The organism is Blautia sp. AM42-2 (assembly GCF_003480245.1).
Lineage (GTDB): Bacteria > Bacillota > Clostridia > Lachnospirales > Lachnospiraceae > Fusicatenibacter > Fusicatenibacter saccharivorans.
On record NZ_QUIM01000001.1, the window covers coordinates 403,701 to 519,043 of the forward strand.

107 protein-coding genes, 2 pseudogenes and 1 riboswitch (2 of these 110 cut by a window edge) are annotated in these 115,343 nt (G+C 47.8%); of the genes and pseudogenes, 64 read left to right on the plus strand and 45 right to left on the minus strand.

What is annotated here, in order from left to right; all coding sequences use genetic code 11:
- Both DW915_RS01935 and DW915_RS01940 read left to right on the plus strand, forming a co-directional pair.
- Positions 1 to 452, plus strand: the final stretch of a protein-coding gene (locus DW915_RS01935; RefSeq protein ID WP_118741452.1) for a glutamate-5-semialdehyde dehydrogenase. Its footprint begins 793 nt before the window's first position; only the last 452 of its 1,245 coding nucleotides appear in the window; its start codon lies beyond the left edge, outside the window; it ends in the stop codon at positions 450 to 452.
- A 610-nt stretch (positions 453 to 1,062) separates the two neighbouring features.
- The gene (locus tag DW915_RS01940) at positions 1,063 to 1,311 is read left to right on the plus strand and encodes a DUF6061 family protein (RefSeq protein ID WP_085531192.1); all 249 of its coding nucleotides are present in this window, start codon (positions 1,063 to 1,065) and stop codon (positions 1,309 to 1,311) included.
- Between the two features lie 48 nt (positions 1,312 to 1,359).
- Here the strand turns inward: DW915_RS01940 and DW915_RS01945 are convergent, their stop codons facing one another.
- The 7 genes from DW915_RS01945 to DW915_RS01975 form a co-directional block, all read right to left on the minus strand.
- Positions 1,360 to 2,385: a sensor histidine kinase gene (locus DW915_RS01945; RefSeq protein WP_118741453.1), complete on the minus strand. Its 1,026-nt coding sequence runs from the start codon at positions 2,383 to 2,385 to the stop codon at positions 1,360 to 1,362.
- Entirely contained in the window at positions 2,382 to 3,059 is a 678-nt protein-coding gene (locus DW915_RS01950; protein WP_033121503.1) for a response regulator transcription factor, read from the minus strand. Before DW915_RS01950 ends, DW915_RS01945 begins: the two co-directional genes overlap by 4 nt.
- A gap of 19 nt (positions 3,060 to 3,078) precedes the next feature.
- Entirely contained in the window at positions 3,079 to 5,151 is a 2,073-nt protein-coding gene (locus tag DW915_RS01955) for an ABC transporter permease (protein WP_062304189.1), read from the minus strand.
- On the minus strand, positions 5,141 to 5,908 hold the full coding sequence (locus DW915_RS01960; protein ID WP_110442442.1) for an ABC transporter ATP-binding protein: 768 nt from the start codon (positions 5,906 to 5,908) through the stop codon (positions 5,141 to 5,143). The genes DW915_RS01955 and DW915_RS01960 overlap by 11 nt, the downstream gene beginning before the upstream one ends.
- 77 nt (positions 5,909 to 5,985) lie before the next feature.
- On the minus strand, positions 5,986 to 7,173 hold the full coding sequence (locus DW915_RS01965; RefSeq protein ID WP_117504237.1) for a hypothetical protein: 1,188 nt from the start codon (positions 7,171 to 7,173) through the stop codon (positions 5,986 to 5,988).
- Positions 7,174 to 7,237: 64 nt separating this feature from the next.
- The gene (locus tag DW915_RS01970) at positions 7,238 to 8,182 is read right to left on the minus strand and encodes a DUF3658 domain-containing protein (protein WP_110442444.1); all 945 of its coding nucleotides are present in this window, start codon (positions 8,180 to 8,182) and stop codon (positions 7,238 to 7,240) included.
- Positions 8,183 to 8,207: 25 nt separating this feature from the next.
- The gene (locus DW915_RS01975; protein WP_117760464.1) at positions 8,208 to 9,311 is read right to left on the minus strand and encodes a DUF6076 domain-containing protein; all 1,104 of its coding nucleotides are present in this window, start codon (positions 9,309 to 9,311) and stop codon (positions 8,208 to 8,210) included.
- 221 nt (positions 9,312 to 9,532) lie between these two features.
- Here DW915_RS01975 and DW915_RS01980 point away from each other — a divergent pair, with 221 nt between their 5' ends.
- The 7 genes from DW915_RS01980 (at position 9,533) to DW915_RS02015 (ending at position 15,780) form a co-directional block, all read left to right on the plus strand.
- On the plus strand, positions 9,533 to 10,153 hold the full coding sequence (locus DW915_RS01980) for a CHC2 zinc finger domain-containing protein (protein WP_117504233.1): 621 nt from the start codon (positions 9,533 to 9,535) through the stop codon (positions 10,151 to 10,153).
- A 1-nt stretch (position 10,154) separates the two neighbouring features.
- A complete protein-coding gene (locus DW915_RS01985) occupies positions 10,155 to 11,501 on the plus strand; it encodes a DNA primase family protein (RefSeq protein WP_118741454.1) in 1,347 nt (448 codons plus the stop codon).
- A gap of 399 nt (positions 11,502 to 11,900) precedes the next feature.
- Positions 11,901 to 12,116: a phosphoribosylglycinamide formyltransferase gene (locus tag DW915_RS01995; protein WP_109258817.1), complete on the plus strand. Its 216-nt coding sequence runs from the start codon at positions 11,901 to 11,903 to the stop codon at positions 12,114 to 12,116.
- 63 nt (positions 12,117 to 12,179) lie between these two features.
- A complete protein-coding gene (locus DW915_RS02000; RefSeq protein WP_109258816.1) occupies positions 12,180 to 12,365 on the plus strand; it encodes a hypothetical protein in 186 nt (61 codons plus the stop codon).
- A gap of 77 nt (positions 12,366 to 12,442) precedes the next feature.
- Positions 12,443 to 13,732 (plus strand): plasmid recombination protein, encoded by a 1,290-nt coding sequence (locus DW915_RS02005; RefSeq protein WP_118741455.1) that lies wholly within the window; start codon positions 12,443 to 12,445, stop codon positions 13,730 to 13,732.
- Positions 13,733 to 13,750: 18 nt separating this feature from the next.
- Positions 13,751 to 14,053, plus strand: coding sequence for a hypothetical protein (locus DW915_RS02010; RefSeq protein WP_085531218.1), 303 nt, complete (start codon positions 13,751 to 13,753; stop codon positions 14,051 to 14,053).
- Between the two features lie 80 nt (positions 14,054 to 14,133).
- Positions 14,134 to 15,780, plus strand: coding sequence for a recombinase family protein (locus DW915_RS02015; protein ID WP_330422662.1), 1,647 nt, complete (start codon positions 14,134 to 14,136; stop codon positions 15,778 to 15,780).
- A gap of 397 nt (positions 15,781 to 16,177) precedes the next feature.
- Here DW915_RS02015 and tnpC read toward each other — a convergent pair whose 3' ends face one another.
- The 3 genes from tnpC to tnpA form a co-directional block, all read right to left on the minus strand.
- Positions 16,178 to 17,815 (minus strand): IS66 family transposase, encoded by a 1,638-nt coding sequence (tnpC, locus tag DW915_RS02020; RefSeq protein ID WP_118741541.1) that lies wholly within the window; start codon positions 17,813 to 17,815, stop codon positions 16,178 to 16,180.
- 146 nt (positions 17,816 to 17,961) lie between these two features.
- Entirely contained in the window at positions 17,962 to 18,315 is a 354-nt protein-coding gene (gene tnpB, locus DW915_RS02025; RefSeq protein ID WP_118741457.1) for an IS66 family insertion sequence element accessory protein TnpB, read from the minus strand.
- The gene (gene tnpA / locus DW915_RS02030) at positions 18,308 to 18,643 is read right to left on the minus strand and encodes an IS66 family insertion sequence element accessory protein TnpA (protein ID WP_118741458.1); all 336 of its coding nucleotides are present in this window, start codon (positions 18,641 to 18,643) and stop codon (positions 18,308 to 18,310) included. The genes tnpB and tnpA overlap by 8 nt, the downstream gene beginning before the upstream one ends.
- A gap of 222 nt (positions 18,644 to 18,865) precedes the next feature.
- Here tnpA and DW915_RS02035 point away from each other — a divergent pair, with 222 nt between their 5' ends.
- From DW915_RS02035 to DW915_RS02045, 3 genes are all read left to right on the plus strand, one after another.
- Positions 18,866 to 19,411 carry a Uma2 family endonuclease gene (locus DW915_RS02035; RefSeq protein WP_118741459.1) on the plus strand — a complete coding sequence of 182 codons (546 nt, stop codon included), beginning with the start codon at positions 18,866 to 18,868 and terminating at the stop codon, positions 19,409 to 19,411.
- A 232-nt stretch (positions 19,412 to 19,643) separates the two neighbouring features.
- Positions 19,644 to 20,312 (plus strand): DUF6198 family protein, encoded by a 669-nt coding sequence (locus DW915_RS02040; protein WP_118741460.1) that lies wholly within the window; start codon positions 19,644 to 19,646, stop codon positions 20,310 to 20,312.
- 101 nt (positions 20,313 to 20,413) lie between these two features.
- A riboswitch (THF riboswitch) is annotated at positions 20,414 to 20,513 on the plus strand.
- A 67-nt stretch (positions 20,514 to 20,580) separates the two neighbouring features.
- Positions 20,581 to 21,183: a folate family ECF transporter S component gene (locus DW915_RS02045; protein WP_118741461.1), complete on the plus strand. Its 603-nt coding sequence runs from the start codon at positions 20,581 to 20,583 to the stop codon at positions 21,181 to 21,183.
- Between the two features lie 171 nt (positions 21,184 to 21,354).
- Here the strand turns inward: DW915_RS02045 and arfA are convergent, their stop codons facing one another.
- Positions 21,355 to 22,854, minus strand: a complete 1,500-nt coding sequence (gene arfA, locus DW915_RS02050) for an arabinosylfuranosidase ArfA (RefSeq protein WP_118741462.1) — start codon at positions 22,852 to 22,854, stop codon at positions 21,355 to 21,357.
- A gap of 231 nt (positions 22,855 to 23,085) precedes the next feature.
- On the opposite strand from arfA, the gene DW915_RS02055 reads away from it, so the two are divergent.
- The 8 genes from DW915_RS02055 to DW915_RS02090 all read left to right on the plus strand — a co-directional run bounded on the left by DW915_RS02055 (position 23,086) and on the right by DW915_RS02090 (position 31,104).
- Positions 23,086 to 23,925: a helix-turn-helix domain-containing protein gene (locus DW915_RS02055; protein WP_118741463.1), complete on the plus strand. Its 840-nt coding sequence runs from the start codon at positions 23,086 to 23,088 to the stop codon at positions 23,923 to 23,925.
- Positions 23,926 to 24,013: 88 nt separating this feature from the next.
- Positions 24,014 to 25,336: a sodium-dependent transporter gene (locus tag DW915_RS02060; RefSeq protein ID WP_118741464.1), complete on the plus strand. Its 1,323-nt coding sequence runs from the start codon at positions 24,014 to 24,016 to the stop codon at positions 25,334 to 25,336.
- A 165-nt stretch (positions 25,337 to 25,501) separates the two neighbouring features.
- Positions 25,502 to 26,074, plus strand: coding sequence for an aminotransferase class V-fold PLP-dependent enzyme (locus DW915_RS02065; protein ID WP_334294915.1), 573 nt, complete (start codon positions 25,502 to 25,504; stop codon positions 26,072 to 26,074).
- Positions 26,075 to 26,397: 323 nt separating this feature from the next.
- The gene (eno, locus tag DW915_RS02070) at positions 26,398 to 27,699 is read left to right on the plus strand and encodes a phosphopyruvate hydratase (RefSeq protein ID WP_055217920.1); all 1,302 of its coding nucleotides are present in this window, start codon (positions 26,398 to 26,400) and stop codon (positions 27,697 to 27,699) included.
- A 202-nt stretch (positions 27,700 to 27,901) separates the two neighbouring features.
- A complete protein-coding gene (locus tag DW915_RS02075) occupies positions 27,902 to 28,576 on the plus strand; it encodes an amino acid ABC transporter permease (RefSeq protein WP_022462789.1) in 675 nt (224 codons plus the stop codon).
- Positions 28,577 to 28,579: 3 nt separating this feature from the next.
- Complete coding sequence (locus tag DW915_RS02080; protein ID WP_118741465.1) at positions 28,580 to 29,323, plus strand: amino acid ABC transporter ATP-binding protein; 744 nt, start codon at positions 28,580 to 28,582, stop codon at positions 29,321 to 29,323.
- Between the two features lie 122 nt (positions 29,324 to 29,445).
- Positions 29,446 to 30,303 (plus strand): transporter substrate-binding domain-containing protein, encoded by an 858-nt coding sequence (locus DW915_RS02085; protein WP_117804988.1) that lies wholly within the window; start codon positions 29,446 to 29,448, stop codon positions 30,301 to 30,303.
- A gap of 27 nt (positions 30,304 to 30,330) precedes the next feature.
- Entirely contained in the window at positions 30,331 to 31,104 is a 774-nt protein-coding gene (locus DW915_RS02090; RefSeq protein ID WP_055217914.1) for a histidinol-phosphatase, read from the plus strand.
- Positions 31,105 to 31,186: 82 nt separating this feature from the next.
- Here the strand turns inward: DW915_RS02090 and DW915_RS02095 are convergent, their stop codons facing one another.
- The 3 genes from DW915_RS02095 to DW915_RS02105 form a co-directional block, all read right to left on the minus strand.
- Positions 31,187 to 32,572: an MATE family efflux transporter gene (locus DW915_RS02095; protein ID WP_118741466.1), complete on the minus strand. Its 1,386-nt coding sequence runs from the start codon at positions 32,570 to 32,572 to the stop codon at positions 31,187 to 31,189.
- Between the two features lie 129 nt (positions 32,573 to 32,701).
- Positions 32,702 to 33,181 carry a DUF6465 family protein gene (locus tag DW915_RS02100; protein WP_055267883.1) on the minus strand — a complete coding sequence of 160 codons (480 nt, stop codon included), beginning with the start codon at positions 33,179 to 33,181 and terminating at the stop codon, positions 32,702 to 32,704.
- 85 nt (positions 33,182 to 33,266) lie between these two features.
- Complete coding sequence (locus DW915_RS02105) at positions 33,267 to 34,469, minus strand: iron-containing alcohol dehydrogenase (protein WP_117804985.1); 1,203 nt, start codon at positions 34,467 to 34,469, stop codon at positions 33,267 to 33,269.
- Positions 34,470 to 34,686: 217 nt separating this feature from the next.
- Here DW915_RS02105 and DW915_RS02110 point away from each other — a divergent pair, with 217 nt between their 5' ends.
- Positions 34,687 to 35,688: a DnaJ C-terminal domain-containing protein gene (locus DW915_RS02110; protein WP_118741542.1), complete on the plus strand. Its 1,002-nt coding sequence runs from the start codon at positions 34,687 to 34,689 to the stop codon at positions 35,686 to 35,688.
- A 230-nt stretch (positions 35,689 to 35,918) separates the two neighbouring features.
- The gene (locus DW915_RS02115) at positions 35,919 to 36,506 is read left to right on the plus strand and encodes a 50S ribosomal protein L25 (protein WP_118741467.1); all 588 of its coding nucleotides are present in this window, start codon (positions 35,919 to 35,921) and stop codon (positions 36,504 to 36,506) included.
- A gap of 80 nt (positions 36,507 to 36,586) precedes the next feature.
- On the opposite strand, the gene DW915_RS02120 is transcribed toward DW915_RS02115, so the two are convergent.
- Entirely contained in the window at positions 36,587 to 37,462 is an 876-nt protein-coding gene (locus tag DW915_RS02120; RefSeq protein ID WP_117508953.1) for a YitT family protein, read from the minus strand.
- Positions 37,463 to 37,756: 294 nt separating this feature from the next.
- Between DW915_RS02120 and DW915_RS02125 the strand changes: the two genes are divergently transcribed.
- From DW915_RS02125 to DW915_RS02260, 25 genes are all read left to right on the plus strand, one after another.
- Positions 37,757 to 38,803, plus strand: a complete 1,047-nt coding sequence (locus DW915_RS02125; RefSeq protein WP_117509152.1) for a M42 family metallopeptidase — start codon at positions 37,757 to 37,759, stop codon at positions 38,801 to 38,803.
- 25 nt (positions 38,804 to 38,828) lie between these two features.
- Complete coding sequence (locus tag DW915_RS02130; protein WP_118741468.1) at positions 38,829 to 40,694, plus strand: TIGR03960 family B12-binding radical SAM protein; 1,866 nt, start codon at positions 38,829 to 38,831, stop codon at positions 40,692 to 40,694.
- Positions 40,678 to 41,385, plus strand: a complete 708-nt coding sequence (locus tag DW915_RS02135) for a TIGR03936 family radical SAM-associated protein (RefSeq protein ID WP_117508951.1) — start codon at positions 40,678 to 40,680, stop codon at positions 41,383 to 41,385. The genes DW915_RS02130 and DW915_RS02135 overlap by 17 nt, the downstream gene beginning before the upstream one ends.
- Positions 41,378 to 42,577 (plus strand): ribonuclease E/G, encoded by a 1,200-nt coding sequence (locus tag DW915_RS02140; protein WP_117508950.1) that lies wholly within the window; start codon positions 41,378 to 41,380, stop codon positions 42,575 to 42,577. The genes DW915_RS02135 and DW915_RS02140 overlap by 8 nt, the downstream gene beginning before the upstream one ends.
- A gap of 27 nt (positions 42,578 to 42,604) precedes the next feature.
- The gene (locus DW915_RS02145; protein WP_158554948.1) at positions 42,605 to 43,615 is read left to right on the plus strand and encodes a type II CAAX endopeptidase family protein; all 1,011 of its coding nucleotides are present in this window, start codon (positions 42,605 to 42,607) and stop codon (positions 43,613 to 43,615) included.
- A 156-nt stretch (positions 43,616 to 43,771) separates the two neighbouring features.
- On the plus strand, positions 43,772 to 44,647 hold the full coding sequence (locus tag DW915_RS02150; RefSeq protein ID WP_055267903.1) for a DegV family protein: 876 nt from the start codon (positions 43,772 to 43,774) through the stop codon (positions 44,645 to 44,647).
- 116 nt (positions 44,648 to 44,763) lie between these two features.
- Positions 44,764 to 45,069, plus strand: coding sequence for a 50S ribosomal protein L21 (gene rplU / locus DW915_RS02155; protein ID WP_022462906.1), 306 nt, complete (start codon positions 44,764 to 44,766; stop codon positions 45,067 to 45,069).
- A 5-nt stretch (positions 45,070 to 45,074) separates the two neighbouring features.
- Positions 45,075 to 45,395: a ribosomal-processing cysteine protease Prp gene (locus DW915_RS02160; RefSeq protein ID WP_055228163.1), complete on the plus strand. Its 321-nt coding sequence runs from the start codon at positions 45,075 to 45,077 to the stop codon at positions 45,393 to 45,395.
- Positions 45,396 to 45,399: 4 nt separating this feature from the next.
- Positions 45,400 to 45,690 carry a 50S ribosomal protein L27 gene (gene rpmA, locus DW915_RS02165; protein WP_022462904.1) on the plus strand — a complete coding sequence of 97 codons (291 nt, stop codon included), beginning with the start codon at positions 45,400 to 45,402 and terminating at the stop codon, positions 45,688 to 45,690.
- A 110-nt stretch (positions 45,691 to 45,800) separates the two neighbouring features.
- Positions 45,801 to 47,099, plus strand: coding sequence for a GTPase ObgE (gene obgE / locus DW915_RS02170; protein WP_022462903.1), 1,299 nt, complete (start codon positions 45,801 to 45,803; stop codon positions 47,097 to 47,099).
- Between the two features lie 28 nt (positions 47,100 to 47,127).
- Complete coding sequence (gene yhbY / locus DW915_RS02175; RefSeq protein WP_022462902.1) at positions 47,128 to 47,421, plus strand: ribosome assembly RNA-binding protein YhbY; 294 nt, start codon at positions 47,128 to 47,130, stop codon at positions 47,419 to 47,421.
- Between the two features lie 67 nt (positions 47,422 to 47,488).
- Complete coding sequence (nadD, locus tag DW915_RS02180) at positions 47,489 to 48,109, plus strand: nicotinate-nucleotide adenylyltransferase (RefSeq protein ID WP_022462901.1); 621 nt, start codon at positions 47,489 to 47,491, stop codon at positions 48,107 to 48,109.
- Positions 48,110 to 48,121: 12 nt separating this feature from the next.
- Positions 48,122 to 48,724, plus strand: coding sequence for a bis(5'-nucleosyl)-tetraphosphatase (symmetrical) YqeK (gene yqeK / locus DW915_RS02185; protein ID WP_022462900.1), 603 nt, complete (start codon positions 48,122 to 48,124; stop codon positions 48,722 to 48,724).
- Positions 48,725 to 49,078, plus strand: a complete 354-nt coding sequence (gene rsfS, locus DW915_RS02190) for a ribosome silencing factor (protein ID WP_022462899.1) — start codon at positions 48,725 to 48,727, stop codon at positions 49,076 to 49,078. It abuts the gene before it with no gap.
- 116 nt (positions 49,079 to 49,194) lie between these two features.
- Positions 49,195 to 51,075, plus strand: a complete 1,881-nt coding sequence (locus tag DW915_RS02195) for a DUF5696 domain-containing protein (protein ID WP_118741543.1) — start codon at positions 49,195 to 49,197, stop codon at positions 51,073 to 51,075.
- A gap of 195 nt (positions 51,076 to 51,270) precedes the next feature.
- Entirely contained in the window at positions 51,271 to 53,523 is a 2,253-nt protein-coding gene (gene pflB / locus DW915_RS02200) for a formate C-acetyltransferase (RefSeq protein WP_118741469.1), read from the plus strand.
- 246 nt (positions 53,524 to 53,769) lie between these two features.
- Positions 53,770 to 54,933 (plus strand): FAD:protein FMN transferase, encoded by a 1,164-nt coding sequence (locus DW915_RS02205; protein WP_118741470.1) that lies wholly within the window; start codon positions 53,770 to 53,772, stop codon positions 54,931 to 54,933.
- Between the two features lie 2 nt (positions 54,934 to 54,935).
- A complete protein-coding gene (locus DW915_RS02210; RefSeq protein WP_118741471.1) occupies positions 54,936 to 56,951 on the plus strand; it encodes an FMN-binding protein in 2,016 nt (671 codons plus the stop codon).
- Positions 56,952 to 56,963: 12 nt separating this feature from the next.
- Positions 56,964 to 57,452, plus strand: a complete 489-nt coding sequence (locus tag DW915_RS02215) for an FMN-binding protein (RefSeq protein ID WP_055228158.1) — start codon at positions 56,964 to 56,966, stop codon at positions 57,450 to 57,452.
- Between the two features lies 1 nt (position 57,453).
- Positions 57,454 to 58,326: a 4Fe-4S binding protein gene (locus tag DW915_RS02220; RefSeq protein ID WP_055266115.1), complete on the plus strand. Its 873-nt coding sequence runs from the start codon at positions 57,454 to 57,456 to the stop codon at positions 58,324 to 58,326.
- A gap of 20 nt (positions 58,327 to 58,346) precedes the next feature.
- Positions 58,347 to 58,730, plus strand: coding sequence for a NusG domain II-containing protein (locus DW915_RS02225; RefSeq protein WP_055266101.1), 384 nt, complete (start codon positions 58,347 to 58,349; stop codon positions 58,728 to 58,730).
- A gap of 30 nt (positions 58,731 to 58,760) precedes the next feature.
- Positions 58,761 to 59,285, plus strand: coding sequence for a Gx transporter family protein (locus tag DW915_RS02230; protein WP_055266099.1), 525 nt, complete (start codon positions 58,761 to 58,763; stop codon positions 59,283 to 59,285).
- A 282-nt stretch (positions 59,286 to 59,567) separates the two neighbouring features.
- Positions 59,568 to 64,415: a penicillin-binding Tp47 domain C-containing protein gene (locus tag DW915_RS15855; RefSeq protein WP_199676766.1), complete on the plus strand. Its 4,848-nt coding sequence runs from the start codon at positions 59,568 to 59,570 to the stop codon at positions 64,413 to 64,415.
- 221 nt (positions 64,416 to 64,636) lie between these two features.
- On the plus strand, positions 64,637 to 65,173 hold the full coding sequence (locus DW915_RS02255; RefSeq protein WP_158580999.1) for a DUF3877 family protein: 537 nt from the start codon (positions 64,637 to 64,639) through the stop codon (positions 65,171 to 65,173).
- A 20-nt stretch (positions 65,174 to 65,193) separates the two neighbouring features.
- Complete coding sequence (locus DW915_RS02260) at positions 65,194 to 65,730, plus strand: nitroreductase family protein (protein ID WP_118741473.1); 537 nt, start codon at positions 65,194 to 65,196, stop codon at positions 65,728 to 65,730.
- Here DW915_RS02260 and DW915_RS02265 read toward each other — a convergent pair.
- Complete coding sequence (locus tag DW915_RS02265) at positions 65,716 to 66,585, minus strand: helix-turn-helix domain-containing protein (protein ID WP_158581000.1); 870 nt, start codon at positions 66,583 to 66,585, stop codon at positions 65,716 to 65,718. The genes DW915_RS02260 and DW915_RS02265 overlap by 15 nt on opposite strands.
- Positions 66,586 to 66,811: 226 nt before the next feature.
- Between DW915_RS02265 and DW915_RS02270 the strand changes: the two genes are divergently transcribed.
- The 11 genes and pseudogenes from DW915_RS02270 to DW915_RS16520 all read left to right on the plus strand — a co-directional run.
- Positions 66,812 to 69,919, plus strand: a complete 3,108-nt coding sequence (locus tag DW915_RS02270) for a glycoside hydrolase family 2 TIM barrel-domain containing protein (RefSeq protein ID WP_158581001.1) — start codon at positions 66,812 to 66,814, stop codon at positions 69,917 to 69,919.
- Between the two features lie 264 nt (positions 69,920 to 70,183).
- Positions 70,184 to 70,318: a LacI family DNA-binding transcriptional regulator gene (locus DW915_RS02275; protein WP_082424407.1), complete on the plus strand. Its 135-nt coding sequence runs from the start codon at positions 70,184 to 70,186 to the stop codon at positions 70,316 to 70,318.
- A 97-nt stretch (positions 70,319 to 70,415) separates the two neighbouring features.
- Positions 70,416 to 70,787 carry a LacI family DNA-binding transcriptional regulator gene (locus DW915_RS02280; protein ID WP_118741476.1) on the plus strand — a complete coding sequence of 124 codons (372 nt, stop codon included), beginning with the start codon at positions 70,416 to 70,418 and terminating at the stop codon, positions 70,785 to 70,787.
- 193 nt (positions 70,788 to 70,980) lie between these two features.
- Positions 70,981 to 71,406, plus strand: a complete 426-nt coding sequence (locus DW915_RS02285) for a hypothetical protein (protein WP_022462884.1) — start codon at positions 70,981 to 70,983, stop codon at positions 71,404 to 71,406.
- A gap of 97 nt (positions 71,407 to 71,503) precedes the next feature.
- Positions 71,504 to 72,580, plus strand: a complete 1,077-nt coding sequence (locus tag DW915_RS02290) for an SGNH/GDSL hydrolase family protein (protein ID WP_118741477.1) — start codon at positions 71,504 to 71,506, stop codon at positions 72,578 to 72,580.
- A gap of 103 nt (positions 72,581 to 72,683) precedes the next feature.
- A complete protein-coding gene (locus DW915_RS02295) occupies positions 72,684 to 73,730 on the plus strand; it encodes a GDSL-type esterase/lipase family protein (protein ID WP_118741478.1) in 1,047 nt (348 codons plus the stop codon).
- Between the two features lie 45 nt (positions 73,731 to 73,775).
- Positions 73,776 to 74,150, plus strand: a pseudogene (locus tag DW915_RS16290) (family 1 glycosylhydrolase); the annotation flags it as partial.
- Positions 74,151 to 74,309: 159 nt separating this feature from the next.
- The gene (locus DW915_RS02305) at positions 74,310 to 75,185 is read left to right on the plus strand and encodes a phosphoribosylaminoimidazolesuccinocarboxamide synthase (protein WP_118741480.1); all 876 of its coding nucleotides are present in this window, start codon (positions 74,310 to 74,312) and stop codon (positions 75,183 to 75,185) included.
- A gap of 153 nt (positions 75,186 to 75,338) precedes the next feature.
- Positions 75,339 to 75,833 (plus strand): HD domain-containing protein, encoded by a 495-nt coding sequence (locus DW915_RS02310; RefSeq protein WP_022462878.1) that lies wholly within the window; start codon positions 75,339 to 75,341, stop codon positions 75,831 to 75,833.
- Between the two features lie 46 nt (positions 75,834 to 75,879).
- A complete protein-coding gene (locus DW915_RS15670; RefSeq protein ID WP_158581002.1) occupies positions 75,880 to 76,044 on the plus strand; it encodes a hypothetical protein in 165 nt (54 codons plus the stop codon).
- Positions 76,045 to 76,409, plus strand: a pseudogene (locus tag DW915_RS16520) (aldo/keto reductase); the annotation flags it as partial.
- 96 nt (positions 76,410 to 76,505) lie between these two features.
- Here DW915_RS16520 and DW915_RS02320 read toward each other — a convergent pair.
- Entirely contained in the window at positions 76,506 to 78,203 is a 1,698-nt protein-coding gene (locus DW915_RS02320; RefSeq protein WP_118741481.1) for a carbon starvation CstA family protein, read from the minus strand.
- Between the two features lie 607 nt (positions 78,204 to 78,810).
- Between DW915_RS02320 and DW915_RS02325 the strand changes: the two genes are divergently transcribed.
- The 4 genes from DW915_RS02325 to DW915_RS02345 all read left to right on the plus strand — a co-directional run bounded on the left by DW915_RS02325 (position 78,811) and on the right by DW915_RS02345 (position 83,404).
- Positions 78,811 to 80,544, plus strand: a complete 1,734-nt coding sequence (locus tag DW915_RS02325) for a glycoside hydrolase family 5 protein (RefSeq protein WP_158581003.1) — start codon at positions 78,811 to 78,813, stop codon at positions 80,542 to 80,544.
- Positions 80,545 to 80,738: 194 nt separating this feature from the next.
- Positions 80,739 to 80,957: a cation transporter gene (locus DW915_RS02330; protein WP_055266075.1), complete on the plus strand. Its 219-nt coding sequence runs from the start codon at positions 80,739 to 80,741 to the stop codon at positions 80,955 to 80,957.
- Positions 80,958 to 81,143: 186 nt separating this feature from the next.
- On the plus strand, positions 81,144 to 83,012 hold the full coding sequence (locus DW915_RS02340; RefSeq protein ID WP_117508933.1) for a heavy metal translocating P-type ATPase: 1,869 nt from the start codon (positions 81,144 to 81,146) through the stop codon (positions 83,010 to 83,012).
- Positions 83,013 to 83,029: 17 nt separating this feature from the next.
- On the plus strand, positions 83,030 to 83,404 hold the full coding sequence (locus DW915_RS02345) for an ArsR/SmtB family transcription factor (protein WP_055217845.1): 375 nt from the start codon (positions 83,030 to 83,032) through the stop codon (positions 83,402 to 83,404).
- A 194-nt stretch (positions 83,405 to 83,598) separates the two neighbouring features.
- Here DW915_RS02345 and DW915_RS02350 read toward each other — a convergent pair whose 3' ends face one another.
- Positions 83,599 to 83,973 (minus strand): LysM peptidoglycan-binding domain-containing protein, encoded by a 375-nt coding sequence (locus DW915_RS02350; RefSeq protein WP_055266071.1) that lies wholly within the window; start codon positions 83,971 to 83,973, stop codon positions 83,599 to 83,601.
- Between the two features lie 253 nt (positions 83,974 to 84,226).
- On the opposite strand from DW915_RS02350, the gene lexA reads away from it, so the two are divergent.
- Both lexA and DW915_RS02360 read left to right on the plus strand, forming a co-directional pair.
- Entirely contained in the window at positions 84,227 to 84,895 is a 669-nt protein-coding gene (gene lexA / locus DW915_RS02355; RefSeq protein WP_055217843.1) for a transcriptional repressor LexA, read from the plus strand.
- A gap of 205 nt (positions 84,896 to 85,100) precedes the next feature.
- A complete protein-coding gene (locus DW915_RS02360; RefSeq protein WP_022462868.1) occupies positions 85,101 to 86,177 on the plus strand; it encodes a tyrosine-type recombinase/integrase in 1,077 nt (358 codons plus the stop codon).
- Positions 86,178 to 86,275: 98 nt separating this feature from the next.
- On the opposite strand, the gene rsmH is transcribed toward DW915_RS02360, so the two are convergent.
- The 27 genes from rsmH to mutS all read right to left on the minus strand — a co-directional run.
- The gene (gene rsmH / locus DW915_RS02365) at positions 86,276 to 87,325 is read right to left on the minus strand and encodes a 16S rRNA (cytosine(1402)-N(4))-methyltransferase RsmH (protein WP_055266069.1); all 1,050 of its coding nucleotides are present in this window, start codon (positions 87,323 to 87,325) and stop codon (positions 86,276 to 86,278) included.
- 29 nt (positions 87,326 to 87,354) lie between these two features.
- Positions 87,355 to 88,302 carry an RluA family pseudouridine synthase gene (locus DW915_RS02370; RefSeq protein WP_055217841.1) on the minus strand — a complete coding sequence of 316 codons (948 nt, stop codon included), beginning with the start codon at positions 88,300 to 88,302 and terminating at the stop codon, positions 87,355 to 87,357.
- 108 nt (positions 88,303 to 88,410) lie between these two features.
- Positions 88,411 to 88,851 (minus strand): D-aminoacyl-tRNA deacylase, encoded by a 441-nt coding sequence (gene dtd / locus DW915_RS02375; protein WP_022462865.1) that lies wholly within the window; start codon positions 88,849 to 88,851, stop codon positions 88,411 to 88,413.
- A 75-nt stretch (positions 88,852 to 88,926) separates the two neighbouring features.
- Positions 88,927 to 89,565: a cytidylate kinase-like family protein gene (locus tag DW915_RS02380; RefSeq protein WP_117508930.1), complete on the minus strand. Its 639-nt coding sequence runs from the start codon at positions 89,563 to 89,565 to the stop codon at positions 88,927 to 88,929.
- A gap of 174 nt (positions 89,566 to 89,739) precedes the next feature.
- A complete protein-coding gene (locus tag DW915_RS02385; RefSeq protein WP_118741483.1) occupies positions 89,740 to 90,669 on the minus strand; it encodes an RluA family pseudouridine synthase in 930 nt (309 codons plus the stop codon).
- Positions 90,662 to 91,198, minus strand: a complete 537-nt coding sequence (gene lspA, locus DW915_RS02390) for a signal peptidase II (RefSeq protein WP_022462862.1) — start codon at positions 91,196 to 91,198, stop codon at positions 90,662 to 90,664. Before lspA ends, DW915_RS02385 begins: the two co-directional genes overlap by 8 nt.
- Entirely contained in the window at positions 91,188 to 92,300 is a 1,113-nt protein-coding gene (aroB, locus tag DW915_RS02395; RefSeq protein ID WP_118741484.1) for a 3-dehydroquinate synthase, read from the minus strand. Before aroB ends, lspA begins: the two co-directional genes overlap by 11 nt.
- A 133-nt stretch (positions 92,301 to 92,433) precedes the next feature.
- Entirely contained in the window at positions 92,434 to 93,045 is a 612-nt protein-coding gene (locus DW915_RS02400; protein WP_055217838.1) for a cell division protein SepF, read from the minus strand.
- A gap of 89 nt (positions 93,046 to 93,134) precedes the next feature.
- Positions 93,135 to 93,830: a YggS family pyridoxal phosphate-dependent enzyme gene (locus DW915_RS02405; RefSeq protein WP_022462859.1), complete on the minus strand. Its 696-nt coding sequence runs from the start codon at positions 93,828 to 93,830 to the stop codon at positions 93,135 to 93,137.
- Positions 93,831 to 93,850: 20 nt separating this feature from the next.
- The gene (locus DW915_RS02410) at positions 93,851 to 95,134 is read right to left on the minus strand and encodes an HlyD family efflux transporter periplasmic adaptor subunit (RefSeq protein ID WP_147398411.1); all 1,284 of its coding nucleotides are present in this window, start codon (positions 95,132 to 95,134) and stop codon (positions 93,851 to 93,853) included.
- Positions 95,135 to 95,339: 205 nt separating this feature from the next.
- Positions 95,340 to 95,759: a hypothetical protein gene (locus DW915_RS02415; RefSeq protein ID WP_022462857.1), complete on the minus strand. Its 420-nt coding sequence runs from the start codon at positions 95,757 to 95,759 to the stop codon at positions 95,340 to 95,342.
- A gap of 221 nt (positions 95,760 to 95,980) precedes the next feature.
- Entirely contained in the window at positions 95,981 to 97,066 is a 1,086-nt protein-coding gene (locus DW915_RS02420; protein ID WP_243033771.1) for a D-alanyl-D-alanine carboxypeptidase family protein, read from the minus strand.
- Positions 97,041 to 97,445, minus strand: a complete 405-nt coding sequence (gene mgsA, locus DW915_RS02425) for a methylglyoxal synthase (RefSeq protein WP_022462855.1) — start codon at positions 97,443 to 97,445, stop codon at positions 97,041 to 97,043. Before mgsA ends, DW915_RS02420 begins: the two co-directional genes overlap by 26 nt.
- A complete protein-coding gene (locus DW915_RS02430; protein ID WP_022462854.1) occupies positions 97,420 to 98,616 on the minus strand; it encodes an FtsW/RodA/SpoVE family cell cycle protein in 1,197 nt (398 codons plus the stop codon). Before DW915_RS02430 ends, mgsA begins: the two co-directional genes overlap by 26 nt.
- Complete coding sequence (locus DW915_RS02435; RefSeq protein ID WP_022462853.1) at positions 98,600 to 98,860, minus strand: cell division topological specificity factor MinE; 261 nt, start codon at positions 98,858 to 98,860, stop codon at positions 98,600 to 98,602. The genes DW915_RS02430 and DW915_RS02435 overlap by 17 nt, the downstream gene beginning before the upstream one ends.
- A gap of 12 nt (positions 98,861 to 98,872) precedes the next feature.
- The gene (gene minD / locus DW915_RS02440) at positions 98,873 to 99,652 is read right to left on the minus strand and encodes a septum site-determining protein MinD (RefSeq protein WP_022462852.1); all 780 of its coding nucleotides are present in this window, start codon (positions 99,650 to 99,652) and stop codon (positions 98,873 to 98,875) included.
- Positions 99,653 to 99,781: 129 nt separating this feature from the next.
- On the minus strand, positions 99,782 to 102,766 hold the full coding sequence (locus DW915_RS02445) for a penicillin-binding transpeptidase domain-containing protein (protein WP_118741486.1): 2,985 nt from the start codon (positions 102,764 to 102,766) through the stop codon (positions 99,782 to 99,784).
- Complete coding sequence (mreD, locus tag DW915_RS02450) at positions 102,751 to 103,278, minus strand: rod shape-determining protein MreD (protein ID WP_022462850.1); 528 nt, start codon at positions 103,276 to 103,278, stop codon at positions 102,751 to 102,753. The genes DW915_RS02445 and mreD overlap by 16 nt, the downstream gene beginning before the upstream one ends.
- The gene (gene mreC, locus DW915_RS02455; RefSeq protein WP_055228139.1) at positions 103,279 to 104,130 is read right to left on the minus strand and encodes a rod shape-determining protein MreC; all 852 of its coding nucleotides are present in this window, start codon (positions 104,128 to 104,130) and stop codon (positions 103,279 to 103,281) included.
- A gap of 21 nt (positions 104,131 to 104,151) precedes the next feature.
- On the minus strand, positions 104,152 to 105,165 hold the full coding sequence (locus tag DW915_RS02460) for a rod shape-determining protein (RefSeq protein WP_118719827.1): 1,014 nt from the start codon (positions 105,163 to 105,165) through the stop codon (positions 104,152 to 104,154).
- Between the two features lie 56 nt (positions 105,166 to 105,221).
- On the minus strand, positions 105,222 to 105,911 hold the full coding sequence (gene radC, locus DW915_RS02465; RefSeq protein WP_022462847.1) for a RadC family protein: 690 nt from the start codon (positions 105,909 to 105,911) through the stop codon (positions 105,222 to 105,224).
- Positions 105,912 to 106,005: 94 nt separating this feature from the next.
- Positions 106,006 to 107,619 carry an NAD(P)/FAD-dependent oxidoreductase gene (locus DW915_RS02470; RefSeq protein ID WP_118741487.1) on the minus strand — a complete coding sequence of 538 codons (1,614 nt, stop codon included), beginning with the start codon at positions 107,617 to 107,619 and terminating at the stop codon, positions 106,006 to 106,008.
- Positions 107,616 to 108,803, minus strand: a complete 1,188-nt coding sequence (locus DW915_RS02475; RefSeq protein ID WP_199676767.1) for an NAD(P)/FAD-dependent oxidoreductase — start codon at positions 108,801 to 108,803, stop codon at positions 107,616 to 107,618. The genes DW915_RS02470 and DW915_RS02475 overlap by 4 nt, the downstream gene beginning before the upstream one ends.
- The gene (locus DW915_RS02480; protein WP_055228136.1) at positions 108,803 to 110,089 is read right to left on the minus strand and encodes a methionine gamma-lyase family protein; all 1,287 of its coding nucleotides are present in this window, start codon (positions 110,087 to 110,089) and stop codon (positions 108,803 to 108,805) included. Before DW915_RS02480 ends, DW915_RS02475 begins: the two co-directional genes overlap by 1 nt.
- Positions 110,083 to 111,060, minus strand: coding sequence for a tRNA (adenosine(37)-N6)-dimethylallyltransferase MiaA (gene miaA / locus DW915_RS02485; RefSeq protein ID WP_055218339.1), 978 nt, complete (start codon positions 111,058 to 111,060; stop codon positions 110,083 to 110,085). The genes DW915_RS02480 and miaA overlap by 7 nt, the downstream gene beginning before the upstream one ends.
- Before the next feature lie 9 nt (positions 111,061 to 111,069).
- Complete coding sequence (gene mutL / locus DW915_RS02490; protein ID WP_118741488.1) at positions 111,070 to 113,100, minus strand: DNA mismatch repair endonuclease MutL; 2,031 nt, start codon at positions 113,098 to 113,100, stop codon at positions 111,070 to 111,072.
- A 55-nt stretch (positions 113,101 to 113,155) separates the two neighbouring features.
- A protein-coding gene (gene mutS / locus DW915_RS02495; protein ID WP_118741546.1) for a DNA mismatch repair protein MutS crosses the window boundary here: on the minus strand, positions 113,156 to 115,343 show its 3' portion. 449 nt of this gene lie beyond the right edge of the window; the window shows 2,188 of its 2,637 coding nt (coding positions 450-2,637); its start codon lies off the right edge, out of view — the gene reads right to left on this strand; the stop codon is at positions 113,156 to 113,158.

Here is a 115,343-nt window from a genome sequence, read left to right on the forward strand (position 1 = left end):
ATGTACGTGAAAAACTGCTCCCGGTTCTGGAGGAACGATTAAAAGAAAAACATGTGGAAATGCGCGCAGACGAAAAGGCAAGAGAATACATGCCGGAAGCAGAAGAAGCGACAGAAGAGGACTGGGGAAAAGAGTATCTCGACTACATCGTGTCCATCAAAACCGTCTCTTCCATCGACGAAGCGATTGCACACATCAACCACTACAACACAAAACACTCCGAAGCAATCATCACCAACAACTACACCCACGCCCAGAAATTCCTGGACGAAATCGATGCAGCCGTAGTCTATGTCAACGCATCCACCCGCTTCACCGACGGCTTCGAATTCGGCTACGGCGCCGAAATCGGCATCAGCACCCAAAAACTCCACGCCAGAGGCCCAATGGGACTGCTGGCGCTGACGTCGATTAAAAATATCGTATACGGAACGGGACAGATCCGAAAATAAAAGAAGAAAGATCTTGTGTTAAAGGGCAACCCCGTTGATCCTCAAAAGGGCAAAGTCACTGATCCTGTAGCTACTCTCTACCCGATCACAGACCGCCCCCTTTCCGGATCATCAGCCAGACACAAGCCCAATCACCCATAAAACACAAAATGAAGACCTTGTAACCATGAAAAATGTGGTTATGAGGTCTTTTTTTACGTTAATAACAAATTATGCACAGATAAAAAGGCTTAAATACTGGGTTTTTGGGATTGGAAGTTTTGAAATTTCCCGATGAAACTCCGATTTCATCTGCTTTTTAGTAAGTCCAATTCATTCGCCATCAGCCCTTACCACCATAGATTCAACCTTACAGTCGGAAAAGTTTGCACGAAAATGTCATTCAAATATTCTATTGTCCTATCCAGCCACAGAACCAACAGTTTTGCCCTTTTTAGGCTCAAGGCGTTTGCCCTTTAACAGATCTTGGCTTAACAGTGATAAGGAACTAATTTACTTATCAACTGTTAGCTGACGGTTTCCGGGGTGCATACGGACAAATCCCGTCTGATTTCTAACAGGAAGTCAGACGGGATTTTCGCTTTATATTTCGAATTATGGAGGACATACCATGAAAACCTTAATATCTTGTGCTTACACTATGGATAATTGCTGTGTGGAATTGAAATTCAGGGACGGCAGAATGATTGCGATTGACACTATCGCTGTTGAGAACGAGATTGCAGACAATATGTATCAGCGGTCAGAGTTGGATTATTTGATCTACAATGACCCGATAGCATATGCTGACTTGATATTGAATGGCGATCCCGAAACCTATCTGAAAACTGTAACAGAATACAAGCCTTTGGATAGCTGACAACACGCTGCCCGCAGGAGAAAATCCTGCGGGCGTTTTTCTGTTTATTTATTTTCCTCCGTTGGATCTCAATTTTGGAAAGAAGATGACTATCTTAAAGCCCTTTCCCCACTGGGAAGCAGCTTCCAGACGAAAGTTTAGATCGTCAGCCATCTTCTTAACCAGGTAAAGCCCTATACCGGTAGCTTTCTTTCTGCTGTCAGTAGAATCCCCGGTAAAGCCCTTTTGAAAAATATACGGCAGATCATATTTTTTTACACCGATGCCGTTATCCTCAACTGAAAGGACATCTGCGGTCTCCGAATGTATCATAGAGATCGTTAGCATGGGACTATCGCTGCTATATTTTATGGCATTGCTCACGATCTGTCCCAACATAAACTGAAGCCCTCTACGGTCTGTATAGACTGTTTCAGATTGCAGTTTATTGAGAATTACAAACTGCTTTTCTTCCAGAAGTGGGGCATAGTCCTCCAGAACTTCCCCCAAGCACTGATTCAAATTGATATCCTCAAACTGATAATCCTTTGTACTGCTCTTTAACCGGGCATAGTATAACATTTGAGTGACATCCTCCTGAAGCTGACTGCGGACATAATCCAGCTTTGCTTGCAGGGGAGGAGATATTTCGTCGCTCCGATTATCCAGGAGCATGGTCAACAACGATAGGGGCGTTTTCGCTTCATGTGCCCAGCCCTCCACATATTCTTCATAGTCCTGTAGGGCATCTGCCATACTGTTACTCTCAGTTTTGTGTTCCTGTAAAACTGATGCCAGAAGCCGGATAGATTCTCCTTCTTCCCGGCTGATGGCACTGAGCAGCCGTTCCTCGTTGCAGATGGTAGGATCACTGAGGAAATCCCGGAACAGTTCTCGGCGGGTAGTCTCCCGCTTGTTTAGTACAAACAGAATCGCTGAAAACAAAAGGAGGCTTGTCAGAACTACTAACCCAATCAAGGGTTGAAATGCCTGAATGTCAGAAATCCAAAGAATGATAGCACAAAAGCAATCCACGCCCAACAGCAACAATAGCCAGGGGTAGTATCGCTCTGTTATGCGCCAAAGCTGCTTCATGGAGCCACCCCCGTTTCCAGACGATAGCCCATCCCACGAACCGCAACGATTCGCTGCTTCATCTCAAGACCGGACATCGTCTTTTTCAGCCTGGTCAGATTAACCTGCAAGGCATTTTCGTCTATGTATTCCGTGGTTCCCCATAGTGCTATGCAAAGTTGCTCCGTCGTGACCAGAGCATCGCCGCCGGACAAAAGAGCAACCAACAGTTTTCCCTGATTTTTTGGAAGCACGACAGAGGTATTATGAATATAAAGCGTGTAGGTCTGCTGGTCTAACAGGAAATCTGGTCCCTCTATGAGATTGGTACGGCCTTCATACCTTTTGAGAATATTGGATACCCTGGCAAGAAGTCGATCTTTTCTGCACGGCTTCGTCAAATATTCATCGGCACCCAAGTGGAACGCTTGCAGTTCATCCTTTACCTGATCTCTGGAAGTTAGTACCAGGACGGGGATAGCGGTTTTATTCTTTAGTTCCTGGCAGATTTGAAAGCCACTGATCTCCGGCAAATTCAGGTCTAAGATCACAAGGTCAGGACGGAGGGCTGCCAGGAGCCGAGCGGCATCTTCAAACTCGGTGATTGCCTCCGCAAGATACCCGTCCTTTTGAAGCATATTGCAGAGTTCTTCCCGCATATAGACTTCATCTTCCACAACAGCAATTCTTTTCACGGCAGCACCTCCTTCCAAATTATTCTTCTCTCTGTGGCTGCATCAGTGTCAGCAAATACCGATCACTGGAGCGCTTGACCACTCTCATATAAATATATTCTATCACGCAAAGCAGCAAAATCATAGCAGCAGATACAAACATCATTTCAGCCACTGTCCCACGGGTTCGGGACGAGAGTATCCCTGTAAATAACGCCCTGACTCCAAACAAACTGCTGACAGCCGCAACCAATACAGGAAGTCCCATAAACCAGGTAATTTGCTTTCCAGCAGACTGGCAAAGGGTTTCGTAAGTAGCTCCCAGGCGGATCAGAGTCTGGTATCTGCGCCCGGTTTTCTGCTGACTCATCAGGAACTGAACACCCACGATGGTGTTGGCAACTACCAGGAAAACAATCGCAAGATAGAGGGTAATATAACTGGATGCTATGGTGTAGAAAAGCTGACGACCCATATTCTGAAGATAGCTTTCATATTCAATGTCAGTTTCGTCCAGCTTCTCGTTCAAATCCAAATATGCAGTCATAAGGCTATTTCCATTCAGAGCTTGCTCACTGAGCACCGCATTGACATAGGTATCATACATTCCCTGACTATAATATAGGAATGCTTCATCCGGAAGAATCAATGCAAAGGACAAGGTTATAGAACGGTCCGTGACCAAATTCACAGACTGAACCTCTCCTGTAAGATGAATCGGACTACCATCCAGTTCCACCTTGGGATGCCCGGCCAATACTTGGTTCAGCATTGCGGTACGGCTTACCGTAGTAAACTCTGTATCAATATAGACAGCGGCCTCCTTTTCGCCTAATTGGAGAGCCGGATTGCCGGACAATTCCAACAAACGATTATAGTCCGATAAACAAATCAAATATGGGTATGTGGCATAACCAAGATTGTTCAGAAGGACATCCCGGTCTTCCGACTGGGGCAGGCTCCGAAGAGAGTCCATAACAGCGTCCATGCTGTAGGCATTATCATAATCTTCTGTGGTGCGAATACGCCCAACCCTCATTTCAAAAAGCTCTGAAAATTGATTTTCCAAACTGTTTTCTTTCAGGACTGCCTTTATATTCGGAAGAACCTGCGATGAATCTTCTGCAGTATGATCTTCAAAAGTATAGTCGATTACATGGCCAGAAGACAGGTTATTCGTTCCTGCAATTCCTACGCCCGCACCAAAACAACACAGTGCCGCCAGAATCAGCAGGGAGCTGATGGCCATGGAGTTTGACTGATGAATGACATTCTCCTGAATCTGCCGGAAGGTAAATACATGAAGCTGCTTATTTCCTTTTCCTTTCTTAACAATCAAAGCAATCAGTGCACGCATCCCATAGAAAAGCAGCATCGTACCAACTATGCCCAACAGCAAAGTCAGTCCCATCATACTTACCTTTGTCCATGCAATTCCCTGAATCGCCATGTAGTAAGCCACTGCCAACATCACACTTCCGCATATAGCAGCCAGTCCATAGATAACAGATGGCATTTGCTTTTTGGGGCGGTTCGTTGGCTGGGATAGCAAAGTACCGATCTCCTGGCGGCTGATTCGTCCACTCAAAATCAGAAGTGCCGTCAGCTTAATTGCCAGAAATCCTGCCAGCGTCCATTCAATCGCAAACCAGGATAAAGAAAACTGATGACCGATGATCCCCATGCCTACCAGCTTGGCGGTGACAAGACTGACAATTTCTGAAAGCACCACAGCCACAGGTAATCCTATGAGCATGGCAAGAATACTGGTCAGGAAATCTTCCGCCAGAAGCATACCAAACAGTTTACTTCTACGCATCCCCAACATTAGATAAACACCAAACTCATGCCGTCTGCGCTCGAACTGATACTTGCAGGCAAAATAGATCAAAAAGAACAGAATACCGAGGGTCATCCCATAAAACGCAGGAATCAGAAGCAGGAGTTTGTCAACTGCGTCACTCTCCATTTTCTGCAAAAAGAGCATCACATCTTGAGTGGAGATGGAAAGAATCATGTAAAAGGCAACAATAGAAATCACCAGGGAGCTGAAAAACAGACCGTTTTCCTTTCGGCTGCGGCGGCTGTTCCGAAGAATGAGATTAGAGAACATTTGCGCTGCCCCCTCCCAGTTGCGCCATCACCTTCAGGATGCGCCCGTAGAACTCCTGCTGGCTTTCGTCTCCACGCCGAAGCTCATGAAAGATCACGCCATCCTGGATGAACAGGATGCGCTTACAGAAGCTGGCGGCATTGGAATCATGGGTTACCATCAGGATCGTAGCTTGTTCGTCACGATTCAGGCCGGACAGCTTCTCCATAAGACTTCTTGCGTTCTTAGAATCCAGCGCACCCGTCGGTTCATCGGCAAGGATCATTTGGGGATGTAAGATCAGAGCCCTTGCTGCCGCAACACGCTGACGCTGGCCGCCGGACATCTTGGACGGAAACTTATCCAGAACATCAGTGATTTCCAGATAGTCAGCCAACTGCTTCAGCCGCTGGCTGCTTTCTGCTTCGGATACCCCATGCAAGGAAGTCGGGAGCAGGATGTTTTCCCTGCCAGTCAGGTTGTCCAGCAATTCAAAGTTCTGGAATAGATAACCAACTTTTTTGCCACGGTACTCTGCAAGAGCCTTTCCCCTGAGGGATTGCAGAGTATCGCCCTCCACCTGAATGCTTCCACCGGTGGGCTGAATCACAGTTGCAATACAGTTGAGAAGCGTGGATTTACCGGAACCACTGCTTCCCATAATGCCGAGAAACTCTCCCGGCATCACCTGGAGGGTGATCCCATTCAGTGCATTTGTTTGACTTGGCACATTGCCATAGATTTTTGTTAAATTTTCAATATTCAAAATGGGTTTCATGTGAATACCTCCTATCATTTGTAATAAAATGATAGCATGGGAACACAGCAAATACCACTTACAGTTGTTGTAAGGATTCAGGATATAAGTGGCGGCTCAAGGGGGACGAGCATATATTTTTTAAGAGCATCAGGCGACAATGATAAAATATACCGGATCGCCTCATTGGCAAACCAGTTCGTTTTAATTGTATCCCAATCAGCAAGCCGAATGATTTCTGCTGTGCCGTTCTCAAAATCAACTGACATTTCGCCCCATTCGCCGTCGCAGTCTGCCTGGTATTCGTAGATTGCGGCGGTGATTTTCTTTTTGCGCTTGGTTTTGGATTTCTGTTTCAGCCGGACTGCATGGATAGCACCCTCGGCAACCAAAAACTCCGTCAGCTTGTCCACTGCTTTCCGGTAGGCTCGCTCTGCACCGCTGGCTGTGCTGCCCTCAAACATAACCGCCAGTTCTTCAAAGGTGGGGCGGTTCTTCCATGAGCCGACACGCCCACAGGTCATACAGATCGCCAGCCGCTTTTCAAGCAAGGTTTGCTCCCGGTAATTCAGTTTCTCAAATGCCCGCTGCACCTTTTCAGCCTGTATGCCGTTCCAGAGGATGTCGGTATAGTTCCATGTATCATCAAGGGCAACATCTTCACCTGTTTCCTCGCCATCCTCGTCCGTTACATAGAATGGCTGCTGATTGCGGATGCCACGGACTACTTTCAGGTATCCTTCCGCAAGGGCAAGGTCGCAGTTGTATTTCTTTGCAAATTCACTGACCGCATCCTTGGTGTTATGGTACAGCCACGCCATTGACCGCACCATTTTGTAATTGGTCAGAGAGGATACCGACCATTTTTCTTCGCCCATGCGGAAACGGAGCATAGCATCCCGAATGAACGGAAAAATGTATGTTGCATACTCCGCACCTTTGGCAGGAGCATAGTCCATCAGCTTTTGGAGCATTTGCTCCCGGCAGGACAGTTTTATATCCAGAAAACGGTCTGTGTCGTATCGATTGCCGCCATCCACACCGAGAAAGGTTTTGATGCGCTTGTTAAGTTGCAGCTCGTAGTGGTGGAGAAAGAATGAGAAATATTTCAAGTCTTTTTCCCGTAGGGCAGACAGGATATATTCGTTCGGATTGTCTACTGTAGGCGGTTCCGGTTCCAGCTGGAAGATGCGCTCTGCAACATAGGGTGGGATGCCATCATCGGATGGATTGACAGCGTGTTTCGGTATGTATCCGGTCATATTCCATGAAAAATCATTCAGCATAGCGCACCTCCTTCCAGTTTAGTAATACTCATAAATATCCCGTGATCAACTAATGGGTTATTTATTACTTTATTTTCTTTAACATACGGTGATAAATAGGTGCATTTGGTGCAGGAGTTGTGATTGGGAGCAGAAGTCCCTCTTTGATAAATTGTTCCACACGCAAAGCAATCCACCCATCACCGATCCCTAATTGATTCTTTCCAAGAACCTGTCCAACAAGCACGCTTTCCCTAAACTCGTCGTCCAGTGTATCCAATTCTCGAAGAATAAATGTATCATACAGAGTTTCTGATACGCTGACCAGTTTGCCGTTTATAACAGCACGAAGAGGAGAATTTTCCTGTTGGAGTTCTCTCCAGCGGTTAGCCAAACTACGAAGGTAATTTGTTGGCAACTTCTTCCCAAGAGATGCCATCCGTCCCAAGTGATAAGGTTCAACTTCTCCCCAACCGTTATACTGGACAATGCATCCATCTGGTCTTGTTTCCCACATTGGAAGCTCCACAATGGTAATATCCAATTTTTCAAAGCCGATTGGTCGTAGTTGTTCCAGAAGCCAATACAATCCGCACACATCATCTGGGTCTCGTCCGACCCAAACACGAATCGGCTCTCCGTTTTGTGCTTTTTCCAGTAGTGTAGCATAGTTCTTTCGGGATGTATTGAGAAGTTCAGTTACGATTTCAGATGCCATATCGGGCAGTATGCTTAGTAGCAAAGATAATGCCGACTCACGCTCCAAACAAATTCCTGCTTCGGAGATGTTGCCCACAGACAATGCCAGCGGAAGATTAACTATGTCCTTACGATTTCCTTCCAACGGTATAGCATTCTCCCAACCAGAACGCTCCCGTTCTTCTGCTTGATGCTGGAACTTTTCTATTTCTTCTTTTGAAACTGTCCCATCAGAGATAATTACACTGGTTGCTCCGCCTAAAAAACCCTTATGTCCAATCGCAACCGCCATAGTCCCTGCGGCACTGTCGCTAAATACTACTTCTAACATAACGTTGCTCACCTCTTAGCTAAATTCAAATTCTTTTTATTGCTTCTTTCTTCAACGCAGCCTGTCCCATTTCTTTTTCATAATCACCCTTGGCGTAAGCGACATTGCTCAGCGCCCGAAGCATCTTATCTTTCGCCAGTTTTTTCATAACCTCTGCAAGATCAGCGTCCAGAGCGCCACGCTTCACATAGCGGTTTATGGTATTCAGTCGCTTCTCATAAATCTGTTTCAGCGGATGATCGTCCGCAAGTTCCCGCTGTTCTCTGCCTTTCAGGTTACCGATCTGCCGGCAGGTGCGGTGCAGCTTGTCCCCCGGAGCGTAGCCGCCGCAGTATTTGGTGTGCCTTGCATTGGTGGTCAGAAACCATTTGCCGCAGATTTTGCATTTTTTCGGTGCATGGCCAACACACAGGCCCTCAAAGAGATCAGACCGGAACATCCCCACAAAGGATACATAGTGCATCCGCTTGACCAGCTTCGCAACTTTTTCGCCGGGACGGATGACGGATACATACTGAACGGAATTGTTCAGGGTAGACATCCAGGCATTGCCCTCCGTGATGGAAAACTCCGGCGGGAAATAATTGCCGAACATTCTGGCAAAGCCCTCTGCGGTGCGGTCAGCTTCGTTGCCGTCTGATTTTTCTGCAAAATCAAGCATGGTCGTTTGGTATTCCCCAAGGGAGTATGCCAGATGCCCGAAAACTGCGGTATAGCGTTGGAGCATCATCGCATCGGCAAAGTTCTGGATTTCTTCAAATTGCAAAGAATTGGTTGCGGCTTTTATGGCAAACTCCACATATTTCAGCGCATTGTCCACAGTAAAGACTTTTTCAATCCGTTCTCTGTGCTTTGAGATATTCATATAGGAGAACGGCGGTGTTTGACTGAGAATATCAAGCATCGTCAGAGCAGCTTCCGTTGCAATAGGACAGAGTGCAGAAGCATCCTGTCCGGCGTTTAATATTCCAAGCAGCAGATTGATTTTCTCGCATTGCTCGTTCATCTTTGCGATGGTATCCGCAGGGACATTCAGCGCATCACAGGCAAGAGCGCCGACAGGAAGTGTTTTTCCCTCATATATGACCGTATCCTGCCAAAAATCCAATGTCATCAGTTCTTGGTTCATGCTTGCCCCTCCTGTCCTGTTTTTTCATTTTCTTAATTCTATCATGCTAATGTAAAGAAATCTACATCTATCCATAAGTTGTCCTGTTTTTTGAAACGGGGTTGTCCTCCGATTAGCCTGTTTTTTGAAAAATCCGGCATAACAATAGTAGACGGAGCGAAGCACCTGCCAATCACGGCGGGTGTTTCGTGCTTTCTGAATACTATGAACGGAGGTTTTCTATGACAATCTATGAAACCATCAAGGTGGCAATCAGCGTAAAGCAAGCCGCCGAACACTACGGGCTGAAAGTCAACCGAAACGGCATGGCTTGCTGCCCGTTCCACAATGACAGGCATCCGAGCATGAAGCTGAATGAGGATTATTTCTTCTGCTTTGGCTGCGGAGTCAAGGGGGATGTGATCGACTTCGTAGCAAGGTCGTTCGATCTGAGCAGCTATGAAGCAGCGCAAAAGCTGGCTTCGGACTTCGGACTTGACCCGAAACCGCCCACTGCCGCAGCTATGGCCAAGCCAAAGCGTCCCTATATCCGTCAGTTCCGGGAGGATGAAATGCTGTGTTTCCGGGTGCTGACGGATTATCTGCATCTGCTGGAAGATTGGAAAGTACGATACGCACCCAAGACACCGGAAGATGCTCTGGATGACCGTTTTGTGGAAGCCTGCCAGATGCACTGCTATATCGAATATATGGCAGATGTGCTGACGGTGGGTGATCTGGAAGAACGGGTGGCATTGGTGGACAAGCTGATGCAGGACGACAAAATTGCTTTTCTGCAAGAGTATACCGCACGAAAGAAAAAGGAGGTGGCGCACCGTGGCGAAGAACCGGAAAACGCCTAATATGAATTTGCCTGTCTGGTTTGACGGGCAGAACATCAACGAAGCTCTGTTTTGTGAAGAATTTCTGCATGAGCGCAGAATCATCTTCGCAAACGGAGCTTTTTTCACGCCCGATGGTCGAGTGACAGATGACCTTCCTCTGCGTGGGGAGATTTACGACAAGCTGAAATTTTGTGCCGTGAACAACATCCCACGGAAGATCACCAACATTCTGGAAGTGCTGAAACTGGAAGCGCAGGTGTCTGACTTCCCTCCGGAGCAGGATCGCATCCATGTTGCCAACGGTACGCTGCTCTTGAACGGCACTTTCACCGAAGGCAGACCGGCTATCGTGCGAAGCCGTCTGCCTGTCGGCTATAATCCCGATGCTCCTGCACCGGTGATCTGGCTGAACTTTCTGGATGGACTACTCTATGCAGAGGACATCCCCACCTTGCAGGAGTTCATTGGCTACTGCCTGATTCCATCCAACAAAGGTCAGCGCATGATGGTGATTAAGGGCAACGGCGGTGAGGGCAAATCCCAAATCGGTGCGGTGCTGTCCACCATCTTCGGCACGAATATGAAAGACGGCAGCATCGGGAAGATTTCTGAAAACCGTTTTGCCCGTGCCGATCTGGAACACATCCTGCTGTGCGTGGATGATGATATGCGGATGGAAGCTCTGCGTCAGACCAACTATGTAAAATCCATCGTGACTGCACAGGGCAAAATGGACTTGGAACGCAAGGGCAAGCAGAGTTATCAGGGCTGGATGTTTGCCCGGTTGCTGGCATTCAGCAATGGTGATCTGCAAGCCCTGTATGACCGCAGCGACGGCTTTTACCGTAGACAGCTTGTACTGACTACCAAGGAAAAGCCCGTGGGCAGAGCCGACGATCCCGACCTTGCTGAGAAGATGAAAGCCGAAGCTGAGGGCATCTCCCTGTGGGCGTTCGAAGGATTGCAGCGGCTCGTTGCCAACAACTTTAAGTTTTCGGAGAGTGACCGCATCCGTGAAAATCGGGAAGCGGTCAAGCGTGACAATAATAATATCTTTGATTTCATGGAATCGGAGGGATACATCCGGTGCAAAGCGGATGCGTCCATCAGCTCCAAGGATTTCTATGAAATCTACCGGATGTGGTGCGAAGAAAATTCCCTTGCACCGCTGAAAGCCCGCAGCTTCAGCGACGCCATGATTGCCAATGCCGGGAGATTCAATCTGGAACATTGCAACAACATCACCAACTCTGCCGGACGGCGGGTGTGGGGATTTATGGGTGTGGAAGCTGTGGCAAGGCCTCATATAAATGGGTTTTACGATGTTTCGTCATGTACGTACGTACCGGAGGAATGGCGGGATTGATTTTGCCAGTCATGCTCTGTACGTATGTACGCAGCATTTACCCCTGTTTTCTCCCATTATAGGAAACAACGGCTTTCAGAGACAACCTGTTTTCGGGTATTGAAAATCAATGGCAATGGAAACAGCAAAGTTTTTGACCGCAGGACGAAGCTATTTCACGAAATCGTGCTTCTCTGAACCGTGTACCCTGTTCACGGAACAATAGATGTTTTCATTTTTCCAGACCAAATCACACGAAACAGTAAAGCGGGATATGGTCATATATGGACAGGACATCACAAGCAAAATTCTGAACGGATTTCAGAGATTGCAGATTTTTCACTGTTCGGTGTATCTGCTCCGTTTTGGGGTGCAGAGATTGTACCGAACCACAAACAGAATTATGGAGGATTTTTCAATATGAATGTACGCAATGAAATCAAGGCACAGATCATCCGTGCTGGGATGACCATGCAGGAAGTTGTTGACCTGCTCTCGGACGAGTACGGATGGAGCGACAGCGTTTCCAACCTGTCCGCAAAATTACAGCGGGAAAGCATCCGATACAAGGAAGTATTGGAGCTTGCCGATGTGCTGGGATGCGACATTGTATGGCAGCAAAGACGGGAGAAGTGATGCCCCCGGCAACAGCCCCTCGCATCTCCCGTCCCCATAGGCACACCGCAGTGCTGCCTATGGATGGCAGTGAAAGACGCTGCCAACGTCTGCAAGAAACGTTCCGCAGAACAGCTTCATGCAGACGGGCTGACCATGGGAAAAGTTGCAGACATTTTGCCTTGGTCAGCAGAGGTCACCGCAGTGACCGCACACCCCCTCGGGAGAGCCCACGGCACTTTGCAGCCAGAATGGATGAAAGTGTTATAGTGGGTTATTACACTTCCGCAGAAGTGCATCCCCGCAGCCCCGCCCGTCTGCTACTCTCGAAAGAAAGGAAAAAACCTATGGCAAGAAACGATGGAATTGACCGTACCTTTACCCGTAACCAGGACTTGCCCACCCTCGACGATGTGGCGAAAGTTCAGGAGCATAACGAGCGAGAAAAAGACAGCTACTCCAATCAAGATATTGATACCACCCAGACCCACCGCGATGTCCACTTCAAGAAACCTACCGACAGCTATGCCGCCATGTTCGATCAGATGATTGCAGATGGTGTTATCTCCACCCGTGGTCTGAAAGCCGATGCGGTGAAATATGGGGAGCTGCTGTTTGATGTAAACTCTGCCTACTTCCACAACCACGGCGGCTATGAATATGCCAAACAGTTCTATGCCGATGCCTACAAAGCCGCCGTGGAGATTGTGGGCGGTGAGCAGTATATCCTCTCCGCTGTAATGCATGCCGACGAGCGCAACCGGGCAATGTCGGAAGCTCTGGGTGAGGATGTGTATCACTACCACCTCCATGTGGTTTATATCCCGGTGGTGGAAAAGCGAATCCTGTGGTCGAAGCGGTGCAAGGATGAATTCCTCCGGGGAACGGTAAAAGAAACGATCACACAGGTCAGCCGCAGTAAGAAATGGGAATCCAAACCCGTTCTCAATGAAGATGGCAATCCGATGTTGAACGCAAAAGGGAAAAAGATTTTGAAGTCGTCCTACAGTGTGCTGCAGGATGACTTTTTTAATTTCATGCGAGCCGCCGGATATACCGATGTGGAGCGTGGAGAGCGTGGCAGTACCGAGGAACATCTGACGGTGACACAGTTCAAGGTACAGGCCGAACAGCACCGCCTGGAAACTGTGACCGGACAGGTGGAACAGGCCGAGCAGAGTTTGGCGGATGCCAAGGCTGCTACGGAGAAGCAGAAAAAGAAACTGGAAGCTCTGCAAAAGGAAACCAAGGCAGCAAAGACCATTGCGCTGACGGTGCAGGATATTGAGGAAATGGGCAAGAAAAATGCCCTCACCGGAAATGTCTCGCTCACGCCGGATCAGTGCGATACACTCAAACGCTATGCGGTCAACGGCATTATTGCCAATGCTGACAATAAGCGTTTGAAAGAGAAACTGGCTTCTGCTGAAAAAACAATTTCCATCTGGAAACAGCGGTATGAAGCAGTAAACGAAAAATATATGGAACTGAAACAGAAAGCCCAGCCTTTCTTGGATGCGATAGAGATTGCGTCTGAAAGGGTTTGGGCTTTTGTTCATGCCATTCTCGCCAGAGGAAAGGAAACACAGGAACATAAGCACCCTGCCCGTAAGCGTAGGCAGGATATGGAAATTTAAGAAAGGAACTATTTGCCTATGAATAAAACCGTAGAGGAAATTAACAAGATGATTATGGAAGATGCCCCGATGGAAGAAATCAATGATGCCATCGGCTATATTGATATTTACTCCTGCTTCGACCCGATTTTTGAGCCGCCCATTGATTTTTTGGAAGAATGCCGCAAGCATTGGGAAACAGCGCAGTCTTCTTTCCGCAAAACCATTGAGCGTAAGATCGGGAACACATGGTATGTGATTGAAACAGAATGTGACGGGAATGAGCCGCTTGCCGACAAGGTAAAACGGCTCATTTTTTCTGACAAGGGGGTGATTTGTTAATGACTGCGACACAAAAGCATGATATAATTCCAGTATGCACAACGGTACTGTCGGCTGACCAACAACCGAAGGAGGATATTATGTTGGATCAGCAGAAAATTACCATTCTCTACTGTCGTTTGAGCAATGAGGATGCCCAAGATGGAGAGAGTAACAGTATCGCAAATCAGCGAGAGTATTTAACCCGATATGCCCGTGACCACGGGTATACAAACCTGAAAATTCTGGTGGATGACGGTTATACGGGGACGAACTTCAATCGTCCCGGTGTGCAGGAGGGCTTTGAGCTTGTCAAGCAGGGGCTTGTAGGCTGCTGGCTGGTCAAAGACCTCAGCCGATTTGGTCGTGACTATCTGACTGTTGGACAATATACGGATATTATCTTTCCGAGCTACGATGTCCGCTTTATCGCCGTAAATGACGGTGTGGACAGCAACCGGGGAGACAGCGAGGGCTTCGCCGCAATCCGTAATCTGTTCAACGAGTGGTATCCCCGTGATACCAGCAAGAAAGTCCGTGTCAGTTTGCGGCAGAGAGGAACCAGTGGGAAGCACATGGGCAAACCGCCCTACGGATACCGCTGTGACCCGGAGGACAAGGATCACTGGATTCTGGATGAAGAAGCGGCTCCGGTAGTCAAGCTCATCTTCGACCTTTGCATTGACGGCAAAGGCCCGGAGCAGATTGCAAGGATTCTGGAAGAAAAGCAGATTCTGACCGCAAAAGCTCTGTATGCCAAGCGAAAGAAAAAGCCGATGCCGGAAAGACCGTACCACTGGAGCAACCAGTCCATTGTAGGGATTTTGGAACGGCAGGAGTACACAGGCTGTACCTGCAACTTCAAGACTTATTCCAAGTCCTACAAGCTGAAAAAGCGGATTCCCAATGAGCCGGAGAATATGTTTTATCTGCCGGACACACAGGAAGCGATTGTATCTCAGGTACAGTTTGACAGGGTGCAGGAACTGAGGAAAAACAAACGCCGCCCCGCAAAAGCGGAACGGCAGGGATTGTTCTCAGGGCTTCTGTTTTGTGCCGATTGCGGCGGCAAGCTCCACTTTGCCACAAGCAAAAGCTTTGAGGGCAAGCAGGATCACTACGTCTGCAACAACTACAAGAGCAACCGTGGTACTTGTACTGCCCACTATATCCGGGAAGATGTGCTTCGTGAAATCGTTCTGGAACGCATCCGGGCAGTCAATGAGTATATCCGAAGCGATGTGGACGGTTTTCAGGAGGAATGGCTGCAATGCCGCAGGACTGACCAGGAGCGCAGCATCCGGGATGACAAAAAGAAGCTGGAACAGGCAAAGAAACGCCTTGCCGATCTGGATGTCATCATCTCCCGGCTGTACGAGGACTATGTTCTTGGAAATCTCAATCAGGACAGATACAGAAAGATGTCTGCGGACTATGAAGCCGAACAGGAACGGTTAAAGCTCGAAATTGAAGTTATCGAAGAATGGGTGGAACAGCGGGAAGAAATGAATGACGGTCTGGATGCCTTTATCGCCCTGACACAGAAATATGTGGATGTGGAGGAACTGACACAGACCATCGTGAACGAGTATATCAAGAAGATCGTTGTCTATGCCCCGGACAAGTCCAGCGGCAAGCGCAAGCAGAAAGTGAAGATTTTTTTCAACTTTGTGGACGATGTGGATATTTCCGTTATTTCCGAGCCTATTGTCACACAAACAACCTATGAACGCAGAAAAACGGCGTGACCTTCGGGTCACACCGTTCTCTGCGACAAAATAGTTACTTGTCACTATTAAGCCTTGTGTTAAAGGGCAACCCCGTTGATCCTCAAAAGGGCAAAACAGTTGATCCAGTGACCGATTGCTGACCATCCGTCACCCGATCACAGACCGCCCCCTTTCCGGATCATCAGCCAGACACAAGCCGGAGTAATCGAAAATAGCAAAATGAAGACCTTGTAACCATGAAAAATGTGGTTATGAGGTCTTTTTTTACGCTAATAACAAATTATGCACAGATAAAAAGGCTTAAATACTGGGTTTTTGGGATGTGCAATTTTGAAATTTCCCGATGAAACGTAAGTAGGTAATCATCCGTACCTTGTTTTTCAAAATGAGCCGCCCAGAAAAAGGCGGCTCAAATTTATTCTGTTGTCCGAAGTTCTTCCGGAAGTTCTTTTGACCAGGGCAGCAACTGATCCAGTTTTTCTTCTTCGGGAAACGATCCCATCCGCCGCAGCTGACCAAGGACGTAGGTAAGATACAGATAGGGTTTCAGCCCGTTTAAAAGTGCGGTTTCTGTGAGGCTGTATATGGTGGCGCTGGCATCTGCCCCACGGATACTTTTCGAAAACAGCCAGTTCCGGCGGCCAACTGCGAAGTTTTTAATTGCACGTTCCGCGCTGTTATTGTCAATGCTCAGATGCCCATCCTCCAGATAACGGCGCAGATACGTCTCCTGATTCAGCGCATATAAAATGGCATCACCAATAAGGGAAGACCGGTCTACCGAATCTTCCATCGAATGTAACCATTCAAAAAATGCATCCACGACTGGACGGGACTGTTTCTGACGCTCCAGATACCGTTCTTCCGGCGTCTTATCCTGAATCAGTTCTTCTATTTTATAGAGGATTCCGATCCGGGACATCGCCTGATACGCAACGGTTCCACGCAGCTGTTCTTTGGTAAAATCCTTTTTCAGTGCCGTAAGCGCTGCGTCAAACCTCCTTCTGGCATGGGTAAAGCATCCGGATACAACAATCGAATCTTTTAACCCGTGGTATGCCTGATATCCATCACACGTGAGGTATCCTTCGAATTGATCTCCCAGAAAGTTTTTGGGATGATACCCGGCTCTGGTCCGCTCATAATCGAAGAGAACCATCTGCGGCGCTTCACTGTAGCGGTCGGTCAGATAGACCCACATCCAGTTTTGGGTAGACCCCTGCTGTTTCGGCTCGTCAATCACCTGAACCCGTGTCTCATCGCAGTGAATGTACCGGCTTTTTAAGAATTCTTCTTTCATCCGGTCGTAGAGCAGTCTCAGATATCGGTCTGCACAGCTGATCATCCAGTTTGCCATGGTTTTGGTGGAAAGCTTCAGGTTATATCTTGCGAATTCCCGTTCCTGCCTGGCCAGCGGCATGCCGTTGACATACTTTGCATTCATGATGCCTGCAACCAGGGACGGCGTTGCAATGCTTCCCTTGATCAGGGCCGGAACTTTTTCCAGACGCTTCATAGCTCCGCATTCCGGGCAGCTGTATACATAAGAGATTTCTTCGACTACCTCAAAACGTGCCGGAACAAACTTTAACCGCTTTACCGTTTCCTTCGTGACGACCTTATATTTTTTACCGCAGTCTGGACAATAACGTTCCTGCCCTGTAAGTTTGTATTCTATCCGCTCTGTTACTTCGAAATGCGAAAGATCTTCCTCTTTCTTTCCGGCATGCTTTTTACGCTTGTGGGAAGTGACTTCGATTTCTTTCTCCGGGTCAGGTTCACCATCTGACGCAGCTTCCGCCTCGTTGAACAGATTCATCTGCTCATATCCATCTGCGTATTTTTCACTGGAAGCCCCAAAACGCTGTTTCTTTGCAAGCGTCAGGCGGTCAGAAAGCATGGCATTTAAAAACTCAAGCTCTTTCTGTTTTTCTTCCATCAGCTTCATTTTGGTTTCTGTTTTGCGCTGCTTTTCCTGCATGACCTGCATCAGCTCAATCAGTGCCTCCCGGCTCATGTTCTTTAACTGATCTTCTGTAAAAATCGGCTCCATCTGGTATTCTCCCGGCTCTTTTTTCTCTACCAGAAGTATACCATACAAACCTGCTTTTTTCGAAGAAAAATGCAGTCTGCAGTTATAGGAAATCAAGCGGATATCTCTGCTTTTTTCGTCCTTTTGCGGATTGACAAAACAGGAACCTACACGATGATTTTCGGATGCCGCTCTTCGAACGCCCCCTTGGGTGTCAGGGATAATCCGTCACACAGCCAGTGCATCTCTTTCAGGGTTACCTTTTGGAGTTCATCCGGTGTGTCCGGCCAGCGAAAACAGTTTTTGTCCAGCCTTTTCATCAGAATCCAGAAACCGGATCCGTCCCATTGAAGAATCTTGATTGAGGTCCGCCTGCGGTTGCAGAACGCAAACATACAGCGCGAATATGGGTCGAGTTGAAATTTTAATTTGATGATAGCCGCCAGGCCGTGATAACTTTTTCTGAGATCGGTTACTCCGCACGCAAGATATACCGTTGTGCTGCCTGCCAGTTCAAGCATGCTCTTTCAGACTTCTTACGAAAACTTGCAGAAGCTCTGGCGGACAGTCCGGCATAATTTCAATCCGGATACTGTCTGTAATAAAGATACGCAGAGGTATATTTTCTGTTATGGCTCCTCTTGTGGAAAGTTCCTGCTCCGTTGGCATCTTTGCAAAAACCAGTTCCGGCTGTGATTCGCTTTCGAGTGTACGTAATCTACGGTTCCAGTATGTCATGGTAGAAACAGGGATCTGATGTTCCCGGCACCACTCCCTGCAGGTCTGGCCACTGGCCTGGAACGCCTGCAGACGTTCTGTCCAAAGAATAAGTTTTTCGTCTTTTTTCATGATGATACAATCCTTTCAGGTTTTGAGGAGAGTATATCAGAAAAAAATCGAGGATAACAGGTACGGATGATTACCTACTTACTTATGATGTGCTTTTGTTATACAAGAAAGAACTAGACTTATAATTATTTTGTGGCATAATATAGATATTTGAAAGAGTGATATCAAGATAATGTTTTACAAACGGCAAAAAGACAGAAATTAAGGAAAGGAGACAACATGATGTCATTATCATCCAAAACAATTTATACAGTAAAAGATATTTATGAGTTACCAGATGGTGAACGTGCAGAACTGATAGATGGAAAAATTTATAATATGGAATATCCAAACAGGATGCATCAATATCTTTTGGAAAAGCTTTCACGCAAAATTGGCAATTATATCATAGAGCATCATGAAAAAGGTGAAGTTTATATAGCTCCATTTGCTGTATTCATAGAGAATGATGAAAAAAATTACGTGGAACCGGATATCAGTGTGATTTGTGATCTGAACAAACTGGATGACCGTGGCTGTAATGGAGCACCAGATTGGATTATAGAGATTGCTTCTTCTGGCAGCAGGCGAATGGACTATTTGACAAAATTATTTAAATATCGTTCGGCTGGTGTTCGGGAATATTGGATTGTTAATCCTATGAATAAGGATGTAATGACATATTTCTTTGGAGAGCCGGAGAATGGAGATCTTTGCTTATTCAATGAGGATATTCCAGTTGGCATCTATCCAGGCTTCACAATTAAGATTGATGAGTTGCTAAAATAATATAAATTGTTGAGAAGAAATAGATAAATATATCAGAAAAAAGGGCGCCAATGGAAAATAAATCTGTCAGTGCCTTGCTTTTTGCGAAGAGAACGAGCATTCGAATTTCATATTGAATTCTGAAACCAGATCGTATATAATATTCCCTTGGTTAAAAAGTACATCTCCGGAATCCCTGGCGGCAGGTGTGGGGGATGTATGGAATCAAAAGAGAAGTCGAGGAAAAGTTATTATGAAAAACGAAACAGAAAAAACAGTCATGCGCGGAGAACTGGCACTTTTGATGGTTGTCGTCCTGAACAGTCTCGGCGTTCTTTTGATGCTACATTCCGGGTCCGGGATTTCGGCGATTTCGAGTGTGCCGTATGCGTTCCAGAAGGTGATGCCGCAGCTTACGCTTGGAACGTGGACGTATATTTTCCAGGGACTGCTCGTCTGTACGCTGATGCTTATGCGGAAAAAATTCGTCCCCACTTACCTGTTCAGTTTTGTGGTCGGCTTTGTGTTTGGAGAACTGATGGATCTTCACGAGCTCTGGATTACACGTCTTCCGGTAAATCTGCCGCTGTGTGTGCTGTATTTTGTGCTGAGCTATCTGATCCTCTGTTTCGGTATTGCGCTTTCAAACCGTTGTAAGCTCCCGATTGTCCCGACGGATCTGTTCCCGCGTGAAGTATCTGATATCACGAAAGTGCCGTATTCCAGAATTAAAATCGGCTTTGACGTAACCTGCCTTACGGTAACAGCATTGCTCACCTTCTTCGGACTTGGAAGAATCGAAGGCCTTGGAATCGGAACGGTGGCAGCCGCTTTTACGATGGGAAAAGGCATTGCGCTGATGGGAAAACTGCTGGATAGAAAGTTTGTTTTTGTCTCCGTTCTTTCGCCGGAAAGACCGTAAAAGAATATGTGTCATTTTTTCTGCAAAATTCCTGGAAAAAAATGTAAAATCCTCTTGAAACCAAGGGGATTTTACTATATAATAAGCAGGACAAAAACAACTGCAGAGTAAGTTCATATGCGTAAAGTGCTCCCAGGATAGAGAGTAGCCAGGGAGACGAAAAGAGAAAATCTTGCGGTATATGAATTGCATCTCGCTGCAACAGAAGATAGAGACAAGAGATTATCTCCTATTGTAGTCAGATATCTGTAAAGGAGGTAATTTTTTTATGCAAAAAAACACAAATGAAACAACAAAAGAAACAAAAAACATGTTTCTGCAGTCAGCAAAAGAGCTGAAAGCAGTCCCCACCCTTGCCGCCTGTGCTATGTTTGCTGCACTGGCTATGATCCTGAACCAGGTAGCGTCGATTGATATCGGACCGTACGTTCGTATCGGATTCTCCGGAATTCCGAACCGCCTCGTGGATTACCTGTTCGGACCGGTAACAGGATGTCTTTTTTCCGGTATTCTCGATATCGTGAAATATTTCCTGAAACCAAACGGCCCGTTCTTTTTCGGATTCACGTTTAATGCGATGCTGGCATCCTTCCTGTACGGATGCTTCTTCTATCGTAAAAAGCTGACCATCAAACGTGTGCTTTTGGCCAAGTTTATTGTTATGCTGATTGTTAACGTATTATTGAATACTCTTTGGATCAGCATGTTATACGGAAAAGGAATCATGGTACTTCTTCCGGCTCGTGCTTTAAAGAACCTGATCATGTGGCCGATTGATTCCATCATTTTCTATAGCCTGACGAAACTGATCGAGCAGACCGGTGTATTCCGTATGTTCCATGCAAGAACCGCTGCACAGGCACAGAGATAAAAAGATTCAAAAAAATTGAAACGATTAAAACGGTATATTGTACCGATCTGCAGGAAAAAGAACTGTCCGCCAGAACAAAAAAGGAAGCGGATGGGTTTTGTCGGAAAAAAAGCGAAAAAGAACTGCGGCAGGAGATCCCACTACGGGAATCCTGCCGCAGTTCTTTTTAACTTACTTCATAAGACGAATTACATTCCAGCTGTGTTTCCCAAGAACGGTATGCATTTTTCCGCTTTCCAGTCTTGTAGCAGTCGAAAGGGTCGGAGCAACGTGGTTTGGATTGGCTTCTGTGTTGACTGCTTTCAGATCATCGTTTGTCAGCACAATGTGCTCCGCCAGATGATATCCTTCGAACTGACGCAGATCGCAGGAGACTTCCATATCTTCATCAAGACTCTTATTAACTGCAAAGATGGTCAGCGCATCGTTTTCCTCATCCCAGATGCAGACAGAATCAAGATACGGAGCCTCGCCGTATGTCTTGCTCTCGTAAACCGGAGTCAGAACCTGTGTATTTAAGACGGTTCCACGACCGTATACGCTGGCATGCATGTATGGATAGAAGATGGTCTGACGCCATGCGCCGGTATCCGATGTCATGATCGGAGCAATCACGTTGACAAGCTGTGCGAGGCAGGCAATCTTGACACGGTCTGCGTGGCGCAGGAGTGTGATCAGCATGCTTCCGACGAGAAGTGCATCCTCAAAGTTGTAAACATCCTCAAGCTGATGCGGTGCGCGTACCCATTTCTCCAGCTTCTGATCCTGCTCATTGCTGTGATACCATACGTTCCACTCATCGAAGGAAAGGTTAATCTGCTTTTTGCCGTGTTTTTTCGCTTTGACTGCATCACAGATCGCAACTACACCGGAGATGAAATCATCCATGCCCTTGGAGCTTGCCAGGAAATCGACAGTATCATTTGCATAATTTCCGTAGTACTGGTGTAAAGAAAGGTAATCCACCTCATCATAGCATTCGTCCAGAACCGTATATTCCCAGGAACCGAAGGTTGGCATCGTAAGATTGGAGCTTCCGCAGGCAACAGTTTCAATCGTCGGATCCATGAATTTCATCAGACGGGAAGTCTCTGCTGCAATACGTCCGTACTCAGAAGCGGTCTTATGTCCCATCTGCCACGGTCCGTCCATCTCGTTGCCGAGGCACCAGAGTTTGATGTTGTGTGGATCTTTGTAACCGTGGGATTTTCTCAGATCACTGTAGTAGGTGCCGCCCTTGAAGTTGCAGTACTCCAGCACATTTTTGGCATCCTCCGGTCCGCGGGTTCCGAGGTTAACGGCCATCATAATATCACTGCCGGCTTTTTTTGACCAGTCCGCAAACTCATTCAGACCGAATTCGTTTGTCTCAATCACGCCCCAGGCAAGATCCGGTTTTGCAGGCCGTTTGTCTTTCGGACCTACGCTGTCTTCCCAGTGATAGCCCGAGACAAAGTTTCCGCCCGGGTAACGGACGATCGGTACCTGAAGCTCTTTGACAAGATCCAGGGTATCTTTTCGGAAGCCCTGCTCGTCGGAGAGAGCACTTCCTTCCTGATAGATGCCTTCGTAAACGGCGCGTCCCAGGTGCTCGATAAAGGAACCGAAGATTCGTTTGTCAACTTTTCCGGTGAGAAAATATTTGTCAATGATAATCTCTGCTTTTTTCATACTTAAAAATCCTCCTGTTAAAAGAAATGTTCGTTTTCAGACACGATCCAGAAAAACAAAGGATTACCGGCGTGTCTATGATTTTATTCCACCGTTTCGCTTTCGCTTTGGATAGTTTCAATTTTAGCAGGAAGATAGAAAAAAACCAGAGATTTTTGTCCGGCAAATTTGACTTTTTTTCCGGTTTTGCGGTAAAATAGGGAGAAGAAAAGAAAAGGGGAAACGAGAAGAATGGAATTTTCAGTTCATATTTGTGAATATAATAGATCCAACGCCGATTATGAGACGATATATCGGCCGGAGGGCAGCGGGGACTATCTGTTTCTGTTGTTTAAAACGCCGATGAAGGTGTATGACAGAACTGCGTTTTTCATTTCACAGGTAAATGCCTGCCTTTTTTACACGCCGGATCACGAGCAGCATTATCAGGCTGTTCAGAAGTTTCGCAACAGCTATGTCCATTTCTGGTGCAGTGAGAATCTGGGTGAAACGTATGGAATTCCGCAGAATGCTGTTTTTTATCCACAGAACACGGAAGCAATTGATGAGTTGATTCGCCTTTTGCAGAGGGAATACATTGTGAAAGATCCATACGCAGTGGAATATGGGGAAGCACTGGTTCGTCAGATGATGATTACGGCATCGCGCGGTATGCGGCTGTACCAGAAAGCGGCAGAGGAGCCGGCCGGACTGTATCAGGAATTCCAGGATCTGCGCCTTAAGATGTTGAGCCATTATGAGAAAGACTGGACGACAGAAAAGCTTTGCCAGATGGCAAATATGGAAAAAAGCCAGTTTTATTCTTATTATAAACAGTTTTTCAGCAGCACCCCGCACAGCGATCTGATTGAAGTACGGCTCGACAAGGCGAAAAATCTTTTGACAAATCAGGCACTTTCCATCGGACAGACCGCGGAAATCTGCGGTTTTTCCAATCTGTCTCATTTCAGCCGCTATTTCAAACGCCACTGCGGATGTTCTCCGCGGGAATGGCAGCAGCAAGGCGGAAAAAGCATAAAATATAAAGTGAAGTTGCAGGAAGATGAGAAATGCTATAGCTTTTCCCAATAGCTTATGCTAAAATATTCAGAAGATGTTGGAGTCAAAAGGTACTTTGGCCATGATATCTTCAGAAAAAGTAAGAAAAAGGGAGAGCAGTATGAAAAAGAGAGAGTCATTTAACAGTCGGTGGGGATTTATCCTGGCCTGCATCGGCTCTGCAGTTGGAATGGGCAACATCTGGATGTTCCCTACCCGGGTTTCCTTGTACGGAGGAGGTTCCTTTCTGATTCCGTATTTCCTGTTCGTTGCACTGATCGGCTTTACCGGTGTGAGCGGAGAGATGAGTTTTGGCCGTGCCACAAGATCCGGTCCGGTTGATGCGTTCGGTTTTGCATGTGAAACGAAAGGAAAACGAAAAGCCGGAGAGGCGCTTGGTCTGATTCCGGTGCTGGGTTCCCTGGCAATGGCGATCGGTTATACGATTGTCATGGGGTGGATTTTCAGGTACATGATCGGAACCTTTACCGGAAAGACACTGTCAGCTGTGAGCGTAGAGGATTTTGCCGGAGCGTTTGAATCCATGGCATCTGCGTTTGGAAACAATTTCTGGCAGATCGTAGCTCTTGTGGTTGCGATGGTCATTCTGGCATTTGGTGTTGGTAAGGGAATTGAGAAGGTCAATAAGGTGCTGATGCCTGTTTTCTTTCTTCTGTTTGTTGCACTTGGTATCTATGTTGCCTTTCAGCCCGGTGCAGCGGATGGATACCGTTATATTTTTCGTGTGGAACCAAAAGCACTTGCAGATCCGAAGACCTGGATTTTTGCGCTTGGTCAGGCATTCTTTTCCCTGTCTGTAGCCGGAAACGGAACACTGATCTATGGTTCCTATTTGTCAGATGGAGAAAATATTCCGGCCGCCGCCGGAAGAGTAGCATTTTTTGATACGCTCGCTGCTATGCTTGCTGCGCTGGTTATTATCCCGGCGATGGCAACTACGGGAGCACAGTTAAATACAGGAGGACCTGGACTTCTGTTCATTTTCCTTCCGAATTTGATGAAGTCTATGCCGGGTGGCGCGCTGATCGCAATTGTTTTCTTTGTCGCTGTCTTTTTTGCCGGCCTTACCTCTCTGATTAACCTGTACGAAGCACCGATTGCAACGGTACAGGAAAAATTTCATCTCGGAAGAGTAGCAGCCTGCGGTGTGATTGGGGTTATCGGTGTGGTCGTATCTCTTCTGATCCAGGGCATTGTATCCCAGTGGATGGATGTTCTGTCGATCTACATTTGCCCGCTCGGCGCCGGCCTTGCCGGAGTCATGTTCTTCTGGATCTGCGGAAAGAAGTATGTGCAGTCCCAGGTAGACAAGGGAAGAAGCAGCAAATTCACGGATCTGTATTATCCGATCTGCAAATATATCTACGTGCCGATCTGTGTGCTGGTTCTGATTCTCGGAATCGTGCTGGGCGGAATCGGCTGAAACGATGTTGATAGAAAACGCGCCTGTCGCCGGATTTTTTTCCGCACGACAGGCGCGTTTTTTGATAAAATTTTTCAAACATATAAATCCGATTGAAATACTCGGAGAAAAGGTCTACAATCGGAGGCGAAAATCCATTATCTGGAATGTACCAGTGAGGGCGAGCTGACCGATGAGGAGCTCCAAAAGGGCATTAATGAGAGAACACGTCTTGTGGCTGTTGCGCAGGTATCGAATGTGCTCGGCTGCGTGAATCCGCTCCAGAAAATCACGGAGATGGCGCACCGCGTGGGAACCGTTGTCGTTGTGGACGGCGCCCAGAGCGTTCCGCATATGCCGGTCGACGTACAGGCGCTGGATGCAGATTTTCTCGCCTTTTCCGGCCATAAGCTGATGGGTCCGATGGGAATCGGCTGTCTGTATGGAAAACGGGAACTGCTGGAAAAAATGCCGCCGTTTTTAACCGGAGGCGAGATGATCGATTCCGTTCACCGCGACGGAGCCGTTTTTGCACCGGTTCCGCAGAAATTTGAGGCGGGAACGGTAAATGCAGCCGGTGCGGTGGGGCTGGCCGCAGTGATCCGGTATCTGCAGGAAAAAGGATTTGATTATATCCAGAAAAAAGAGCTGGAACTGACGCAACGTGCTATGGAAGGACTCGGCGCGCTGCCGTACGTTCATATCCTCGGTTCCAAAGATCCGGCCAACCACACGGGCATCGTTTCGTTTACGATATGATGTTTTATAATACACCGGAAGAGATTGATGCACTGATCGAAAGTGTATCCACAATCAGAAGGAGAATGGGCTATGGAGAGTAAAGGATTTTATAACGAAATTTTGACGGAGCACAATCTGCGTCCGGAATTGAAAAACTTTTTGCATTTCTGAGAAAAAGTATCATTTTACCCACTTGCAATTTTTAATAAATTAGTTATAATGAATTATAGTTAGTAAAGACTAACCAAAGCGAATCAATCATTGTTATCTTCCGTCTGCGGATCCTGGACACTTCGCAGGCGGGAAACTCCAGAAACAAACGAGAAAGGAGCACACGAAAAGTGAAGAGCCTGAAAATTGAGGAAGTAAAAGGAAGAGAAATTCTGGATTCCAGAGGAAACCCAACCGTAGAAGCTGAGGTTGTTCTTGCAGGGGGTGTTGTAGGGCGCGGCATGGCACCAAGCGGCGCATCTACCGGTGAGTTTGAGGCACTGGAATTACGAGATGGAGATAAAGCAAGATACCTTGGAAAAGGTGTGCAGAAAGCAGTAGAAAACATCAACACCGTCATCAACGATACCTTAAAAGGTATGGATGCATCCGATACCTACGCTGTAGATAAAGCTATGATTGATGCGGATGGAACAAAAGATAAATCCCGCCTGGGTGCAAATGCCATTCTGGCTGTATCCATTGCCTGCGCAAGAGCAGCAGCAAACGCACTTGAGATTCCGCTGTATCGCTTCTTCGGCGGCGTTTCCGGAAATCGTCTGCCGGTTCCGATGATGAACATCATCAACGGCGGATGCCACGCACTTTCTTCCGGCCTGGATGTACAGGAGTTCATGATCATGCCGGTTGGAGCATCTTCTTTCAAAGAGTGCTTAAGATGGTGCGCTGAGGTATTCCATGCACTGGCTGCCATCTTAAAAGAGCGCGGACTGGCAACATCGGTTGGAGATGAAGGCGGTTTTGCACCGGCTCTGAAATCCGATGAAGAAGCCATCGAGACCATTCTTGAGGCCGTGAAAAAAGCAGGCTACGAGCCAGGCAGAGACTTCAAGATCGCGATGGATGCTGCTTCCTCCGAGTGGAAGACAGGTACCAAGGGTGAATACAAACTGCCGAAAGCCGGCACTGTATTTACTTCCAAAGAGCTGATCGCTCACTGGAAAGCACTGGTAGAGAAATACCCGATCATCTCCATCGAGGATGCTCTGGATGAAGAAGACTGGGAAGGCTGGAAAGAGCTGACCGCAGAGCTTGGCGGAAAAGTACAGCTTGTCGGTGACGACCTGTTTGTAACCAATACTGAGCGTCTGGCAAAAGGTATCTCCCTTGGCTGCGGAAATTCCATCCTGATCAAACTGAACCAGATCGGTTCTGTATCTGAGACCCTTGAGGCAATCAAAATGGCTCACAAAGCAGGCTACACCGCAATTTCCTCCCACCGTTCCGGTGAGACCGAGGATACCACCATCGCAGACCTGGCTGTTGCCCTCAATACCTGCCAGATCAAGACCGGTGCACCGAGCCGTACCGAGCGTGTTGCAAAATACAACCAGCTTCTCCGAATCGAAGAAGAACTTGGAACGGCCGCTGTATACCCTGGTGCAAGAGCATTTAATGTGACACAGGACTAAGCAGTAAATAACATAATACCATAAAAAAAGACAAGATCCTTCCTCTTAAAACCAACCATAAATAAGAGTCCCCGGGGCCGTTGAAAAACGTGTTTCCCGGGGATTCTTGCATGCGGGGGGTATATGAAAAAACACTTGACTTGAAGCGGACTTGAAGTGTTATCCTATCTAGGAAAATGTAAAATAAGGGGGATATATCGAAATGAGCGAAAGATTATGGAATATTCTTCTGGATTCTTTCTGGAAAATCTTTCTGCCGGGCCTTAAGGTGACGATTCCGCTTACTGTAATCTCGTTTTCCATTGCACTTGTAATTGCGACGGCAATGGCTATGGTACAGTTTGCAAACATTAAAGGCCTTCGTCAGATTGCACGTTTCTATATCTGGATTTTCCGCGGAACCCCGCTTCTGGTCCAGCTTTTCGTTGTGTTTTACGGACTTCCGCGCGCCGGTATTCTGATCGATCCGTTTCCGGCGGCAGTTCTCGTCTTTTCCCTGAATGAGGGCGCCTACAGTGCCGAGACGATGCGTGCGGCCCTGGAAGCCGTTCCGGCAGGCCAGCTCGAAGCCGGCTACTGTGTCGGCATGTCGTATCTGCAGATCATGCGGAGAATTATCCTTCCGCAGGCGATGCGCACCGCGTTCCCGCCGCTTTCCAACTCTCTGATCGCCATGGTAAAGGATACTTCCCTTGCCGCAAATATCACCGTAACGGAGATGTTTATGGTAACGCAGCGGATTGTAGCGCGCACCCATGAGCCGCTGGCACTGTATATTGAAGTAGGACTGATCTACCTGCTGTTCTCCACCGTGCTCACGAAGCTGCAGGGAATCGGAGAGAAGAAACTGAGTACATATCAGAAAAAAGGGGAATAAGCCATGCTGGAAATCAAAGGATTAAAGAAAGCGTTCGGCAGCCTGGAAGTGTTAAAAGGTGTAGATTTAAAAGTAAACCAGGGCGATGTTGTCGCAATTCTCGGCCCGAGCGGTTCGGGAAAAACAACCATGCTGCGCTGTGTCAACTTTCTGGAGCATGCGGACGGCGGCAGCCTGATTTTTGACGGGAAAGAATATCCGTTCCACAACATCAGCAAAAAAGATATCGCGGCGATCCGTCAGAAAACCGCATTTGTATTTCAGAACTATAACCTGTTCCTGAACAAAACAGCCCTTCATAACGTAACCGAGGGCCTGATCATCGGCAGAAAAATGCCAAAAACCAGGGCGGAGGAAAAAGCGCGTGCAGCGCTTGAAAAAGTAGGCATGCTGGACCGTGCGGACTACTATCCGCATCAGCTTTCCGGCGGACAGCAGCAGAGGGTGGCAATCGCCCGTGCACTGGCAACCGATCCGGAAATTATCTATTTTGATGAGCCGACCTCAGCACTCGACCCGGAGCTGACCGGCGAGGTGCTTGGTGTTATGCGTCAGCTTGCCAAAGAGGGAATGACGATGCTCGTTGTCACGCATGAGATGGGCTTTGCAAGAAACGTTTCGAACAAAGTTGTCTTTATGGAAAACGGCGTTGTCGTTGAGGAAGGTCCGTCGAAGGAATTTTTCGCAAATCCGCGGGAAGAGCGGACGAGAGCATTTTTGCAGAATATTGAACAGCATTACGAGTAAGGTATCCCGTAAAGCGGCAAATCCTGTCCGGAGCACGGAATCCGGACAGTTTGCAATAAAGAAAACAGAAGAAGCAAAGGCAGCTTCTTCCAGAACAAAACAAAAAAGGAGTGGCGAATATTATGAAAAAGAAAATGGCAGCAGTATTTCTGGCAGGTATCCTGACATCATCCTTTTTACTGACCGGATGTGGAAACAGCACGGCAGATAACAGCAGTGCTTCTTCCTCTTCATCAGCATCTTCCGCAAGTGCGTCTGGGGATCTTTTAGAGCAGATCCAGAGCAAGGGTGAGATCGTTGTGGCAATGGAAGGGACCTGGGCACCGTGGACGTATCACGATGAGGACGACAACCTGGTCGGCTATGACGTAGAAGTGGCACAGCAGATCGCAGAGAAACTCGGCGTGAAAGCAACCTTTGTAGAGGGTGAGTGGGATGGCCTTCTTGCAGGAATCGATTCCGGCCGGTACGATATCATGGTAAACGGCGTAGATATCACAGAGGAGCGCGCTGAGAAATACAGCTTTTCCGACCCATACGCATACAACCGCACCGCTGTTATCGTAAACTCTGCTAACGATGAAATCCAGTCCATGGAGGATCTCGACGGAAAGAGCACCGCGAACACCATTTCCAGTACGTATGCAGAAGTTGCCGAGAAATATGGCGCAGCCGTTACCGGTGTTGACGATCTGGAGCAGACTTTCGAGCTTCTCTTAAGCGGCCGTATCGATGCAACTCTGAACGCAGAGGTAACGTATTACGATTATATGAAAGCACACCCGGATGCAGAGATCAAAATTGCATGTCTCGATCCGGAATCCACAAAAGTCGGTATTCCGATGAAAAAAGGCGATGAGACCAAGACGCTGCTTGAGGCAGTCAACAAAGCACTTGGCGAGCTCGCAGAAGACGGAACACTGACAGAGCTTTCGGAAAAATATTTTGGAACGGATATCTCCAAAGAAGCAGCAGAATAAGATACAAAATAAAGAAGGTTACAGATCATGATTGCAAATTACCATACCCATACATGGCGGTGCCGCCATGCGGACGGAACGGAGCGGGAGTATGTGGAGCGCGCGATTGAGGGCGGCCTTAAAATTCTCGGTTTTTCCGACCATTCGCCTTATCCGTTCCCGGACGGCTACGATTCCGGCATGCGGATGCGGCTCGATCAGGTGGAAGGCTATGTAGACACCGTGCTGGCATTGAAAAAAGAGTATGACAAGGATATTGAAATCCATCTCGGACTCGAAACAGAGTATTTCCCGAGATTCTGGGATCAGCTGATTGATTTTTTGTCGGACTATCCGTTTGAGTACTTTGTGCTTGGCCAGCACAGCCTGGGAAATGAGATCGAAAAGATTCTCTACAGCGGCCATGGAACAACAGACGGAAGCTACCTGAAACAGTATGTGGACCAGTGCCTGGCAGGCATTGATACCGGAAAATACCTGTATCTGGCACACCCGGATCTCTTTTTATTCAACGGCGACGAAGCAGTGTTCGACCGGGAATACCGGAGACTCTGCCGTGAGGTGAAAAAGAGAAACATTCCGCTGGAGATCAATTTCCTTGGTCTGATGGAAGAAAGATGGTATCCGAACGAGAAGTTCTGGAAGATCGCCGGCGAAGAAGGAAACACCGCCGTTTTCGGCTGTGATGCCCATACGCCGAAAGCCGTCTGGAATCCGGAGACGGAACAGAAGGCACTGCAGCTGGCAGCAAAATACGGTCTGAAAGTACAGGAAACCGTTCCGATGCCGAAGACATTTTAACAGAAGCAGAAAAAGCTGTTCTTTTCTGGTGAGAGTTTTGAAAACTCCGCGGAAAAGAACAGCTTTTTTGATATGAGATTTTTTATGCTTTTTTTGTGTGCATCAGCCGTACCGCCTCTTCCCGCTGTTTCAGAATCTTCTGAATCGAAGTCCAGTAAACGATCATTGAGACAACCGGCCCGATCAGGTCGGAAATAGGTTCCACGTAGAAGATGTTTTCCAGTGCAAAGAACCGCGGCAGAAGAAACAGAGCGGTAAAGTAGACGAATTTCCGGAAGAAGGAGAGTGCAAACGAATAGCGCACGCGGCCCATTGCAGTAAAGCCGTCTACAATCTCGTACTGAATGCCGAGCGGAATGACTGAGAGTGTCGAAATATGGATCGCGCGGACCACCATCGAGACGATCTGCGGATCGGAAGTAAAAAGCTGCGCAAACAGCGTTCCGGCGGCATTGGAGACGAGGAACATCAAGGTCGTAAATCCGGCACAGAGTGCGATGATGGTTTTCTGTGCCTTAAGAATACGCCTGGAATTTCCAGCTCCATAATTGTATGCGAGGATTGACTGCGTTCCGCCGCTGATTCCGCCGAGCGGCATCGTAATAATCAGCATAAAGCTCTGAACGATCGTTGCACAGGTGATGAAGCTGTCTCCCTGTCCGGCGGGTGCATACCGCTGCAGGACGGCGTTCATCGCAATGATCATCACATTGTCGATGGCAATGATTAGAAACGGAGTAAAACCGACTGTCAGAATGCGTTTCATGATCGCAAATGAATACCCGCCGAAGGTGATGCGGATCGGAATCGTCTTTCCGAACAGAATATGCAGCACATACAGACAGCTTGCGATCTGGGAGAGCACGGTTGCAATTGCCGCGCCGCGCACGCCGAGATGCAGAACGAAGATAAACACAGGGTCCAGCAGCAGATTCAGGACGGCGCCTAGCAGAACAGATTTCATTCCCTCACTGGCAAAGCCCTGGCAGATCACAAACTGGTTCAGGCCGGTCGATAAAAGCGCAAACACAGAGCCGGAAACGTAGATCATAAAATAGGCTCTGGCGTAAGGATACGTAACGGTGCTGGCTCCGAATGCCATCAGCATCGGGCGGGTTAAAAAAAGCGCCGCGGCTGTCAGAACGAGGGATAGGGAAACAAGCATCAGAAACGCATTAGCCAGGATGCGGGATGCCTCTTTTTCATTTTTCTCTCCGAGCCGGATGCCGAGCAGCGGTGCGCCGCCGACCCCGATGAGGGAGGAGAACGCGCCGATCATGGTGAGAATGGGACCGCAGACGCCGACACCCGCGAGCGCCAGATCACCGACAGAGGCAATGTGGCCGATGTACATACGGTCTACAATGCTGTACAGAACACTCACGAACTGTGCCAGCATGCTCGGAAAAGCAATACGGGGAACCAGTTTTCCGATCGGGTCGGTTCCGAGATGGTTTACAGTTTTCATAGAAAAATACCTTGTCGTTTTTTTGGTTTGGGAACAGACAGCAAAAAACATGCCCGAAACAAAATCCGGAAGACTTTGTTTCGGACATGCCGCTTTTGGTCTGTTCTGATAGATCAGCTGACAGAAAAATTATTCAGCAAGAGTGGTCAGATCTACTTTGAAATCGTCAGATCCCTGTCCGTCTACGGTGTAGTAAGCGGCTCTCTGCTCTGCGTTCAGGTAGATTTTGATCTCGCCTTTTAATCCGTTTGCTTTTACTTCTTTTTTGATGACTGCTTCGAGGTCTTTCATAGATACTTTTGTCTCGAAGATCTCAAGAACGGTATCAGATACTTTTGTCATTTTACGTGGGGTTTTGGTTGCTTCTGCCATGGTTTCCGTGGTCTCCTTTTTTACTGTTTTTTTAACGGTTTCTTTTTTGGTTGCTTTTTTCGGCTCTTTTGCAGCTTCTGCTTTTCCTTCTGCTGCTTCTGTATGTAAGGTTTTTTCAGTCGTTGGTTTTACTTCTTTTGCCGGTGCCGCTGTCTTTACAACGGTTTCCGCTGTTTTTGCAGCTTCTGCAGCCTGCTGTTTCGCTTTGGCCATTTTTTTCATGGTTCTTTTATTCATTTTATTCACTCCTCTATGCGATATCTCTAATAAATTACCATGTTTTTTGCGTTCTGTCAAATTTAAATTCGAGAAAACAGCGGCTTTAGGATTGTACACGGCGGAGCACAGAAAAGATTTTTTCAGAATCCCAGATCTGCGGAACAGGGTAGGTGGGATTTGCTTCTTTTAAAGCACGGCGTGCTATTTCTGTGTAATCATTCGGCGAAAGGTGTGGCAGAGTGGATGGAATGTCAAACGAATCGCGCATAGCCTCGATAGCTGCAATCATCCGCTCAGCCTTTTCAGAAACGGTATCTCCGCCGAGAGAAAGCGCATCGGCGAGAACGGCAAGTTTAGGCGCAATGCAGGAACCGTATTCGCGCAGAACAGCAGGCAGCAGAACCGCGTTGGCTCTTCCGTGCGGAATGTGGTACAGTGCACCGACGGCGTGGGCAATGGCATGGACGTAGCCGACAAAGTTGTTGGTAAAAGCGAAACCGGCCAGATACGATGCATGAAGCATTTCCTGCCGTGCGGCAAGACGGGAGCCGTCACGCCAGGCTTCGGGCAGGGCATGGAAATTTTCGCAGACTGCCTCGATGGATGCATTCTGCACGCTGCGGGAGGCGAAGAGGTTCAGAAAAGCTTCCATGGCATGGGTCAGGGCATCCATACCGGTATCTGCGGTCATAGAGGACGGGAGGCTGATCGTAAGACGCGGATCGAGAACTGCCGTATCCGGGATCAGACAGAGGTCATTGACGGCGTATTTGTATGGTTTCCCGTCGATACAGTCTGTGATGACAGCTGCCGCCGTTGCCTCCGAACCGGTTCCGGCTGTCGTCGGCACGGCAAACAGCGGCGGAAGTTTCCGACGGACTTTCAGGAGGCCCCGCATCGCAGGAACCGTCTTTTTCGGACAGCAGACGCGGGCACCGATCAGCTTTGCTGCATCGAGAACGGATCCGCCGCCGATGGCGAGGATAGCCTGCGCCTGAATCTGCTGATAAAGACGGAAACCCTGTTCCACGCTCTCAATCTGCGGATCCGGGGCGATTTCGGAGAAAATGGTGACGGAAATGTTTTCTTTTTTACAGCCATCCAGCAGAGACGTCAGTGTTCCGCGGCGGACAAAGCCGGGGGTAGTCACCAGGAGAATCCGGGAGATCCGGCGTTTCCGGAATAACGCGGGGAGCAGCAGAACGGCATCCGGTGCTGCAAGGAGTGTCTGTTTCTTATGCTCTGTCAGATGAAGAACGCGGCTCAACACCCACTGCCGGGTGCGGAACCAGAAAATGGAATGCATCAATCAAGTACCTCCATAAAAAAATCGTGAGAATCGTATATCTCTTATTGTAACAGTGCACGGCAGGTTTTTCAATTCGTATAGGAATTTTGAATCTTCCGTGAAAAGAATTGACAGCGTGAAAAATACGTGTTATAGTACAAATAGAACAGACAAAAAGAGCCAGGAATTGTTCACCTGGGAAATCAGGAAAAGGCTTGACTGGAGGTGCCTGATGATGGAAACAAAAAGAGATTATTATGAAGTATTAGGCGTCAGCCGGAATGCAGACGAGAAAGAAATCAAGCGTGCATACCGGAAACTGGCGAAAAAATATCATCCCGATACGAATGCGGGAAACCCGGATGCGGAAAAGAAATTTAAGGAAGTGACAGAAGCGTATTCTGTCTTAAGCGATCCGGAAAAGAAGAAAATGTACGATCAGTTCGGATTCGCGGCGTTCGACCAGGGAGCCGGCGCGTACAGCCAGCAGGGCGGTGGAAATCCGTACGGCAGTGCGTATGGAAACCCGTTCGGCGGAAGCGGAAACAACGGCGGCTATCACGAATTTCACTTTGAAGGAAACGCGGACGATATGTTCGGCGATTTCTTTGATCAGATGTTTCATGGCAAAAGCCGTGGATTCGGAAGCGAGCGGTATACGCGTTCGGGAAGTAGCAGACATCCGTTTGAAGATGCATTTTCCGGCCGCGGTACGGCAGAGGATCTCGATCTGCACGCTGAGGTTTCGATCCGCCTGGAAGAAGCGGCATCGGGCTGTGAAAAACAGATTACCCTGCGGAACCCGGATGGAACGACCAATACGCTGCTGGTTAAAATCCCGGCCGGTATCGAGAGCGGAAAGAGCATCCGTCTGCGCGGCAAAGGCCATACAGGATCAAACGGCCGCCGCGGCGATCTGCTTTTGAAGGTCAATGTAGAAGAAAAGAAAGGTTTTGAACGGCGCGGAATGGACGTCTACACGACGATTCAGATTCCATACACAACGGCAGTCTTTGGCGGCGAAGCGCGTGTCTCGACACTGTACGGAGATGTGGTCTGCAAAATCAAGGAAGGAACACAGTCCGGCAGTAAGCTCCGTCTGCGCGGCAAGGGCATGGTATCGATGAAGGATGCGAACGTGCACGGTGATCATTATGCGACGATTGAGATTGCTGTACCGCGCAGTCTGAACCGCACAGCACGCCAGAAACTGATGGAATATAAGGAAGCGTGCTGAAAATGTGAAGAAACTGTGAAATCGGAAAATCCGGGTTGACAAATCGTGTTTGTGGTATTATATTACACCTAGAACAAAGAAAAGGAATCAACAAGAAACCAATTCTTCCTTGCATGTTCCCAAACATCCTGTTCCAAGAAACTTATTCATAGCCACAAGGCAAAGCAAACTTAACACCCTTCACAAGATAAGAAGCCTGCTAAGAATCAGATTTTTGGAGGAAAAGGTAAATGAATACTTTAAAAGCTGAAAAGAGAAGTTTGGATGTAAAAGCAAAAAGACTTAGAAGAGAAGGATACGTTGTCGGCAATGTATTCGGCAGAGAGATGAAAGAATCCATTCCAGTTAAGATGGTAAAAAGAGATGTCGAGAAACTGCTGAAGACAGACCACAAAGGCAGCCAGATTATGCTGGATGTTGACGGAACCGTATACGATGTCCTGATCAAAAATGTTGATTATAACCCGGTAGCCGGACAGATCGATTCGATCGAGTTCCAGGCACTGGTCAGCAACGAGAAAGTTCATTCCGTTGCAGAGATTGTCCTTGTAAACCATGAAAAGATCGCAGAAGGCGTTCTGCAGGAGGATCTGAACGAGGTTGCCTACATGGCATACCCGGCATCCCTGGTCGATCAGGTAATGGTCGATGTCGGAGAGATGAAGATTGGTGATGTCATCCGCGTCAAAGATCTGTCCCTGGCCGCTGACCCGGATATCACCATAAAGACCAATCCGGAATCCATTGTCGTAAGTCTGATGGCTTCCCACAACGTAGAAGCACCGGCAGAAGATACCGAAGAAGCAGAAGAGAAATAAACAGAATAAGCACATACAAAGAAATCCGAAGGCGTCAAAAACCTTCGGATTTTTTGCGTGAAAAATATGGTTTGAATCGATCAGACATAACTCATGAAGCCTTTTCCGATAATTTCGCTGCTCTTTGTGATCGCAATAAACGCGGTCGGCTCGGTATCATGAATAAACCTCTGAAGATAGACGGCCTGCTTGACATCCACAACCGTGAGAATGACTGTCCGCTGCTGGTCGGAGTAAGCGCCGACGGCGTCGTAAAGGGTTGCGCTGTGATTGAGATCCTTTGTGATGAAATCGCAGATCGGCTGCGGATTGTTGGAGATAATCGTAAAAAATTTATTCAGCTTCATCCGCTCAATCGTTTTGTCAATCAGCAGTGTTTTCGCCATCAGACCGAGAACCGAACAAAGTCCGGTTAAGGTATCGAAAATCAGGAAAGCAAGGATGACAACGATGAGGTCGGTCACCAGCAGGGCAGTGGAAATATTCATTGTAGAATATTTTTTAATAATCATGGCGATGATGTCTGTGCCGCCGCCGGAGGCATTCTCAAAAAACAGCAGTGCTGCCGCCAGTGCCGGAAGAATAATGGCAAAGCAGAGCTCCAGCATGATCTCATCGGTAAGCGGATGTGCCATCGGAAACAGCTTTTCAAAAATGTTCAGAAGAACCGAGGAAAGCACGGTCACGTAGGCTGTCTTGACGCCGAAGTTCCGCCCCAGCACAGCAAAACCAACCAGCAGAAGCAGCAGGTTGATAAAAAGGTTGATCTGTGAGGCAGTGAACGGAAGAAACCGGCAGATGACAACGGCCATACCGGATACACCGCCGAAAGAAAAATTATTAGGGAATTTAAAAACATAAATTCCAATGTCCATGATCAGAACAGCTGCGGTAATGACAGCATATTCTTTTAACGTTTGTAATGCAGGCTGCGATGCCTGTTCTTTTGTGTCCATTTTTTTGCTCCTTTATTTGAATTTGAGGCGACCTTTATTTTATTATAGAAGAAACTTTTTTGAATAACAGCTAATAATGTATCCCCCTCTTCAAACATAGCATGGCATAGGGTAGTTTGTCCAGTTACATTTTCCTTATTTCCATTTTTCCGTTTTCCGATGGTTGTATCCAATTTATTTCTGTGGTATGATGAAGGGCAGGATCTTTTTTCGGAAAGAAAAAAATCTGCAGTTTCTGTTTCAAAATGTTTCGAAAAAAGAAGAAAAAACAGAAACAAAAATGGAGGAAGAAACATGAAAAATACAAAGGTTTATGTTGATTTTATAACAGAGAAACTGAAAAAACTGCTCTCCATCGACAGCCCGACCGGCTACACGAAAGATGCCATTGCATGGCTGAAAGCAGAGTACGAAGCGATGGGCTATGCGCCGGTGATCACCACAAAGGGCGGCCTTCTGGTGCAGCTTGCCAAAGGCTGTGAAGGAAACGGCGGTGTCCTTGTGGAGACACATACCGATACGCTCGGCGGCATGGTAGCGGAAGTGAAAGGAAACGGCCGTCTTCGTCTCACCGCGCTCGGCGGTATGAATCCGAACAATGCGGAGACGGAAAACTGCGTTGTCATCACAAGAGACGGAAAACGGTACGAGGGCTGCTTCCAGATGAACAACCCGTCGATCCATGTCAACGGTTCCTACGACCAGCAGGACCGCACCTACGACAATATGGAGGTCGTTCTGGATGAGATGGTCTTCTCCAAAGAGGAGACAAAAGCGCTCGGCATCGAGACCGGTGATATCGTCTGCTTTGAGACGAGAACCCGCATCACCGAGAAGGGATACATCAAGAGCCGTTTTCTCGATGATAAACTGAGCGTTGCAATCCTGCTCGGCTATGCGAAGTATTTAAAAGAAGAAAATATCACACCGTCCCGTCCGGTTTATCAGCACATCACCGTGTACGAAGAAGTCGGCCACGGCGGATCTGCTTCCGTGCCGGAGGGTGTGACGGATATCCTTTCTGTTGATATGGGCTGTGTCGGCGACGGACTGGAGTGTAAAGAGCATCAGGTATCCATCTGCGTCAAAGACAGCGGCGGCCCTTACAGCTACGATTTTACCGGCGAGCTGATTGCGGCAGCAAAAGCAAACGGAATCGACTATGCGGCGGATGTTTACCCGCACTACGGCTCTGACGTGGAGGCAACGCTCCGCGGCGGCGCAGACGCACGCCATGCCCTGATCGGCGCCGGTGTGTACGCATCCCATGGATATGAGAGAAGCCATGTGGACGGCGTGAAGAATACGCTGGAACTGCTTGCGGCGTATCTGGACAAATAAAAATAAGAACAAGTGAGAGAATTGCATGAGAAAATTAGCATTGCCAGAAGAAGTGCTGCTCCAGATTGAGCAGCCTGCGCGATACATTGGAAATGAATTCAACAGTGTCGTAAAAGACAAAGAGAAAGTAGCCCTGCGCGGCGCATTCCTGTTCCCGGATGTGTATGAGATCGGTATGTCCCACCTTGGCATCCAGATCCTGTACGATATGTTTAACAAACGTGAGGACATGTGGTGTGAGCGTGTCTATTCCCCATGGCCGGATCTGGACCGCGTGATGCGGGAACAGAGCATTCCGCTGTTCGGCCTGGAATCCCAGGAGCCGGTGAAAAACGAGGATTTCCTGTTTATCACCCTGCAGTATGAGATGTGTTATACGAACGTTCTGCAGGCGCTCGACCTTGCCGGAATCCCGCTGCATGCGGTGGAGCGTACCGACGAGGACCCGATCGTTATCGGCGGCGGCCCGTGTACGTACAATCCGGAGCCGATCGCTCCGTTCTTCGATCTGTTTTACATCGGAGAGGGTGAGGTTGTGTATGACCAGCTTTTCGACACGTATCTGGAAAATAAAAAGAACGGCGGAACCCGTCTGGATTTTCTGAAAAAGGCATGCCAGATCCCGGGCATTTACGTACCGCAGTTCTATAAAGTAACGTACCACGAGGACGGAACCGTTGCAGCCTTTACGCCGTCCATTCCGGAAGCACCGGAAAAGATCAAAAAACAGCTCGTCATGGATATGACCGAGGCAACGTATCCGGAGAAACCGGTCGTGCCGTTTATCAAGGCAACACAGGACCGTGTCGTTCTGGAGATCCAGCGCGGCTGTATCCGCGGCTGCCGTTTTTGCCAGGCGGGTATGGTGTACCGTCCGACAAGAGAGCGCGATGTGGAGAAGTTAAAAGAACTTGCGACCCATATGCTGCGCAATACCGGCCACGATGAGATTTCGTTGAGTTCTTTGAGCTCGAGTGATTACAGCCATCTTCCGGAGCTTGTCAACTATCTGATCGACAGCTGCCCGGAAAAAGGTGTCAATATTTCCCTTCCGTCTCTTCGAATCGACGCATTTTCCCTCGATGTCATGAGCAAGGTACAGGATATCAAAAAGAGCAGCCTGACCTTCGCACCGGAGGCGGGAAGCCAGCGGATGCGGAATGTTATTAATAAAGGTCTGACCGAGGAAGTCATTCTCGACGGAGCCGGAAAAGCGTTTGAGGGCGGCTGGAATAAAGTAAAACTGTATTTCATGCTGGGCCTTCCGACCGAGACCGAGGATGATATCAAAGGAATTGCGCATCTGGCGGAAAAGATCGCAGAGCGTTACTATGAGATTCCGAAAGACCAGAGAAACGGAAAATGCCAGATTACGGCAAGCTCCTCGTTCTTTATCCCGAAGCCGTTCACCCCGTTCCAGTGGGCACCGATGAACACGGAGAGGGAGTTTCTTGACAAAGCGGCGATTGTAAAGGCAGAGGTCCGCGCACAGCTGAATCAGAAGAGCATCCGTTACATTTATCATGAGGCAGATATTTCCCTTCTGGAGGGATTCCTTGCACGCGGTGACCGGAAATGTGCCGAAGTTATTGAAAAAGCGTACAGAAAAGGTGCTATTTTCGATGCCTGGTCCGAGTATTTCCGGAAAGATGCCTGGGAAGAAGCGTTTGCAGAGACCGGCATTGACGTTTCGTTCTATGCCTGCCGTGAGCGCAGCACCGATGAGATCCTTCCGTGGGATTTCCTTGATATCGGCGTGACGAAAAAATTCCTGATCCGCGAATGGGAGCGGGCACAGAAAGAAACCGTTACCCCGAACTGTAAGATGCAGTGTTCCGGCTGCGGAGCAAAATCATTCGGAGGAGGTGTCTGCTATGAAAATCAGAATTAAGTTTGCCAAAACAGGTGTGATGAAATTTGTGGGTCATCTGGATGTGATGCGTTACTTCCAGAAAGCAATCCGCCGTGCAGAACTTCCGATCGCTTATTCCGAGGGCTTCAGCCCGCACATGCTGCTGTCGTTTGCTTCTCCGCTCGGTGTCGGCATCAGCAGCACCGGTGAATATTTCGATATGGTGCTCGCGGAAGATATGAAAACCGACGAGATTGTAAAACGTCTGAATGCGACGATGGTTGAGGGAATGGAAGTGCTTTCCGCCCGCCATGTGCCGGATGGAAAAGCAAGCAAGGCAATGTCTCTCGTAGCAGGAGCCGATTATCTCGTGCAGTTCCGCGAGGGAAAAATGCCGGAGATCGATCTGGAAACGAAAGTACCGGTGTTTTTTGCACTTCCGCAGATTGAGATCATGCGAAAGACAAAACGAAGCGAAAAGCTGACCGATATCCGCCCATGGATTTACGATATGAAAGCAAAGAAAAGTGGTGTCTGGATGCAGCTCTCCACCGGAAGTGTTTCGAACCTGAAACCGGAGCTCGTGATGGAAGCGTTCTGCAAATGGTGCGGGGTTGAACTGCCGCCGTTTGCATACACGATTCTGCGCGAGGAAGTTTACGCAGACATCGGAACGGAAGAAGAGCGAAAGCTGGTTCCGCTGGAAGCATTAGGAGAAGAAGTTGAGTAAACGAGTTGTCATTGCCCATCTGCCGTGGGAGGGAAAAGATTACCTGGTACACACGCTGGTGGAAGGAGAAAAACCGGTCGAACTGACGGCCCTCTGCAGGGAGAAGGAAACGCTGCTTGGCAATATCTATGTCGGCCGGGTGGAAAAACTGGCGCCCGGGATCCGCGGGGCATTTGTCTCGTTTGCGGAGCAGCAGAGCTGTTTTCTTGATCTGTCCCGTGTAAAAGAAGGGTATCTTCTGAAAAAAGCACCGGGAACGGAACTGCATGTCGGAGATGAAATTGTCGTGCAGATCCAGCGGGAAGCGCAGAAAACGAAGCTTCCGTCGGCGACAGCAGAACTTTCTCTTTCGGGAAGTGCCCTGGCGCTCTATTATGGAAAGCCGGAAATCTCATGCTCGGGACGCCTTCTGCCGGAGCAGAAAAAACGGTTAAAAGAACTGGGAAGCCGGATGTTTCCAGAGCTTTCCGGCGGAAGCCTTCCGTTTGGCGTGATCTTCCGCACCGCATCCGCTGATGCTTCGGAAGAAGAGATCCGGCAGGAATATCTCGAGCTGTCCGAAAAACTCGCGCGGATTGTCCAGTATGGAACGATGCGGAGCCTGTACTCCTGCCTGTATCGGGCGTCAGATGCCGTGCCGGAGCTCGTCAAACGGTATGCACCGTCAGTTTCAGAACTTGTGACAGATGACAGAGAAACGTATGAGATCTGCAGAGAATATCTGGAGCGCCATGATTTTCACGACTGCCGCCTGACCTGGTATGAGGATCAGCTTACCACACTGACAAAGAAAGAAAATCTCGAAAATCACGTAAAACAGGCACTCGACAAACGTGTGGATCTGCCTTCCGGCGGATTCCTCGTGATCGAACCGACCGAAGCGCTGACCGCGATCGATGTGAACAGCGGAAAGCAGCTCGGCGGACGGAAAAATACGTTTCTGTACAGCGTAAACCAGGAGGCAGCCCGCGAAATCGCCCGCCAGATCCGCCTGCGCGGGATTTCCGGTCTGATCCTGGTTGACTTTATCAACATGCCGGAAAAAGAGCAGGAGGAGCGCCTTCTCGGCTTCCTGCAGGGTCTTGTGCGGGAAGATCCCGTTCCGACCAAAGTTGTGGATATGACGGCGCTTCATCTCGTGGAACTGACGAGAAAGAAAATCCGCCGGCCGCTGGCAGAACAGATGAAATGACAGTGACCTTACAAAGGAGGAATGAATATGGAACCACAAAAGAAACCGATTCACCTCAATGAAAATGATACCCCATATCTTTACGAACCCTTTCGAAACCAGATGCCGGCAAAACGGCCGCATCCGGCGGAAAAAGAAAAGATACTGAAACCATGGCAGGGCCTGCTGGTGTTTGCCTTTCTGATGGTTCTTTTTAATCTCGCTGGAATCCCGCTGGTTCTTGCAGGAGGGATGTATGGAAATGCGCTGGACGAGATCATTGTATTCCTGATCGGATCCATTCTCGTCGTACGGGCACTTCATATTCCGTTAAAAGAAGTGTTCCCATTAAAAAAGCCGGATGGAGCCGGAATCCTCGGAACCATTCTGATGTGGTATGTGACGTACCGCGGTGTGCTTGCCCTTTTCCTTCTGATGGAATGGATTTTCCCGCAGGAATACGCAAGCCTCTCGGAATCCATGGACAGCAGTATGGCGGGCCTTTCCTGTTTCGGCGAGCTGCTTGTCGTTGCGCTGACACCGGCAATCTGTGAAGAAGCACTGCACCGCGGTCTTCTGCAGTACAGCCTGCGCGGAATCAAAAAGAAATGGGTGATGCTGCTTCTGATGGGCGTTTATTTTGGCGCTTTCCACATGAGCATCGTCCGTTTTCTTCCGATGATGATGATGGGAATCGTTCTCTCGTATGTGCGGATGAAGACCGACAACATGTTTTACAGCTCGCTGTTTCATTTCGTCCATAACGCATCGACGATTGTGGCGAGCATTGCGGCAAGCTTCCTCTATATGTTCTCGCAGGGGAACGCAGCAGCAGGCAGCGGATACGCAACGGAAACGTACATCGGCATGTATCTGATCGAAGCGGCGCTGATGCCGATCGGTCTTTATATGGGAAGCCGTCTTCTGATGTACCAGCAGACAAAAAGCGAAGGATTTTTCCCGAAGGAGAGAAGAAAAAAGACCATTGCAAAAATCGTAATTCCGACCATTCTGCTGATCCTTGGCGGACTGTTTTTCCTTGGTATTGGTATGATGTAAAAAGAATCAAAAGCAGTTTGGGCAATTTTGCAGAAATGTCCAAGCCGGGTAGAAAACAGGTACGATTTATGATAGAATAACAGCAAATCAAGCGTTACACGATATTACAGAAAGGAAAAGCTGTTTCTCTAAAAAGAGACAGCAGGAATAAGAACTATGGCACGAACAGCTATTGCTACCGACAGCAACAGCGGTATTACACAGAGTCAGGCGAAAGAGCTGGGCGTTTTTGTCCTTCCGATGCCTTTCTTCATGCGCGGAAAAATCCAGTTTGAGGATATCGACCTGACACAGGAACAGTTTTACGAGATTCTGGCAGAGGATGCGGCTGTTTCCACATCTCAGCCGTCTCCGGGAGATCTGATGGATTTCTGGAACAAAATTCTCGAAGAGTACGATGACATTGTTTACATTCCGATGTCAAGCGGCCTTTCCACCTCCTGTGATACAGCGACCGTGCTGTCCGAGGACTACGAAGGAAAAGTGCAGGTTGTCAACAACCAGAGAATCTCCGTTACGCAGCAGCAGTCTGTTCTGGATGCAAAGAAAATGGCAAACCGCGGCGTGGCAGCAAAAGACATCAAAGCAATTCTGGAAGAGGATGCGCTGGATGCAAGTATCTATATTATGGTAGATACGTTAAAATACCTGAAAAAAGGCGGCCGCGTTACGCCGGCAGCAGCCATGATCGGAACCGTTTTAAATATCAAACCGGTGCTGACGATCCAGGGAGAGAAGCTTGACGCGTTTGAAAAAGCGCGCGGTGTGAAACAGGCAAAGAAAGCCATGATCAAGGCTATGAAAAAAGATATGGACAAACGCTTCGCAAAAGAACGTGCAGCCGGCATCATGGGACTTCACATTGCCTATACCGCAAACGACAAAGAAGTAATCGATGGATGGATTGTCGAAGTAAAAGAAGCCTTCCCGGATTTTGAAGTCGATGCGCATCCACTGTCCTTAAGCGTTGCCTGCCACATCGGACCTGGCGCACTGGCAATTGCATGTGAAAAAAAATCTGCAATTTCCTGAAAAATACTATTGACAAACAGCAGACGTGATGATATATTGTAGAAGTATGCCGCACAGAGAGGTAAAAGAGTCGAAAGACCACCGAATCTGGCGAGTAATTGATAGGGAGGTGCCATATGTACGCAATTATTGCAACAGGTGGTAAACAGTACAAGGTAGCTGAAGGCGATGTTATCCGAGTAGAGAAACTTGGCGTTGAAGCTGGAGAAACCGTAACTTTTGATCAGGTACTTGCAGTAAGCAATGACGGACTGAAAGTTGGCGAGGACGTTAAAAATGCATCCGTAACCGCATCTGTAGTTGGAAACGGTAAAGGCAAAAAAGTTATCGTTTACAAGTATAAGAGAAAAACTGGTTATCATAAGAAAAACGGTCACAGACAGCAGTACACTGAAGTGAAGATTGAAAAAATCAACGCTTAAGTCTTATGATTTGTATAACCGTAACAGAGTCTGACGGCGAGTACATCTCCGTGGAGTCAAACGGTCATGCAGGCTATGCAGAGGAAGGGCAGGATATCATCTGTGCCGCTGTCTCCGCATTGATTGTAAACACCGTAAATTCCGTGGAAACATTGACAGAGGATCTGATTATAAGTGAAGCTGGAGATGGATACGTGTATTTTTCATTCCCGAATGGGTATTCTGAAAGTACCGCACTTCTTGTAAAATCACTTTTGCTGGGCCTCGAAAGTATCCGCCGCGATTATGGAGCACAATACTTAGAGATCGCATTCAAGGAGGTGTAATACCATGTTAAATATGAACCTTCAGATTTTCGCTCATAAAAAAGGAGTTGGTTCTACCAAGAACGGTAGAGATTCCGAGTCCAAGAGATTAGGAGCAAAAAGAGCTGACGGACAGGTTGTAAAGGCTGGAAACATTCTTTACAGACAGCGTGGAACCAAGATTCATCCAGGCGTGAACGTAGGAATCGGAAAAGACGATACCTTATTCGCTATGGTTGACGGACGCGTAGCTTTCGAAAGAAAAGGACGTGACAAAAAACAGGTTTCCGTATATCCGGTAGCAACAGAAGAGTAAGACAAAGGTGCGGCTTCAAATCTTAAGAGGTTTGAAGCCGTTTTTGTTAATAATAATTAAAGGTCCAACAGACCGATTTGGATTTAGATAAAACAAGACAGGAGAATACCATGTTTGCAGACAGAGCAAAAATTCTGATCCGCTCCGGTAAGGGCGGAGACGGACATGTCAGTTTCCGCAGAGAGCTTTTTGTACCGAACGGCGGGCCGGACGGCGGCGATGGCGGCAAAGGCGGAGACGTTATTTTTGAAGTTGACGAAGGACTGAATACACTGGTTGATTACCGCCACAGAAGAAAGTTTTCTGCTACCGACGGCGAGCCGGGAGGAAAACGCAGATGCCATGGCGGAAACGGCGCAGATATTGTCCTGAAAGTACCGGAAGGAACCGTCATTATGGACGCTGCGAGCGGAAAAGTCATCGCAGATATGTCCGGTGAAAACCGCCGTCAGGTTGTATTAAAAGGCGGAAAAGGCGGAAACGGAAATATGCATTACGCAACCGCTACCATGCAGGTTCCGAAATACGCCCAGCCAGGCCAGCCGGCACAGGAGCTGGAAGTAAGAATGGAACTGAAAGTCATCGCGGACGTCGGACTCGTCGGCTTCCCGAACGTTGGAAAATCGACCCTGCTTTCCCGCGTGACAAATGCAGAACCGAAAATTGCAAATTATCACTTTACCACGCTTTCCCCGAACCTCGGTGTCGTAGACCTTGAGGGCTGCAGCGGATTTGTTATCGCAGATATCCCGGGACTGATCGAGGGTGCATCGGAAGGAGTCGGCCTCGGCCATGAATTCCTGCGCCACATCGAAAGAACCCGCGTGATGATCCATGTAGTAGACGTTGCATCGACCGAGGGAAGAGATCCGGTGGATGATATCAACAAGATCAACAAAGAGCTCGAAGCCTATAACCCGGAGATCGCAAAACGCCCGCAGATCATCGCGGCCAATAAGACCGATGCGATCTATGTAGAAGAGGGCGAAGAGGATCCGGTGGAACGTCTGAAAAAAGAGTTCGAGCCGAAAGGCATCCCGGTTTATCCGATTTCTGCCGTCAGCGGAAAAGGCTTAAAAGAGCTTTTATATGCCGTACAGAAAAAACTCGATGAGCTTCCGAAAGAGCGTATGGTCTTCGAACAGGAATTCTTCCCGGAGGATATGCTTCTTGCCGAGAACCTGCCGTACACCGTCGAGCAGGACCCGGAGGACGAGCACCGCTTTATCATCGAGGGACCGAAGATCGAAAAAATGCTCGGCTACACCAATCTGGATTCCGAGAAAGGTTTTGCTTTCTTCCAGCGGTTCTTAAAAGATACCGGTATCTTAGACGAACTCGAGCAGGCCGGCATCCAGGAAGGCGATACCGTCAAGATGTATGGATTTGAATTTGATTATTATAAATAGAACGAATAAATAACGAAGGAGGAGACGTATGACCAGCAAGCAGAGAGCATACCTGAAAGGCCTTGCCATGACCATGGAACCGATCCTGCAGGTAGGAAAAAGCAGCATCACGCCGGAGCATACCGCTGCTGTAGCAGAGGCACTTGAGGCGAGAGAACTGATTAAAATCAATGTACTGCAGAACTGCCTCGATGATCCAAGAGAGATCGCAGAAGTTCTGGCAGAACGCACCAATTCCCAGGTCGTACAGGTGATCGGCAAAAAGATCGTGCTGTACAAAGAGGGCAAAAAAGAGAAAAAGAAAATTCAGCTTCCGAAATAATCCGCAGGAAAGAACCGCCGGGACCGGAGCATACCGCTGCAGTTCCGGCGCTTTTTGAGGAAAACGTATGGAAAAGACAAACAGAAAAATTGGCATTATGGGAGGCACTTTCGATCCCATTCATATCGGTCATCTGATCCTTGGCGAGGCGGCGTACGAGCAGTTCGGGCTTGATGAAGTCTGGTTCCTTCCGGCCGGAAATCCGCCACATAAGCGGAACCGGGCGGGACAGGCAAAGGATGCACAGCGTGTCGAGATGGTGCGCCGTGCCATCGCATCCAATCCGCATTTTGTGCTCTGCACCAAAGAGATGGAAGATGAGGGCTATACCTACAGTTATCGGACGCTTGAGGCGATGCGGAAGGAACATCCGGGCACGGAGTTTTACTTTATCATTGGAGCGGATTCCCTGTTCTATTTTGATGAGTGGAAAAACCCAGAGCGGATCTGCGCCGCGGCAAAGATCCTTGTGGCGACCAGGGATCGGGCAAAAGAGAAAGAGCTTCTGGCCTGTATGGAACGAAATGCAAAAAAACTTCACGGTACCTTTCTGAAACTCGACACACCGAATCTGGATGTTTCTTCCCACGAACTGCGGGAATGGATCCGGGAAGGAAAATCCGTGAAATACTATCTGCCGGATTCTGTGATTTCCTACATTCAGGAGCAGAAAATCTATCAGGATTAGAGGAAGAGCAGGATGGAACAGTACGATTTATGGAAACTGGACAAAAAACTCCAGAAGGAAGTCGATGAAGACCGCTATCATCACACGCTCGGTGTGATGTTTACCGCAGCATCCATGGCGATGGTATGGGGCGAGGATCTCGAAAAAGCCCGTGTCGCGGGACTGCTTCACGACTGTGCAAAATGCATTCCGAATAAGAAAAAAATTACCATGTGTGAGAAAAATAAGATTGAAATCACTGAGTTTGAGCGGAACAATCCGTTTTTGATCCATGCCAAGCTCGGTGCATTTCTGGCGAAGGACAAGTATAAGGTGGAAGATCCGGAGATCTTAAGTGCCATCACCTGGCATACGACAGGAAAAGAAGATATGACATTGCTGGAGAAGATCATCTATATCGCAGATTATATCGAACCGGCACGAAACAAGGCACCGCACCTTACCCGCCTTCGGAAGCTGGCATTCACCGATATCGACGAATGCATGTATGAAATTTTAAAAGACAGTATGGCGTATCTGTCGGAAAACCCGAAGACGATGGATCCGATGACGGAGCAGGCATATCAGTTCTATGAGGCACTGCACCGGGGACGGACGGCAAAGGAGGAAGCATAAATGAGCGAAGCAAAACAGACTGCAAAACTTGCACTGGAAGCACTGGAAGATAAAAAAGCAATGGATGTCCGCATTCTGGACATTACCCATGTTTCGACTCTGGCAGATTATTTCATGATCGCCAGCGGAAGCAACCGCAACCAGGTACAGGCGATGGCAGACAACGTAGAGGAGGTACTCGGAAAAGCCGGCGTACATCCAAAACAGATCGAAGGCTATCAGACCGCAAACTGGATTCTGATGGACTACGGCGATGTTGTCATCCACATCTTTGATGAGGAGAACCGCCTGTTCTACGATCTGGAGAGAATCTGGAGAGACGGTAAAGTCGTAGAAAAAGAAGAGATTATGTAAGTTAGGTGGAAAAAGGCGCAGAAAATCCGGAACCGTGCAGAGAAAGGCGGACGGGTTCTCTGCGCCTTTCTGGTGTTTGGAACGCATATGATAAAGAAAAAGGGGAATATCACACGATGAAAAAAATAGAAAGCGGATCGCTTGCTGTGATGCTCGATGAAGAGACGCTGGGACTTAGGATCGAAAAAGACGGCGTTGTCTGGAATACGGATCCGAAAAAGACACCGGAACTGATTTTTGCAGAGGGAACATACCGTTTCCTGGATGCAGAGGAGATTTCCCATGAGGTCTATTCCTTCGGCGTCGGATGCGGCATCCGGAGCCATTATGCGGGATTTGCGGGAACACCGTATGCCTTCGAGACGATTATCTGGATCGAAGCTGTGGATGAAACACTCTGGATGGAGTGGATTCCGCTCTGCGAGGAGGGACTGCATCCGGTAAAGGTGCTGTGGCCGACGGCAATGGAGTTTACAAACGGGCGCGATGACTGGTATACACTCCTTACCGAGGGACAGGGACTTCTGATTCCGAATACCTGGAAGACGGAACTTGGAAAGCTTTCGTTTGACGGCAGATTTGAGACCTCCGGCGGCTATATGCCGTGGTTCGGCCAGGTGAAGGAAAGATGCGGCTATACAGCGATCTGTACAACACCGTGGAACGCCGGTTATCAGGCAGAGCACCCGGCAGGCGGCCCGTATACCAGCGTGGGGGCATGGCTGGAGCCGAGCCTTGGAACAATGAATTACCGCCGCGTATTCCGTTATACGTTTTTAAATGACTGCGATTATAACGACCTCTGCAAAGCGTACCGCCAGTATGTACGGGAACAGGGTCATCTGCGCACTTTGAAAGAAAAGGCAGTACAGAATCCGTTCATTCACGATCTTGTGGGAACGTGTTTTGTCCATACGGGAATCAAGACGGTTGTGCAGCCGGAGTCCGGCTTTTTCGATCCGCAGAATCCGGAGAAAAATAACCGCGTAGTGCCGTTTTCCGTGCGCGAGCAGCAGATCCGCGAAATTCATGATCTCGGCGTAGAGAAAGTCTATCTTCATCTGGACGGCTGGGCAGAACCGGGGTATGACAACCAGCATCCGGACTACACACCGGCATGCCAAGCGGCCGGCGGATGGGAAGACATGAAATCGCTTGTCGATACGATGCATGATTTCGGCTACAAATTCGGTATTCACGACCAGTACCGCGATTATTACCATGCAGCGCCGAGCTACGATGAAAATTATGCCTGCCGCCTTCCGGATAGAACGATACCGGGACACAGTTACTGGGCGGGCGGACCGCAGAGCTATCTCTGTGCAACGCAGGCACCGTTCTATGTGAAACGGAATTTTGCCGAGCTGAAGAAAAACGGAATCCGGCTTGACGGTGCATACCTCGATGTGTTTACGTGCAACGAGGGCGACGAGTGCGCAAATCCGGAGCATGTGATGACGAGAAGAGACTGCTATACGTACCGCGGAAACTGCTTCTCCTGGCTGCTATCACAGGGGATTCTCTCAAGCTCCGAGGAGGTCAGCGACTGGGCCGTTCCGTATCTGGTATTCTGCCATTATGCGCCGTACGACTTTATGCTGCGCCCGGCAGAGACACCGAAAAAAGGAATCCCGGTGCCGCTCTTTAATCTTGTGTATCATGACTGCGTAATCGAGCCGTGGATGATGGACCATGTTTCAAAAGACGAGGACTATATGCTGTATGCGCTTCTTGCAGGCGGTGCACCGTATCTTGTACGGGACGGCGCATATCCGAATACAGATGGTGCATTTGACGGGGAGAAAATCAGTCTGGAAGAGATGACAGAAAGATGCCGCGTTGTAACGGAGCTGCATGAAAAAACGGCACTCCTGGAACTGGTACGCCACGAGTGTATGACGGCGGACGGAAGCGTACAGAAGAGTGAATTTTCCGATGGAACATATGTTATTTGTGACTTTGCAGAGCAGATATATGAAATCGGATACGGGGAATAAAAGAAAAGCGCCACATGTAGATTTTGTTCTTATAAAAATACAAGATTTTGTGGTTTTCCTTGTATTTTTTCAAGTGCATATCTTGCGCGGAAAGCAGAGATTTGTTATATTATGCATGCGGAGGTGTTCATGCCCGGTGCAAAGAAGATGCCGGAGCGTGACGAAACAAAATAACACCAGAAAGGAACAAAGCAAATGAGAGAATTTGAACAGTGGGATGGCTTTACCGGAAGACTCTGGAAAGAAGGCATCGACGTACGTGACTTTATTCAGAACAACTATACTCCATATGACGGAGATGAGAAATTCCTGGAGGGACCAACAGAGGCTACAGACCGTCTGTGGGGCAAATTACAGGAACTCCAGAAAGAAGAGCGTGCAAAAGGCGGCGTTCTGGATATGGAGACAGACGTTGTAAGCGGAATCACAGCTTACGGCGCAGCATATATCGATGACAGCATGAAAGATCTGGAGCAGGTAGTTGGTCTTCAGACAGACAAACCGCTGAAACGTGCATTTATGCCGTATGGTGGAATTAAAATGGCTGAGCAGTCCTGCGAGACTTACGGCTACAAACCAAGCGAGAAGCTTCATGAAATTTTCACTAAATATCACAAAACACATAACCAGGGTGTATTCGACATCTACACACCAGAGATGATGAAAGCCCGTCACAATAAAATTCTGACAGGTCTGCCGGATACCTATGGCCGTGGCCGTATCGTAGGCGACTACCGTCGTGTTGCTCTGTACGGTATTGATTACCTGATCGAGCGCAAAAAAGCAGACTTCGCTGCAACAAATCGTCAGGGAATGCGTCGTGGTGACTTCCAGTTAAGAGAAGAGATCGCTGACCAGGTCAGAGCACTGCAGGATATGAAAGTTATGGCACAGTCCTATGGCTATGACATTTCCGAGCCGGCTAAGAACGCAAGAGAAGCTGTTCAGTGGCTGTACTTCGGATACCTTGCAGCTATCAAAACTCAGAACGGTGCTGCAATGAGCGTTGGCCGTGTATCTACTTTCCTTGACATCTACATCGAAAGAGATATTGAAAAAGGAATCCTGACTGAGAAAGAAGCTCAGGAGCTGATTGACCATCTGGTAATGAAATTCCGTATGGTTAAATTCGCAAGAATTCCGTCTTACAATCAGCTGTTCTCCGGTGACCCGGTATGGGCTACTCTGGAAGTTGCCGGTATGGGAATCGACGGACGTTCTATTGTTACAAAGAACGATTTCCGTTTCCTGCATACACTGGAAAACATGGGACCGTCCCCAGAGCCGAACCTTACTGTTCTGTACTCTGAGCACCTTCCGGAAGCTTTCAAAAAATATGCAGCTCATATTTCTGTACAGACAAGCTCCATCCAGTATGAGAACGATGATGTAATGCGTCCGGTATGGGGCGATGATTACTCCATCTGCTGCTGTGTATCTGCTACCGAGACCGGTAAGGAGATCCAGTTCTTCGGCGCTCGTGCAAACCTTGCAAAATGCCTTCTGTACGCTATCAACGGCGGTAAAGACGAGAAGACAAAACAGCAGGTTGCTCCGGAATATCAGCCGATCACCAGCGAGTATCTGGACTATGATGAGGTTATGAAGAAATACGACGTTATGATGGACTGGCTGGCTCATCTGTACGTTGGAACTCTGAACATGATCCATTACATGCATGACAAATACTACTATGAGGCAGCAGAGATGGCTCTGATCGACACCGATGTAAGACGTACCTTCGCAACCGGTATCGCAGGATTCTCTCACGTAGTAGACTCCTTAAGCGCAATCAAATACGCTAAAGTTAAAGTTATCCGTGACGAAGAAGGAATGGCTGTTGACTTCGAGACAACCGGCGACTTCCCAAGATACGGCAACGACGATGACAGAGCAGACGAGATCGCTGTATGGCTGCTTCGTACCTTCATGGACAAACTGAAATACTGCCATACCTATCGTGATTCTGAGCCGACTACCTCTATCCTTACCATTACTTCCAACGTTGTATATGGTAAAGCAACTGGTTCTCTGCCGGACGGAAGAAAAGCCGGTGAGCCTCTGTCTCCAGGAGCTAACCCGTCTTACGGCGCAGAGAAGAGCGGACTTCTTGCTTCCCTGAACTCTGTAGCAAAACTGCCGTATGAGGACGCTCTGGACGGAATCTCCAACACCCAGACCATCAACCCGGGCGCACTCGGCCACAACGACGAAGAGCGTACCGAGAACCTGGTACACGTTCTGGACGGATACTTCGAGCAGGGTGCACATCACCTGAACGTAAACGTATTCGGAACCGAAAAACTGATCGACGCAATGGAGCACCCGGAGAAACCGGAGTATGCAAACTTCACAATCCGTGTATCCGGCTATGCAGTTAAATTCATCGACCTGACAAAAGAGCAGCAGATGGACGTAATTGCACGTACCTGCCACGATCATATGTAATTTCTGAAAATGTTATTTCTAAAGCCCCCGCGGCCGCAGCAATGCGGCTGTGGGGGCTTTTTGTATATCGGTGCTTGAATTCCAGTAAAATCCACTTGATTTAGAGTACATAAAATGAGAAAATTTATCAGATACAGAACGCTAATTGAAAAACTTTTATCAAGTAATTCATAGCGTAAGTTACAAGTTAATGTTATAATACCAAAGTTAGAATTTCCTAACATAAGAAAAAATGGAGTTTTATTTATGAAAAAGAAAATTGTTGCAGCATTTTGTCTTGCCATGGTGATGACGGTCGGTGGATGTTCCGGTGCGGGGACAGCAGCGCAGCCGGAGAGCAGTGAAAGTCAGACACAGTCGGCGTCTGTTTCGGAGTCTTCGAGCAGTTCTGACGCTTCGGAAGAGAATTCCACGCAGAAATCCGCATCATCCACAGCTTCTTCCGATGCCGCAGATGCATCGAGCAGCCGAGATATTTTTGCGATGGATACGTACATGACGGTCACTGCCTATGGTCCGAATGCAGAAACGGCGGTGGATCAGGCGCAGCAGGAGATTGAGCGGCTGGATGCACTTCTGTCGACCGGAGAGGAGACGAGTGAAGTAGCGCAGATCAATGCAAACGGCGGCGGAACCTTATCGGAGGATACCACCTATCTGCTGGAACGCTCGCTGGATCTGTATGACAGCACAAACGGCGTTTTCGACATCGCAATTTATCCGATCATGGACGCCTGGGGTTTTACAACCGGAAATTATACGATTCCTTCGGATGAGACGATCGAAAGCCTCCTTCCGCTGACCGATGCCAATGACATTCTTTACGACAAGGACAGCGCATCGATCAGCTTTGCCAAGGACGGCATGAAAATTGACTTCGGCGGAATCGCAAAGGGTTATACATCCGGCAGAATTGCGGATATTTACCGGGAATGCGGTGTGACGAGCGGGCTCATCAACCTCGGTGGAAACGTTCAGGTTGTCGGCACGAAAACGGATGGCAGCAAATGGCGTGTTGCCGTGCAGAGTCCGGAAGCGGAGGATGATTATCTCGGCATTCTCTCGACGGCCGACCGGGCGGTTATTACTTCTGGCGGCTATGAGCGGTATTTCGAACAGGACGGCATGAAATATCATCACATCATCGACCCATCGACCGGTCATCCGGCAAATAACGGTCTGGTGTCGGTGACGATCGTAAGTGCTGACGGAACACTGGCGGATGGCCTTTCTACTTCTCTTTTCATCATGGGGAAGGACAAGGCGGCCGAATACTGGCGTGCACACAGCGATGAATTTGACACCATTCTGGAGGATGAGGACGGCGTTCTGTATGTAACCGAAGGAATTGCTGACGATTTCGCATCCGATCACGAGACAAACATTATCAGGAAAGACGGTGATACATAACCATGGGAAAATGGAAAAAACTGACAGCATTTGCACCGGCTCTCGCGGCAGTTATCGTAGCAGCCTGTGCCGGTATTTCGCTGAACGGCTACACTGCACCGGTTTACGCCGTAGAGCAGCCGGAAGCACTGGTGACACCGGAGCCGGAACAGGATACCGATGCAGCGGAAAAGAAAGATGATACAAAAAAGAAGGACGATACAAAAAAGACAACCGATACCGAAGCAGAACTTGTCGCAGCCGTCGGTTCCGGCAGCTTTGAGCTGGCGGACGGAACGTACGAAGGAAGCGGAACAGGTTTTGGCGGTACGATTACAGTCTCTGTCGTATTGAAAGACAAAACGATTCAGTCGATCTCGATTGTAAGCGCTCCCGGCGAGGACGCAGCTTTCCTGAACCGTGCGAAGGGAGTTATCGACCGTATCATCGCATCCCAGAGTGTGGATGTGGACACGGTTTCCGGTGCAACTTTCAGTTCAAAAGGTATCCTTGCAGCCGTGAAAAATGCACTGACCGGTCAGGAGGACACTTCAGAACCGGCATGCGCATCAGGAGCGGCAGGCGGCGGAGCCTCTGCTGGCGGAACAGTTACGGTATCTAAAATTGAAGAGCCGGCTGCCTACCGGGATGGAACGTATTACGGAACTGGAACGGGATTTGGCGGCACAATGAAAGTCTGTGTTGTTGTCAGCGGCGGAAAAATTGCTTCGATTGATATTGTGGAAAACAGCGATACGCCAAGCTACCTTTCCAGTGCTTCCTCTCTGATTTCGACGATTATCTCAACACAGAGTACGAATGTGGATACGGTCTCCGGCGCGACATACAGCTCCCGCGGTATTATTGAAGCTGTGCGGAGTGCCTTAAGTCAGGCGGCAGTGAACGGGTCTTCCAGTACAAACGGAGGAAGCCAGGGCAATACAAACAACGGAAACAACAGTCAGAATAACGGCCAGAACAATAACAACTCGTCTGCATCCAAGGGAAGTTTTCCTTATCAGGACGGAATTTATTACGGAACGGCCGCCGGTTTCCAGGGAGACATCAAAGTGGCGGTAGCCCTGCAGGATCAGACGATCAAAGCGGTACTGATTCTGGAAAACGAAGATGACGAGACATTCTTCAACCGTGCCAAAGTCGTAGCGGACCGCATCGTAGACGGACAGAAAACCGATGTGGATCTCGTATCCGGCGCAACGTACAGCTCCCGCGGCATCCAGAACGCAGTAAAACAGGCGCTGGAAAATGCGAAGAAGGCAACAAACGGCGAGACCGTTCCGGATAACGGAACGAGCAGCGGCGGAACCACAACGATTCCGGAAGGAAAATTCCCATACGAGGAAGGCATTTACTACGGAACCGGCGAGGGCTATCTGGGAGACATTACAACGGCAGTTGTCATTCAGGATGAGACGATCAAGGCAATTCTCGTGACCGAGAGTGAAGATGACGAAGCATTCTTAAAACGCGCAAAACAGACAGCAAAGGACGTTGTGAAAAACCAGACACTGGAAGTTGACACCGTTTCCGGCGCAACCTACAGCTCCAGGGGAATTCTTGCGGCAATCGAGGAAGCTTTAAAAGAGGCAGAACGCGTAACTGAGGAAAAGAAAAATCCAACCCCGACGCCAACGGTAACTCCGACACCGACCGAAACACCAACCCCGACGGAAACTCCGGAACAAAAGATCTATCAGGACGGCGAATACACAGCGATTGCCGTCTGCGAGCCGGATGAAGATGAAGATTTTACCGCTTATCAGCTTTCCGTGACGGTAACAATTGAAAACGATAAAATCGTAGCGTTAAGCAACATCACCGGTGACGGAGACAGTCAGAATGCCTCCTACATCCGCCGCGCATCCGAAGGAACCTCCAAAATCAAAGGCGTTTCCGCTCAGATTCTGGAAACCGGAACGCTTGAAAACATCGACACCGTTTCCCGTGCAACCTGCTCCTCAAAAGCCATTCTTGAGGCATGCCGGAATGCGCTGGATGCTGCGAAAGTAACGCAATAAAGGGGAAAACAGATGAGACAATTGATTGTTCGTTTTTTGAATGTCGCTGTCATTGCTGCTGTTCTGATCGGCTACAATACCGTACTCGATAAAAGAGACAAAGAGGATCAGATCGCGCGGCTCTCGGCAGAGCTTGAGACGACCCAGCTTCAGAAGGAAAATCTGCAGGCCGCAGCAGCTGCATCCAACACGGCGGATACGGCCGCAAGTGAAGCAGCAGAAGCAGAAGGGCAGTACGTGGACGGTACGTATGACGGTGAAGCTGACGGCTTCGGCGGCACCATTGCAGTTGAAGTAACCGTAGAGGGCGGCCAGATTACCGATCTTGCCATCACATCCGCCGACGGCGAGGACAGTGCGTATCTGTCAAACGCGGAGGCGATCATTCCAAAGATTATTGAGGCACAGTCCGCCGATGTTGATACGATCAGCGGAGCAACATTCAGCTCCACCGGTATCAGAAATGCGGCGCAGGAAGCAATAGAAAAGGCGGAGAAATAACATGAAAAATTTAGATCTATCCACATTACCGGCAAAGAAGAGAAAACAGATCGTTTCCTGCCTGCGTGCCGGAATCCAGCTTTTATATTTCCTGTTTCTTCCGTCAGTATTTACCGCTGCATTTAACGGAGTGAAATACATTTTTACGCAGCTTGGACAGGGTGAAAAAATTGAGATGACCGCGTTTGTGTCGGCTCTGCTCCTTGTCTGTGCATTTACGATCGTATTCGGAAGATTTTTCTGCGGTTTTGCATGCGCTTTTGGAAGTCTGGGGGATGCAATGCATGCAATTTATGGTATAATCTGTAAGAAACGTAAAAAGAAGCCCATACGCATCAAACCGGAACTGGCAAAAAAACTGGCGCTGGTCAAATACGGCATTCTGCTTCTGATTGCTCTTTGCTGCTTTGCAGGAGTTTATCAGAAAGCAAGAGGAACAAGCCCGTGGGATGTCTTTTCCATGCTGCATGCGGGAAATTTCCGACTTTCCTCTTATATTCCAGGCATTGTTCTTCTGGTGCTGATCCTGGTCGGCATGTTCTTTGAGGAGCGCTTTTTCTGCCATTTCCTGTGCCCAATGGGAGCTGTCTTTTCTCTGCTTCCGATCCTGCCGTTCTTTACTCTGCACCGGAAACGCGAAAACTGCATCCGCGGCTGCAGCGCCTGCACGAGACAGTGCCCGTCAGCGGTGGAACTGCCATCCGATGGATACGTGGAGATCTCCGGCGACTGTTTCCAGTGCCAGAAATGTATTGATACGTGTCCGAAAGGTAATATCCGCTGCGGGGTAAAGGAATTTCACGGAAATGAAATCCTCTTTACGCTGTTCCGTGCTGTATTCCTGCTGACACTGCTGTTATGGGCTGGCATCTGATTCAGAATAAGGAAAACTATATGAAGAAAAAAGATCTGATTCTGGCAGGCGCCGTTCTGCTCCTGGCTGGAATCCTTGCCCTGGCGCTTCGGCTGCCGAAAACGGAAAATGGAAATACCATGAAAGTCACGGTGGACGGCGAAGTCTACGGAACGTATTCACTCGCAGAAAATCAGACCGTGAAAATTCAGACGGGTCACGGAACGAATGTCCTGGTGATCGAAAACGGAAGTGTCCATATGGAAGAAGCTGACTGCCCGGACGGCTACTGCAAAAGACAGGGTACGATTTCCCGGGTAAATGAGACGATCGTGTGCCTGCCGCATAAGCTGGTTGCGGAGGTAGAAAGTGACGGATCCACAACGGACGACGCCGACGATGCGCCGGATGTGATTGTAAAATAATACCAGCTTAGAAGAAAGGAATTGGAATTTATGAGAGACAGCCGCACTGCAAGCAGAAAAATTGCCTTATGCGCCATGCTGATGGCACTTGCCATGATCTTCAGTTATGTGGAGGTACTGATCCCGATCAACCTCGGTGTTCCTGGAATCAAACTCGGCATTGCCAATCTGGTTGTAGTCGTCGGCCTCTTTTTCCTTCCGGCAGGGGAAGTCCTGATGATTTCCGTCGCCCGCATTCTTCTGATGGGGTATCTGTTCGGAAATGGAATGTCCATCCTTTACAGCCTTGCCGGCGGGCTTTTGAGCTTTCTTGTGATGCTTCTGCTGAAACACATCAAGGGCTTTAGTATCACCGGCGTAAGTATTGCAGGAGGCGTGACGCACAATGTCGCGCAGATCTGCGTGGCGGCTCTCGTGGTGCAGAACCGCAAACTGTTCTATTATCTGCCGGCGCTTCTCGTGGCCGGAGTCATCACCGGAATGCTGATCGGAATCCTTTCGGACCGCATTCTTTCTGCGGTAAAACGCGATGGACGAAAGAGTTCTTCGCGGTGAAAACTCCATATCTACGGAATTTTTTCTGTGTGGGAACGAAAATCATCCCACAAACTTCACAGTATCGGATCATTAAATAGTAAAAATACTCAATAAGCAGAATCTGTGCCTCTTTTGAGAAAAAATAATCAGTTAAGAGTTAGACAAAACGATCAAAAATTAGTAGAATAATCTACGGTTAGTTAAAACAATTATTGATTAGTGAAAACTAATATAATAATGAAGGACAGTTTTGCCCCTGTTTTTCCTGCAAAACTGTGGAAAAGGAAAAAGGAGGAAGTTATGATCAAAAGAAAAGAACTTCAGAAAAAATCATTAGCAGCCGTAATGGCAGCTTCCATGACCATGAGCCTGCTCCCGGGAACCGCACTGGCGGATGCTACAAGCGGCGTGCTGGCAGATGGTACTTATGAGTCTACCGCTCATGTTACCAGAACAGCAGAAGACGATGAGGATGAGAATGCATGGGATGAATATGACGTTAATGTCAAAATCACAGTTGCAGACGGCAAATTTTCTGACATTGCAGTAACGCCTGGCTCTGGATACAATACAGAGAATGCCACATATTTCAAAAAAGCAGCTACAAACAGCAAAGGATTCAAAACGAAACTTCTTGGAAAAGATGCAACGATTGAAAACATTGAAGGATGGGATATTGTATCGGGTGCAACCAGAACTTCGAATGCAGTAAAAACCGCGGCTCTTGCAGCAACCCAAAAAGCAGCCCCGACTCCAGAAGCAGTAGACACCACAGCACTTGAAAAAGCAATCGCAGATGCCGAATCATTAAAGGAAGCTGACTACACCGCAGACTCCTGGAAAGCTGTCCAGACTGCTCTTACCGCAGCAAAATCTGCTCTTTCTGCAAAAGAATCCCAGAGCGCTGTTGATACCGCGAAAGATGCGCTGAATACTGCAGTAAAAGGTCTTGTTAAAGCACCGACTCCGACGGCGACCCCGACAGCAACGCCAACCGCAACCCCAACGGCGACCCCGACCGAGACTCCAACTGAGCAGGTGGCTTACGTTCTGATGAACATTCCGTATGATGAATTTTATGCTGCAGATGTAAACAACTCTGTTCCAGTGGATGTATTTTCTTCCGCAACGAAGAGCAAAACAAGAACAGCCACTCTTGCCGGTGGTTCTTATCATACCAATGCAGATGGAAGTGCAATCAATGGAATTACCTTCCCGGTTAAAGTAACAGGAGTGGATCTTTCCAAATTTAAGAAAGTAACAGATTCTGATTCTATAAGTATTACAGTAACAAACCGTGGTCAGACATCTACACAGACATACACCGGAAAAGACGCCTTATTTGAAAACTCAGACTATGCATATTATGTATTAAGCGAAGCACCTTCTTACTACAAAGAAGCAACGGTAAATGCAGATGGCTCTCTTTCTTTTGGAAAAACAGTTGGAACTGCAATTGAACTGACCAATGTATCTCCGGAATTTATGACTGAATCAAAATATGGAGATTATCAGCTGGATCTCGACGGACTGGAGAACACGATTGATGTTGGAACCGATCAGATCTATGGTGTTATTGTCAGCACGAAAGAAGGCAATGACTATGGTATGCGTCATGTGGAAAATATCTGGCGCGGAACAGAGCTGGCATGGTCAACTGGATTTACAACACAGGTACATGGATGCCTGACTTCTTCTGCACATTACAAGAGCATGATGGGACAGCATATCAATAAGGTTACTTATTATACCAGCAAAGGAATCTACACGATTCCAGTGAATGATATTTTTGTTCCAACAAAATTTGAGGCAAGTGTATCCGTAGAAGACGCTTCTCTTTCCGCTGGAAAGACAACGATGACCGTAACCGGACTTCCGGCTGATTATGATGCAGAATATTCCGTAGATGGTCTGGATGGATTTGCAGTAGACGGAAATACCATTTCTTATTCCGCAAATGCGAAAAAAGGAATGTATACTCTGACGATTCATGATAAAAAAGGTGTTTATGCAGATCTGACACAGAGCTTTACTCTGTATACAGATGCAATGCCGGCTGCTTACAACGAAAAAGGAAGTGCTCCGGCGCTTGTAAAAGCAGAGAATGCATCAGAAGATGACTTTGCTGATTATATCAAGAACATCACTTCGGTAAAAGTAAATGGAAAAGAATATGCAGCAACTGGAAAACGGAAAACAATTCTGATCAAAGAAGACGGTACGCTTGATCTGACAGCTGCCGCTTTTGCAGAAGGAAATAAATTTGAAATCGAAGTAACTGCAACAGGTTACAGGACGCTTTCCTTTACTTATGAGAAGAAAGAAACAACATATAAATATGTATATGCAGGTCTTACCTGGGCTGAGTATTGGGCAGCAGAAGGAGTTCAGGCGGCAGGAAGCGACGCTGGTTCGGATGAAACTGACAGTCGCGAAGAAAGTGATAAAGGCGCTTTTGATGTTGTAACCCGTGCGACTACAAACCATGGACTGCACAGAGGAAGCTTCCAGTGCGCAGCGACTATCTACATGAAAGATGGCACAACCTATGATGTGGCATATTATACCGCAGCAACCACGGCAGTTCTGACCAACGGCGAGACCGTAACTTACGATAAGAGCCAGATTGATCATTATGAAGTAAAAGGTCTGAAATATGTGCCTGTAAAAGTTTCGGAAGATGATTACGAAGATTTTTGCAAAAAGTATGTTGTGGTAGAAAACGGCGGAACACTTTCCGGTGGATTTTCTGAAAATAAACTGCAGAGCTATACAGGCCTGGTTGCAGATGTAACAGAAAACACAAACGGTCTGAAGATAGCAGTGAAAAATGCAGATGGAAGCTTCTCCTTCTCTGCAAGAACAACAGGAAGTGAATCCGGAATCAAAGATCAGGCGCTGAAGACAGCTCCGGATGCTGAGACCGTAGGACTGACCGTGAAAGAAGCCAATGGTTCTTATGGAGAATTCCTTCGCGTAGATTTAACGGGAGATTACGGCGATCTGGCTGCTAATCTGCAGACCGTAACCTGGACTTATTACGGTGATGATTCCACTTATACGAATGCAAAAGCAACGTATGGAACAAAATTCGCAGCAGATAACTGGATGCATAAAGTAATGGGAATCCAGCTTGGCCTTACCGATTCCCTGCGCTGCACTTTACCGGAGGGAACGGATGGAACCGGTTATTGGAAGATTACGATTCATGCACTTGGCTATGCAGATGCTTCCTACACGTTTGAAGCAACCAAAGCGAACATTGTAGGAGCTGATCCGGTAGAGAGCACAGCAGCACTGGAAGAGGCAATTGCAAAGGCAGATGCACTGAATAAAGATCTTTACACGGAAACTTCCTGGAATAATATGCAGACAGAATTGGCAGAAGCAAAAGAAGCATTGGAGAAAAAACAGAGCCAGGGAACCGTAGATGAAGCAACCGAGCATCTGAATGCAGCCATCGAAGCTCTGCAGTCCCAGTATGTATTAATGAATATTCCGTATGCAGCGTTCTATCAGGCAGAGGTTCATAATGATGTTCCGGTAGATGCGTTTACTTCCGCAACAAAGAATAAAACAAGAACCGCGTCTCTTTCCGGCGGATCTTACCATGTGAATGCAGACGGAAGCGATATCACAGGTATTACCTTCCCGGTAAAAGTAACAGAGGGTATGGATCTTGGCAAATACACGAAAGTGACAGATGAGGATTCTGTAGAAATCACCGTTACCAACCGTGGACAGACATCCACCACAACGTATACCGGAAAAGATGCACTGTATGAGAATGCAAGCTATGCATATTACACTTTACATGAGGTTCCGTCTTATTACAAAGAAGCATCTGTAGATGCAGACGGCGATGTAACCTTTGGTGCTGTTCAGGGAACCGAGGCAGCAAAGCTGGAAAATGTAACGGCAGAGCTCTCCACTAACAGCAAATACGGTGATTATCAGCTGGATCTGGATGGTCTTACTGATACCATCAAAGCAGGCGAAGATACCGTATATGGTGTTGTTGTCAGCACAAAAGAGGGCAACGATTACGGAATGCGTCATCTGGAGAATATCTGGAGAGTGTCTGAGCTGGCATGGAGCACTGGATTTACGACAAGCGTTCATAACTGCCCGACCTCCTCGGAACATTACAAGAGCATGATGGGACAGACCATCAACAAAATTACCTATTACACCAGCAAGGGAATTTACGAAGTCGACGCAGATGTATATGTACCGGTTAAGTTTGCATATGAATTTTCTGTAGAGAATGCGTCTGTCACATCTGGAAATGCTTCTGTTAAACTGGAAGGCCTGCCGGATGATTACGATGCTGTCTATACAGTAGAAGGTCTGACGGGAACCGTGTCCGGTGATACTCTGTACTTCAAGAATGCAGAGAAAGGTTCTTATACATTGACTGTCAGCGATAAGAATGGTAAATATGCAGATCTTTCCGCAGACTTTATCCTTTACACGGAAGAGATGCCGGCAGCATTTAACGAAGATACGACAACACCGAGTCTGCTTAAGAACGGGGATGCAACAGATGAAGAGTTTGCAGATTATCTGAAGAACATTACCTCTGTTACTGTAAATGGAAAAGCATATGCAGCAAGCGGAAGAGGAGCTGTTGTACTGTTCAATGAGGATGGTTCCTTAAAGACAGATGCAGCACCGTTCGCAGAGGGCGATTCCTTTGAAATTACAGTTTCTTCACTGGGATATCAGGATCTTAGCTTCACCTGGAAGAAGTCAGCAGAAGAGCCGACTCCTACTCCTACAGAGACCCCAACCGTAACCCCGACCGAGACTCCGACTGTTACCCCGACGGAAACCCCGACCGTAACCCCAACTGAGACTCCGACGGTTATACCTACAACAGCACCAACCACAACCCCGACGACTGCTCCTACCACAATACCTACGACGCAGCCGACGAAGACCCCGACAAGCACCCCGAAATCAACATCTACTCCGCTTGCAAGTAATAAAGTATCCAATACCTCTACTTCCAAGAAGAGCGATAATGCAAAGACCGGTGATGCTACCAACATCTGGGGATGGGTAAGCATGGCAGTTGCATCTCTTGGCGCTGGCGGACTTGGATTCAAACTCCGCGGCAGAAAGAAAAAAGACGACGAAGAGTAATTCAGAACGAAATAACTGAGAAATTCTTCTGACATAAGAAATCACAGAAACCTCTGTTCCAGCTTTTCTGGCGGAGGTTTCTGTCGTTTCGAGGAGTAAAAAAAGTGATTCTTTTCTTTTTGTAAAAAACAAAAAATTAAGTGTTCACACAACACCCAATTCATGCGATAATAATACTGTATTTTTTGCACATGCAGCATAATGGAGGTGACTTAGAAAACATGACAGCAAAACTGTTGGAAAAACATATTACCGATACGATTCGGGAGTGGCAGGTGAAGATCGGCTATGAGGGCGGTACGATGAAGCTCTACTACCCGGCGGAGTCCCTGCGCCGTTCCCTCTCTTTAGACGAAACAGAAGACCTGGCTAAAGCGCTTGCCGCGTTCTGTAAGAACGTACAGCCGCGCCTTGGAATGCTCGCTATTTCGGCAGTCAAAGACCGCTACTGTGTGGAAATCCCGGAGGAGGGATGCTCTTATATCGAGCGGGAAATCCCTGTTCCGGAGCTCCTGCAGAACCTTCTGCAGGTGATCACAACGCCTGGAAACACAATGGAACAGGTTCGGGACTGCTTTTCTTCCTATGCAGAGAAAATGCATACTACCGTGGAAGAAAACGCATCCGAGGAGCATGAGATGGGCCATGTATTTTCTTTTTCAGACCCGTCTGTAGATGAATACTGTTACTGTGTCGAAGAAAATGAATTCGGCCTGACGTATCACCGTTTTTCACGGGAAGATTACGAGGCTTTATAAATAAAAGGAGGATATACACCATGGAATTTACAAAACTGCTGGAAGAAAGAAGAAGCATCCGCGCGTTTGATCCGGAGAAACACGTAACCGCAGATCAGATCCAGGAGATCGTACAGGCAGCGATTCAGGCACCATCCTGGAAAAACTCACAGACAACACGGTACTATGCCCTTGTAACACCGGAGAAAGTCGAAGAATTTTCCGCAAAATGCCTTCCAGAATTCAATCAGAAGAGTTCAAAGGGAGCGGCACTTGTCGTAACAGCATTCGTAAAAGACCGCTCCGGATTTACGCAGGACGGCACACCAGACAACGAAGTTGGAAACGGCTGGGGCTATTACGATCTTGGCCTGCATGACGAAAACCTGATCCTGCGCGCAAGAGAACTTGGCCTTGATACTCTGATTATGGGAATCCGTGATGAGAAAGCTATCCGTGAAGCCCTCTCCATTCCGGAGAATGAGCTCCTTGGTGCTGTCATTGCTGTCGGCTACCGTGCCATCAACCCGGACAAGCCGAAACGTAAAACCGTGGACGATATCTTAAAACTGTTCTAAATCCGGCGCATCCGTGTGAAGACGTGCGCGGTACTTTCCAGGCGGGAATCCAAAGAACCGGGAAAACTGCTTGCTGAACGCATAGACATCGCCATATCCGACAAGAACGGCAATTTCCTTCATCGGTACGCCGCCCTCGAGAAGAATACGGGCCTGCTCCATTTTCTTCCTGGTGCGGTACCGTGCAGGAGAGACGCCGGTCTGTTTTTTAAATACTTTTCGAAACGTCTCATAACCGATCTGGAGTGACCGGGCAAGCTCTTCGAGAGAAATTTCTTCATCAAGATTCTGCGAGAGCATATCGCAGGCGGCCTCGATCGGATCCCGCTGCAGATTCACCCGGTGCGCATGGTAGCCGTACATTCGCAGAATCTCTTTTTCCATCTCCGGAATCCGCAAAGGCAGCAGACTGTCCGGTGTGGCCTTTAACGACTGCAGAAGCTTCTGATACCGCTCGAGATCGCCGGGAAGCAGCTCTGCCTTTAACACCGTCTCCCGGTTCAGAACCGAAAGCGAGCAGAAAGAATCAAAAAACGGTTTCCCAATCGAGATAAAAAATTCCAGCCATTTCCCATCGGGGTCTACGCGTGTGGAATGCGGCACACCCGGCAGACGCTGGACCAGACTTCCCGCCTGCAGCGGATAGGAGGTGCCGTCCTCGGCAATATATTCCCCGCTCCCGCGCAGCAGCACGAAACAGCTGTAATACTCGTTCGAAAAATGATACTGCGAGCGGTCCGCCGTCTCTTTCCGCATAAAACCGCACGCCAGAATCCCGTTCTTCATTTCATTTCCAATACAGCGATAAATGACATCGCTCTTTTCTATTTTTGCAAGCAGATATTCCGGTATCATACGACTTCTCCTTTGCTTTCCCATTTTGGATAAAAGAAACACCAGATCAACTATTTCTCATCCACGTGCAGTGTTTTATACTGAATCATAAGATAACTGCATGAATCTTCTGAAAATCCACAGATGTATTATATCACAGGAAAGCAAAAAAGGAACACCAATCTGGATAAAAAGAAGAGAGGCAGTCGGAAAATGCGAAAGCAAAGGCAAGGAGGGTTTCAAGAACATGAGACAGACAAGAGACTGGGAAAATCAGTATATAACGCAGAAAAATCGTTATCCGATGCATACGCCGTACGGTGCATATGAGACGGTAGAGCAGGCGCTCGCCGGAAAGCGGAACGCGTCACGCTTTGTAATGGATCTGAACGGAGACTGGAAATTCAAAATGTATCCGTCACCGGAAGCGGTGGAAGCATTTTATGAAGAGAATTTCGATCACGCAGCGTGGGATACGATTCCGGTGCCGTCCAACTGGGAACTGCAGGGATATGGAAAGCCGGTTTACACCAATATGCTGTATCCGTTCAAACGGGAGGCAAACGGCGAAGCATTTGAGATCGAGATTACCGAAGGCACCTACGAGCTGAATGCGCCGTACGTGCCGGAGAAAAATCTGACTGGCTGCTATTTCAGAACCTTTGAGGTTCCAACAGACTATATCGGCCGACAGCTTCTCATCGATTTCGGCGGTGTGGAGTCCTGCTTCTATCTCTGGGTCAACGGAAAACAGGTGGGGTATTCCCAGGACAGCAAAGTGAACGCGGAATTTGACATCACCGAATATGTGCAGGAGGGAACGAACACCCTCGCTGTACAGGTAATGCGCTACTGTGACGGTACTTACCTGGAAGATCAGGATTATTGGCATTTGTCCGGTATCTACCGCGATGTCCGCCTCGTATCGAAACCGGTGCAGCACATCCTGGACTACAAGGCAGAGACACTGTTCACACACCCGGATTACACGAAAGCTACCCTCTCTGTCACGATCTGGCCGGACAACTCCAAACCGCTGTACGGCGAGTATCATGCCAAAGTGACGCTGTATGACGCAGAACAGAACAAAGTAACCGAGATGGCTTCGAGAACGTTTGCTGAGTGCGGCTTCTATCTGATGCCGAAATTCATCGCAACCGTTACTGCTCCGGTAGAGAACCCGGCACTCTGGACTGCAGAGACCCCGACACTTTATACCCTTGTTGTCGAGCTGCAGAACAAAGAGAATGAGACGGTTGATATCGAGAGCTGCAAAATCGGCTTCCGTCAGGTGGAAATCAACAGCCGCGGTGTTCTGACCCTGAATGGCAAACGCCTTGTGATCCGAGGTGTTGACCGCCACGATTTTTGCGCCGAGACGGGACGTACCGTTTTTGAGGAGCAGATGCGAAAAGAAATTGCTGTGATGAAACGCCTGAATTTCAACGCTGTTCGTACCAGCCATTATCCGAATTCCGTGAAATGGTATGATCTGTGTGACGAGCTCGGCATTTACCTTGTCGACGAGGCAAATCTTGAGACGCACGGTTACGGCGGACAGCTCAGTGCATCCGCTGAGTGGACAGCCGCTTATCTGGAGCGTGCAACCCGTATGGTACTGCGTGATAAAAACCATCCTTCCATCGTCTTGTGGTCCCTTGGAAATGAATCCGGTGCCGGGGCGAATCATGCCGCGATGCACGGCTGGATCCGCGAATACGACAAAACAAGATACGTTCAGTATGAGTCCGGCAACCCAAAGAGTAATATTTCCGACGTCATCTGCCCGATGTATCCGACGATGAGCTGGCTTACGGATGTGATGGCAGACGATTCCGATCTCCGCCCGTTCATCATGTGCGAATATGCGTATGCAAAGAGCAACAGCAACGGAAACTTCAAGGAGTTCTGGGACTATGTCAATAAATACCCGCGTTTCCAGGGAGGCTTTATCTGGGATTTCGCGGACAAGGCGATTGCGATCCACGAGGAGGACGGAAATATCAAATACGGCTACGGCGGAGCATTCGGAGAGGATGTGACCGATCCGGTTCCGGATATGTGTCTGAATGGTGTTGTCTTTGCCGATCTTTCCTATAAACCGGGCGCCTATGAGGTGAGAAACGGCCAGTCCCCGGTTACGATTGAGCAGGTGAAAAATCCATATACCGGCGAAACTATATGGGTGCTGGCAAACCGCTACCATACCCTCGATCTTTCTCATCTGCAGGTGCGTTATGAAATTGTGCAGAACGGCGAAACGCTTGCCAAAGGCAGCTATCCGACATTTTACACGGTAGCCGGAACAACAGAGACGCTTCCGCTTCCGGAGCTTCCGGAACAACTGCATGGCGAGGCGTATGTAAATTATTACGTTGAGCTTGCCCAAGATACCTTCTATGCACCGGCGGGAACAGAACTATACCGCCGTCAGATTCCGGTTACTACAGGTGTTTATCTGGCAGACGAGAAAACGATTGTGGAGAAACCACTGACCGTAGCGGAGGATGAAAATCATGTTCGCATCACCGGCGAAGAGACCGAAATTATCTTTGATAAAAAGACAGGTGAATTTACCAGATATCAGGCAAAGAGCGTTTCTTTTATGACCGGCGGAAAAGATGAATTTTATCGTGCCCCAACCGGTATTGATGAGGGAACCCATGAAAGTGATTACGATGATATCTGGCGCGCGGAAGGTCTGGATCGTCTGAAAAAGGAAGTACAGTCAGTATCGGCTGTCAGTGCCGGAAATCAGGTGCTTCTTGAAGTGCAGGCTTCCTATACCGCGGAGCCGGACAACGCAGTACTCTTTACCGCTCATACTCTGTATCGCATCGGCAGTGAGGGAATGGAGCTGAAAAACGAAGTAACAAACAACAGCGGCCTTGAGACCATCGCAAGAGTCGGACAGTCGTTCCGCTTCCCTGCAGCGTTTGATACGCTCACTTGGTATGGAAAAGGTCCCTGGGAGACGTATGCAGACCGAAAAGACGCAGCACTGATTGGGCTTTATACATCTTCTGTAGCAGAACAGCACGTTCCGTTTGTGGTACCGTGCGAATGCGGTGGCCATGAGGACACGCGGTTTGCCGCTCTTTCGGATGGAACACATACCGTTCAGATTGTGGGCAGTGATGATTTCCATTTCAGTGCACTTCCATATTCTATGGCAGAATATCGAAAAGCCACATATGAGGAAGAACTTCCGGAGCAGACAACAGGAACCTGGCTGATCCTGGATGTAGCGCACGCAGGCCTTGGCGGAGATACCGGCTGGACGAAAAATATTCACTCGGAATATCGTGTATGCAAGGGAAGATACAGCTATACGTTCCGTTTCCATTTCGCATAAAAGAAAAAATCGGCCAACTGCCTATTGGATTCTTACGGAACAAATTACAGATTTCTCGTGAATGCTGCATATGATGAAAGGAAGAAAGCTATGAGGAAGCAGGATATTTGCCTGCTTTTTCATAGTTTTTTAAGTTAATCTCAAATTTAGTAAAAAATAGCTTAAATTAAGTTGATAGTTATTTGCTATCATGTTAACGTAATCTTAGATGTTAATAACGTCATAGAGGAACTAATAGATAAGTGACAGAAAGTAGGAAAGAACGTGGGACGAAGAAAGAAGGTCCGTCTGGAACAGATTGCAGAGGCAGTGGGATCAAGTGTTGTAACTGTATCAAACGCATTAAATGACAGGAAAGGTGTTAGTGAAGAGCTTCGCAGCCGGATTAAGGAAACATAAAACGAATCGAAGGAGACACGCATCCGAAAGGAATTCGAATCGTGGAAGGCAGGGTGATCCAGGGAAACACGGTAAAAGGAAATAGAAATTGAGACAGATGAAGAAAATGGGAAATGTAAAATTAAAAGACATAGTCGAGGCATTGAATGTGAGTACAGTTACTGTCTCGAATGCACTTGCAGGAAGAAAAGGGGTAAGTGAAGAAGTCAGGAGTCAGGTGGTAGCAAAAGCAAAAGAACTTGGGTATGATCTGAAAAAATATACGAATAAAAGGCAGGGGGTTACGATCGGCGTGATTGTATCAGAACAATGCCTGGAACTTGGAGTTTCTTTTTACTGGAGCATGTATCAGAAAGTCGCGTATGCTGCATCGAAAAGTCAAAGCGTGACAATGCTTGAGGCATTGGGACAGGAAAATGAAGAAAAAGGGTTAAATATTAAAAAGTATTGTATAAGATATGCGATATGATACAGGTTATATCAAATTAGAGCATAACTTAAGATTAAACTTTAGTATACTTATTAAGCTTAAATTAATCGCATAAAAACGTGATAAAGCCATTTGCAATAAATGGAAAATCCACAAAACTCAATGCGTAAAACTGTGCATGGTGTAGAAAATAAGCAAATATAGAACTTAATATTGAGAATAAGCGAAGTTAATGGTAGAATTAAATCAGCTTAAAAAGCAACAAAATAGAAAAAACATGAAATGTAAAGTTGCAAGTAAAGTGATCGCAGCCTCAATGGCAGTAGCAATGGTTATAACAATGGCTGGATGTGGAAGTAGCGGGAAAAAGGTTGAAGCAACAAAGATTGATGTGACTTTTGACCAGATCGAGTTCAGAAAGGATTACACAGATATTAAAGCAGACCTGAAGTTCCTTACTCATAAGACAGACGTCGTGGATACAAAGTTCAAAGAGTATGTAGAAGAGTTCCAGAAACTATACCCGAATGTAAACTTCAAATATGGAAATCAGACATTTGGAATCCCATCCATGGCGAATGTACAGGGAATTGTTTACAACTGTTACTTGTATTTCCATCAAATGGAAGGCACGAAAAAGCCAGTAAAATGTATCTGAAATATGTCTCATTTGTCGTTTAACTCATATAATTGGAGAAAATGCAGATGCGAAAAAGAACAGATAACTGGTGAAAAACAGACTGGAGGAAAAACAAATGAAAGATGTAAGTTTAAAAAGACTGAAAGATTGCATGAAAAGAGCTGAAGAAGGAGAAGAACTTACGATTGGATTTTTAGGTGGATCGATCACACAGGGAAGTCTTGCGACAACAATGGAGAATACGTATGCTTATCGTGTGTTTACGTGGTGGAAGCAGACGTTCCCAAAAGCAAACGTTCATTATGTGAATGGAGGAATCGGCGGAACAACTTCTCATTACGGAGTTTCCAGAGCAGTGACAGATGTATTAATGTATCAACCAGATTTTATAGTTGTTGATTTTAGTGTAAATGATGAGGCAGACATATTTTTCCAGGAAACGTATGAAGGAGTTGTCAGAAAACTGTTAAGCTGGGATTCAAAACCGGCAGTGGTTCTTTTGAATAATGTTTTTTATGATACTGGTCTGAATGCGCAGGAATATCATAACGAAGTTGGAAACTGGTATCAGGTGCCACATGTGAGTGTAAGAGATACGATTTATCAGCGAATGAAGGCTGGTGAATATATAAGGGAAGAACTTACACCAGATGGACTTCATCCAAATGATAAAGGACACAAACTTGTTGCAGAAGAAATTGAAAAATTCCTTGAAAGCGTGAAAGCAGAATTAGAAGTTGAGGAAAAAGAACCTGTTTTTCCGAAGGCAATGACGGAGAATGCATACGAGAATGCAAAACGCCTGACAATCCGTGAAATTTCACCAAAACTTTGCGGATTTCATGCAGATACGGAAGAGAAAACAGGACATCTTGATCATTTTAAAAATGGATGGATCGGAAAAAAAGCCGGGGATTCTATTCATTTTGAGGTGACTGCTTCCTGCATTGCAGTGCAGTATAGAAAAACAATACAGCTTCCTGCAGCAAGAGCAGAGCTTGTGTTAGATGGTGATAAAGAAAAATCTATCCTTTTGGATGGGAATTTCGATGAGGACTGGGGAGATTGTTTGTACCTTGAGAAAGTATTGCACCATGGAGAAAAGAAAATTCATACGGTAGATATAACAATTCTTCCGGAAGAGGTAACGGATACAACTCCATTTTATCTGATGTCATTAATTATTGCATAAGATTTTTGAAGGAGAGGATGCCGGAGATTGAGACAGCAGCACTTGGAAATGAAGCAGGAATGATCGGTGCAGCAAGTTTACTGTAAAATATGGAGGGGATAAGATGAGAATTAATCCTGATAATAAAAAAATACGTTATAGCGGAAGGATCGACTGGAGAAATCCAAAAGAACCGATTTGGGTCTATCCATGTACATCAGCAGAGTTTAAATTCACAGGAAAATACCTGAAAATTTTCTTAAAAAACAAAAATGAATATTGGCAGAATTATCTTGGATGTATTTTAGATGGAGTGCAGTTGTGTTATTATCTGGATAACAAGAAAGAGAATGAAATAGAGATTCGTGTTCCGGAGAATGAAAATGGAGAACATCATGTCCTTTTCTTTAAACGTCAGGATTCTTGCCATGAGATGCACATCCTTGGATTTGAAATTGAAGACGGAGCAAAATTATTGGAACTTCCGGATGCACAGACAAGAAAAATTGAAGTTTACGGAGATTCTGTATCAGCAGGAGAAGTGACAGAAGCAGTGGATTATACAGGAAAGACGGATCCTGAACATCAGGGCGGTTATTCTAACAGCTGGTATTCCTATGCATGGATGACAGCACGTATGCTGAATGCACAGATCCATGATATCGCACAGGGCGGAATTGCATTACTGGATGGACAAGGCTGGTTCCATGAGCCGAATCAGCTTGGAATGGAAAGTGCCTGGAATAAAATCCGCTTTAATAAAACATTTGGTGAACTGACAGAATGGGATTTTAATCAGTATACACCGCAGGTTGTTGTCGTGGCAATTGGCCAGAATGATAATCATCCGTTTGATTACATGTCAGAAGACTATATGTGTGAGAAAGCAATTCTTTGGAGAGAACACTATACAGAATTTTTAAAAAAACTGCGTCAGGTATATCCGAAAGCATCGGTCATCTGCTGTACGACATTGCTTGAGCATGACAGTTCTTGGGACAAAGCAATTGACGATGTAGTGGTTTCTATGGGAGACAGTAAGATTTCCCATTGTATCTTTAAAAGAAACGGAGCAGCGACTCCAGGACATCTCAGAATTCCAGAAACCTATGAGATGGCGAGAGAACTTGCTGATTATATAGAGAATCTGGGAATCGAGGAATGGAAATAATTAGAATAGTAGAGTAATAAGAGGAAGAAAGCATCAGAAAATTTTGTCTGGGGTGCAGCAACAAGTGCATATCAAATTGAAGGTGCAGTAAAAGAAGATGGAAAAGGTGAACACATCTGGGACGTGTATACAAAAGAACCGGGGAAAGTATATTCCGGTCATACCGGCGAAGCAGCGTGTGATCATTATCACAGATATGATTTTCTTGCAAGATATTTGCGAGAACTGAGAAAAGCAGCAGAGGAAGCGGATATCAGAGGATATTTCCAGTGGTCTTTGATGGATAATTTTGAATGGGCCAAAGGTTACTCAGATCGATTTGGACTCGTATATGTGGACTACAGAAATCAAGAGAGAATTATGAAAGATTCCGCATTCTGGTATAAACACGTGATAGAAACAAACGGAGCAGAACTATAAATGGAAATAAAAGATCCCTTTTGGGGTTTATTTAGTAGCGTTAATAATAAATGCTTGACAATTTATAAGGAGTGGTGTAGGGTAAAGGTGTCAAAGGAATTTCACCGGATCGGGTGTAATTCCGTTCACTATCCTATACGAAAAGAAGAGGTATTCATGATGAAAGAATTAAAGCCAATCAAAGAGGGTAAGGTACGCGAGATTTATGATAACGGCGACAGCCTGATCATGGTAGCAACCGACCGTATTAGCTGTTTTGATGTCATTCTGAACAATGTGGTAACAAAAAAAGGTACCGTTCTGACCCAGATGTCCAAATTCTGGTTCGATCTGACAGAAGACATCCTTCCGAATCATATGATCTCTGTAGACGTAAAAGACATGCCGGAATTTTTCCAGCAGGAGAAATTTGACGGAAACAGCATGATGTGCCGTAAGCTGGAAATGCTTCCTATCGAGTGCATTGTCCGCGGCTACATTACCGGAAGCGGCTGGGCAAGCTATCAGAAAACAGGAAAAGTATGTGGCATCGAGCTTCCGGAAGGATTAAAAGAATCTGACAAGCTTCCTGAGCCAATCTACACTCCGTCCACAAAGGCTGAAATCGGAGATCATGACGAAAATATCTCTTATGAGCAGAGCATCGCCCATCTGGAAAAATACTTCCCGGGAAAAGGAGCCGAGTATGCAGAGAAGCTTCGCGACTACACCATCGCTCTGTATAAAAAATGTGCCGATTATGCTTTAAGCAAAGGCATTATCATTGCAGACACAAAATTTGAGTTTGGTCTCGATGAAAACGGAAATATCGTAATCGGCGACGAGATGCTGACTCCGGACAGCTCCCGCTTCTGGCCTGCAGATGGTTATGAACCAGGCCATGGTCAGCCATCTTTTGACAAACAGTTCGCGCGCGACTGGCTCAAAGCCAACGATGGAAACCACAACTGGACTCTGCCGCAGGAAATCGTAGACAAGACGATCGAGAAATATCTTCAGGCATATGAGATGCTGACAGGAAAACCGCTGGCATAAAGAACATCATAGTGTTAAAAAGCTACAGGAGGCAGGTTCTGCCTCCTGTTTTTGCATATTTTGTGATAAGATCAGTTGATAATCTGATACTCAAATGCGTGAAACATGTGATATAATGGGAAGAAAGACAGGATGCGAAGGAGGAAATACGATATGAAAATTGCTGCTGCAATTGAAAAAATGACAGATTTTTATAAGGGAAATATTCATGATATTTATCATTTTCTGAAGGTATGGGCCTTTGCAAAGAACATCGGCGAGGCGGAAGGACTGGATCCAAAAACACAGGAAACGCTGGAGATGGCAGCTGTTGTCCATGATATTGCCTGCCCGCTGTGTCGGGAAAAATACGGAAACACCAGCGGAAAGCATCAGGAAGAGGAAAGTGCGCCGCTCGTTGCAGAATTTTTCAAAGATGTACCGGCAGGAGAACTGGATGTCGAACGCATCACATGGCTGGTTACGCATCATCATACCTATACAAATGTAGAGGGAATGGATTACCAGATCCTGCTGGAAGCCGATTTTCTAGTCAATGCCGGCGAGAGCGAATATTCAAAACAGGCGATTGAAAATTTCTGCAGAAAAGTATTTCGGACGGAAGCGGGAACGCATCTGTTGAAGAGTATGTTTCTGGAGAAGGAATAAGGTCATGAAGTGTGACATCCTCCCCCACCTCTACAGGTGGTGGAGGATGTCACTTTTACAGCAGGACAGCCGGGGTCATTTAACCTTTATGGCGGTCAACCGGGACATCCCGAAGTATCTGGATGCTACCTTATGGAACAGGGGATTTGTGGATACAAACGGCAAATACTATGAGCTTTGGAATGCGCAGGCACAGTATTATACGGAGTAAAATTTTGGCAATCTGTCGGCAGAAGCCATTCACAGAGAGATTGACGGTACACTGAAACGGCTGGGAACAGATTATCTGGATCTGTATATCATTCACCATTTTGACTACGAAACTCCGATTGAGGAAACAATGGAAGCCCTGAATGTATGACCGCACTGGCATGGCAATGGGCGAAGGGAGTCAGCTCCCCGATTATCGGTGCGACCAAGGCGGCGTATCTGGAAGATGCGGTAAAAGCCTTCGCTGTAACATTAACTGATGACGACATCGCGTATCTCGAAGAACCGTATATACCGCACCGAATCGTTGGTGCCATTGATCACAATCTGGCAGATAGGGTTATGCTGCTGGATGAAAAGAAATAATTGTTTCGTAAAAAACTATGGCATGTAAAACGCCGTTAGACTTGTTGTAGTCTGACGGCGTTTTGCGTTAGGAAGCTCTTTGAAGAAACATCTATATTATTTCGTTTCCTGTCCCGCTTTCTTCCGGAACAGTTCTTTTCCACAGCTGATGACAATGATGACACCAAGAACCATCAGCAGAATGGCGATGATGAGCTGCAGTCCCTCAACGAGGAAGACAGCGGTTCCTGCTCCATACGCTTTTACAAGTGCGATGACACGCTCTACCAGTGCGGTAAAGGTGACGCAGAGCATGATGATAAGCGGCGGGAACAGGGTTCTGTTTTCACGGCCGGTGACTTTCAGGAAGACACAGAGCGTGATCAGAACGAGTGCACTCAGCATCTGGTTTGCACTTCCGAACAGCGGCCAGATATTGGCATATCCGATCTGGGTCAGGATGTAGCCGCAGAGCAGAGTAACAATGGTAGAGAAATATTTATTGCAGAGCAGCTTTCTCCATCCGGCAGCATGTTCCATATCATCGACAGTGAACAGTTCCTGGAAGGACATACGGCCGATTCGTGCAACAGAGTCAAGACTGGTAAGTGCCAGCGCCGATACACACATCGTCATGAAGCACTGTGCTCCGTATACCGGGATGCCGAACATTTCCAGAAATCCGGCAACACCGGAAGAAAAGATCGCAAATGGCGTTCCGACAGCAGCCGTACCGTCTGCAGAAGCAGCAGCACCGGCAACGCAGAGGGCGAGGACGGCAAGCAGGCTCTCCAGAACCATAGCTCCGTATCCGACTTTCTGCATATCTTTTTCATTCGCAATGGTTTTCGAAGAGGTTCCAGACGATACCAGGCTGTGGAATCCGGAAACAGCACCACAGGCAACGGTGACAAACAGGATCGGGAACAGATCTCCGGATGTCGCATTGTGGAATCCGGTATACATTGGAAGATTCATTTTCGGGTGTGCAACAACAAGTCCGACAACAGCGCCAAGGATCATGCCGGCAAACATAAAGGTTGTCATAAAGTCACGCGGCTGCATCAGAAGCCACATCGGAAGGACAGCGGCAAGAAAGATGTAGGCAAATACCAGATAAGTCCAGGTTGCTTTGCTTGTTACAAGCGGTACATTCATGCCGATTGCAAAGGCTGCAACGGTGCAGGCAAGGCCGAGTACCATTTCTTTCCAGCCTTTCCACTGCAGTTTTTTCTGGAGCAGTCCGAAGACAACAGCAAAAGCGATAAACAGCAGGGAGATGCTTCCGGCAGCGCCGTTTACAGTTGCCTGGGCAGAAAGCTTTGTGACGCCGTCAACCGTTTCGTAAGCATTAAATGTTCCGGCAACCATATCTGCAAAGGCGGCGATAACGATCAGTGTAAAGAGCCAGCAGAAGAGAAGAAACAGTTTCTTTCCTGTTTTGCCGATGTATTTCTCAATGAGAAGTCCCATGGATTTTCCTTCATTTTTGACACTCGCATACAGCGCGCCGAAATCAGTAACAGCGCCAAAGAAGATGCCGCCGATCAGGATCCATAAAAGGACGGGAACCCATCCAAAGACAGCGGCCTGAATGGCACCGGTGACAGGGCCTGCACCTGCGATTGAAGAAAACTGATGGGCGAATACGGTCCATCCATCGGTAGGGACGTAATCCTGACCGTCATTTTTTGCAACGGCAGGTGTTTTTGCTTTGGGATCGATGCCCCATTTCTTTGCCAGCCAGCTTCCGTAGAAGGTATAACCTGCTATCAGACATACGGCGGCGATCAGTACAATAACCAACGTGTTCATAATAAAATTCCTCCTCGTTCAAAAATGATATTTCCAGTTTACATGGATTTCAAATGGAAAAAGAAAAGGGAAAAGGCAATTGTGTTGGTATGCTTGGAAACAAAAAAAGCTTCGTCTCCCTGACTTATGCAAGAAGACGAAGCTTTCAAAAAACGCTCCGCGTTACCACTTCTAATTATCGGCTGTTCCTTTTGGTCGATCACTCAGACAAGATCCCCGAAACCATTTGATACACTTTCCGGTGAATCTCTTCTCTGCTAACGGTGAGAGGCCGGTCCGGACTACTTTCCATTTCTGGTTTCGTCTGTACAGCTCACAGGGGATTGTTCTTTGGGATACCTGCCATCTCGCACCAGCCGATGGTTCTCTGCAAAGGTTCACCCGAAAAATGTTGTCCTGCTCATTGCTTTTTTCTGATCCCTTTTTTCTTTTGAACACTTTGCATTATAGTCTCATTTTTCGGTTTGTCAAGCAATTTTTAAAAAAATATCATGTCTTTTCCCTGAAAATAGTAAAAATCTATTTCTTGACACAGAAAAACAGAATTTTTATAATAGAAGAAAAAGCACAGAATCAGAAGGCTTCTGCGGAAAGGTGGTATTTTTGTATGGGGTATTATGACAAAGAACGTGTAAGGGGATTTTTGCACAATCAGGACGGTATTATTGTGAATGATTTCGGAGAAGAGGTGATTCTCCGTGGCTGGGGCATGGGAAACTGGGATAATCCGGAAGGATTTATGCTCGGCACCCAGAGCGGCTTTGGACTGTTCGAGCCTGGAAAATATGCGCCGATGGGACGCATGGACCGTGGAAGAAGTATGGACCAGATTCTACGGGAGACCTGCGGAACGAAATATGCGGAGGAGTTCTGGAAACGCTGGAGACGGCTGTATCTGACGGAGGAGGATATTGCACTTCTCTCCAGACGCGGTTACAATTCCGTGCGTCTGCCGATCCGCGCAGGAAGCTTTCTGTATGAGGAGCCGGGGATTACGTATAATGAAGATTCCTTTGCCATGCTGAATGATGTTCTCGACTGGTGTGAGACGTATCAGGTTTATGCTGTCGTAGATTTCCATGCGGCAACGGCAGGCCAGTCCGGAATTCCGTGTGATGACGGCGTGGACAATGGACAGCATCTGTATGACGATGAAGAATCGATGGAGCGGATGTTTCTTCTGATGGAAGAGTTTATGAGAAGATACAAAGACCGCTGGATCATCGGCGCATATGACTGTATCAACGAGCCGATCTCCATGACGCCGCGCCGCGAGGAGCTGACACCGAAGCTGGTCTATTTTTACGAGGAAATGATCCGCCGCTGCAGAAAGATCGACCAGAAACACTTATTTTTGCTGAATGGTACACAGTTTTCCTCTCTTACATATTTCTTTGATCATGAGTTTGACCCGGAATACCACAACTGGGGCATCAGTCTTCATGCGTATGAGATGGTTGTTCCGGAGGTAGCTTCTCTTGCCAGCGTTCTCCGTATCTGCCGGGAACAGAAGATCTGCCTGTGGATGGGCGAGACAGGAGGAAGAAATGAGCACGCATGGCAGACAACGATGTATGAGATTCTTGCCGAGTACCACGCCGGTTATAATCTGTGGTGCTGGAAAACGGTAGAGGGAGCAGGATGTGCTTCGATTCTGAACTTTAATGTTCCGGATGAATGGCATCTGATTACCGATTATGCAATTAATGGAGCTGCAAAACCGTCCTACGAGCATGCGCAGGCCATCTGGGACAGCTACCTGGAATGCCTGGCGGTCGATAAATGCAAAGAAAATACGCAGTATCATCCTTATCTGCTTCGAGAGGGCAATTTTGAGATCCCGGCGATCGGCTACAACGCGCTGCCGATGGATTCACACCGTGGTCTTAGTGATCTTCCGAATGCTACAGGATATCGTCTGTATGACCGGTTTGAATTGGTTTATGAAAAAGGATATCATCCTGAACCGGCCGGGTTTGCCGCACCGGGTCCGATCAAACATCCGAGAGATCATGTACAGCTTCAGCTGGGAGCAGGAGAATATGCTTCCTATACAATCCGTGAAAAAGAAACCTATACCGTTTCTGTAACTTACTGTGCAGACAAAAAGGTGAAGGTACAGGCAGCTATTCAGGGAGAGACTCTTTTTGAAGGGGTAATGCCTCCTGCCGGTGAGAAAGTAACTTCGGATGTTCATCCATATTTTGCATATGAAACAGCACCGAACACACTCGAACGGTTCACACTCGGTACCGTTACAGGAGAAGGCATTCTGAAAATAGAGGTTCTGGACGGATGTGCACGGTTCGGACAGATTGTGATTCGGAAAAGTGAAAAATAGCAGAACATAACGTTTCTTTATGAGAAATAAATAACAGATCTATCTGCCCGCAGGAATCAAAAAAATCCGACGGGCAGATTTTTTGATTTTTTTCAGTTTTCCATTGACAATTGCATCACTGGTGCTATAATAAAAACAAACATATGAATAAATGTTCATATGAACAGTGAAAATGAAAAAGGAGATCAAAAGCGATGAAGAAAACGTATAAGATCGATGTTGACTGCGCAAACTGTGCAAACAAAATGGAAGAGGCTGCAAAAAACACAGCAGGTGTAAAGGATGCTACCGTAAACTTTATGATGCTCAAAATGATCGTGGAGTTCGAAGACGGACAGGATCCAAAGAGCGTTATGCAGGATGTTCTGAAAAACTGCAAAAAAGTTGAGGATGACTGCGAGATCTTCCTCTAAAATAAAAAACTTTCATCGGCGGATGGAAGAAAAAGCTGGAGCAGAATAGATTCTAAAACCTGTCTGCGGTTCAGCTCGAGAAAAATCCAGTATTTTCTCTCTGGAGCAGCGGATTTGGATCTGTAAATCTCTGGGATGAAATGCTGGATTTTTTCATCCGGCGGTAAGAACAAAGGAGGCATATGTATGAATAAGAAACAGAAAAAGGTTCTCATCCGCGTCATCGTTGCATCGGTTCTTCTGATTCTCTGCGCGGTACTGCCGACAACCGGCTATGTGCGATTTGCAACCTTTATGGTTCCTTATCTGGTCATCGGATACGATATCCTGAAAAAGGCCTGGAAGGGAATCCTGAACAAACAGGTATTTGATGAAAACTTTCTGATGGCTGTTGCAACGGTCGGTGCCATTCTGCTTGGCGAGTATCCGGAGGGCGTAGCTGTTATGCTGTTTTATCAGATCGGCGAACTGTTCCAGAGCTATGCTGTCGGAAAGAGCCGCCGGAACATCAGCGAACTGATGGATATCCGCCCGGATTATGCAAATATCGAGGTAGACGGAAAACTCGAGCAGGTTGATCCGGATGAAGTTGAGGTTGGCACAATCATCGTTGTACAGCCTGGTGAAAAGATTCCGATCGATGGTGTGATCAAAGAAGGAAACACCACACTGAATACCAGTGCCCTGACCGGAGAGAGTGTTCCGCGTGACGCCCGGGATGGAGACGAAGTCATCAGCGGATGTATCAATATGTCCGGTCTGATTAAAGTAAAAACAACGAAAGAGTTTGGAGAGTCTACCGTATCCAAAATTCTGGACCTTGTGGAAAACTCCAGCTCCAAGAAATCAAGATCCGAGAACTTTATTTCCAAATTTGCGAAATACTATACACCGGCCGTCTGCTACGGTGCGCTGGCGCTGGCAATCCTGCCGCCGCTGGCACGGATGCTGTTTTTAAGTGCCGCTCCTGAGTGGAGCGTATGGATTTACCGTGCGCTGACCTTCCTGGTTATCAGCTGCCCTTGTGCACTGGTCATCAGTATTCCGCTCAGCTTCTTCGCCGGTATCGGCGGCGCAAGCCATGAAGGTGTCCTGGTGAAAGGTTCCAACTATCTGGAAACACTTTCCCAGACCAAATACGTTGTATTCGATAAAACCGGTACCATGACACAGGGTGTCTTTGAAGTAGCCGGTATTCACCATAATACGATCAGTCAGGAAGATGTTCTGGAATACGCAGCACTTGCTGAGTGTGCTTCGAGCCATCCGATCAGCAAGAGTCTGCAGAGAGCATATGGAAAACTGATCGACCGAAGCCGTGTCACGGACATCGAAGAGATCAGCGGAAACGGTGTAACAGCAAAGGTAGACGGTAAAAATGTCGCTGCCGGAAATGCAAAACTGATGGAGCGCCTTGGCGTTGATTATATCGACTGCCACAGCGTCGGCACCATCGTCCATGTTGCTGTAGACGGCAAGTATGCCGGACATATCCTGATCTGTGATATGATCAAACCGCATGCGAAAGAGGCGATTCAGGCGCTGCGGAAATCCGGTATTAAAAAGACGATTATGCTGACCGGAGACTCCAAGCGGATAGCCGATCAGGTAGCTGCAGATCTTGGAATTGATGAAGTTTACAGCGAACTGCTTCCTGGTGACAAAGTAAGTAAAGTGGAAGAGCTGCTTGCCGCAAAGACAGAAAAAGAAAAACTTGCCTTCGTAGGTGACGGCATCAACGATGCACCGGTACTGTCCCGTGCCGATATCGGTATTGCGATGGGAGCACTTGGTTCCGATGCAGCAATTGAAGCAGCTGATATCGTTCTGATGGACGACGATCCGCTCAAGATTTCCAAAGCAATTCACATTTCCAGAAAATGTATTCACATTGTTTATGAGAATATTTATTTTGCAATTGGTATCAAAGTATTGTTCCTGCTTCTGGGAGCCATCGGTATCGCTAACATGTGGATGGCAATTTTCGCAGATGTCGGAGTTATGATTCTGGCGGTTCTGAATGCAATTCGTGCTCTGTTTGTGAAAAATCTATAGAAAGACGAGGACACAAAATGGCAAAAATCAATCCGGAAGAAGCTGATCTGTGCTGTGACTCCTGTGAGGTTCATGAAAATCTGGTAAAGATTGTCAATGAGACCATGCCGGATGAAACAGAGCTTTACGATCTGGCAGAGCTTTTCAAGGTATTTGGTGATTCCACGCGGATCCAGATCCTGTTTGTCCTGTTTGAGGCAGAGGTATGCGTCTGCGACCTGGCAGAAGCACTGCACATGACACAGTCCGCAATTTCCCACCAGCTTCGCATTCTGAAGCAGAATAAGCTGGTAAAGAGCAGACGAGAAGGAAAATCGGTGTTCTACTCTCTTGCAGATGGTCATGTACGGACAATCATCGCACAGGGACAGGAGCATATTGAAGAGGATTAAAAAAAGCATAAGATAGCAGAAACGTCCCGCAGATGAGAAATTTCATTTGCGGGACGTTTCTGCTTTTCACATTCATTCTTTATTTGGTAAACCATGCTTCCCGAACATGCTGTTTTAGAAGGTTCCGTGCATTTTAGAAGCTGTTTTTTTTACTTTGTTTACATAACCGAATTATGTAAAGTATTTCTTGAATTTCATGATTTATACTCTTCGGAGTAATACGGAATGCAGAGATACATACCGTCCGTGATCTGGTTGGAACTCAGGTGATTAATCTCACGGACCTCAGCAATGTAACTGGAAATATCGGAGTATTCTTCTGTACGGTATTCTTTGGCGATGTCCCACAGTGTATCGCCGGAAGAAACGCGGATACTGGTGTAGTATTTGTAGGTTGGAGCTTTCGGCTCACTGTCTGCCTGCGTATTCTGCGGCGTGAAGTGGAAGATTAAAAGAAATGTGACGGCAGCCAGAGACAGGAGAGCGGCGGCTGCGCGGATCTGCAGTTTTCTTCTCTGGATTTTTCGTCTTTCTCTCAGTGATTTTCTTTTCTTTGCATTGGTACTCATGTAAAATTCCCCCTTGATTTGTGATAGAAGAGTAGTTGTGCTACGTGAACATTTGTTCTTTCGAATATATGTTCATTATAATAAAAGAACGTATGTTTGTCAATACAAAATACGAACAAATTTTCGAAACTTTTGTTTGCGTTCCGGTGGGATTTATGGTAAAATTTATTTGGTATATTTTAAGCAAATATCGTATAGAAAGAGGGGACTACCCTAATTCATATAAAAAACGAAACGACAGGAGGAACATACGATGGCTGGAGACAAAAATAAACTGACAGAGAAACAGAGACAGATTCTCGAATATTTAAAACAGGAAATTTTGCAGAGAGGATTCCCGCCGTCTGTGCGTGAGATCTGCGAAGCGGTTTCCCTTCGTTCTACATCCTCGGTACATGCACATCTGGAAACACTGGAGCGGAAAGGCTATATCAAACGAGATGCAACAAAACCGAGAGCCATTGAAATCTGCGATGAAGGATTCCATACCGGCCGCCTTGGTGCAATCCAGGGAATTGCATCGGAAGACACCGCATCCCAGAGTGAGGTTGCACAGATTCCGCTGATCGGCAAAGTAGCTGCCGGAGAACCGATTCTTGCGGTAGAGAATATTGAAGGATATTTCCCGATGCCGGTAGACCGTCTGCCAAACGCAGAAACGTTCCTTTTAAAGGTACAGGGCGAAAGCATGGTAAATGCAGGTATTTTAGACGGTGACCTTGTTCTTGTGGAGCAACAGGCAACTGCGGAAAATGGAGAAAAAATTGTCGCTCTGGTCAATGATTCCGCTACAGTAAAAACATTCTACAAGGAAGACGGTTATTTCCGCCTGCAGCCGGAAAACGATGAGATGGATCCGATCCTTGTGAATGATCTGCAGATCGTAGGAAAGGTAATCGGAGTATTAAGATTTTTATCCTGAAAAATAAAAGAAGAAAATAAAAAATGTTGTGAAAAAACGAACAAGAAATCGGCCTGTAAAATTCGGCGGTTTCAGAGGAAAAACCGGTGATTTCTGAAAGTAACTCTTCAACTATTCGAAAAACCTGCGTTTCCCGAATAGTTATATAGAAGAAATACTTCTTTCATTTTCCCGGTTTTCTGTTTAGAAAGGCTCATTTGCAGTTATGAAATCAAAAATTACGTATCACGAACAAACCGATATGGAAAATACACTGAAGCTCCGCGAGGTTCTGAAGACGCTTCCCTCTTTTACTTCCGAATTTTTCCGCGGCATCAGCACAACGACATCGACCAGCACACGGATCAAATATGCATATGACCTTCGGATCTTTTTTCAGTATCTGCAGAAAGAAAATCCGGAACTTGCCAAAATTCCCATGGATCAGATGTCCGTTGATGTGCTTGACCAGGTCACTGCACTTGATCTTGAGGAATACACAGAATATTTAAAGGCTTATATCGGTTCCCAGGAATCTTATACCACCAACGGGGAAAAAGGCCTGAAACGAAAATTGTCGGCACTTCGGACGTTCTATTCCTATTATTTCAAAAAGGAACTGATTGAGACAAATCCTACGCTGCTTATCGATATGCCGAAGCTCCATGAAAAAGAAATTATCCGTCTGGAGCCAAATGAGGTTGCGGAGCTTCTCGATTTTATTGAATCCTGCGGCGACGGGCTGAGCAATCATCAGCGGGCCTACTATGAAAAAACAAAGGAACGTGATTTTGCAATCATTACTCTTCTGCTTGGCACGGGAATCCGTGTGTCGGAATGTGTCGGGTTAGATATTGAGGATGTCGATTTTAAAAACAATGGCATCAAAGTGCTTCGAAAAGGTGGAAATGAAATGTTTGTCTACTTTGGAGATGAAGTTGCCGAGGCACTGAAAAAGTATATCGAAGTCCGCGCAGGTATTACGCCTGTGGCAGGACACGAACACGCACTCTTCTATTCAGCGCAGAGAAAACGGATCAACGTCAAGACGGTGGAAAATCTGGTGAAGAAATATGCGTCCCAGGTGACGACAACGAAGAAAATTACGCCGCATAAACTGCGTAGTACGTACGGTACGACGCTGTATCAGGAAACAGGCGATATTTATCTTGTTGCGGATGTCCTCGGCCATAAGGATGTCAATACGACGAAGAAACATTATGCTGCCATGGACGATGCAAGGCGCCGTCAGGCTGCCACAGCGGTACGGCTGCGGGAGTCCATGCCGGAGCATGAGGAATAAAAATATATCAGAAACCCAAAGAGGAATCAACAGGGATTATATCCCATTCGTTGATTCCTCTTTTTTATGGAGACGACTTCTCTCCTGCTTTTTTTAAGTTACTCCGCCTTAATTGCCCAGCGCATTTTCGTTGAACTTGCACGGCTGTTGCGGATGCATTCTTCTTTGGAAGGACGAATGACTTCTTTTGAATATTCGGAATAAATACCGATCTGATACAGTCCCTTCATGGACTTTTTCACAAGCCGGTCTTCGCCGGAATGGAACGTCAGAATTGCCGCTCTGCCGCCCGGAGCAAGAGCATCCGGAAGTTTTTCCATGAATGCTTCCAGAACCTCATATTCGTTGTTTACATCGATCCGCAGTGCCTGGAAGGTGCGGGCGCAGGATTTTTTGATGGCTTCTTTTTTCTCGTCTTTCGGAAGAAAATCCAGTGCTTCAGCGATCAGATCACGCAGTGCAAACGTAGTGTCAATTTTCTTTCCTTTCCGAAGTGCCCGCGTAACAGCCTGGGAAATTTCTTTTGCATACGGTTCATCGGCGTTTTCAATGAGCATGCCTTCCAGTTCATCGCGTGCAACCGTGCGCAGACGCTCGGCCGCGGAAATTCCTGCCTCCGGATTCAGGCGAAGATCCAGCGGTCCATCATATTTGTAGGAAAAGCCGCGCTCCGGATTATCAATCTGCATGGAGGAAACACCAAGATCCGCCAGAATGAAGTCAAAGGGGCCGTATTCGGCAGCAACCTGATCAATATTGGCAAAATTCTGATGAAGAATCGTTAAAATCTCAGGGCCGTACCCCTGCGCGGCCAGTCGTTCTTTTGTTTTTGCCATCTCGATCGGATCGACATCCAGCGCGCAGAGATGCCCTTTTCCCTGCAGGCATGCAAGCATACGGGAACTGTGGCCGCCGTATCCGAGTGTTGCATCAAGTCCGTTCTGTCCCGGCTCGATCTTGAGAAAATCGAGGATTTCATCTACGAGAATCGGGATATGCATGCCGGCCGGTGTGCTTCCCTTTTGGATCACATGCTCAATGGTCCCCTGATATTTCTCCGGATTCAGTTCTTTGTATTTCTCATTGTAATTCCGCGGATGTGTGCCTTTGTAGCGGACGCGGCGTTTGTGTTCTTTCTGTTCTTCCATAAAATGTTCTCCTTATACTTCAAATATATTTAATCGAACATGTGCGTTCGAATATTTTCCAGATCAATTGGTTCTCCTGTCATCGGCTGCAGAAAGTGCAGTTTCCAGGCATGGAGCGCGGCACGGGTACCGCCGTCGCGGACTCCGTAGAGCGGATCTCCGAAAAGTGGATGTCCAATAGATGCCATGTGAAGGCGGATCTGATGCGTGCGGCCGGTTTCCAGACGGCAGCACACGACGGCCCAGAAAGGATCCTGAAGGACAGCCTCGTAGTGTGTAGTAGCCCACAGGCCGTTCCCTTCTTTACAGATACGCATTTTAGTGATACGTTTCCCAGACGGATCGAAAGAATCAGGGTCATCTCCTGGAATTTGCTCCATGGAAAGACGAATGGTTTCTTTTTGCGTTTCTTCGGAAAAGGGATGGTGTACCAGAGCCAGGTATTCTTTTTTCAGCGCGCCGCTCTCCCGCTGCCGGGACAGTCTGGCAGCAGCCAGCTGATTCTTTGCAAATAGTACCAGACCCGATGTATCTTTGTCAAGACGGCCGATGCAGCGGAGTTCAGAAGGCGCTGTCGGTGTTTTTAACAGGGATGCGGCAGCATGTGTCAGGGAATCGGAATAATGGCCGTGGGAAGCGTGGCAGACCATACCGGATGGCTTGTCTGCGACACAGAGATCACTGTCCTCATAGAGAATCCGTACGCCGGCAGAATCACCTGATACCGGCAGAACCTGATCTTCGGAAAGGTGGGGACACTTCTGCTCATATCGAAAAGTGATCGTATCTCCAGTCTGGACGACTGCATTTGTGCGGCAGGAAACACCGTTTTTCTGAATTCCATCCGGAATATATTTGGCATGGCGGATTTCACGTGGTGTCAGGTGCAGAAAACGTTTTAGAATTGTTTCCACCGACAGTCCCCCCTGTTCCGGAAGGACAAAGTGACACAGCTGCTGATAGTCAAATTGCGGCATAAAAGATTTTCTCCTCTTCACAAGTTCACATAATCATTTTATGTAAACTGTATAAATACAAACAATTCAGCACGATGATGGTACACTATCTCTAGACAAAAACAGGTTTCACAGATCCTCTAAGATCACCGTAAACGGCCCATCATTCACCAGTGATACTTCCATCTCAGCCCCGAACACTCCCGTTTCGACAACAGGAACCTGTTCCCGTGCTTTCGCGACCATATATTCATACAGTTCTTCTGCTCTGTGCGGCTCGCCTGCTTCCGTGAAGCTTGGACGGTTTCCCTTTTTACAGTTGGCATACAGGGTAAACTGTGAAACCATCAGAAGCTGTCCATCCACATCTGCCAGGGACTTGTTCGTCTTTCCATTTTCATCTTCAAAAATACGCAGTCCCAGCAGTTTTTTCATATACTTGTCTGCTGTTGCTTCATCGTCCCCCTGGCCGACACCGATCAGAACCAGAAAACCTTTCTGAATCGATCCGACAACCTTCTCTTCCACCGAAACACTTGCTCTTTTTACACGTTGTATAACAATTCTCATCTTTAAAATCCTTTCATAAAATGACCCTCCTCTTATTTTTAAGAGGAGGGTCGTTTCTCCTATGTTCTGTTTTGATCAGGTGCTGAAAATCTTGCGGATTCCCGCTTCTTTAACTTCAATTGCCTGTTTGATCATATCTACGGTTCCATCGATACCGAATACACTGCTGTTCAGGCACAGGTCGTAGCTGTCTACCTCGCCCCAGCGTTTGCTGGTGTAGTAATTGTAGTAGCTTGCACGCTGTTTGTCGATCTTTGTGATCTTGTCTTTTGCTTTTGCATCGGAAAGATCATACAGCTTTGCGATACGGCGGATGCGATCCTGCATATCTGCTTTAATAAAGATGCTCAGCACGTTCGGATTTTCCTCCAGTGCATAATCTGCACAGCGGCCTACGATGACACACGGACCGTCCTGCGAAATCTTCTTGATGGCATCAAACTGTGCCAGAAATACCTTCTGGTTCAGCGGCATATCCATCATGGTAGATCCATAGCCGAAGGAGTAACTGTCCATAACCAGAGAGTATAAAAAGCTGTTGGTTGGTTTTTCATCGTGGTTTTCGAACAATTCCTGGCATAATCCGCTGTCCTTTGCTGCTCTCTCCAGCAGCTCTTTGTCATAGTACTTGATTCCCAGGTCATCCGCTAAAATCTTACCAATGGAATGTCCGGCGCTTCCGTACTGACGTCCAATCGTTATGATAGTTTTCATATAATCCGCTCCTTTCCATTCCGTCACAATAATCTGCTTTCACAGATGTAGTAACTCGCGTTTTTTTCGTTACATCCAGTATACTACAGAATTCACAGAAAGTACAGAACATTTTGATAAAACTTATACAAATTAACTATATACTTTTTGAAATATCATTCTTTTTAAGCAGTTTCAGACATTTTTTCGAAACTGCAGCAACAGATTGGAAAAATATTCCGGAAGCGGCGCCTCAAACTCCATATAGGCACCGGTCCGTGGATGGATAAATCCAAGTACCATCGCATGCAGCGTCTGTCCCTGCAGGTTTTTCACCGGGCATTTCTTTGGGCCATAAACCGCATCGCCAAGCAGCGGATGCCCGATACTTGCCATATGGACACGGATCTGATGCGTCCGGCCGGTTTCCAGCTGGCATTCAATATACGTATAATTTCCAAAGCGTTCCAGCACACGGTAATGTGTGACCGCCGGTTTTCCATTCCGTTCATTAATCGCCATCTTTTTCCGGTCTGTCGGATGGCGGCCGATTGCACCGCGCACGGTTCCCTCGTCCTCTTTCAGATTCCCATGGACAATTGCCCGGTACTTTCGGGTAATGGAATGTACAGAGAGCTGTTCTGCGAGGCTCTGGTGGGCGAAATCGCTCTTACAGATAACCAGGGCACCCGTTGTGTCCATATCGATTCTGTGGACGATTCCGGGGCGCAGAACGCCGTTGATGCCGGAGAGATTTCCGCGGCAGTGATACAGAACCGCATTGACCAGTGTTCCGCTGCTGTGGCCTGCCGCCGGATGTACGACCATCCCCTTGGGCTTATTGACGACCAGAAGATCATCATCCTCGTACAGAATATCAAGCGGAATGTTTTCTGGATCCACGTTCAGTTCTTCCGGTTCCGGCAGAAGCACCAGAACGGCATCACCGGCGGCAACCTTACTGCTTGCTTTCTGCGTTTTTCCGTTGATCGAAACCTTTCCGTCTTTTAAAAGCTTCTGCAGAAAAGAACGGGAACAGTCCGAAAAAGATGCGGCCAGGCACTGATCAATCCGTTTTCCGTCAAAATCCGGTGTAACTTCCAAAATCCGTTCTTCTTCAGCCATCGGACTCCTCCTTTTTGGCGTTTTTATGCAGAAATGCGAAGTCTTCGTCCTTGTAGTACAACAGATACAGCAGTAAAAAGACAGCGACCGATACGGTGACATAAATATCAGCTACGTTAAAAACCGGAAAGTTGATCAGCGAAACGTAGATGAAATCAACGACATAGTGATTCAGAAAACGATCGTAAAAATTTCCGACCGCACCAGCCGTCAGAACAGTCAGCACGGCAAAAAGCGGTAAAAAGCGGCGTGTCTTTGGAAGCTTGTAAAAGACGATCACCATGACGATCAGAAACAATACCGTCATCATAGCAAACAGCCAGTACTGATCCTGCAGAAGTCCGAATGCCATACCGCGGTTTTCCAGATAAAACAGCTCCAAAACCCCTGGAATGAGCTCGATCGACGGCTGGTCCTTCAGATACTGCACTGCCAGTGATTTTGTATACTGATCTGCTGCAAGCAGAAGGACAATCGCTGCCGCGCAAACCAGATAAACGGCCAGCGGAGAAAGTTTTTTACTCTTCATCGATCAGATCTCCATTAATAGAATTGATAGCTTCCAGCATTTCTTCATCTGTAACCGTGCGGTCCACCACAGCATGGCCGACAGACTCCAGAAGGATGAATTTGATCGTACCCTGTTCCATTTTCTTGTCCGATTTTGTTGCAGCCAGAATATCTTCCGATTTCAGGCCGTCCACGGTGATTGGCAGATAGAAACCGACGTTCATATCACGAATCTCGTAAAACTCTTCATCGGAGAGATAACTTCTCTTGTAGGAAATATAGGCAGCAGCAACGGTTCCAAGTGCAACGCACTGGCCATGGAGCAGTTCGAAGTTTTTGAGCTTTTCAATGGCATGACCGATCGTATGGCCAAGATTTAAAACGGCACGCTCTCCCTGTTCTGTTGGGTCATTTTCTACAACCTGGCGTTTGATATTGCAGCATTTCTGGATCATTTTCGTTAATACCGGCTCAATCCGCTCTTCGATCTCAGACATGTGATTGATGGTCCAGATGTAGAATTTTTCATCGCGGATCAGACCTGTTTTCAGGACTTCTCCCATACCGCAGGCAAACTGTTCGCCGTTCAGGGATTTTAAGGTTGCCATATTCATATAGACAAGACGTGGATGATGGAATGCACCGACCATATTTTTGTACTGGTCGAAATCGACGCCCGTTTTTCCTCCAACGCTGGAATCTACCTGTGCAAGCAGTGTCGTCGGAAGCTGGATGAAATCAATGCCGCGCAGATACGTTGCCGCCGCATAGCCGGTCAGATCCCCAACGACACCGCCGCCGAGTGCGAATAAAATGTCTTTTCTCTCAAAGTGGTTTTCAATCAGATGCGTGTACAGATCTTTGACGGTATCCAGATTTTTGCTTGCTTCACCAGCCGGGAAAACAAATGCGGTTACGGTCTCAAACAGCGGGGACAGTACATTTTTTACCTCTTCCAGATACAGTTCTGAAACCGTGCTGTCTGTGACAATGCAGGCCTTTTTTGCAGGGAGTTTTAAGTTCTCCACACAGCCGGAGAGGCGTTCGTAGCTGCCGTCCCAGACAATTTCATAAGAAAATTCAGTAGATGTGCCTTCTCTTTTAACGGTAAGTGTTTTCATAAATTATGCCTCCTGTATGTTCTTTCATGAAAAAAGCATCAGAATCCTGCATCTGATGCTTTTCCTTTGTTACTAAGCAAATCAATAATTGATCCAGTGGATCCATTTTAATTTACTGCAAAGATAATTTTCTTTAATAATCGGTACGGATATTTGGAAGATCAAAAGCTCCGCTTAAGATATCCTGGATGTCACCGGAAATTTCTACGCTGGACGGTGTCAGGATGAAAATATAGCTGGAAACTTTCTGCAGACTTCCGCTCATGCAGTAGCATGCACCACAGCAGAAATCAATGATTCTCTGGGCAATATCCACATCAATGCCTTCTAAGTTAAGGACAACGGTACATCCGGCCAGAAGCGTATCCGCGATTTCACGGGTATCCTCCATGGAAGCCGGTTTGATGACGCATACTTCCATATTTAATGCACCTGCTTTCTTTCTCATTGGAGTAACTTTCGAGGAAACCGGAGCAGCTGGCTTTGGAGCTCGTGCAGCAGCAGCCTGGCTTGAAGCGGTGGTCTTTGGCGCCGGCTGTTTACGCGGTGCAGTGTGAACCGGTTTCGCCTGCGGCTCTTCCTCTTCGTCCTCATCCTCGTTCTCCAGTTTACGGAAGAAACGTTTCTTTGGTTTTTCTTCTATATCATCGTCTTCTTCATCGAAGAAGCTATCCGAATCAGCATCCTCTTCCTCGTAATCGTCGTTCAGCCGGATGGCATCCAGAAATTTGTCTAAAACACTCATTCTTATACTCTCCTATTTTTAGTCCTGTGGCATTTGGCCAGACAGCCGTGCAGAATGCGCGGGGTCACTCTTCTTGGAAAGGCTTCCTGTTATCTTTTACTGTAATCCCGTTCGCCAAAGACTCCGGTTCCAACCCGTACTAAAGTGGCGCCTTCTTCTACTGCTACTTCGTAATCGCCGGTCATGCCCATGCTCAAAATGGCCATACGTACATTATTAATGTTTTTGGCGGCAATGTCAACACTTAATTCCTTTAATTTGCGAAAAACCGGACGATTTTCTTCTGGATCTTCCACATACGGTGCAATGGTCATAAGTCCCTCCACATGAATTGCCGGAAGTTTTGCGATTTCTTCAATCAACGGAAGGGTTTCCTCTACGGAGACACCAAACTTGCTTTCCTCGCCGGCAACGTTTACCTCGATCAGGATCGGGATTTCGCAGTTGTGCTTTACCGCTTCCTCACTGATCGTTTTTGCCAGACGAAGAGAATCGACAGAATGAATCAGGGCAACTTTTCCTGCAATGTATTTTACTTTATTCCGCTGCAGATGACCGATCATGTGCCAGTGGATATCCTTTGGCAGCACTTCCTCTTTTTCTGTCAGCTCCTGCACTTTGTTTTCACCGAAATTGCGTTCGCCAAGATCATAGATTTCGGAAAGCATTTCGACCGGTTTTGTCTTGCTGACCGCAATCAGGGTAACTTCCTCCCGGTTCCGTCCGGCTCTTTTGCAGGCTTCTGTAATTTTCTTCTGGACTTCTTCATAGTTCTCTTTCAGCATATCTTTCTAACCTCCAGTATTTAATGCACAATATCTTCTTCACTGACGGTGGATGCATTTTCCACAATATAATCATACTGCGAAATGCCGTATTGCGTTTGTTTTTTTATGATAGAATACTCCGCATTCTGATCGACGATCTGAATTTTGCGGAATACAGCATATCCTTTGTTGATGCAGTAAACACCCTGCAGCGGAACCGTTTCTCCAATCTGATACGTTGTGGCGGAATCCTGTGCACAAAGTATATCTCCATCATTAAAAGCGGCCATGTCAACGTAATATTCGACCGGATTATCATTTTCATCATTGACCTGCTCATAGATCGTGGCGTTTACAAATTCTGTCACCGGCTGTCCGTTATCATCCAGCATGACATTTCCTTTTTTATCGGTCTTTTCCCGCAGGAAACCGGAAGAATTGCTGTCTCCGCCCTGTACGAGCATCTGCGCCGGGATTTTATAGAAATCTTTTTCCGTGATGGCAGTATTTGGAATTTTCAGTCCGCTTCCAGTGTTTGTGACCAGCTCTATTGAAAGAAAACGGTCTTCCGCATAACGGATCATCCCGCTTGTAAACGAAATGACAGCATAGTTCTGATCGTTAATGGACTTTAGATTCAGTGTTCCCGTCTGTGTTTTTCCGTCTTTCAGAAATTTAACTTTTATCGTACTGAAATTGGAAAGTGTAACGACCTGCTTATTCGTCACCGGAACGGCAATTTCCCACTGCTCATCTGTCACCAGACGGTATACTGCATTTCCAGGCTCCGTCTGCGCGCCGGAATCAAAGGAAACCACAGAGGCTTTCGTAGAGAAAAGCTCCGGCGTAAGGCTGTCCTCCGTATAGCTTTCATATCCATCACTGCCGTAGACGACAACACCGTCCTGATCTGCATAAAATATCGTCTGTGATGAGGAATCTCCGTTTTCAGCGGCAGCGGCAAGCAGCTTTGCGGAAAGTTCTGTTTTCAGCTGATAAATGCCGGAAAAGGAACTGGAATCATAATCAGAAGAAAAACGTGCGAGCGAGGAACGAAGCGACGTTCTCGTTGCCGCATCTGCCGAAATACCAGAGGTATCGGCATTTTCTGTTGCGGAAATCCCATAAACAGCGCTTCCGCGGCTGATTTTCGATGCATTTGGGGTATAGAACTGAACATATCCGCTGCCGGAGGAAAGCTGCACACTCTCTGTCCGCATGGCGAATGCGGTATAGGTATCATTCCGGGATAAAGTTCCCTGCACAACCTGAAAAGATTTGATATGATCGGCGGTCAGGTAAAAGAAAAGTGAAACTGCCATATAGAAAAAAAGGGCTCCAAAGATGATATTTCCAATATTCAACGCCGGAAAAGGGAAACGGATTCTCGAATGCCGGCGGCTGTTCTTTTTCTGCTTAGACAAAATGTATGCTCCTTTTATTGTTTAATCCATGCGCTAAAAGGACGGTGCCGTAAGCGCCGTCCTTTGGTTTTGTCGCTATGCAATTATTATAATACAGTTTTGGTTACAGTGCAACGATAATCTTATCCTGCATGCCTTCCGGAAGCTCTTCTTTATCCATGGAGACACTTAATACGAAGGTAATGTTATACTGCTTGCCAATGCCTTCCAGCTGTTCAACACAATCTGTGATGTCCTCTCCTTCCAGTTTTGCTACTTTCAGGAAGCTGTCGAGATAAACGCTTGCGAGATCGTGGTCCTGAGAAACGATACCGCAGATAAATCCGATAAATTCATCACTGTTTTTCAGAGGATAGTCGGTTGCGGAAATCAGACGTACTTTGTTGTTTAATTCAAACATGTGCTTTGTGCTCTTGTCAATATACACGATATTTCCGTTTGCGGTTTTTACCTCTGCATTTACTTTGTCTAACAGCTGTTTTGTTTTGCCTTTTCCCTTCTTGCCTACAATTAATTGAACCATAGCAGTTTCCTCCTTAGATTAGAATAAGATATTTTCACCAAAAACCTTTAAGTTCATGGTTTAATTATAGTACAATTCACCAACATTTTCAATGGTAAAATGAAAAAATTCTGAAAAATCTTCTAATTCGCAGGGAAAGGAGCTCTGTTTTTCTAAACGGATACGACAATCTCCCGGATAGGCAGAAAAAACGCCGTCCGGGGGATTGCAAAAAGATTACGTCAGGAGTTGATATTGGAAAGAAGAGTGTTCATGTCCTCGTACAGTTCCACTTTTGTTGATGCATGAAGAATGACAGAGATAAACGGTTCTCCGTATGCATTCTGAGATACCAGTGCCAGGCAGGAACCGGCCTCATCGGTCGTTCCGGTTTTTCCGCCGAGCACCGTCACATTTTCCGGTGCGTTTTTCTCTCCGGTCAGATATTTGTCCGTGGAGCTTAAATAGATCGTTCCCGCCGTACCGTCCGCATGCGTTATGTTCAGCGTGTAGGAAGACATTGACATCGTATTCTGGAATTCCGTATGCTGATAGGCAGCATACAGCATCAGATAAACATCATATGCAGTAGTGTAATGATTCTCATCGTGAAGACCGTGCGGGTTTGCAAAATGCGTACCGGTCATGGCAAGGGAAGCTGCCTTATCATTCATCATCTGAACGAAATTCTCTACACTTCCGCCTACCTGGCGGGCAATCGCCATAGCAGCATCGTTGGCAGAATAAATCAACAATGCATGGAAAAGCTGATCCATCGTTACCGTATCGCCCACGGCCAGTCCACTCATCTGGGATCCATCTTCCAGCGCAAGATCCTTTTCCGTGATCGTTACCTGCGTATCCGGCTGGTTGTATTCCATGGCAAGGAGAGCCGTCATGATCTTCGTGATGCTGGCTGGGTAGACCTGATCATACATATTCTGCGCGAACAATACTTTTTTGTGATCCAGATCAAACAGTCCGGCCTTTACCTGTGAAGAAAACGAGATATCATTCAGCGGTACGCTCGTCTCACCGACACAGAGATCGGCAGAGAGCGTTTCAGCCTGAAACCGTTTTTCTGCCGAAAGCGGATCGGAGGCGAGCACCATACTTCGCGCAAACGGCTCTGTAATGTCCATCTGGCGGTCCTGACGGTACAGTTTCACACCGATCAGAACCGCAATAACAGCAACACAGACACCCGCGCCGATGATCAGGCGGTTTAAAATATGTTCGGTTTTTTCCGGAGCAGTCCCGTTTTTCTCCGTTACAGGCAGTTTCTGTTCTTTTTCTGTAGTATTAGTCGTTTCTCCGGTAGATTTCACGCCAGTCCATTTCTCCTCTGTCTAATGATTTGATCAGCATTTCTGCCGTTGCAAGATTGGTGGCAAGCGGAATGCTGTGTACGTCGCAGAGACGGATAATCCGATGGACATCCGGCTCATGCTGTTTCGGCTGTTCCGGATCCCGCAGGAAAATCACAAGATCCAGATCATTCTGTTCAATCTGAGAACCCATCTGCTGAACGCCTCCAACGTGTCCAGCCAGATATTTGCGGACGTTAAGTCCGGTTGCCTCTTCTACCAGACGGCCGGAAGTTCCGGTTGCGTAAAGAGTATGCTTGGCAAGTACCGAGCGGTAGGCGATACACAAGTTCTGAAGCAGCGTTTTTTTTGCATCATGCGCGATCAATCCGATGTTCATTGATGGTTTTCCTCCTTAGTAATTCATAGTTTCTGGTTACAAAATCCCGGTTCTGCAGTCCGACATTCAGGACAAGCCCCATTCCGATGTAAAGTGTTACAAGGGAGGTCAGTCCATAGCTGACGAACGGAAGCGGTGTACCGGTGTTCGGCAGGATTCCGGTTGCAACACTGATATTCAGAAAGCTCTGAAAGGCAATGAGTCCTGCCATACCGCAGCAGATCAACGTTCCTGACAGATCTTTTGCTTTCCGGGAAGTCCGGATGCATTCGACGAGAATCAGGAACAGGAGCAGGATGATTCCGCAGCATCCAAAGAAACCAAGTTCCTCTCCTGCCACTGCAAAAATAAAGTCATTATGGTTCTGGGAAACGAAATTTCCCTTATTTGCGGAAGAAACTTTATTGTTGTTGAGTCCTTTTCCGGTCAGCTTTCCGGAACCGATGGCTGTAATGGAATTCTGCTGCTGGAGACGGCCGTCGGCGTTGTCGGCATCATCGCTTAACCAGTCCTGAATTCGCCCAAGCTGATAACCAATCGTCTTGTCAAGAGCCGCCGGAAGCTGGAAATTCACCTGCGTAATGACAAGCAGAAGCGCAAGTACCAGTGCTGAACCGGAAACCAGAACAACGGCGATAACTTTGTAGCTTAAGCCCGCCACATACATCATAAAGCAGAACAGAACCATGACCGTAATCGTATTTTTCAAATCCGGCTGACGGTAAATCATAACGAGCGGCGGAATCAGAAGCCCGATCGCGGTAAAAATGGTTTTCGCCGTATTCAGATCTTCTTCATGCTTCATCAGAAACATCGCAAAAAACATGATCAGAAAGATTTTTGACAGCTCGGTCGGCTGAAACTGAAAGCTTCCGATCTGAATCCAACGGGTCGCACCAAACGTGTTTTTTGCGGTAGAACCGCCGAGATAAAGAACGCCAAGCATCATCAGATTTCCGATGTAAAGAACCCAGTAAAAATTCAGAAGCCAGCTATAGTCAAGCAAAGAGACAATAATCATGATGACTACGCCCAATACGACTCCGATGGCCTGTTTTTTCTGGTCTGCACTGTCTGCACTTCCGATCAGAAGCACACCAATAATGCTGATGGCAATCAGAAGAATGACCAGCCGGAAATTATAATTTTTCAGCTTATATCGTCTTAACATGATACTCCTCGTTTCTTTTCAATGGTATTTTCGCTGTCAGTATGACAGGGGTTGTTTGTGTAATGGTGACGGAAATTTCATCCGCCTCAACGGTAAGGTATTTTCCTGCAGCAGCAGAAAGATCATTTTTCAGCATCTGAAGCGATGCCGGAGAACAGTTCAGACGTTCTGCCATTAAAAGATTGGACAGACGTTCTTTTGCAACGAGGCCGGAGTGCGGCTTTCTGCCTGAAAATAAACCCATACCAGTTCCCTCCTATCGCCCGAATACGCGGCGGAAAAATCCCTTTTTGCTGTCAAGATCCAAGTAGGGAACACTCTCCCCGAGGATCCTGTGGCTGATATTCGTAAAGGCTTCTCCTGCCTTGGAACCGCTTCCAGCGATCGCTTCGCCCTGGTTGGTGGCGATTACTACCTGCTCATCATCGGGCAGAATGCCGAGCAGCGGAACAGCAAGAATTTCCTGTACATCATCCACCGACATCATTTCACCGCGTTTTACCATATCCGGCCGGATACGATTGATGACAAGAGAGATATCCCTCAGATCCTGCGCCTCCAGAAGGCCGATGATGCGGTCCGCGTCCCGGATGGCCGAAACCTCCGGCGTAGTCACAACAATTGCCTTATTGGCACCGGCAACTGCATTTGCAAATCCCTGCTCAATGCCTGCCGGACAGTCAAGAAGAACAAAATCAAAGCTCTGTTTTAATTCATCGCAGAGTTTTTTCATCTGCTCGGGCGTTACGCTTGTCTTGTCCCTCGTCTGGGCAGACGGGAGAAGGTAGAGCTGCTCGTACCGTTTGTCGCGGATTAGCGCCTGCTTCATCCGGCAGTTGCCCTCCACAACATCCACAAGATTGTAGACAATCCTGTTTTCAAGGCCGAGCACGACATCCAGGTTTCGAAGACCGATGTCGGTATCTACCATCACAACTTTCTTTCCAAGCTGTGCCAGCCCGATTCCGATATTTGCTGCGGTTGTCGTCTTTCCGACGCCGCCTTTTCCTGATGTAATTACAATGACTTCACTCATCTGGAACCTCCTTGTTGAAAACTGTTCTGCATTTTCATGCCGCAGGATGCGTCCAAACCTTTGTTTAAAAACGCATCCTTTCTCTTTTGCAGCTTTCTTCCCAGGCTTCGTTTCTGCCGGAAAAATTCCTTAGTCTGCTCTCACGCTTGCAACACCGTTGGAGTTTGCCTGACCGGACAGAATATCGTCTGAGAGGCCATAGTAATAATCTAAGATATCCTTAGCTACCAACTCTGCGTTCATAGAAGAATATCCAAACGGAATGCGGACGGCAAGAGCAATATCGTCTCTGCTCTCATAGTGAGAGAAGCCGATAAACAGTCCATGGTTTGCACGTGTACGGTCTTCCTGCGCGGTACCGGTTTTTCCGGAAAGCTCTACCGGCCAGGATTCCGGGAAAATGGTCGCATTGGATACGCTGATTACTTTTCGCATGCCTTCGTGTACCAGATCCCAGATGCTGGAATCAACATCCATTTCTGAATTTACCGTCGGGCCGAAATCTGCGCCCATATCGATGTCATTGCCATCCGAATCCGTTGCTTTCTGCAGAAGGGAAAGATTATAAACCGTACCGGAATTTGCAATCGTTGTGACATAGCGTGCAAGCTGTGTCGTCGTATAGTTGTTGGTACCCTGACCAATCGAGGAAGGGATCGGGAGGGAATCGGTTACATTCGGATCGGTTTCCGAAATTTCGATTCCCGTCTTTTCATCCAGCTTAAACATATCGGCATATTTCTGGATCATTTCCAGAGAGCGCTTCTGTGTAAAGGTGCCGTTCTCATCGAGTCCCAGACGATATCCAAGCGTACAGAAGAACACGTTGCAGGAGTTCTGGATGGCACCGACAATGTTCAGATCTCCGTGGCCGCTCAACTGATGGCAGTGGACATAGTCAGATTCGTTGACAAGTCCTTCCCCGAACAGACCGTTGCAGTTGATGGTACTGGTCGGAGTAATTATGCCTTCGCTTAATCCGGCAACCGCCATCAGCGGTTTAAAGGTGGAACCAGGAGCCGTCTTCTGCTGGGTTGCTTTGTTGTACAGCGGGCTGGATTCATCGGTATTCAATTTTGCCCAGTATGCAGTATCCATCTGGTTTGCCAGGCGGTTGTTGTCGTAGCCAGGATAGGAAACACAGGCTAAAATAGCACCGGTATTCGGGTCCGTAATGACAGCAGAACCGGAACACGGATCGAGTGCAAGCTGTGCCGGGGTGATTTCCAGTTTGGCGATTTTATCGGACAGAAGCTGGAACGGTGTCATATTTCCTGCAACATAAGCGGCATAATCGTCATCCTCTTTCGTCAGAAGGTTCTGATCATACATCAGATTGCAGATATCATAGCCATCGAGCATATCCTGCAGCAGCATATAGTGATACATCTTTTTTGCAAATGTTGTATTGTTTGCCAGACGGTCCAGAATAACCTCCGTCAGCTTCTGATAAACCTCCTGAGAATCCAGGTAGGCATCATCCTGCGTCAGTGCTGAGACATCAATCCAGTTCTGGCTTGCCGCATACGTCAGGTAATCACGAAGAGAAATCGTTCCGTCATTCCATGCCTGATAGGTGGCGTCTCTCTCATCAATTGCTGTTGAAGAAAGAATACCCATCGTACTGGAAAGCAGCTTATCCACGATGAAGGTCTCATATTCCTGCATTTCATCGCTGAGGTCGTTGTAAACGGTTGCTGTTTCAACGGTCAGTTCCTGCGTAATCTCGGCAAGCACCTGCTGGAGCTTCTGCTGGAACAGTGCATAGATCCGCTGCTCACGCTCCGTGGCATCCGCCGCCGAGAAATGGGAAATATCAATCGTGCTGTTTTCGATCAGTGCATTGTATACATCGTAAATTGGAATCGGAACGGCATCCGTATTGGCAAGTGTTGAGGTATCAACAGATTTTACATCACTCAGATACTGTTTCAGAATGCCGGCAATTCTCTGTTCCAGAATTTTATATACCGCAATCTGCAGGTCATAATCAATCGAAAGATAGACGTTATTTCCCTGTTTTGGCTCAACCAGGGATCCCTCTACCGTTTCCAGCTCTTTTCCGACGTTATTAACGATAATCTCTTCTGATCCGTCGGTTCCCTGAAGGCTTGTCTCCATATACTGTTCCAGACCAGATTTTCCGACGATGGATTCCGTGGAATACGTTTCTTCTTTTCCCTGGCTCTTCAGCTCTTCATTCAGTTCTGTCAGCTCGTCTGAGGACGCCTGGCCCGTATAACCGATCAGAGAGGAAAAATACTTTCCGTCATAATATACACGCTCGGAATCTTCCGAAATGCTGACACCCTGCAGAACATCTTCATTCTCTGCAATCGATGCAGTTGTATTGCTGCTGACGCCGGAAGCAACTGTCACGCGGACATACTTCTGATAATTCGTCTGTTTCATCTTATAGCGGATCACCAGAATTTCCAGACGCTCCTGATTGGAAAGAGAAAGGACCGCATTTCCGGATTCGTCTGTCTGGTATGGAAGACCATACTCTTCAAAATCTTTGGCAGAATATGCGTATTTTTCATCGTCAGAATAGGCATCCAGGCCAAAGCCGTCCGGTCCGGCAAGAAATGTCATCAGTGTTTCGGCACTGGAACTCTTCTGTTCTGCCGTCATATCGTCGATTTTCTTCTGTCCATAAATGTCTGCACGGAAACGGTCGCGGGTCGTTCCCTCTTCACCTGTAAAAACAAACGCACCGTTCTCATCCACTTCAATCGGGAAGGTGCTGGTGTCAATCGAGTCTCCGTTTGCACGAATCAGCTTACAGAGACGATAGAGTTCTGCGTTCAGAGAGAGAATACGTTCTTTTGTCGTGTTGTACGTTCCGTTATCCTCGATGGTTACGGAGTAGGAAACCTTATTTCCAGCGATCAGTTTTCCGTTCCGGTCATAAATATTTCCTCTTGTACTCTCAAGGGTTCTGGTTTTTGTGATTTGCAGTTCAAAATTATCCGCATACTCTTCTCCATGCACCACCTGCAGGATAAAAAGTCTTCCGATCAGGACGGCAAACATAGCAAGGAAAACCACACCAAGCAATAGGGTGCGGCTTTCACCGAGTCTGCGGAAAAATTTTCTTATCTTCTTAGCCATGGCGACTGTTGTCCTTCCATTTCATTTTCGGTCAGTTTACGGTTGATGATAAATAAAAGCCGGTAAAGCAGAATGGAGAGCACTACCGTGTATACCATTTCCGGCAGAATAATATGCGCCAGATAATCGAAAAAGTGCAGGCGCACGCGCAGCAGGAACTGCAGCACATACATCAGCAGACTGTAGACAAGATCGCTGGCAGCGACCAGTACAATGTGTACCTTAATATCATCGTCATAGAAGACTTTGCAGAAAAAGCCGTTCAGATAACCGATATACATGTAGAGCAGTGCGTAAAATCCAAACAGGCTGCCGTAGAACAGATCAATCATCAGACCGCTGAAAAATCCGACCATCAGTCCCTCTTTTTTTCCGCGCATCAGCCCAAAGGCGGACGTCAGAATCAGAAGAAGGTTCGGCGTTACGGACGCGATCTGAAAATACTGAAATACAGTTGTCTGTAACAGGAAAGCTGCCAGAATCAGAAAGGCAAGCGTGATTTTTCTGCGCATTTACTCTCCTCCCTGCTGTTTTAATTCTTTGATCACAAGAACTTCCTGAATATGTTGAAAATCCACAACAGGAATGATGTATCCCTTTTTCGTCAGGTGATTGGAGTCCTCGGTAATTTCACTGACATAGCCGATCAGAATACCGCGGAGGTATTTATCACTGATGTTCGATGTCACAATCTTTTCGCCCTCAGCTACCGTGTCGGTTGTATTCAGCTGGGAAAAGGCAAGCTTTCCGTCGCTGATCAGGCGCAGATCACCCGATACAATACACGTATCCGAGGTAGATGCTGTCATGGCGCTCACGGAACTGGAGTCATCAATGATAGAGCGGACAGTAGCGGAATTGGAACTTACCTCCTCAACAAGTCCAACAAGGCCGCCGTCTGCAATAACGTTCATATCTTTCTGAATCCCGTCATTTGATCCTTTGTTGATGACAAAGGTATCATACCAGTTGCCCGGATCCTTTGAGATGACCTGTGCTGCTACTTTTTCATATTCCGAGTAGGACTGGTCCAGCTGATACAGCTCCTGAAGACGCTGCAGCTCCTGCTGCTCCTGTACAAGCTGATTGTTTTCCTCAGTCAGATCCGTGACCTTCTGTTCAAGCTCCTCTTTCTCGGCAGACAGTTTTTTGACGTTCTGGAAACCGGTCAGACAGTCTGTCAAATACGCACCGATCTGGTTAATTCCGTTCTGAAACGGGATGATCACAAAGCCTGCGGCTTCCCGGATCGGCGTGACCGGCATTTTGTCTGCTGCACTGCCTAAAATGCCGGAGAGACACAGGAACGTCATGATGAAAAGTAAATGTTTGCTTTTTAGCTGAAATTTTTTCTTCTTATTCATAGCGGGTCCTTTTTGATAGATTTACTTCTTTTTATTTACCGTGTAAGCCCAGCGATGCAGCGCATCGTGCGTGATCAGTTCCTTGAGCCCACAGATGGTACAGAGGTCATAATACTGGGAAAGCTGCACCGGACAGCCGAGCTGTCTCGAAAGATAGCGGTCAATGTTCGGAATCCTTGTGCTTCCGCCGGTGATGTAAATACCCTCTTTCTGGATATGATCGTGGATCTGCGGCGGTGTACGCTCCAGCGCATGCTTGATTTCCTCGCCGATCTCATTAACACCGGAAAGGAGTGCTTCGTTTACGAGGGAAGAAGTAATGATCCCTTCCATTGGAAGACCGGATGCACCATCTACGCCGCGCACCTTCCGCGCCTTTTTTTTGTCTGTTCCAAGATCCGCCAGCGCAATCTTGACACGTTTGGCTGTTTTGGAGCCAATCTGGAAATTGTTTTTGCGGCGGTTCAGATTGCATATCGATTCGTTGAACTGTTTTCCGCCTACCGGGATGATTCTGGAAAAAATAACCCTCGCGTTGGCGATAACAGAAATCTCTGTGCTCTGCGCTCCGATGTTGACAATCATGGAACCCTTCGTGCGGTTGATCGGAATGCCAAGTGCCAGCGCATCCGCGATTGGTTTATCCACAAGATACATGCGGCAGTTTTTTAAGGCTCCCTTATGTGCAATCGTATAATAAGAACGCCGTTCAATCTCTGTCATATCGCAGGGAACTGAAAAATACAGCTCCGGGCGGTATCCCATGTGGCGCGTACAGCGGTGGAGAAGCGTGTGCAAAACGGCTTCTACCATCAATACATTCGCAATGCGTCCGTTGCTCATGGGGGTAATTACCTCGATATTGGAAGGCGTTCTCTCGTGCATTTCATATGCGTAATTTCCAACGGCAATCACCTGTTCGCGGTTGCGTATGGCAATCATATTTTTTTCTTTTGTGATTGTGTCTTTCTTCAGGTCATAGATTTTGACGGTACTGGTGCCAAGGTCTATGCCGTATACATTTCGAATCTGCATCGTGCTCCTTTAACTTGTTCCCTTCCTTTGGGCATTTCTGCCTCGGATTTTCGGGATCAGATTCCCTGTTCCAGCATACTGGTATAACAGTGATCCCCGATAATAATGTGATCCAGCAGGGTAATGCCGAGCATTTCACCCGCCCGCCGGATCTGCCGTGTCACGGTAATGTCGTCACCGCTTGGTTCCGGGATTCCGCTTGGATGGTTGTGAACCAGCAGAATATGAACCGCACGGAACTGCAGTGCCGCAAGAAAAAGCTCCCGCGGCGAAATCATCGTCGCATTGACAGTCCCTCTTGTGATTTCCTTTTCTCCGAGAAGCTGATTTTTTGTGTCCAGCATCATGCAGAGAAGAACCTCCTGATCCTCGTGGCGGAGACGTTCCATGTAATAATCCGCAATGGAAGCCGGATCATGAAAGCAGAGACCTTTTCTTGCTCCGGCCGCGGCCATTCGTTTGGAAAGCTCACCGATGCACTGGAGCTGGATCGCTTTTACTTCCCCGACTCCGCGGATCTGCAGAAGTTCCTGTCTTGTACAGTGATAGAGTCCTAACAGGCCCTCCTCTTTTCCGGGAAGGGAAAGAATTTCTCTTGCGAGCTCCAGGGATGTTTTTCCCCTTGCCCCGCATCGTAAAATGACAGCCAGAAGCTCCGCGTCGGAAAGGCTTTCCGGGCCGTTTTCCAGGCATTTTTCATATGGCTGTTCCATCGTCGGCAGGTTTCGTAATCCATTTTTTCTCATGTATTCCTCCCACCACTCTTCCGGGAATTTTCATGGAATACATTGGTTTGAATCACCCATCATTCTAGCACAACTTTCCGCAGATGTATAGGAATTATGAAAAATTCATATATTTTTTTGCAATTTCCTCTGCCGTTTTTAATCCGTCCATGGCTGCGGAAGTGATGCCTCCCGCATAGCCTGCGCCCTCTCCGCACGGGTAAAGACCGGTAAGCGACGAACTTTCGAGCGTTTCATTTCTTACAATGCGGACCGGTGACGAGGTACGCGCTTCCACGCCGGAAAGAACGGCGTCCGGACGGGAAAAGCCGTGGATTTTCCGCTCAGATGCACGAATGCCTTCCACAAGGGAGTCTCCGATAAACGTCGGAAGAACTTCCCGCAGATTGGCGAAAGTCCATTCTCCGCAAATGGAAGGGGTTACCTCTCCAAGTGCTGTAGAAACTCTGTTTTCACAGAAATCACCAAAAAGCTGCACCGGAACTTTGCCTTTTCCGGCTTCCCACGCAGCGTGTTCAAGCGCTCTCTGGAATGCCACACCATCGAGTACGTCCGGCGTTCCCTCTACATGGTACGGGCGGTAGTCTTCCGGTGTTACGGTGACAATCATAGCGCTGTTCGCATTTTTACCTTCCCGGTCAGAATAACTCATACCGTTGACGCAGGTGCGTTCCGCTTCCGAAGATGCGTTGACAACATAGCCGCCGGGACACATGCAGAATGAGTACACACCTCTTCCGTTTTCACACTGATTGGTGAGCTTATACGGTGCTGCCCCAAGAAAATCCGGTGCCTCCGGTCCGTACTGATCCTCCGTGATCATCTTCTGCGGATGCTCAATGCGGACGCCGACAGCGAAGGATTTTGCTTCCATGGAGATCTTATTTTCGCAGAGTTTAAAGAAGGTATCGCGTGCAGAGTGGCCGATCGCAAGGACTGCCGTCTCCGCGGCAATCTTCTCGGTTTCATTGACGGTTACAGAAGTGAGTCTGCCGTTTTCAATCCCAAAGTCCGTCACTTTTGCTCCGAAACGGACTTCTCCGCCCCATGCCTCGATCTTTTTCCGCATCGTTGTCACAATTCCGATGAGCTGATCGGTGCCAAGGTGCGGTTTCTGATCGTACAGAATTTCTTCCGGTGCCCCGCATTCCGTGAAGATCCGGAGTACCTCACGGTTTCTGCCGGATGGATCCTTCACCGAAGTGTTTAATTTTCCATCCGAAAACGTACCGGCGCCGCCCTCTCCGAACTGTACGTTCGATTCCGGGTTCAGAACGCCGGTTTTCCAGAACGCATCGACACTTTTCTTTCTCTGTTCTGCAGATTCGCCGCGCTCCAGAACGAGCGGACGGTAGCCATGCTTTGCGAGAACATAGGCACAAAAAAGCCCTGCCGGACCGCTTCCGATAATAACCGGCCGGTGAACAAGAGTCTGTTCTCCGGATTTTGGGAACACATATGGCTTTTTCTCCGCTTTTACGATCTGGTTATTTTTCGCCTTCCGCAGTATGGCGTTCTCATCTTTTACTTTTACATCAAGCTGATAAACGTATTTTAATTCGGATTTCTTTCTGGCATCAATTGAGCGGCGTAAGAGCTCAATTTCCTGCAGATCGTGTTTTCCGATTTTCAGTGTTTTTCTTATTTTCTGTTCCAGTTCCTCCTGTGTGTGGGTGACTGGAAGCTTTAATTGCTGTATCCGAATCATGCATGTTCTCCTGCTGCAGCTCTTCCGGCTGCACTTCCGCTGGACCAGGCCCACTGGAGATTGTAGCCGCCGCAGACGCCGTCGACGTCCAGGGCTTCTCCCGCAAAGAAAATACCAGGGTGCTGTACCGATTCCAGAGAATCCGTAAGCTGGTCGAGCGTGATGCCGCCCGCACACACCTGGGCTTTTCCAAAGTCGGTCTGGCCGGTGATCTGTAAACGATATGATTTGATGGCGCCTGCCATTTCTTCCGGAGTCTTTTTCTTTCCGATCAGAACCGGAATGAGTTTTTCCGGAAGAAGACCGATCAGAAGCTCTTTTGGCGCTTTATACGGGCAGATTTCCTGCCGTCTGACAAGTTCTGCAGTAAGCTCCGATTCCGTCAGTTCCGGAAAGAAGTCTACGAGAAGTTCAGCGCGTTTTTTCTGCATGCAGGCGCGCACAGCGAACCGGGAAATCTGGAATACCGGGATGCCGGAGACACCGTAGTCGGTAAGCTGTAGCTCTCCCTGTTCCGTCAGAATCTCCTGATTTTCAACCAGAAGCGTAATCTTCGCGCGCACCCGAACACCCGCCCAGGAGGAAAACTGGTTTCCTTTGCAGCGGAGCGGGCAGAGGGCCGGGGAAAACGGAATCGAAGCGAGCTGAAGCTGATCGGCAAATCGAAGTGTATCTCCGTCGGAACCGGCGATCTGGGAAGCACAGCTTCCGCAGCAGATGATGACGCTGTCAGCCGGGTACTGCCATCCTTTGGTGCGCACCAGATAACCATTTTCGGCTTTTTCCACTGCAACAGCCGTTTCCCGTGTCTTGATTTTTACCTTTCGGAATCTGGCTTCCAAAACCAGCAGATCAAGAACGGACTGTGCCTGCTCGCTGGCCGGATAAAGCCAGCCTTCACGGCTCCGGATGCGGATGCCGAGCTGTTCAAAAAACTGTTCGGTGTCCTGTTCGGTAAACTGTTCGAGAACCCGTGATGCACGCTCCTGATTTCCCGTGCGGTAGCACGATGCATCCTGATAACGATTGGTAAAATTACACCGTCCGTTTCCGGTCGCAAGAAGCTTTCTGCCCGGTTTATCGTTCTTTTCCAGAACGGTGACCGCGGCACCGAGACGTGAGGCCCAAATTGCCGCCATCAGTCCGCTCGCGCCGCCGCCGATAATTACCACATTTTTTGCCATTATAATGTCACCATACCGGCATCGACGAGTTTCTGAAGACTCATCAGAATACCGAATTTTGCGTGCTGCCACGTAAGCCCACCCTGGAAATAGACAGCGTACGGCGGTTTGATCGGGCCGTCGGCAGAAAGTTCAATGGAAGAGCCCTGCACGAAAGCGCCAGCTGCCATGATAACTGGGCTGTCGTAGCCTGGCATATCCCAAGGTTCCGGGGAAACGAAGCTGTCGACCGGGGCAGCTGCCTGGATACCCTGGCAGAATGCAATGACGCCTTCCGGTTTTCCAAAGGTTACCGCCTGAATGATGTCGTGACGGCTCTCGGTTCCGTTTGGAACAACGGCAAATCCCAGTTTCTCATAAACATTTGCAGCAAAGACAGCACCTTTTAATGCCGCTGCGGTAACGGTCGGTGCCAGGAAGAATCCCTGGTAGAAGGAACCGTTCACACCGAGTGTTGCGCCAACCTCTTTTCCAAGTCCCGGGGAGAGCAGACGGTATGCTGCATTTTCCACGTACTTTTTCTTTCCAACAATGTAACCGCCGGCCGGAGCCAGTCCGCCGCCCGGGTTTTTGATCAGGGATCCGACCATCAGATCTGCACCGACATTGGTCGGTTCGATCGTCTCCACGAACTCGCCGTAGCAGTTATCGACCATACAGATGACATCTGGTTTGATATTTTTAATAAATGCAATCAGTTCACCGATGCGGGTAACAGAAAGCGTCGGTCTGGTCTGATATCCTTTCGATCTCTGAATCGTCACCATCTTTGTCTTTTTGTTGATGGCATTTTTGATTCCTTCGTAATCGAAAGAGCCGTCCTCTTTTAAATCTACCTGGCGGTAAGTTACGCCATATTCCGCAAGAGATCCGACGGACGGGCGGATGCCGATCACTTCCTCAAGGGTGTCGTACGGTTTTCCAACAGGAGAAAGCAGTTCGTCGCCCGGGCGGAGATTTCCGGAAAGCGCCGTTGCAAGCGCATGGGTTCCGCAGGCGATCTGCGGGCGTACCAGTGCATCCTCAGTGCCGAAACACGTTGCATAGACCTGCTCCAGCGTATCACGTCCCAGGTCATTGTATCCGTATCCTGTGGTTCCATATAAGCATGCCTCGCTGACCTTGCTTGCCTGCATGGCGTGGATGACCTTTAACTGGTTGTATTCTGCGATTTCATCAATTTTTGCAAAACGCTCTTTTAATTCTTCCTCAATTTTCGTTCCAAATGCGAAAACCTCTTTGGAAATGCCAAGTGTGCTGTACATAGCAGCTTTTTCTGTCAACATGATTGTTCTCCTTCTTCCTTTGCATCGGCCGAAACGATTTCGTTCCAGCGATCCAGCATATATGATAATATTTTTTCTTCGTCGTAGTCAAAATCCGGCTTGTTCAGCCAGATCACATCCTTTTCCCGTCGGAACCAGGTCAGCTGCCGTTTGGCAAAATGACGGGTGTCCCGCTTGATGATATAGACGGCCTCCTCCAGCGTGCATTCGCCCGCAAGATACGGGAACAGTTCTTTGTAGCCCAGTCCCTGCATGGAGACAAGATCTCTTGTGTATCCCATTTCTTTCAAACGGAAAACTTCATCAACCAGTCCGTCGCGGATCATCTGATCGACGCGCCTGTCAATGCGGTCATACAGAATCGAACGTTCGTCGTTCAGCACAAAATAAGCAGAACAGTACGGAGATTCCTTCTGCTTCTGCTCCTCGTTGTGCTCCGAAATCTTCTGTCCTGTCTCGTGATAATATTCCAGCGCCCGGATTACACGTTTTACATTATTCGGGTGAATCGTCTCCGCGGAAGCAGGATCAACCTCGGAAAGTTCCCGGTACAGTTCTGCCGCGCCTTCCTCCGTTGCTGCTTTTTCTTCCAGCTGTTTCCGGATCGGCAGTTCACCGTGCGATTCCGTAAAATCAACTTCTTTTAAAAGCGCCTGGATATAAAAGCCGGTGCCGCCCGTCACGATCGGAATCTGTCCGGCGGCGTATATTTTTTCCATCGCTTCATGCGCCAGTTCCACAAACTTCACGACGTGAAACTCTTCGGAAGGATCGAGCACATCGATCAGATAATGCGGAACGCCGCACATCTCCTCCGGGCGGATTTTGGCAGATCCGATATCCATATGGCGGTAGACCTGCATGGAATCCGCGGAGATAATGGCCCCATTCACCGCTTTGGCAAGCGAAATCGACAGCTTCGTCTTACCGACAGCGGTCGGACCGGTCAGGATAATCAAAGGTTTTTTCAAAAAAATCACCTACACAATTCTCTTAAATTTCTTTTCCAGTTCCCGTTTCGAGAGGGAAATGATCGTCGGCCGGCCGTGCGGGCAGTGATACGGATCTTCGAGCGCCAAAAGCTCGGCAATGAGCTGCTCTGCCTCTGCATAGGAAAGATGATTGTTGCCCTTTACGGCGGCCTTGCACGACATTGTCGCCAGACGGTCTTTTAAAATCTCCAGCGGCTTTTCGCGGACCTCCTCAAGATTGTCGAGAATCTCGATAAACAGCTCCTCCGTCGCAATACCGTACAGGTTGTGCGGCACGGCGTTGATCGCATAGTCTTTTCCGCCGAACGGGGAAATTTCGTAGCCGAAGGACTGGAAAACGTCCATGTAACGGGTCACAAGATCTGCTTCCTGCGGCGTTAAGGAGACGATCAGCGGAGGACTCACCATCTGGGAGGTGACGTTCTTTTCCCGGTAATTTTTCATCATCCGCTCGAACAGTACCTTTTCGTGCGCGGCATGCTGATCGATGATGTAGAGATTCTCGCCGTACTGAATCAGCCAGTACGTATCGAAAACCTGGCCGATGATGCGGTGCGATTTCTCTGCCTCCGGGGTAAGAAACTGCTCATCAAAGAGCTGCATCTGGCCTTCTGGCTCAGGCGAAGCAGATGCAGATGAGGATTCTTCCGGCATGGAAGATACCGTTGGAGCTGCATCTGGCTCCTGCTGATGCTGTATTGCGTCCGCGTTTGAGAGGTCTGCCGTCTTTGGCACGTTTCCTGCACCCGGCTCAAACAGTTCTTCCTCTTCCCGCGTCATTCCCGTCATCTGCTGAACCGGCACATACGTTTTCGCTGCGAGGTATCCATTTCGTTCCACCTCCGGGAAAATTGGCATTCTTCTGCTCTGGCTGGAAACCGGCTCCACCGGAAGGGACTGCCGTGCAAAGCCTTCTTTTACCTGCCGTTTCTGCTCGAACGGTTCCGGAACAACAATCTGTTCTTTCCGTGCCGCTTTTTCCTCTGCTTTCCGTTCCCTGTCGGAAGAAAGCGAAACCTTCACAATCTGCTCCCTGTGATTCAGCGCATCCGAGATCATATCACGCATCTGGCGGTAAATCTCCTCCTGATGGGAAAAACGAAGCTCCATCTTCGTCGGATGCACATTGACATCCACCGCCTCTCCATCCATCTGGACATAGAACAGCGTAAACGGATATTTATGCTGCATCATCGATGTCTGATATCCGTCCTCAATCGCACGGGCGAGCAGCTTGCTCCGCACATACCGTCCATTCACGTAATAATTTTCAAAATTCCGGTTTCCCCTCGAGATCACCGGTTTTCCAATAAAACCATCAATCGTCATCAGCGGGCTTTCCGAGTGAATCTCGATCAGCTCCCGCGCGATGTCGCGGCCGTAAATATTATAGACCAGTTCTTTTAAATTCCGGTTGCCGCTTGTATGAAGCTTCACCTGCGAATTGACCATGTATTTAAACGAAATGCCCGGATGGGACAGAGCGAGCTGCTCCACCACAGAAGTCACCGCATTTGCCTCCGTGACCGGCGTTTTTAAGAATTTCTGACGAGCCGGCGTGTTGTAAAAAAGATTCCGGACCAGAAAGGTTGTTCCGGTCGGGGCACCGACCTCCTCATTGGCCTTCTCCGCGCCGCCCTCAATCACATACCGCGTTCCCGTCAGCGCATCCGGCGTTTTCGTAATCATCTCGACCTGCGCAACCGCCGAGATACTCGAGAGCGCCTCGCCGCGGAAGCCAAGAGATGCAATCTGCACGAGTTCTTCCACGGAACGGATCTTGCTCGTCGCGTGGCGCAGAAAAGCGAGCGGCACCTGTTCGGCCGGAATGCCGCTTCCATTGTCCGTGATCCGCACCAGCGAAATACCGCCGTCGCGGATTTCCACGGTGATCGCCGTCGCACCGGCGTCCATTGCATTTTCCACCAGCTCCTTTACCACGGAAGCCGGCCGTTCCACGACCTCACCGGCCGCAATTTTATCGATCGTATTCTGATCCAGTACTGCTATGGTAGCCATGTTGTTCCTTTCTGTTTCGGATTGATTCTAACTTATGTTCTGATCCAGTATTCCCCTATTTCCAGCGGTTTTTCACCTTTCCCTGGAAACGGTACAGGGTATTTAAAGCATCCATCGGTGTCATATTCGAGATATCAAGCTCCGAGAGCTCTTTGATGATATCATCGTCCTGCACCGTATCGAACAGCGACATCTGTGCCATATCGACCTCGTCGTAGTGAACCGGCTTTGCCTTCGTTTTTTTCTGCATGGTCAGATCCTTGACCGCAGCAGTGATATCGGCATCGCTCAGCTGCTCCACCAGCTCCTGCGCCCGGGAGAGCACTGACTCCGGCACTCCCGCAAGACGCGCTACCTGGATACCGTAGCTCTTATCTGCGCCGCCCTGTACAATTTTACGCAGGAATACGATATCGTCGCCCTTTTCCTTAACGGCAATACAGTAGTTGTGCACGCCCGGAAGCTTTCCTTCAAGCTCAGTCAGCTCATGGTAATGCGTAGCGAACAGTGTCTTTGCGCCGAGCAGCTTCGGATTCGCCACATGCTCAATCACCGCCCAGGCGATCGAAAGACCGTCGAACGTACTCGTTCCTCTTCCGATTTCATCGAGAATCAGCAGACTGTTCGAGGTTGCATTCCGAAGAATATTTGCCACCTCCGTCATCTCAACCATAAACGTACTCTGGCCGCTTGCCAGGTCATCGGATGCGCCGACACGGGTAAAGATCCGGTCCACAATACCGATGTTTGCCTTCGAAGCCGGAACAAACGAACCGATCTGTGCCATCAGCACAATGAGGGCCGTCTGGCGCATATACGTCGATTTACCGGCCATGTTCGGTCCGGTGATGACGGAAACGCGGTGGTCACCGTTGTCAAGCAGGGTATCGTTTGCGATAAACATATCGTTTGGAATCATCTTCTCGACCACTGGGTGACGGCCGTCCTTGATATCAATCTTTCCGCGGCTGTTCAGCTTCGGACGCACATAGTGGTTGTGCTCGGCAACGTAGGAAAGCGATGCATACACATCGAGCCGTGCCAGAGCCTGCGCCGTGCGCTGAATCCGCTCCGCCTCACCGGCAACCGTATCGCGCACCGTACAGAAAAGATCATATTCCAGCGCGTACAGCTTGTCCTCTGCGCCAAGAATCGTATCTTCCAACTCCTTCAGACGCGGTGTGATGTAGCGCTCGGCGTTCGTCAGCGTCTGTTTTCTGGTATAGTAATCCGGTACAAGGTCTTTAAACGAGTTCGTAACTTCCAGATAATAGCCAAATACCTTGTTGTACTTGACCTTCATGTTTTTGATACCGGTTTTCTCCCGCTCACTCGCCTCAAGTTCACTCAGCCACTGCTTTCCTTCTGTCTTTGCATGGCGGTAATTATCGACCATCTCGTTGTAGCCGTCTTTGATCATACCGCCGTCGCGCATCAGATACGGCGGATCATCGACGATAGCTGCATCGACAAGCTGATAGAGATCCTCGAGCGGGTCCAGATCCTCCTGAACCTGCGCCAGTGCGCCGCCCTCAAACGAATTTAAAAGCTGTTTGATGTAAGGCAGCATCTGCAGCGATGATTTAAAGGCGATCAGGTCACGCGGGTTAGCAGACTGGTAACTGATTCTTCCGACGAGACGCTCCAGGTCATAGACCGGGCGGAGATATTCGCGGATTTCCTCGCGGATCATTGCCTGGCTGGTCAGGGCTTCCACTGCATCGAGCCGTGCGTTGATTTCCTCCTCGTCGATCAATGGCTGCTCTACGTAGCTTCGCAGAAGACGTGCGCCCATCGCCGTGCGGGTTTTATCGAGAACCCAGAGCAGGGAGCCGCGTTTCTGCTTCTCACGCAGCGTTTCCACAAGTTCAAGATTCCGGCGGCTGGAGCTGTCGATCAGCATATATTTGTCTGTCACATACGGTGTAATCGAATTCATGTGAGACAGATCCGATTTCTGTGTCTCATGCAGATATTGGAACAGCGCACCGGCTGCAATTGTTCCGCAGTTGTAATCGGCGATGCCAAGGCCTTCCATCGTAGCAGCATGGAACTGTTCCTGCAGTGTACGGCGGCAGATGTCATCATCGAAATACCAGTCTTCCAATGCATTCACGCAGATATGAAGGCGGGTCCGGAGATCCTCCACATCAATCCCGCAGAGCAGGAACGACTGATTGCAGATGATTTCCGCCGGCATAAACTTCGTGATCTCATCCACCAGGCGGCGCGGCTTGTCCATT

Excerpts from the sequence above, each read along its gene's own strand:
- mutL (WP_118741488.1), bottom strand. The coding sequence starts at position 113,100 with ATGGCTACCATAGCAGTACTGGATCAGAATACGATCGATAAAATTGCG.
- DW915_RS02340 (WP_117508933.1), top strand. The coding sequence starts at position 81,144 with ATGAATAAGAAACAGAAAAAGGTTCTCATCCGCGTCATCGTTGCATCG.
- DW915_RS02260 (WP_118741473.1), top strand. The coding sequence starts at position 65,194 with ATGGAATTTACAAAACTGCTGGAAGAAAGAAGAAGCATCCGCGCGTTT.
- tnpA (WP_118741458.1), bottom strand. The coding sequence starts at position 18,643 with ATGAAAAAAGACGAAAAACTTATTCTTTGGACAGAACGTCTGCAGGCG.
- DW915_RS02145 (WP_158554948.1), top strand. The coding sequence starts at position 42,605 with ATGGAACCACAAAAGAAACCGATTCACCTCAATGAAAATGATACCCCA.
- pflB (WP_118741469.1), top strand. The coding sequence starts at position 51,271 with ATGAGAGAATTTGAACAGTGGGATGGCTTTACCGGAAGACTCTGGAAA.
- DW915_RS02225 (WP_055266101.1), top strand. The coding sequence starts at position 58,347 with ATGAAGAAAAAAGATCTGATTCTGGCAGGCGCCGTTCTGCTCCTGGCT.
- DW915_RS01980 (WP_117504233.1), top strand. The coding sequence starts at position 9,533 with ATGACAATCTATGAAACCATCAAGGTGGCAATCAGCGTAAAGCAAGCC.
- DW915_RS02285 (WP_022462884.1), top strand. The coding sequence starts at position 70,981 with ATGGTAGAATTAAATCAGCTTAAAAAGCAACAAAATAGAAAAAACATG.
- DW915_RS02230 (WP_055266099.1), top strand. The coding sequence starts at position 58,761 with ATGAGAGACAGCCGCACTGCAAGCAGAAAAATTGCCTTATGCGCCATG.
- DW915_RS02430 (WP_022462854.1), bottom strand. The coding sequence starts at position 98,616 with ATGTTAAGACGATATAAGCTGAAAAATTATAATTTCCGGCTGGTCATT.
- DW915_RS02130 (WP_118741468.1), top strand. The coding sequence starts at position 38,829 with ATGAGAAAATTAGCATTGCCAGAAGAAGTGCTGCTCCAGATTGAGCAG.
- DW915_RS02295 (WP_118741478.1), top strand. The coding sequence starts at position 72,684 with ATGAGAATTAATCCTGATAATAAAAAAATACGTTATAGCGGAAGGATC.
- DW915_RS02090 (WP_055217914.1), top strand. The coding sequence starts at position 30,331 with ATGATTGCAAATTACCATACCCATACATGGCGGTGCCGCCATGCGGAC.
- DW915_RS02345 (WP_055217845.1), top strand. The coding sequence starts at position 83,030 with ATGGCAAAAATCAATCCGGAAGAAGCTGATCTGTGCTGTGACTCCTGT.
- rpmA (WP_022462904.1), top strand. The coding sequence starts at position 45,400 with ATGTTAAATATGAACCTTCAGATTTTCGCTCATAAAAAAGGAGTTGGT.
- rsmH (WP_055266069.1), bottom strand. The coding sequence starts at position 87,325 with ATGGAAGAACAGAAAGAACACAAACGCCGCGTCCGCTACAAAGGCACA.
- DW915_RS02290 (WP_118741477.1), top strand. The coding sequence starts at position 71,504 with ATGAAAGATGTAAGTTTAAAAAGACTGAAAGATTGCATGAAAAGAGCT.
- DW915_RS01975 (WP_117760464.1), bottom strand. The coding sequence starts at position 9,311 with ATGAACCAAGAACTGATGACATTGGATTTTTGGCAGGATACGGTCATA.
- DW915_RS02115 (WP_118741467.1), top strand. The coding sequence starts at position 35,919 with ATGAATACTTTAAAAGCTGAAAAGAGAAGTTTGGATGTAAAAGCAAAA.
- DW915_RS02460 (WP_118719827.1), bottom strand. The coding sequence starts at position 105,165 with ATGCAGATTCGAAATGTATACGGCATAGACCTTGGCACCAGTACCGTC.
- DW915_RS02380 (WP_117508930.1), bottom strand. The coding sequence starts at position 89,565 with ATGAAAACTATCATAACGATTGGACGTCAGTACGGAAGCGCCGGACAT.
- mgsA (WP_022462855.1), bottom strand. The coding sequence starts at position 97,445 with ATGAACATCGGATTGATCGCGCATGATGCAAAAAAAACGCTGCTTCAG.
- DW915_RS02210 (WP_118741471.1), top strand. The coding sequence starts at position 54,936 with ATGGGAAAATGGAAAAAACTGACAGCATTTGCACCGGCTCTCGCGGCA.
- DW915_RS02160 (WP_055228163.1), top strand. The coding sequence starts at position 45,075 with ATGATTTGTATAACCGTAACAGAGTCTGACGGCGAGTACATCTCCGTG.
- DW915_RS02280 (WP_118741476.1), top strand. The coding sequence starts at position 70,416 with ATGAAGAAAATGGGAAATGTAAAATTAAAAGACATAGTCGAGGCATTG.
- DW915_RS02075 (WP_022462789.1), top strand. The coding sequence starts at position 27,902 with ATGAGCGAAAGATTATGGAATATTCTTCTGGATTCTTTCTGGAAAATC.
- DW915_RS02400 (WP_055217838.1), bottom strand. The coding sequence starts at position 93,045 with ATGAGTGTTTTAGACAAATTTCTGGATGCCATCCGGCTGAACGACGAT.
- DW915_RS02435 (WP_022462853.1), bottom strand. The coding sequence starts at position 98,860 with ATGGGTTTATTTTCAGGCAGAAAGCCGCACTCCGGCCTCGTTGCAAAA.
- DW915_RS15855 (WP_199676766.1), top strand. The coding sequence starts at position 59,568 with ATGATCAAAAGAAAAGAACTTCAGAAAAAATCATTAGCAGCCGTAATG.
- DW915_RS02040 (WP_118741460.1), top strand. The coding sequence starts at position 19,644 with ATGAAAAACGAAACAGAAAAAACAGTCATGCGCGGAGAACTGGCACTT.
- DW915_RS02135 (WP_117508951.1), top strand. The coding sequence starts at position 40,678 with ATGAAAATCAGAATTAAGTTTGCCAAAACAGGTGTGATGAAATTTGTG.
- DW915_RS02330 (WP_055266075.1), top strand. The coding sequence starts at position 80,739 with ATGAAGAAAACGTATAAGATCGATGTTGACTGCGCAAACTGTGCAAAC.
- DW915_RS01945 (WP_118741453.1), bottom strand. The coding sequence starts at position 2,385 with ATGAAGCAGCTTTGGCGCATAACAGAGCGATACTACCCCTGGCTATTG.
- DW915_RS02150 (WP_055267903.1), top strand. The coding sequence starts at position 43,772 with ATGGCACGAACAGCTATTGCTACCGACAGCAACAGCGGTATTACACAG.
- DW915_RS02270 (WP_158581001.1), top strand. The coding sequence starts at position 66,812 with ATGAGACAGACAAGAGACTGGGAAAATCAGTATATAACGCAGAAAAAT.
- DW915_RS02480 (WP_055228136.1), bottom strand. The coding sequence starts at position 110,089 with ATGTTGACAGAAAAAGCTGCTATGTACAGCACACTTGGCATTTCCAAA.
- DW915_RS02410 (WP_147398411.1), bottom strand. The coding sequence starts at position 95,134 with ATGGCAGTTTCACTTTTCTTTTACCTGACCGCCGATCATATCAAATCT.
- minD (WP_022462852.1), bottom strand. The coding sequence starts at position 99,652 with ATGAGTGAAGTCATTGTAATTACATCAGGAAAAGGCGGCGTCGGAAAG.
- DW915_RS02320 (WP_118741481.1), bottom strand. The coding sequence starts at position 78,203 with ATGAACACGTTGGTTATTGTACTGATCGCCGCCGTATGTCTGATAGCA.
- DW915_RS01965 (WP_117504237.1), bottom strand. The coding sequence starts at position 7,173 with ATGCTGAATGATTTTTCATGGAATATGACCGGATACATACCGAAACAC.
- DW915_RS02305 (WP_118741480.1), top strand. The coding sequence starts at position 74,310 with ATGAAAGAATTAAAGCCAATCAAAGAGGGTAAGGTACGCGAGATTTAT.
- dtd (WP_022462865.1), bottom strand. The coding sequence starts at position 88,851 with ATGAGAATTGTTATACAACGTGTAAAAAGAGCAAGTGTTTCGGTGGAA.
- DW915_RS02100 (WP_055267883.1), bottom strand. The coding sequence starts at position 33,181 with ATGAATAAAAGAACCATGAAAAAAATGGCCAAAGCGAAACAGCAGGCT.
- arfA (WP_118741462.1), bottom strand. The coding sequence starts at position 22,854 with ATGAAAAAAGCAGAGATTATCATTGACAAATATTTTCTCACCGGAAAA.
- DW915_RS02325 (WP_158581003.1), top strand. The coding sequence starts at position 78,811 with ATGGGGTATTATGACAAAGAACGTGTAAGGGGATTTTTGCACAATCAG.
- DW915_RS01940 (WP_085531192.1), top strand. The coding sequence starts at position 1,063 with ATGAAAACCTTAATATCTTGTGCTTACACTATGGATAATTGCTGTGTG.
- yqeK (WP_022462900.1), top strand. The coding sequence starts at position 48,122 with ATGGAACAGTACGATTTATGGAAACTGGACAAAAAACTCCAGAAGGAA.
- DW915_RS02370 (WP_055217841.1), bottom strand. The coding sequence starts at position 88,302 with ATGCCGCAATTTGACTATCAGCAGCTGTGTCACTTTGTCCTTCCGGAA.
- DW915_RS02045 (WP_118741461.1), top strand. The coding sequence starts at position 20,581 with ATGCAAAAAAACACAAATGAAACAACAAAAGAAACAAAAAACATGTTT.
- lexA (WP_055217843.1), top strand. The coding sequence starts at position 84,227 with ATGGCTGGAGACAAAAATAAACTGACAGAGAAACAGAGACAGATTCTC.
- DW915_RS02060 (WP_118741464.1), top strand. The coding sequence starts at position 24,014 with ATGAAAAAGAGAGAGTCATTTAACAGTCGGTGGGGATTTATCCTGGCC.
- DW915_RS02000 (WP_109258816.1), top strand. The coding sequence starts at position 12,180 with ATGGCAGTGAAAGACGCTGCCAACGTCTGCAAGAAACGTTCCGCAGAA.
- DW915_RS01985 (WP_118741454.1), top strand. The coding sequence starts at position 10,155 with ATGAATTTGCCTGTCTGGTTTGACGGGCAGAACATCAACGAAGCTCTG.
- DW915_RS02350 (WP_055266071.1), bottom strand. The coding sequence starts at position 83,973 with ATGAGTACCAATGCAAAGAAAAGAAAATCACTGAGAGAAAGACGAAAA.
- DW915_RS02080 (WP_118741465.1), top strand. The coding sequence starts at position 28,580 with ATGCTGGAAATCAAAGGATTAAAGAAAGCGTTCGGCAGCCTGGAAGTG.
- DW915_RS02015 (WP_330422662.1), top strand. The coding sequence starts at position 14,134 with ATGTTGGATCAGCAGAAAATTACCATTCTCTACTGTCGTTTGAGCAAT.
- DW915_RS02110 (WP_118741542.1), top strand. The coding sequence starts at position 34,687 with ATGGAAACAAAAAGAGATTATTATGAAGTATTAGGCGTCAGCCGGAAT.
- tnpC (WP_118741541.1), bottom strand. The coding sequence starts at position 17,815 with ATGGAGCCGATTTTTACAGAAGATCAGTTAAAGAACATGAGCCGGGAG.
- aroB (WP_118741484.1), bottom strand. The coding sequence starts at position 92,300 with ATGAAAACACTTACCGTTAAAAGAGAAGGCACATCTACTGAATTTTCT.
- yhbY (WP_022462902.1), top strand. The coding sequence starts at position 47,128 with ATGACCAGCAAGCAGAGAGCATACCTGAAAGGCCTTGCCATGACCATG.
- DW915_RS02005 (WP_118741455.1), top strand. The coding sequence starts at position 12,443 with ATGGCAAGAAACGATGGAATTGACCGTACCTTTACCCGTAACCAGGAC.
- DW915_RS02255 (WP_158580999.1), top strand. The coding sequence starts at position 64,637 with ATGACAGCAAAACTGTTGGAAAAACATATTACCGATACGATTCGGGAG.
- DW915_RS02105 (WP_117804985.1), bottom strand. The coding sequence starts at position 34,469 with ATGCATTCCATTTTCTGGTTCCGCACCCGGCAGTGGGTGTTGAGCCGC.
- DW915_RS02415 (WP_022462857.1), bottom strand. The coding sequence starts at position 95,759 with ATGGTTCAATTAATTGTAGGCAAGAAGGGAAAAGGCAAAACAAAACAG.
- nadD (WP_022462901.1), top strand. The coding sequence starts at position 47,489 with ATGGAAAAGACAAACAGAAAAATTGGCATTATGGGAGGCACTTTCGAT.
- DW915_RS02010 (WP_085531218.1), top strand. The coding sequence starts at position 13,751 with ATGAATAAAACCGTAGAGGAAATTAACAAGATGATTATGGAAGATGCC.
- DW915_RS02205 (WP_118741470.1), top strand. The coding sequence starts at position 53,770 with ATGAAAAAGAAAATTGTTGCAGCATTTTGTCTTGCCATGGTGATGACG.
- lspA (WP_022462862.1), bottom strand. The coding sequence starts at position 91,198 with ATGAAGAGTAAAAAACTTTCTCCGCTGGCCGTTTATCTGGTTTGCGCG.
- mreC (WP_055228139.1), bottom strand. The coding sequence starts at position 104,130 with ATGAATAAGAAGAAAAAATTTCAGCTAAAAAGCAAACATTTACTTTTC.
- DW915_RS01970 (WP_110442444.1), bottom strand. The coding sequence starts at position 8,182 with ATGTTAGAAGTAGTATTTAGCGACAGTGCCGCAGGGACTATGGCGGTT.
- DW915_RS02085 (WP_117804988.1), top strand. The coding sequence starts at position 29,446 with ATGAAAAAGAAAATGGCAGCAGTATTTCTGGCAGGTATCCTGACATCA.
- mreD (WP_022462850.1), bottom strand. The coding sequence starts at position 103,278 with ATGCGCAGAAAAATCACGCTTGCCTTTCTGATTCTGGCAGCTTTCCTG.
- obgE (WP_022462903.1), top strand. The coding sequence starts at position 45,801 with ATGTTTGCAGACAGAGCAAAAATTCTGATCCGCTCCGGTAAGGGCGGA.
- DW915_RS02125 (WP_117509152.1), top strand. The coding sequence starts at position 37,757 with ATGAAAAATACAAAGGTTTATGTTGATTTTATAACAGAGAAACTGAAA.
- DW915_RS02095 (WP_118741466.1), bottom strand. The coding sequence starts at position 32,572 with ATGAAAACTGTAAACCATCTCGGAACCGACCCGATCGGAAAACTGGTT.
- DW915_RS02265 (WP_158581000.1), bottom strand. The coding sequence starts at position 66,585 with ATGATACCGGAATATCTGCTTGCAAAAATAGAAAAGAGCGATGTCATT.
- DW915_RS01960 (WP_110442442.1), bottom strand. The coding sequence starts at position 5,908 with ATGAAACCCATTTTGAATATTGAAAATTTAACAAAAATCTATGGCAAT.
- DW915_RS02405 (WP_022462859.1), bottom strand. The coding sequence starts at position 93,830 with ATGCTGAAAGAGAACTATGAAGAAGTCCAGAAGAAAATTACAGAAGCC.
- rplU (WP_022462906.1), top strand. The coding sequence starts at position 44,764 with ATGTACGCAATTATTGCAACAGGTGGTAAACAGTACAAGGTAGCTGAA.
- DW915_RS02120 (WP_117508953.1), bottom strand. The coding sequence starts at position 37,462 with ATGGACACAAAAGAACAGGCATCGCAGCCTGCATTACAAACGTTAAAA.
- DW915_RS02360 (WP_022462868.1), top strand. The coding sequence starts at position 85,101 with ATGAAATCAAAAATTACGTATCACGAACAAACCGATATGGAAAATACA.
- DW915_RS02035 (WP_118741459.1), top strand. The coding sequence starts at position 18,866 with ATGTCATTATCATCCAAAACAATTTATACAGTAAAAGATATTTATGAG.
- DW915_RS02475 (WP_199676767.1), bottom strand. The coding sequence starts at position 108,803 with ATGGCAAAAAATGTGGTAATTATCGGCGGCGGCGCGAGCGGACTGATG.
- DW915_RS02220 (WP_055266115.1), top strand. The coding sequence starts at position 57,454 with ATGAAAAATTTAGATCTATCCACATTACCGGCAAAGAAGAGAAAACAG.
- DW915_RS02215 (WP_055228158.1), top strand. The coding sequence starts at position 56,964 with ATGAGACAATTGATTGTTCGTTTTTTGAATGTCGCTGTCATTGCTGCT.
- DW915_RS02445 (WP_118741486.1), bottom strand. The coding sequence starts at position 102,766 with ATGGCTAAGAAGATAAGAAAATTTTTCCGCAGACTCGGTGAAAGCCGC.
- DW915_RS02385 (WP_118741483.1), bottom strand. The coding sequence starts at position 90,669 with ATGGCTGAAGAAGAACGGATTTTGGAAGTTACACCGGATTTTGACGGA.
- DW915_RS02310 (WP_022462878.1), top strand. The coding sequence starts at position 75,339 with ATGAAAATTGCTGCTGCAATTGAAAAAATGACAGATTTTTATAAGGGA.
- radC (WP_022462847.1), bottom strand. The coding sequence starts at position 105,911 with ATGAGAAAAAATGGATTACGAAACCTGCCGACGATGGAACAGCCATAT.
- DW915_RS02195 (WP_118741543.1), top strand. The coding sequence starts at position 49,195 with ATGAAAAAAATAGAAAGCGGATCGCTTGCTGTGATGCTCGATGAAGAG.
- DW915_RS02055 (WP_118741463.1), top strand. The coding sequence starts at position 23,086 with ATGGAATTTTCAGTTCATATTTGTGAATATAATAGATCCAACGCCGAT.
- DW915_RS15670 (WP_158581002.1), top strand. The coding sequence starts at position 75,880 with ATGTCACTTTTACAGCAGGACAGCCGGGGTCATTTAACCTTTATGGCG.
- DW915_RS01995 (WP_109258817.1), top strand. The coding sequence starts at position 11,901 with ATGAATGTACGCAATGAAATCAAGGCACAGATCATCCGTGCTGGGATG.
- DW915_RS02470 (WP_118741487.1), bottom strand. The coding sequence starts at position 107,619 with ATGATTCGGATACAGCAATTAAAGCTTCCAGTCACCCACACACAGGAG.
- rsfS (WP_022462899.1), top strand. The coding sequence starts at position 48,725 with ATGAGCGAAGCAAAACAGACTGCAAAACTTGCACTGGAAGCACTGGAA.
- DW915_RS01955 (WP_062304189.1), bottom strand. The coding sequence starts at position 5,151 with ATGTTCTCTAATCTCATTCTTCGGAACAGCCGCCGCAGCCGAAAGGAA.
- tnpB (WP_118741457.1), bottom strand. The coding sequence starts at position 18,315 with ATGCTTGAACTGGCAGGCAGCACAACGGTATATCTTGCGTGCGGAGTA.